At 52.1% G+C, this 103779-nt stretch carries 82 protein-coding genes and 1 pseudogene (1 of these 83 only partly in view); 3 read left to right on the top strand and 80 right to left on the bottom strand.

Annotated features, from left to right (window positions below; all coding sequences use genetic code 11):
* Nucleotides 1–106: 106 nt before the first annotated feature.
* A complete protein-coding gene (locus J2Z70_RS07330; RefSeq protein ID WP_209871022.1) occupies nt 107–967 on the bottom strand; it encodes a hypothetical protein in 861 nt (286 codons plus the stop codon).
* 229 nt (nt 968–1196) lie between these two features.
* Between J2Z70_RS07330 and J2Z70_RS07325 the strand changes: the two genes are divergently transcribed.
* Nucleotides 1197–2096: an AraC family transcriptional regulator gene (locus J2Z70_RS07325; protein ID WP_209871020.1), complete on the top strand. Its 900-nt coding sequence runs from the start codon at nt 1197–1199 to the stop codon at nt 2094–2096.
* Between the two features lie 267 nt (nt 2097–2363).
* On the opposite strand, the gene J2Z70_RS07320 is transcribed toward J2Z70_RS07325, so the two are convergent.
* The 30 genes from J2Z70_RS07320 to J2Z70_RS07175 form a co-directional block, all read right to left on the bottom strand.
* Entirely contained in the window at nt 2364–3827 is a 1464-nt protein-coding gene (locus J2Z70_RS07320) for an alpha/beta hydrolase family protein (RefSeq protein WP_209871017.1), read from the bottom strand.
* Between the two features lie 188 nt (nt 3828–4015).
* On the bottom strand, nt 4016–5224 hold the full coding sequence (locus J2Z70_RS07315) for an SGNH/GDSL hydrolase family protein (RefSeq protein ID WP_209871015.1): 1209 nt from the start codon (nt 5222–5224) through the stop codon (nt 4016–4018).
* Nucleotides 5225–5241: 17 nt separating this feature from the next.
* On the bottom strand, nt 5242–7458 hold the full coding sequence (locus J2Z70_RS07310) for an FAD-dependent oxidoreductase (protein WP_245368042.1): 2217 nt from the start codon (nt 7456–7458) through the stop codon (nt 5242–5244).
* Nucleotides 7459–7557: 99 nt separating this feature from the next.
* Entirely contained in the window at nt 7558–9180 is a 1623-nt protein-coding gene (locus J2Z70_RS07305) for a response regulator transcription factor (protein ID WP_209871009.1), read from the bottom strand.
* On the bottom strand, nt 9180–10919 hold the full coding sequence (locus J2Z70_RS07300; RefSeq protein ID WP_209871006.1) for a sensor histidine kinase: 1740 nt from the start codon (nt 10917–10919) through the stop codon (nt 9180–9182). Before J2Z70_RS07300 ends, J2Z70_RS07305 begins: the two co-directional genes overlap by 1 nt.
* 91 nt (nt 10920–11010) lie before the next feature.
* Complete coding sequence (locus J2Z70_RS07295) at nt 11011–12597, bottom strand: extracellular solute-binding protein (protein ID WP_209871004.1); 1587 nt, start codon at nt 12595–12597, stop codon at nt 11011–11013.
* 65 nt (nt 12598–12662) lie between these two features.
* Nucleotides 12663–13532 (bottom strand): carbohydrate ABC transporter permease, encoded by an 870-nt coding sequence (locus tag J2Z70_RS07290; RefSeq protein ID WP_209871001.1) that lies wholly within the window; start codon nt 13530–13532, stop codon nt 12663–12665.
* 13 nt (nt 13533–13545) lie between these two features.
* Nucleotides 13546–14493 (bottom strand): ABC transporter permease, encoded by a 948-nt coding sequence (locus tag J2Z70_RS07285; RefSeq protein WP_036726841.1) that lies wholly within the window; start codon nt 14491–14493, stop codon nt 13546–13548.
* 309 nt (nt 14494–14802) lie between these two features.
* The gene (locus J2Z70_RS07280) at nt 14803–16359 is read right to left on the bottom strand and encodes a glycine betaine uptake BCCT transporter (protein WP_209870998.1); all 1557 of its coding nucleotides are present in this window, start codon (nt 16357–16359) and stop codon (nt 14803–14805) included.
* Nucleotides 16360–16472: 113 nt separating this feature from the next.
* Complete coding sequence (locus J2Z70_RS07275) at nt 16473–16661, bottom strand: hypothetical protein (protein WP_036726849.1); 189 nt, start codon at nt 16659–16661, stop codon at nt 16473–16475.
* Between the two features lie 101 nt (nt 16662–16762).
* On the bottom strand, nt 16763–17065 hold the full coding sequence (locus tag J2Z70_RS07270) for a MazG-like family protein (RefSeq protein WP_209870995.1): 303 nt from the start codon (nt 17063–17065) through the stop codon (nt 16763–16765).
* Nucleotides 17066–17101: 36 nt separating this feature from the next.
* Nucleotides 17102–18082 (bottom strand): leucine-rich repeat domain-containing protein, encoded by a 981-nt coding sequence (locus tag J2Z70_RS07265; RefSeq protein WP_209870993.1) that lies wholly within the window; start codon nt 18080–18082, stop codon nt 17102–17104.
* A 143-nt stretch (nt 18083–18225) separates the two neighbouring features.
* Nucleotides 18226–19062, bottom strand: a complete 837-nt coding sequence (locus J2Z70_RS07260; RefSeq protein WP_209870990.1) for a class I SAM-dependent methyltransferase — start codon at nt 19060–19062, stop codon at nt 18226–18228.
* Between the two features lie 245 nt (nt 19063–19307).
* Complete coding sequence (locus J2Z70_RS07255) at nt 19308–20771, bottom strand: glycoside hydrolase family 1 protein (RefSeq protein WP_245368040.1); 1464 nt, start codon at nt 20769–20771, stop codon at nt 19308–19310.
* An 18-nt stretch (nt 20772–20789) separates the two neighbouring features.
* The gene (gene licT, locus J2Z70_RS07250; protein WP_209870987.1) at nt 20790–21629 is read right to left on the bottom strand and encodes a BglG family transcription antiterminator LicT; all 840 of its coding nucleotides are present in this window, start codon (nt 21627–21629) and stop codon (nt 20790–20792) included.
* Nucleotides 21630–21676: 47 nt separating this feature from the next.
* The gene (locus J2Z70_RS07245; RefSeq protein ID WP_209870984.1) at nt 21677–23569 is read right to left on the bottom strand and encodes a beta-glucoside-specific PTS transporter subunit IIABC; all 1893 of its coding nucleotides are present in this window, start codon (nt 23567–23569) and stop codon (nt 21677–21679) included.
* 213 nt (nt 23570–23782) lie between these two features.
* The gene (locus J2Z70_RS07240) at nt 23783–24130 is read right to left on the bottom strand and encodes a winged helix-turn-helix transcriptional regulator (protein WP_209870981.1); all 348 of its coding nucleotides are present in this window, start codon (nt 24128–24130) and stop codon (nt 23783–23785) included.
* Between the two features lie 45 nt (nt 24131–24175).
* The gene (locus tag J2Z70_RS07235) at nt 24176–24922 is read right to left on the bottom strand and encodes an SDR family NAD(P)-dependent oxidoreductase (RefSeq protein WP_209870978.1); all 747 of its coding nucleotides are present in this window, start codon (nt 24920–24922) and stop codon (nt 24176–24178) included.
* Between the two features lie 149 nt (nt 24923–25071).
* On the bottom strand, nt 25072–26661 hold the full coding sequence (locus J2Z70_RS07230) for an ABC transporter ATP-binding protein (protein ID WP_209870976.1): 1590 nt from the start codon (nt 26659–26661) through the stop codon (nt 25072–25074).
* A 179-nt stretch (nt 26662–26840) separates the two neighbouring features.
* Nucleotides 26841–27233 (bottom strand): GNAT family N-acetyltransferase, encoded by a 393-nt coding sequence (locus J2Z70_RS07225; RefSeq protein WP_245368039.1) that lies wholly within the window; start codon nt 27231–27233, stop codon nt 26841–26843.
* A complete protein-coding gene (locus J2Z70_RS07220) occupies nt 27220–28506 on the bottom strand; it encodes an ABC transporter ATP-binding protein (RefSeq protein WP_209870973.1) in 1287 nt (428 codons plus the stop codon). The genes J2Z70_RS07225 and J2Z70_RS07220 overlap by 14 nt, the downstream gene beginning before the upstream one ends.
* 11 nt (nt 28507–28517) lie before the next feature.
* A complete protein-coding gene (locus J2Z70_RS07215; protein WP_209870970.1) occupies nt 28518–30242 on the bottom strand; it encodes an ABC transporter permease in 1725 nt (574 codons plus the stop codon).
* A gap of 677 nt (nt 30243–30919) precedes the next feature.
* Nucleotides 30920–33166 carry a hypothetical protein gene (locus J2Z70_RS07210; protein ID WP_209870967.1) on the bottom strand — a complete coding sequence of 749 codons (2247 nt, stop codon included), beginning with the start codon at nt 33164–33166 and terminating at the stop codon, nt 30920–30922.
* A 188-nt stretch (nt 33167–33354) separates the two neighbouring features.
* Nucleotides 33355–34104 carry an ABC transporter permease gene (locus J2Z70_RS07205; protein WP_209870964.1) on the bottom strand — a complete coding sequence of 250 codons (750 nt, stop codon included), beginning with the start codon at nt 34102–34104 and terminating at the stop codon, nt 33355–33357.
* The gene (locus J2Z70_RS07200; RefSeq protein ID WP_209870962.1) at nt 34101–34886 is read right to left on the bottom strand and encodes an ABC transporter permease; all 786 of its coding nucleotides are present in this window, start codon (nt 34884–34886) and stop codon (nt 34101–34103) included. Before J2Z70_RS07200 ends, J2Z70_RS07205 begins: the two co-directional genes overlap by 4 nt.
* Nucleotides 34883–35596 (bottom strand): ABC transporter ATP-binding protein, encoded by a 714-nt coding sequence (locus J2Z70_RS07195; protein ID WP_209870959.1) that lies wholly within the window; start codon nt 35594–35596, stop codon nt 34883–34885. Before J2Z70_RS07195 ends, J2Z70_RS07200 begins: the two co-directional genes overlap by 4 nt.
* 90 nt (nt 35597–35686) lie before the next feature.
* Nucleotides 35687–36697, bottom strand: a complete 1011-nt coding sequence (locus J2Z70_RS07190; protein ID WP_209870955.1) for a sensor histidine kinase — start codon at nt 36695–36697, stop codon at nt 35687–35689.
* Nucleotides 36694–37371: a response regulator transcription factor gene (locus J2Z70_RS07185; RefSeq protein WP_209870952.1), complete on the bottom strand. Its 678-nt coding sequence runs from the start codon at nt 37369–37371 to the stop codon at nt 36694–36696. The genes J2Z70_RS07190 and J2Z70_RS07185 overlap by 4 nt, the downstream gene beginning before the upstream one ends.
* A complete protein-coding gene (locus J2Z70_RS07180) occupies nt 37346–37561 on the bottom strand; it encodes an aspartyl-phosphate phosphatase Spo0E family protein (protein WP_209870949.1) in 216 nt (71 codons plus the stop codon). Before J2Z70_RS07180 ends, J2Z70_RS07185 begins: the two co-directional genes overlap by 26 nt.
* Before the next feature lie 179 nt (nt 37562–37740).
* A complete protein-coding gene (locus J2Z70_RS07175) occupies nt 37741–39144 on the bottom strand; it encodes a helix-turn-helix domain-containing protein (RefSeq protein WP_245368036.1) in 1404 nt (467 codons plus the stop codon).
* A 236-nt stretch (nt 39145–39380) separates the two neighbouring features.
* On the opposite strand from J2Z70_RS07175, the gene J2Z70_RS07170 reads away from it, so the two are divergent.
* Nucleotides 39381–39617: a helix-turn-helix transcriptional regulator gene (locus tag J2Z70_RS07170; protein ID WP_036726873.1), complete on the top strand. Its 237-nt coding sequence runs from the start codon at nt 39381–39383 to the stop codon at nt 39615–39617.
* 114 nt (nt 39618–39731) lie between these two features.
* Here J2Z70_RS07170 and J2Z70_RS07165 read toward each other — a convergent pair whose 3' ends face one another.
* The 12 genes and pseudogenes from J2Z70_RS07165 to J2Z70_RS07115 form a co-directional block, all read right to left on the bottom strand.
* A complete protein-coding gene (locus tag J2Z70_RS07165) occupies nt 39732–40721 on the bottom strand; it encodes a hypothetical protein (protein WP_209870947.1) in 990 nt (329 codons plus the stop codon).
* A 16-nt stretch (nt 40722–40737) separates the two neighbouring features.
* Complete coding sequence (locus J2Z70_RS07160; RefSeq protein WP_209870944.1) at nt 40738–42600, bottom strand: beta-L-arabinofuranosidase domain-containing protein; 1863 nt, start codon at nt 42598–42600, stop codon at nt 40738–40740.
* A gap of 278 nt (nt 42601–42878) precedes the next feature.
* Entirely contained in the window at nt 42879–44438 is a 1560-nt protein-coding gene (locus tag J2Z70_RS07155) for a glycoside hydrolase family 3 protein (protein WP_209870941.1), read from the bottom strand.
* A 34-nt stretch (nt 44439–44472) separates the two neighbouring features.
* Nucleotides 44473–46395, bottom strand: a complete 1923-nt coding sequence (locus J2Z70_RS07150; RefSeq protein WP_245368035.1) for a family 20 glycosylhydrolase — start codon at nt 46393–46395, stop codon at nt 44473–44475.
* 546 nt (nt 46396–46941) lie between these two features.
* Nucleotides 46942–47301, bottom strand: a pseudogene (locus J2Z70_RS33160) (transposase); the annotation flags it as partial.
* 12 nt (nt 47302–47313) lie between these two features.
* Nucleotides 47314–48174, bottom strand: a complete 861-nt coding sequence (locus tag J2Z70_RS07145) for an IS110 family RNA-guided transposase (protein ID WP_245368034.1) — start codon at nt 48172–48174, stop codon at nt 47314–47316.
* A gap of 606 nt (nt 48175–48780) precedes the next feature.
* Nucleotides 48781–49947, bottom strand: coding sequence for an N-acetylglucosamine-6-phosphate deacetylase (locus J2Z70_RS07140; protein WP_209870938.1), 1167 nt, complete (start codon nt 49945–49947; stop codon nt 48781–48783).
* Nucleotides 49944–50720, bottom strand: a complete 777-nt coding sequence (locus J2Z70_RS07135; RefSeq protein ID WP_209870935.1) for a glucosamine-6-phosphate deaminase — start codon at nt 50718–50720, stop codon at nt 49944–49946. The genes J2Z70_RS07140 and J2Z70_RS07135 overlap by 4 nt, the downstream gene beginning before the upstream one ends.
* 49 nt (nt 50721–50769) lie before the next feature.
* On the bottom strand, nt 50770–53826 hold the full coding sequence (locus J2Z70_RS07130) for a CBM96 family carbohydrate-binding protein (protein WP_209870932.1): 3057 nt from the start codon (nt 53824–53826) through the stop codon (nt 50770–50772).
* Between the two features lie 85 nt (nt 53827–53911).
* Nucleotides 53912–55480: an extracellular solute-binding protein gene (locus tag J2Z70_RS07125; RefSeq protein ID WP_209870929.1), complete on the bottom strand. Its 1569-nt coding sequence runs from the start codon at nt 55478–55480 to the stop codon at nt 53912–53914.
* 42 nt (nt 55481–55522) lie between these two features.
* Nucleotides 55523–56392, bottom strand: coding sequence for a carbohydrate ABC transporter permease (locus J2Z70_RS07120; RefSeq protein WP_209870928.1), 870 nt, complete (start codon nt 56390–56392; stop codon nt 55523–55525).
* Between the two features lie 15 nt (nt 56393–56407).
* Nucleotides 56408–57376: an ABC transporter permease gene (locus J2Z70_RS07115; RefSeq protein ID WP_209870926.1), complete on the bottom strand. Its 969-nt coding sequence runs from the start codon at nt 57374–57376 to the stop codon at nt 56408–56410.
* Nucleotides 57377–57637: 261 nt separating this feature from the next.
* On the opposite strand from J2Z70_RS07115, the gene J2Z70_RS07110 reads away from it, so the two are divergent.
* A complete protein-coding gene (locus tag J2Z70_RS07110; RefSeq protein ID WP_209870925.1) occupies nt 57638–59929 on the top strand; it encodes a helix-turn-helix transcriptional regulator in 2292 nt (763 codons plus the stop codon).
* Nucleotides 59930–59970: 41 nt separating this feature from the next.
* Here J2Z70_RS07110 and J2Z70_RS07105 read toward each other — a convergent pair whose 3' ends face one another.
* The 37 genes from J2Z70_RS07105 to J2Z70_RS06925 all read right to left on the bottom strand — a co-directional run.
* A complete protein-coding gene (locus J2Z70_RS07105; RefSeq protein WP_209870923.1) occupies nt 59971–60726 on the bottom strand; it encodes a MerR family transcriptional regulator in 756 nt (251 codons plus the stop codon).
* Nucleotides 60727–61022: 296 nt separating this feature from the next.
* Complete coding sequence (locus J2Z70_RS07100) at nt 61023–61907, bottom strand: CPBP family glutamic-type intramembrane protease (RefSeq protein ID WP_209870921.1); 885 nt, start codon at nt 61905–61907, stop codon at nt 61023–61025.
* Between the two features lie 73 nt (nt 61908–61980).
* On the bottom strand, nt 61981–64644 hold the full coding sequence (locus tag J2Z70_RS07095) for an ABC transporter permease (protein ID WP_209870917.1): 2664 nt from the start codon (nt 64642–64644) through the stop codon (nt 61981–61983).
* Nucleotides 64641–65324, bottom strand: coding sequence for an ABC transporter ATP-binding protein (locus tag J2Z70_RS07090; protein WP_036726914.1), 684 nt, complete (start codon nt 65322–65324; stop codon nt 64641–64643). Before J2Z70_RS07090 ends, J2Z70_RS07095 begins: the two co-directional genes overlap by 4 nt.
* An 82-nt stretch (nt 65325–65406) precedes the next feature.
* Nucleotides 65407–66396, bottom strand: a complete 990-nt coding sequence (locus tag J2Z70_RS07085; RefSeq protein ID WP_209870914.1) for a sensor histidine kinase — start codon at nt 66394–66396, stop codon at nt 65407–65409.
* Nucleotides 66383–67069, bottom strand: a complete 687-nt coding sequence (locus J2Z70_RS07080; RefSeq protein ID WP_209870911.1) for a response regulator transcription factor — start codon at nt 67067–67069, stop codon at nt 66383–66385. Before J2Z70_RS07080 ends, J2Z70_RS07085 begins: the two co-directional genes overlap by 14 nt.
* An 83-nt stretch (nt 67070–67152) precedes the next feature.
* A complete protein-coding gene (locus J2Z70_RS07075) occupies nt 67153–68394 on the bottom strand; it encodes an MFS transporter (RefSeq protein WP_209870908.1) in 1242 nt (413 codons plus the stop codon).
* A gap of 125 nt (nt 68395–68519) precedes the next feature.
* Nucleotides 68520–69962, bottom strand: coding sequence for an N-acetylmuramoyl-L-alanine amidase (locus tag J2Z70_RS07070; RefSeq protein WP_209870905.1), 1443 nt, complete (start codon nt 69960–69962; stop codon nt 68520–68522).
* A 283-nt stretch (nt 69963–70245) separates the two neighbouring features.
* The gene (locus tag J2Z70_RS07065) at nt 70246–71235 is read right to left on the bottom strand and encodes an alpha/beta fold hydrolase (RefSeq protein ID WP_036726920.1); all 990 of its coding nucleotides are present in this window, start codon (nt 71233–71235) and stop codon (nt 70246–70248) included.
* Between the two features lie 136 nt (nt 71236–71371).
* A complete protein-coding gene (locus tag J2Z70_RS07060; RefSeq protein ID WP_209870903.1) occupies nt 71372–72979 on the bottom strand; it encodes a bifunctional metallophosphatase/5'-nucleotidase in 1608 nt (535 codons plus the stop codon).
* A 23-nt stretch (nt 72980–73002) separates the two neighbouring features.
* Nucleotides 73003–73830: a carbohydrate ABC transporter permease gene (locus J2Z70_RS07055; RefSeq protein ID WP_036726921.1), complete on the bottom strand. Its 828-nt coding sequence runs from the start codon at nt 73828–73830 to the stop codon at nt 73003–73005.
* Between the two features lie 12 nt (nt 73831–73842).
* Nucleotides 73843–74727 (bottom strand): carbohydrate ABC transporter permease, encoded by an 885-nt coding sequence (locus tag J2Z70_RS07050; protein WP_209870900.1) that lies wholly within the window; start codon nt 74725–74727, stop codon nt 73843–73845.
* A gap of 85 nt (nt 74728–74812) precedes the next feature.
* Complete coding sequence (locus J2Z70_RS07045) at nt 74813–76108, bottom strand: ABC transporter substrate-binding protein (RefSeq protein ID WP_209870897.1); 1296 nt, start codon at nt 76106–76108, stop codon at nt 74813–74815.
* 255 nt (nt 76109–76363) lie between these two features.
* Entirely contained in the window at nt 76364–77209 is an 846-nt protein-coding gene (locus J2Z70_RS07040) for a response regulator transcription factor (RefSeq protein ID WP_209870893.1), read from the bottom strand.
* Nucleotides 77206–79005 (bottom strand): cache domain-containing sensor histidine kinase, encoded by a 1800-nt coding sequence (locus J2Z70_RS07035; protein WP_209870890.1) that lies wholly within the window; start codon nt 79003–79005, stop codon nt 77206–77208. The genes J2Z70_RS07040 and J2Z70_RS07035 overlap by 4 nt, the downstream gene beginning before the upstream one ends.
* Before the next feature lie 165 nt (nt 79006–79170).
* Entirely contained in the window at nt 79171–80136 is a 966-nt protein-coding gene (locus J2Z70_RS07030) for an acyltransferase domain-containing protein (RefSeq protein ID WP_209870886.1), read from the bottom strand.
* A gap of 27 nt (nt 80137–80163) precedes the next feature.
* Nucleotides 80164–80841, bottom strand: a complete 678-nt coding sequence (locus J2Z70_RS07025; protein WP_036726939.1) for an MBL fold metallo-hydrolase — start codon at nt 80839–80841, stop codon at nt 80164–80166.
* 160 nt (nt 80842–81001) lie between these two features.
* Complete coding sequence (locus J2Z70_RS07020) at nt 81002–81499, bottom strand: DinB family protein (protein WP_209870883.1); 498 nt, start codon at nt 81497–81499, stop codon at nt 81002–81004.
* Between the two features lie 177 nt (nt 81500–81676).
* Nucleotides 81677–83209, bottom strand: a complete 1533-nt coding sequence (locus J2Z70_RS07015) for a methyl-accepting chemotaxis protein (RefSeq protein WP_209870880.1) — start codon at nt 83207–83209, stop codon at nt 81677–81679.
* 190 nt (nt 83210–83399) lie between these two features.
* Complete coding sequence (locus J2Z70_RS07010; protein ID WP_209870877.1) at nt 83400–84956, bottom strand: stalk domain-containing protein; 1557 nt, start codon at nt 84954–84956, stop codon at nt 83400–83402.
* Nucleotides 84957–85378: 422 nt separating this feature from the next.
* Nucleotides 85379–86965 carry an FAD-dependent oxidoreductase gene (locus J2Z70_RS07005; protein WP_209870874.1) on the bottom strand — a complete coding sequence of 529 codons (1587 nt, stop codon included), beginning with the start codon at nt 86963–86965 and terminating at the stop codon, nt 85379–85381.
* A gap of 27 nt (nt 86966–86992) precedes the next feature.
* Nucleotides 86993–87910, bottom strand: a complete 918-nt coding sequence (locus J2Z70_RS07000) for an ROK family protein (protein ID WP_209870871.1) — start codon at nt 87908–87910, stop codon at nt 86993–86995.
* Nucleotides 87911–88508: 598 nt separating this feature from the next.
* Complete coding sequence (locus J2Z70_RS06995; protein WP_209870869.1) at nt 88509–89342, bottom strand: MurR/RpiR family transcriptional regulator; 834 nt, start codon at nt 89340–89342, stop codon at nt 88509–88511.
* The gene (locus J2Z70_RS06990; protein ID WP_209871083.1) at nt 89329–90036 is read right to left on the bottom strand and encodes an N-acetylmannosamine-6-phosphate 2-epimerase; all 708 of its coding nucleotides are present in this window, start codon (nt 90034–90036) and stop codon (nt 89329–89331) included. Before J2Z70_RS06990 ends, J2Z70_RS06995 begins: the two co-directional genes overlap by 14 nt.
* A 131-nt stretch (nt 90037–90167) precedes the next feature.
* Nucleotides 90168–91697: a DUF4127 family protein gene (locus J2Z70_RS06985; RefSeq protein ID WP_209870866.1), complete on the bottom strand. Its 1530-nt coding sequence runs from the start codon at nt 91695–91697 to the stop codon at nt 90168–90170.
* Nucleotides 91690–93402, bottom strand: a complete 1713-nt coding sequence (locus tag J2Z70_RS06980; protein ID WP_209870863.1) for a glycoside hydrolase family 84 protein — start codon at nt 93400–93402, stop codon at nt 91690–91692. The genes J2Z70_RS06985 and J2Z70_RS06980 overlap by 8 nt, the downstream gene beginning before the upstream one ends.
* Before the next feature lie 18 nt (nt 93403–93420).
* Nucleotides 93421–94239 carry a carbohydrate ABC transporter permease gene (locus J2Z70_RS06975; RefSeq protein ID WP_081751222.1) on the bottom strand — a complete coding sequence of 273 codons (819 nt, stop codon included), beginning with the start codon at nt 94237–94239 and terminating at the stop codon, nt 93421–93423.
* A complete protein-coding gene (locus J2Z70_RS06970; protein WP_036727002.1) occupies nt 94239–95120 on the bottom strand; it encodes a carbohydrate ABC transporter permease in 882 nt (293 codons plus the stop codon). The genes J2Z70_RS06975 and J2Z70_RS06970 overlap by 1 nt, the downstream gene beginning before the upstream one ends.
* Before the next feature lie 85 nt (nt 95121–95205).
* Nucleotides 95206–96528: an ABC transporter substrate-binding protein gene (locus J2Z70_RS06965; RefSeq protein ID WP_342592995.1), complete on the bottom strand. Its 1323-nt coding sequence runs from the start codon at nt 96526–96528 to the stop codon at nt 95206–95208.
* Between the two features lie 239 nt (nt 96529–96767).
* Nucleotides 96768–97292, bottom strand: a complete 525-nt coding sequence (locus J2Z70_RS06960) for a TlpA family protein disulfide reductase (RefSeq protein WP_209870860.1) — start codon at nt 97290–97292, stop codon at nt 96768–96770.
* A complete protein-coding gene (locus tag J2Z70_RS06955) occupies nt 97289–98008 on the bottom strand; it encodes an ABC transporter ATP-binding protein (protein WP_209870858.1) in 720 nt (239 codons plus the stop codon). The genes J2Z70_RS06960 and J2Z70_RS06955 overlap by 4 nt, the downstream gene beginning before the upstream one ends.
* The gene (locus tag J2Z70_RS06950; RefSeq protein WP_209870856.1) at nt 98001–98822 is read right to left on the bottom strand and encodes an ABC transporter permease; all 822 of its coding nucleotides are present in this window, start codon (nt 98820–98822) and stop codon (nt 98001–98003) included. Before J2Z70_RS06950 ends, J2Z70_RS06955 begins: the two co-directional genes overlap by 8 nt.
* Before the next feature lie 2 nt (nt 98823–98824).
* Nucleotides 98825–99373, bottom strand: coding sequence for a nitrous oxide reductase accessory protein NosL (locus J2Z70_RS06945; RefSeq protein WP_209870853.1), 549 nt, complete (start codon nt 99371–99373; stop codon nt 98825–98827).
* Nucleotides 99370–100752, bottom strand: a complete 1383-nt coding sequence (locus J2Z70_RS06940; RefSeq protein ID WP_209870850.1) for a right-handed parallel beta-helix repeat-containing protein — start codon at nt 100750–100752, stop codon at nt 99370–99372. Before J2Z70_RS06940 ends, J2Z70_RS06945 begins: the two co-directional genes overlap by 4 nt.
* Nucleotides 100753–100911: 159 nt before the next feature.
* Nucleotides 100912–102330, bottom strand: coding sequence for a DKNYY domain-containing protein (locus J2Z70_RS06935; RefSeq protein ID WP_209870847.1), 1419 nt, complete (start codon nt 102328–102330; stop codon nt 100912–100914).
* Between the two features lie 396 nt (nt 102331–102726).
* Nucleotides 102727–103557: a phosphoenolpyruvate hydrolase family protein gene (locus J2Z70_RS06930; protein ID WP_209870844.1), complete on the bottom strand. Its 831-nt coding sequence runs from the start codon at nt 103555–103557 to the stop codon at nt 102727–102729.
* A gap of 25 nt (nt 103558–103582) precedes the next feature.
* Nucleotides 103583–103779: the 3' portion of a Tm-1-like ATP-binding domain-containing protein gene (locus J2Z70_RS06925; RefSeq protein ID WP_209870841.1), read on the bottom strand. 1021 nt of this gene lie beyond the right edge of the window; the window shows 197 of its 1218 coding nt (coding positions 1022–1218); the start codon falls outside the window, past its right edge — the gene reads right to left on this strand; it ends in the stop codon at nt 103583–103585.

Here is a 103779-nt window from a genome sequence, read left to right as displayed (position 1 = left end):
TTCGCGCAGCGTCCACCCAAGTGCTCACGTTGATCCTACTCCAAAATAAAAAGCTGTCCCAAGCAGCCATTTCATGGCTTTTGGGACAGCCCCTTCTTTTTATGATTTATTTGATGTATTTACTTCCGTAATTATCCATGAGAAGCTCCGCTTTATTCAATTGCTTGACTCCTTCTCCAACCTTATTGTAACCTGCTTCGAATTTGGAATAATTTATTTTGGTTGTCTTCAGGCTATCCCGCATTATAGTTAACCCCTCTAACTGGAGTTTTGCCCCTGCTAGATAATGATTATGCATTTCTTTTAACTCTGCATTATTCACTTTTAGGTACTTCAACCCGGATACAAACTTAGTATAGTTGGGCACTACAGTATTGCTTAGAGAAAGAAAAAATGTTTTTCTTGTTGAGTCTTTTATTCCTAAGTCAATTAGCTCATTATACAAAGTGATGGCTTTATTTTCATACTTTCCTATAATCTGCAATTGCTTGTTATACTCTTCAAAGTCCTTAACCATAACTTCTTCGTGGGTAGGTGATTTTTTGACTCCTGGACTTGTTGGTTCAGGAGTTGGTGTAGGAGTTGTTTCAGGCTTAACTGTATAATCATCGACCACTTGAACAGTGAACACATAAGGTTCAAACTTTTCTCCAATATTGACAGTTAAGGTGGCAGTCCCTTTATTTAAGGCATGAAGTTCAGAAACCCATTTCGTTTTCCGGACAACCTTTATAATATTCTCATCTGAAGAAATCGGAGTAAAATCATGGTCTGCAACGTCTCCATCTGTCCAGTCAGTGATGGCTATTTCGTATGACTTCCACTCTCCAATTTTAATCTCACTAGGTGTGGTTACTTTGACAATGTCGGTAATGTTCCGTGCAGCCGCACTTATATTTCCAGCCCCAGATACGACCGATAATATAAGTGCTAACATTAGCGAATAAATCAAACTCTTTTGTTTCATAGATGCTTTATCCCCGCTTTTTTACCCATAGTAAAGGTCTCTACCAATCTTGCTAGCATATTTCCATGAGTAGGTTACATGTAGCAAAAACAGAAAAGTTCTTTCCAAGCTTTATTATACAACTTTCCTCTGCTTTGGAAATCCCATCCTTATGACATTTTTTTGTTTTACCCTCCAGAATCAGTTATCATTATGTCAAAATCGTATAATCCACTAGTGAGGTGTAGCTATGGATAAATTCGCCCTTGAGGTATTCTCTGATTTATCCGAAAGACTGAATTATAATCTGCCGGGTTTCCCGCTGTATGCTAAAAAGGGAGCGCTGCATCAATTTGACCGCTTCGCGGCCGCGTATCATTGGCATCCGGACCTGGAGTTCATTGTAGTGCTGGACGGGGAAATGGATTATTATGTGAATGGACAAACGGTTCATCTCGATAAAGGGAATGGAATTTTCGTTAACAGTAAACGCCTCCACTATGGCTTCTCTGCTGCGAAGAGTGATTGTACTTTTCTGGTCATCGTCATTCATCCTGCCCTTCTGGGCGAAAACACGCTTGCGGGAAAAGCATATCTTGAAGAAAAATTCGCTTCCGACACCGACGATTATTTACTGTTATCTTCCCAAACGTCTTGGCAGCATGCGATTCTGCTCGCGCTAACTGAGTTGTATGATGAGGTGCACAGTAATGAAGGGAACCTGCTCCGCTTATTATCCCAGGCTGTGTCCATATGTGCGGGTATAGCCGATCATATACAGCAGGCACCGGGCAATCCGAATGATGAACAGGTATGGATGACAATCCGTAAAATGACCGGGTATATTCACCAGCATTATGACGCTAAACTAACCATTGATGAGATTGCAGCCGCCGGTTCAGTATGCAGAAGCAGATGTTGTGAGCTATTTAAAAAGCATGTTGGATGGACACCCAATAATTATTTGACCCGCTACCGTCTTCAAAAAAGCTGTGAGATGCTGAAAGAGACAAAGATGCCTGTTGGAGAGATCGCCATGGCCTGCGGGTTTCAAACGGCAAGTTATTTTTCGTATGTGTTCGGTAAACAATTAGGACAGATCCCGCAAGACTTTCGCAAGCAATCTGCTGCTGCCGGCAACGATTCTTAACGACGGCATTCCTTGCCGTCAACGTATTCTTGACTGATATAATAAGTGAACCGTTTATCCTGCTGTCTGGCTAGTTTGTCACACCATATAGAATGAACTATTGCCCGTATACCGAAAAACAGGAATGGAATCAACAGAATTCCTATCGCAGCCTGAACGATCATAAGCAGCACCCCCTTCTTATTTCTATTCTCAGAATAGTATAAAGAAGGGAGTGCTGCTCCCGAAATCGTCTGTATTTATATCAAAATCGTATATTGTTTCATATTAAAGCTCTTCCGGATTTATAAATTTCACCTCGGGATAACTGTCGTTTGGCCCCTCCAATAGTTGTCCCCCTTCTCCTTTCAATGCCTTATTAAAGAAATCGAGGACATAGTGATTTACGACGTCTGATCCTCTTTTACCATTAATATCTCCTGTGATTCCAGTCAGTTTGATCAGCTCAGAATAGAACTGAAGGTCCGTGAAATTGAAGTGCTGGGTACCCTCTATATAAATCGCAGGTCCTCCCTGATTGATCACATTTTTAATAATGTGCAGCTCTTCTTCAAGTTGTTTGGTGACTTCGTTATCCGGATTGGTATCCTTCTTGAAATCTGTCAACCAGTCTTTAAAAACTCCCGATCTTATGAACATAAACGGCTTGTTTAGATCATCTCTATTGTCCACTTCGATCAGTGACCCGTCCATATTGACCCCGGCCTTGATTCTAGGATCTACATAAGTAGTATTAAACGCTGTTGCCCCCCCGAAGGAATGCCCCATTACACCTAGATGATTTAGATCGATTTTTCCTTTAAATTGACTTTCGATTGCACCTGAATTCAGCTTTTCAATTTCGTCGATTACAAACTCCACATCTTTCGTCCATATCTTACCGATTCTTCTGCGATCTTCTACGGTAGTCGTCTTGGTGGTATAGTCCGTTACACGGCCATCCGGAAAAATGGTAGCAAAGGTGCTATACGTATGATCGATAGTGACCACGATATACCCGTGACTGGCGAGATTCTCGGCCTGTGATGCATGGAGAACCCGACTGGTTCCCATACCGTGAGATAGCAGTACCACAGGATAAGGACTTGTAGAAGGCAATATTTCTACATTTTCATAAGAGTTGGTTTTACTATACTTCCAGTAATCGAATACAAAGTCTGGTAGGTTTAATGAATTAGAATAGGTCTGGATATACTTTTTGAACATTTCTTTATCTTTGGGAAAAAGAGCTTCACTCTTCTTGTTACTGCTATTTGCAGTAGGGTACCACACTTGAACCATTAGTTCCCTCTTATCGCTAGGATCTTCAGTCAAGACTTCATCTCTGTTCTGATCCGTAAAATGAAAGGTTTGAGTACCCACCTTCTCCGGACCTTCAAGCTTCGGCAAATGAAAGACTGGCAAGTATACAGACAAGCCGGTAGATATAACAAGCAGAATGACGATGATGGAAGATGAACTATATTTCAACAGCTTCCCTGCTTTTATATTCCTTATATTCCCCATCTTGCCTAAATGCCTGAGTATAACGATGAGTATGAGTAACGCCGTCATCATATATACCAAAAGCAACTGCCATCTGTATCCCTCTACAAATAATTGAACTACTAATATAACGCTGCTTCCTATCCCCAAAACCAGTCCTGTTGTCTTTGCCCCTCTTCTGATAAACAATAGATCTGAGAGTAGCGCGAAACAGGATAGAACTAAAAGTATCTCAAATAATCTCATTTGACACCCTCTCTTTCTACTTCTTCTTTTGCTAAGATGTAAGCTTAACCAATGAAAGTGTATTCCCCGTGACGTCAATATGAACTGAATATGAACGGACAAAAGAAATGCATCAAAAGCTAAAAACCCTCAGGACGCTAGGATAGCGTTCCTGAGGGTTCAGCCATTGTACAATGTCTAATGAGCCATTATAAGGGAGGCTGCACCAGTAACAGCTTCCCAAGCCGGATCACCGTTTGATCATACCAATCCGGATGCTGCCGGAAATGCTCACTGCTCCGATCATTGCCGGATGCCTCGAACACGGCCGCTTTGTCTGTCTTGCCGGTATCGAGCTCGAAGCGAACCGTATGTTTCCCGTTCGGGAGCTCCGGCAGGAATACATACTGATTACGATTGTGATCGTTGTAATGGGTGAACCGATCGATAATAAAGGGTTCCCCTCCATCCACCGACACCTTCAATCTGCCAGAATCAGGCCCTCCGATATCGAATAATCCGATACGGGTACCCTCGAATTGCACCGTGACCGCCTCTCCAGGATCGGCTGCCCGCCACAGGCCGGGAAACAACCAGCTGTACTCGCGAGCTAGAGCAGAATCACCCGGTGTCAGATATGACCATCCTGCAGAAAAAGTAGTCAGACTATCCAGTGGCAGCATGGCCGCATACTCCCAAGGATTAGCGGGGACCAGCGGATTCTGAGGCAGGTGATGTACGAACCTTCCCGGCTGATCTTGAAGCTCTCTAATGAGCTCAAAGGACCGGGTGATCGTATCCGTGTAAATCTGGTGTCCTTCGGGAATGGTCGGATGGATCGAATCATGCGTAAAAATAACGGCGCCGGGAATGGATACGTCTTCTCTTGAGGTGAACACGAGTTGTCCCTCCGACACCAGGTGACTGACCGCTACCCCCAGATGAATAGAAGGAATCCCATAATAGTCGGCCACTTCCTCTTGCATTAGAGCGCCCTTCTGATATTCCCCGGACTGGAACAAGGCCACATCCCGCTCCTTCAGCGTATACACGAACAGGATATCGGTAAACCGGCTCCGCTTGCGGATCTGACGGACAATCCCTTCGATCCGCGCCTTGGATTCGGGATCTCCGCCATCGTTACCGACAAATTCAACAAATACCAGATCAGGCCGGTGACGCAGTACATCTGTCTCCACACGGGCACAGCCCAGATCCGATCCTGTCCCGTTAATACCTGCATTCACCGCGCGGATATCCGCCTTGGGATATTGCTCACGAAGCCAATCCGCCGTCATGACCCTGTATCCTTCAGAACGCGTATTGCTGCCACCGAAATAGACGATGGTGACCGTATCCCCATTTTCCAGCTTCTGAATGACATTAGGGAGCCCTCTTCGAGGGAATACATCCTTCATCTCGACTTCACCTGACCTCACTTATCGTTTTTAGGAGCAAAGCATTTTACAGCAAACACTTCAAAATAAGGCGAACCATACGTTGCATAGAAATCAAAACGAATTCGGGTGACCGCTTTCGCGTCCACCTTATGTTTGTTCAAGGTGAGATAATTGCCGCGGGTTATGATTGTCCGCTCGCTTCCGTCTTCTAAGGTTAAGGTCAACTCATAATCTTGGATCAGAGACTCAATCGGATCGTCGAAATGCTCCAAATTCAGCTGCGGGTTGAAAATAAGCTGGATTTCGTCCATATTTTTGGGGCTGGCCAAACCAAATTCCAGCCATTCCTGTCCTTCCGTACGCTCAGAAATCCAGCTGTTCGGCAGACCATAAGGTCTGGAGAAGCCGTTGACGACATTCCCCGGATTATACATATCCTGGGCCGGCAACAGCTCCTTGAAGCAAATGCTCTTATTGAATTTCTTCAGTCCGGACGGCTCTTCCGGTCTATAATAGAAGCTGACCGCTCCGGTCATTTTCTCTTCATTGCCGTATACGGCAAGGCCCGCCGTACCTTCCAGTACGATGTAGATTTTGTCGTCAGCCGGTTTCTGGCAGCCGAGGTCCAGCGTAATCCAGTCGTCATGACCGGGTGCAACAGCCAAGCTGTACTCTTTCAACCCGCTGACGGGAATATAATTTTCCTTCCGTTCCCCGCCGAACAGCTTCACCTGCAGGGTTTCCGGATGCCCGGACCTGTTTTTAATTTTGATCCGTACGCTTTCAGCTACGGATGTCTGAATCGGCAGGACCAGACATAACCCTGTCTCCAGGGAAAGCTCTTCGGTTGGATGAAGATTGTCGTAGCTGCGCTGAGATGAAGCACGAATCGTTAATCCGTCAGCGAAGTACGGGTCCAATTCCTCCTGAAGCCCTACAATCGTCTGTCCGTCCCGGAGCAGCAAAGCCTGCAGCTCACTCATATGATCCTCAGCTATAGCCGCAGGATCTGCCTCATATTTCAAGCATAACGAAGCAGCCGTTCCCACCGCCTGTCCCATACAACCGCAGGTTGCCATTACCCTGGTTGATCCGAAGGCCACATGGGTAGCACTTATATTGCGGCCGGCGAACATAAGATTAGGAATATTTCGTGAATATAAACTGCGGAAAGGGATATTGTACAATCCGGGCACGAAATTCCAGGCTGTAGCCGGCCCCTCATCGTAGATGCCCTTATTGGCATGTAAGTCCATATACCATCCGCCGACGGATACAGCATCCTCGAAATGCGGCTTTGTGGTAAGATCGTTCTGGGACAGCATGTGATCACCAATAAACCGCCTGGACTCCCGCTTTCCCGGAATCGGGCATACATAATCCAGGATGAGATTGGCTACATCATCAAATTCGCCGCTATTTTTGATATAATCCCAAATTCCGTATACCAGTTTCCGCAGCTCCAAGGCGATCTCTTCATTATTCTTGATAATATCCAGATGCCCGCCGTATTCCAGCCACCACAATCCGCCAAGCCCGTTGATTTTTCTTGGAAAAGACCGGTGGTTTAAGCCTTGTCTGATACTATCGAAAAAAGCCAGCTTCGTAATATCATACGCAAAGCCAGGTCTTTGGTAGGGAACGGAATACCCTACGTCACGGGCCTGAAACAGGATCGTATCGCCCATGGTGTAATGGTCCGCCACTTCAGGTGCCAATTCTTCCTTATATTCATGCTTCGCCTCTCTCCCCTGCCGGAAGAGAGCCCCTGCCTGATAGCCGACAATGCCATCGCCGGAACAATCGATATAGGTCCGGCTTTCGAAACGGAATTTTCTTTCGGAAGCTAATTGAAGACCCTCCACCCACTTAATTCTGCCGTTCTCCATCCCCGTTTCATGCACACATGTATTCAGGAATAGAGCAATGTTAGCCTCACCATAGACCATGTCGAGCAAGACCGTATCCGAAAGCGAAAGCATAAGCTTCTTGTTGTACAACGGATTATAGTGAAAAATCTTCAGCTTGAGCTCTTCCACCAATCCGCCCTCGCGCGCATAATAGGATGGACTGTTTCCGAGATATGCCGACCCGTTGATATGAACCCTGACCTCGCTGCTCGCATTTCCCCCAAGGACCGGCCGGTCATTAATAAGTGAGACCTGCAGCCCTTGGCGTGCGGCAGCAATGGCTGCGCAGATCCCGGCAATACCTCCGCCTACGACAGTTACATCTGCTTTAATTAGCTCCATTTTGATAACCTCCATGATTAGATCCTTCTCTCATGGTAAGCTTTTTGAGGAGCTTTTTTTTACATGATTTCACGAAAAAATTATACGATTGTTGCAAGGTTATCCGGATTCATACCGGGTCATTTTAATCCGGTATTGCTTGGGCGTATCCCCCGTATATTCTTTAAATAATTTGCAAAAATAACCTTCGTTCACAATCCCTACTTCCTCGCACAATTCCAATATTGAATAATCCCGAACATTTAACAGCTCGAGAGCTAATTGGATTTTTTTACGGTTGATGTAAGTGATCACGCCCTCGTTCATTGTTTTTTTGAATAAGCTGCTAAAATACGATGGAGCTAAATTCACTTCCTCGGCAATCGCCTCGAGCGTTAACCGCTGTTTCAGGTTACGCTCTATAAACTGTATAGCACTCATGATTTCAGCGCGGTGTAAAAGCTGGCCGGCGTGTACATAGTCGTAAGTGAAGTCGCCAATATAGGCCAGCTGCTCCCGGAAAGACATACACTCGATGGGAAACTCTGCTACCTCCGTGGTCAGCTTGTTTCCTGATTTAAACTTCACCGTAATGTCTCTGTACAAGTCCCGCAGCATAGGCACCATGATGGACTTATGGATTTTATGTTCCGTAACGAACTGGTTCAGATCAGCAAAGGCCTGCTCCAGCTCATCCTTGGAGACCTTTCTTTTCAGCCCGTCAAGAAATTCAGCCAGCCTCTGCTGAAATTCTTCTTTTCTGTCATTGTGGTATTGGAAGCGGTGCATAGGTGTTTTTACTGCTTTCTCCGTATGATAATAGAAATCATCACTCACCTTTTGTGCTTCCGTGTAAGCCTGTTTGATCGATTCCCAGCCCCGGTGCGGACCTCCAAAAGCGACAGATACCCTTACATTCAAGTATTGGTGCAAATGGGAGACGATCTGCCCCCCTAATGCCTGGCAATCATATTCCGTTTCCAGATCACTGCGGTTATTCTCCCAGGATAGGAAGCCAATAAAACGGTTAGCGGATAAATCCGCAGCTACACCACTGCCCCCATTCATCACTGTTTCCTCGATGATATTCGTAATCGCATACCTCAGGATGCTTTGATCAGACGCTGAATAAGCGTTCCGGAAACTTTCATACCTGTTCATTTCGACAATAAAACAGCAATAGCTGGCTTGGAAGAAATGAAACTGCATGCGGTTGGCAAAATCCGATGCCCGGTGAGAAGGAATTTCCCCTCTGATTAGCTCGTTAAAAAACTGCTTGCGGACTCTATATTTATTTTCAAGCACGGATACGTTTAACGATTGAAATTCCGCTTCTTTTTTCTTAAGCTCATTTAAATTCCCGGCTGCCTTATCTAAAGCCCGGTTCAAATCCGCTTCCCTGAGCGGAACCTTAACAATGTACTCCATTACGTTGGCTTGAATCGCTCTCTGGGCGTATTCAAAGGAGGAATAAGCGGTCAAAAGAATGAACTGGGTACGGGGGAGCGTTGACTTTAGCTGCTCTATCATGGAAATCCCATCCATTCGCGGCATCACGATATCAGATATCACGATATCCGGCTTAAGCTTTACGATCTCCTCTATCCCCTCCAGCCCATTATTCGCTTTGCCCACCAAATGAAATCGCTTATCCCTAAGGGAGAGCTCTTGAAAAAACAATTCCAGCCGCTGAAGGATCAGATCCTCATCATCAACAATGAAGCAGGTGTATTCTCTCACCATCATGCATCTCCTTTAAACAAGCCTGCCGGGAATACGGCCTGAACACGGGTTATTTCCTTAGGTATACTCGTGATTTGGAGTCCGAATTGTTCTCCGTAGTGAAGTCTGATCCGGTCATGAATATTGTTTAATCCGATTCTTTTCCTTTTCAATTCCACATCACTGGGTTCTGAAGTTAAAATATGCTGTATGGTATCAGCCGGAATACCCTCGCCTTGATCAACGACTTCTATGATGACCCTGCCGCCCTCTCTGTACGCATGAATAGTAATAGGGCCTTCGATCCCCCCTCCGTTATAACCATGGAAGATACTGTTCTCCACAAGCGGCTGCAGCAGCATTCTAAATACCGGAAAGTCTGTTAATCCTGCTTCGATATCTTCAATCAATTGAAAGCTCCGGTTATAACGGATGTTCTGGATCGCGATATAGTCCGATACATTTTGCAGCTCCTGGCGCAGTGAGACCTTCTCCGAAGCGTCGGCGATCCCGTATTCCAGGATTGAAATCAGAGACTCGATCACCACATCTACTTTCTCAATCTGTCCGAGCCGTATGACATTGCTGATAGAACCAAGCGTGTTATACAGGAAATGAGGGTTGATTTGCGACTGCAGCACTTGAATTTCCAGCTTGCGTTCAAGGTCATGATGAAGCTCTGCTCCCCGGATCAGTTCCACAATTTGCTGCAGCATACGATCGAATGCCCGGGAGAGATCGCCAAACTCATCGTTTCGGTTAATAGATATAGTAGTTGTCAGGAGACCCTGCTCCACCCGTTTCATTTTTGTTTTGAGTGCGTAGAGCGGAGTTCTTATATATTTGGCAATAAAAAAGGATACGAACAGGCTTAAGAGAAAGCCCGCAGCCAGAAGCTCGATATAATAGGTTTCCAATCTGGACAAAGCCGCTTTCAAGCGTGATTCATCGTTGATTGAGATAATGGTCCAGTTGAACTTTTCCGTCGGTTTTTTCAGAAGGGAGACCTGAGTTCCCTCCTTGGTGTGCAATTGAAGGCTTGTTTCTGCGGTATCCAGAATTTGTTCCGCTGATGTTTCACCGATTGAAAACGTATGGTCTTGAATATTCAGGGAGCCTTTATTTTCCGAAAATCCGGCAATGATTTTACCCGATGCGGTGATTAGAGCCAGATTCATTTGTTCTTGTCTGTTAATCTTGAACAAGGTTTCTTCAATGGCATTGAGATCCAAATCTACCGCAATAGCCATAGGAAACGGAGTGCCGTTCAGATACCGGACCATGGTAACGGTCCAGCCGGAATATTTAGATTTGTAAGGGTCGCTGACAAAGGTTGTCCTTCTGTTCTGGTCAGCGGCAGCAAACAAGGGTTCTCTTTCAGCTAAAGGTTCATCGAATATCCGGGTAGCCGTGCTTCCGCCTAGAATGGATAAATCGCTTTGGATCAGATAAATATTACTGACGTAACTGCTGTTGAGTTCATATAGCTCTCTTAATTGCTTTTTAATTACGTCCGTATTGTCAATATTGGCTTTCACCGATGATTCCACCGAGAACAGGATCGTCTGGAAGGAGGAGAAATTAACGGTGAAATACTGGTCTATCTTGTCAAGAATTTGGTTGGTGTAATACACATCCGTGGTTCTTATTTCCTTTTGGACATAGCGGTAAGATAATTGGCTGATCAAGATGATGCAGCTTAATACAAAGGCAAAGACGATCAAAAATAATTTTAAGGGCAGGCTGATTCTTCTTCGCATCGATCATCTTCCTTCTGCATCGGTATGGAACAAATCATAGCATATGACAATAAAGAGAGGGCTAAGGATAGCCGCTCTCTTCGTTTAATTTTTACTTGATTAAGCCTGCTTCCTTAAATTGTTTGATTACAGACTCCTTATATCTCTGCATGTCAAACTTGGTCTCCAATGTATCTAGGAAATTGTCCCAGTTCGAAAGTGGTTCCTTGCCAGTCATAAATTTGACCAGGCTCTCATTAATGTAACGCTGGCGGTCAGCTGCCAATGAATCGTTCGGGTCTTCAGTCAATAAGTTCCCGGGCAACGTGGGCGCCACGTATTTCTGATTGTTCTCAAACGCTTCTGCCGTCTTGGGATTCTGGAAGCTGAAGTACTCCGCATCATCCCCGCGGCGCGGCATTCTGTAATGATCGACCCAGAGGTACTTTTCTTTCATGTCCTTCGATAATTCGGAGGTTTTATTTTTGATCTTGCCGTCCACCACATCCCAGTGAATTCCTTTGATTCCGTAGGCAAAATTCGGATAGGCTTCTTGGTCCGTGAAGAAATAATTCAGCATGGACAAGATCCGGATGATTTTCTCCTTATCCGCTTTCTTGGATATGGCCCATGAATTGCCCTGGAACGATTTTCTCTCTACAATCTGATCACCATAAGGACCTGTCATTGGAGGAATAACGATCCATTCCGGCACCTCTCCGCTGATTTCTTTCATTTTCTGCTGATAATCCGGCTCCAGCCTGCGGGCGTCTCTGATCATGAAGCCCACTTTCCCCTTAAATAACTTTTGGTCGAGCAAATCGGGCGTATTCATCGTCACCCAGTCCGGATCTACAACTTTGGCTTCCATCATTTTATGGATATAAGCGAGCGCTTCTTTCATTTTGGGATCGGTATACAGGAATACCGGTTCATTGTCCTTCACATCAATGGCTGAGGGAGGATTGACACCGAACATCCACATCAGACTATCGAAGCCGTAGGTTTGCAGATTGCCTTCTTTATTCATACCGCCGATGAATCCGTACGTATCGTTCTTGCCGTTACCGTCCGGGTCCTTCTCTGTAAAGGCTTTCATAACTTCAAACAGCTCGTCAGGTGTTGTTGGCACCTCCATATTCAGCTTTGTCAGCCAATCCTGGCGGATGAAGTAGCTTCGGCTGATACCGTTGACATTATCATAACCCGGAACCCCAATGGTTTGTCCCTGATAGGTTACCGCCTCCCAGGAGTCGCTGCTGAAACGTTTCTGCAATTCAGGAAATTGATCAAGATACGGTGTCAGATCCGCAAGAACGCCTTGATCATAATATTGCGCAAGATCCGCCCGGCTTTTCAAGAAGATCAAATCCGGAATATCTCCGCCGGCTATGAGCGTATTTAATTTAGTCGTGGCTTGCCCGGATTGGGGAATCATCATTTCGAGGTCAATGTTTACGGCTTCCTCCAGCATTTGGCGCTGAATATCTTCTTCACGTGGAGGAATCGGAGCAGCCGCATTGAACGTACCCTGGTTAAACATCGTAATTTTCAATTTGGTTTCAAAGGGACTCTGCTGGCCCTCTGAATTCCCCGATGCTGCCGGCGGTTCCTCTTTGGGTCCCCCACATCCTGACAATACCGTTCCCATACCCACTATTGCTGTCAGCATAGCCAATGTAATTGCTTTACGTTGCATAATGACCTCTCCTTTGCTTCTATATTATCACGGTTTCCCCGTAACAACTCAGGTTGGAATGCCTTTTAACCTTTAACTGATCCCAAGAGCACACCTTTGGTAAAATGCTTTTGCATAAACGGGTAGACGATCAAAATCGGAACCGTAGTCACGACAACTGCAGCCATTTGCACAGCGAACGTACTAACCGTGCCGGAATTGGCAAGCGAATCCGCACTTTGTGTGGCGACGTTAAGCAGGATGTTGCGCAAGATCACTTGAAGCGGCATTAGGCCCGAATCATTGATATACACAATAGCATCGAAGTAACTGTTCCAGTGCCCGACTGCGTAAAACAAAGAAATTGTGGACAGGACGGGCAGTGACAGGGGTAAAATGATCCGCCATAACGACTGAAGCTCACTTGCACCGTCCACCCTCGCGGATTCCTCGATTTCTGCGGGCAATTGCTCGAAAAACCCTTTGATGATGACCAGATTAAAGGCACTAATGAGCTGTGGAATGATCAGTACCCATGGACTGTTCAGCAATCCCAGAGAGCGGACTAATAAATAAGTCGGAATTAATCCTCCCCCAAACATCATGGTGAAGACAATGAATAGCAGGAACGGGCTTCGTCCCGGCAAATATTTTTTGGATAAGGGATAAGCCGCGATTACCGTAAAGAACACATTCAGCAAAGTGCCTACAATCGTCCGAAACAAGGTGATTTTATACGCCTGCCCGATCCCGTGAGAAATGAATACTTCTTTGTAGGCTAGAAAGGTAAAGGTCTCTGGTATAATCACAATTCCTCTTCTTAACACTTCCGATTCCGGGGTCACTGAAACAGCAACCACATAGAGAAAGGGCAGTAAGCACATCAAGGACAGCAAAATCAGAATAAAATAAACGACGGCTTGCCAGACTTTTTCCCCGGTTGTCAAATTGATCATTTGGATCACCCCCTCACCAGATTTGCCCATCGAATTTTTTGGCCAGCTTATTCGCCGCGAGCACTAAACCAAATCCGATGACGGCTTTAAACAATCCCACAGCCGTAGCCAGGCCAATCTTCAGCCGCTCAAGCCCTTCACGGTAGACCCAGGTGTCAATAATGTCGATCTTCTCCTGATTGAAGCTGTTGGCAAACATGAATATCTGGTCAAAACCTGCATCCAGAATATGGCTTAATTTGAGGATCAGCATCAGAATCATAACTCCCCGGATGCCGGGAAGGGTTACATGCCAGAGCTGTCTCCATTTGGAGGCGCCATCCATTCTGGCCGCTTCATACAAGCTTGGATCGATTCCTGCTAATGCGGCAAGGTACAATATCGCGCCCCAGCCAATATCCTTCCATATTTCAGATAAGATAATCAGCAGCCGGCCCCAGGCAGGTTCTGTCAGGAATGAGATGGGTTCAACACCAGCCTCCTTCAAAATCATGTTGAACAGCCCATCCCCCGGGGCCAATAACGCCACCATCATTCCATACACAATGACCCATGACAGAAAATGGGGCAAATAAGTGATCGTTTGTACGATTTTCTTAAACCACTGGGTATACACTTCATTCAGCAGCAAAGCCAGAAGGACCGGAGCCGAGAAACCGAACAACAGCTTATACAGCGATATGATAATCGTGTTTCTCATGATGTCCCAGAAATAAACGCCATTCATAAAATCCGTGAAATTTCTAAATCCCACCCACGGGCTGTCCCATAGCCCCAAAGCCAGGTTATAGTTCTTAAAAGCAATAATGATTCCCGCCATAGGAATGTATTTGAATACGGCAAAATAAACTAACGCCGGGAACAGGAGCGCGTACATCACTTTATACTTTTTTATCGTTCTTATCCATGAGTTCCGCTTTTGGGGTAGGGGCATGGCGTCCGCTGCCAATTTCGCTTGCATGTCATCACCTCGTCTCTATTTATAGTTGTATAGTAGCACCCCCTGCCCGGATAAATTTCTGTGATTTCTAGAATTTCTTATAAGATATTAATCTGAATTGTGAATAGAGGCTTTACGAAAAAAACCTCAGGACGCTAGGATCGCGTTCCTGAGGGTTCAGCCATTGTATATTATTTCAGGCTAACCGCGCCGAAATCTTTTAATAAATTCTCTGCAACTAGCTCCATTCTGTTAGCTTCTATCCTTAGATTATCCGTTGTGATCTTTAACACACCTTTTTAAAATTTTAGTTATAAGGATAACATCGGGTCAAATGGAATCCGCATTAGCTTGGATAGCCTCATGCTCCTCCAGCAGCCGCTTCAGCTGTTGGCGTTGGCGTTTTTCCCGTTGACGGCGCTCTTTGTCCTCCTCCTTGAGCGCTTTAAGCAGGGAGAAGCACATGCCGATCAGAACAATGGCAAAAGGCAGCGCAGCTACAATGGAAGCGGTCTGAAGGCCGCCCAAGCCGCCGCTAATCAGCAGCACAACAGCGATGGAGGATTGCAGAATTCCCCAGGTTAGTTTGACTCTTGCGCTGGGATTCAGCTTGCCGTCTGACGTCAGCATGCCCAGTACAAAGGTAGCCGAATCGGCTGATGTAATGAAGAAGATCATAATCAGGATCGTAGCTATTAACGATACTATGGTGCCTAAAGGCAATTGCTCCAGCATGACGAAAAGGGCGGTGGTCGTGTCTCCTTTAACGGCTTCAGCCAGCTGGACACCATCGAAGAGCTCCATTTGCATGCCCGTTCCCCCGAATACCGAAAACCAGATAAAACCGAACAGACTCGGTATAATCAGCACACAAATGACAAATTCCTTGATAGTTCTTCCTTTGGATATCCTAGCAATGAATGTTCCGACAAAGGGTGCCCAGGCAATCCACCAGGCCCAATAGAATAAGGTCCACGCCCCTACCCAAGTTCCCTTGGAAAAAGGCGTTAACCTCAAGCTCATATTGACGATGTTTTGCAGGTAACTGCCTAATGTGGTGGTAAAGGTATCAAAGATAAACGAGGTCGGACCCGTGATCCATACGAACAGCATCAAAAGAACGGCGATCACTAAGTTGGTGTTGCTGAGGATTTTGATCCCCTTGTCCAGACCGCTGGTAGCTGAGATGAGGAACAGCACGGTCACTACAGCAATAATTGCAATCTGAGCGGCTACGGTGTTCGGAAGTCCGAATAAATAGTGCAACCCTCCGTTAATCTGCAGAGCCCCGAGACCAAGCGAAGTCGCTACTCCAAAAATTGTGGCAATTACCGCCAAAATATCGATGGCTTTACCCAGCCAGCCGGACACCAGCCTCTCACCGAGTAGAGGGATAAAAGCAGAGCTGATCAAGCCTTTGTACCCTTTGCGGAACTGGAAATAAGCAAGTGTCAATCCGATGACGGCATAGATGGCCCATGGGTGAAGTCCCCAATGGAAAAAAGAATAGCGCATGGAGATCCGTGCTGCTTCTGTCGTCCCTCCTGGTACGCCCTCCGGCGGAGATAAATAATGGGACAGCGGTTCAGCCACTCCCCAGTAGACCAGCCCGATCCCCATTCCTGCGCTGAATAACATCGACAGCCAGGAGACTGTGGAATATTCCGGTTCATCGTCATCGTCTCCCAGCCGGATACTGCCGAACCTGCTGAAGGCTAAATAGAAGGTGAAGATCAAGAAGAACAGAGTCGCCAGCAAATAGAACCAGCCGAAATTATGGATGGAGAAAGTGTAGGCGGCATTAGCGGTACTTGCCATCTGGTCAGGCGCCACTGCTCCCCATATGGCAAAAATCGCTACGATGGTAATTGAAATGATAAAAACCATATATGAACCTCCATGAGTAGTGTATGTATACAATAATAAACAAAAAAAACCTCAGGAACGCATGGAAGGCTTCCTGAGGGTCCATCCATTGTATTTTTCTGTCAGGGTCCTGCTCAGTTCTGTCTGTTCTCCACCGATTTCATACGGTTCTGGTCGTCAGGCACCCGGTCATGACTGAATTCCTGACCTGCTTCTACTTCCCCATCTTCGGATACAGCCCGGGCAAAGCTAGTGAACTGTCTCTTCTCCTCGTCTTGCTCATGCTTCAGCTTCAAAAGCTCCTTCGGGTCCTGAGTTGTCATCACGCTAACCTCCTGAGAAATCTATTCATGCTGTTTATCTGCACTATAGAAGTTTTTCCATACTATCGGGGTACTTATGCATGAAGATTGGAGAATGCGCTTTAGTCCTTAACTTTTATGAGCACTCCATCCCTATTCTCATAGACTCTGCTTTCATTTTTTTCGATCTTGTTCATGATCTCTTCTTCCAGGTTAATCCCCAGAATCTCCGCCAGTCCAATCAGGTAGATGGCAACATCCGCTAATTCTTCGCCGAGGTCATCTTTCTTCTTCCGGTAAGCATCGCAGGCTTCGGACAGCTCGCCGTGGGTCAGACAGAATTCCTGATAAATATCTGTGACATTGAACCCCTTTTCCAGCTTATTCTGATACACTCTCTTCTGGAGTTGTACTAAATCAATCACCGCAATCACTCCTATCTTCTGTCTTATTGAACTAACTTATTGATCTAATCCCATATGCATGCGTAAATGCACTAGTGACATGGGCTTAATCCGCTGGGCTTCAGCGATATTCTCATACAATAGGTGGCTCTTGCCTGCCTGGGCAAACGACTCACGTAAGGCTGCGATCCTTCCTTTTTTGAGATCAAGGAACTGGAAGTCGATCTGCTTCAGATGCTTCATTGCGGTCAAAGGCTCTAACTCCTTCGCGGTCACAGCTGCTGAAATCTCTCTTAGCTGTAACATTTCAAGCTGCGTTGCGGTCCATAAAGGGTCAATATCCTCCAGGGATTTCATCTGATCGAGTTCAAGCTGTATAAGCCCCGGCATATTCGAAAAGTCACACAAAGCCTCAAGCTTCGGCAAGGATAAGTTCAGGTATGTAAGATTGCTCATGGACTCCAGGGCATCCACCTCCGTTAAGTTGCGGATAGCCGCCAGACTCAGCATGGGGACGGTAGAATCGGCGAGAGCATCCATTGATCCTTTCAAGATGGAGTCATGAATGAAGAGGCACAGCAGCTTTGGCAACCGGCGCACAAATTCCAGCTCATGAATCGTAGTCCGCAAGATTAAGGTATCCAGGCTGGCGGCATCGCCTATCGGCGTTAAGTCCTGAAACTGCCCATGGACCGAGAGATATTGTAGCTGCTTGAAGCTTGCGAGGAAGCTTAGGTCTATCGGCTTTTTGGCCGAAATGGATAAAAACTGCAGTCGCTGCAACTTGCCAAGCACACTCAGATCCACACTATGAAACAGATTCAACTCTAAGGCTGTGATGTGCTGTAGTTCCGCTAAGGTCTGCAGCAATTCCTCGGAATAGCGCACTTTCCTGTCGGCTTGGCTAATTGACAAGACCAGATCCGGGCGTTCGGCAAATACATGCTGATCTAATTCCTGCAGATCCTGGAGCTTGTCCACATCGATGACATACGAAATAAGCTCCCGCTGTCTGAGCTCCTTCACCGCCTGATCCATTTTACCTTTTGTCCAAGGTGCTCCATTCATTGAGCTAGTCCATACTCCCATTTCCGTGATCCCCCGTTCCTTCGGATATAAAAAGTCCCGCCTGTTTGTGGCAGACGGGATTTTGATTATGTCATGCTTATTGAGCGGCAGTCTTATAGCTTGCGCACCACGTAGATGAGATTCATGCCGCAATCCAGCGTGCCCGGCAGTTTGGTGAACGCGATCTCCTGTTCGACAAGCAGCTTCCAGAATTCCTGGTCAGCCCGGGCGTTCTCCAAGGCAACATCTCCAGCTTGCGTATATAGTCCGGCAGAGCTTCTCTCCAGAATATTAACCGGAAACTGTGCAAATAAAGCATCCAGTTCAGAGCTCCTCATCATATGGACGTAATGCTTGCTGGGAACTGGATAATGATCTTCGTCCTGAACCCCTGTATTCATGAGCCATCTTGTAGCATCGATCCCGAACTGGTCCTTCTCATAGCGGATGCCTTCGAGATAATACATGGAAGCGCCGATGAAGCTCATCAACCCGACAATCAGGATGCCGCCCGGCTTAAGTACTCTTAGCAGCTCCCGGATACCATCCGCCTCTCTGTCCAAGAGATAGTTGATGACACCGCCAATACATACTACTGAGTCAAAAGAAGCATCTGCAAACACGCTCATATCCAGCACATCTAGCACATGGTATGCCTTGATTCTGTCCACCAGGGACAGCTCTTGCATTTTGGACTTGTTGAATTCAATCTGATGGCTGGACAGATCAGCGACGGTCAACTCAGAACACATGGTAGCCAGATCTTTGGTGTACCTGCCTGAACCTGCACCAATCTCCAACACTTGGTCCCCAGGCTTGATATAGCGCTGTAGGATGTCCAAATGGACCTGATACAAAAGCTCGCCTGGACCATCCTTCGTAAGCCGTGTCCATTCACGGTCACCATAGTTGTCATACCGGGTTCTCGGGATTTCGGGGTTGTAGCTCATGAAAGCCTCTCCTTTTCATATTCAATTGGAACATCGGAGTAATGCCACTAATGTCGCTAATGCCACTAATATCGCCTGCACTCATACAACCACCTCCTCCTTGGAATCCGTCTGCACTTATTATACTAAGCCTCGGTTCATTTGGCATCCTAAATATTCCAAACCCATCAGCCGGATGTCTCCAGACTCGTAATTGTGACAGGGTATATAAAGAAAACCCGCACGATGTGCGGGTTACGCTCAGCCTACAGGCCATTATTCCGGATTACGTCCTTATACCAATAAAAGCTGTCCTTCCGTCTGCGCTCCAGTGTGCCATTTCCGTCATTATCCTGGTCCACATGGATCAGACCATAGCGCTTCTCCATCTCGGAGGAGGAGTAGCTGATCAGGTCAATGATTCCCCAGGCGGTATAGCCGATAACCTCTACCCCGTCAAGGATCGCTTCATGTATTTGTTCAATATGGGAGCGGAGGTAGTCAATCCGGTAAGGATCATGAATGGCTCCATCTTCCTCCACTTTATCATAAGCGCCGAGTCCGTTCTCGACCACATACAGCGGGATCTGATACCGGTTATACAGATTACTCATCGTCAGCCGTAATCCGATTGGATCAATCTGCCAGCCCCATTCGCTGAGCGGGAGGTGCGGATTTTTGATACCGCCCATCGTATTTCCGCTGACCTTCTCCAGTCCCTCGCTCTCCGCACTGGCCACGAAGGAGTTGTAGTAGCTGAAGGAGATGAAATCTGCGGTATGCTTGCGTAGCGCCTGATCGTCGCCTTCGGCTTTAGCAATTTCAATTCCCTTATCCTTGAAGAAACGCTGAATATAGCCTGGATAAATTCCACGAACCTGAACATCGGTGAAGAACAGGTTGAATTCATTGTTCTTATGCGCGGCGAGCACATCCTGCGGATTGCAGGTATGCGGGTAATGCAGCAGGCTTGTAAGCATACAGCCGATCTGTGCACCAGGAATGATCTCGTGACATAGCTTCACCGCCAGCGCACTGGCCACAAACTGATGATGCAGCGCCTGATAGACTGCCTGCTCCACTTGCTCTGCCTCTCCGAACCGGTCTGGTACAATGCCGCCGTTGGTGAACGGGTGGCGGACAATCCCGTCAATCTCGTTGAAGGTGATCCAATACTTCACCTTGTTTTTATAACGGTTAAAGACGGTTGTGCAGTAACGCACAAAGAAATCAACCACCTCACGGGAGGTCCAGCCCCCGTACTGGTTCACCAGATGCATAGGCATCTCATAATGTGACAGAGTCACCAGCGGCTCAATACCGCGCCCCAGCATTTCATCGAACAGCCGGTCATAGAACGCCAGGCCCGCCTCATTAGGCACTGCTTCATCACCATTTGGATAGATACGTGTCCAGGCGATGGAGAGCCGCAAGGTTCGCAGGCCCATTTCCTGCATGTAGGCCAAATCCTCAGGGTACCGGTGATAGAAGTCAATGCCTCTTCTTTTGGGATAATCCTGGTCAGACTTGTCTTCCATGGCTTTCTTCAACTGCTCATCGCTTACCGCATTATGCTTTTTATAATCACCTTTGCCCAGGTTTCTCTTGTAAGTAGCCATGTCAGCCGTGGACAGCCCTTTACCGTCTACGTTCCAGGCACCCTCTGCCTGATTGGCAGCGATGGCACCGCCCCATAAGAATCCGTCTGGAAAAATCCGCTGTGTACTCAATATGACCCCTCCACTACTCTATTCTTTTCTGTTCATCACCCGGCTGATATGGATAATGAGATAGAGCATCTCCTCATTAGACATGTGCCGGTGGAATTTGGCTCCAATGTAGGTATTAATGGATGCTACACACTTTCCTTCTTCCGGGTATTTATTAGATATCTGGTCAAGCAGCTCGCTGTCCTGCGATTCAAGCATCTTGTTCTCCATCAGGCGCTGGACAAAGAACTGGAGATGAGTCAAGAAACGTGAATAGTTAATGCTCATCGTGTCAAAATCAACACCGTAATGGATTTTGATAATATTCAAAATATCGTTGACCGTCTTGGTCATCATCAGCACCTGGCTCATGTTGTCCTCGGTCTGCTGCGCATTCACCAGATGAAAGGCGATGTTCGCGGCTTCCTCTTCCGGCAGAGAGATTCCGAGCTTCTCCCTGATCATTCCCAGCGCCTGCAGCCCGATCTGATATTCACGCGGGTAGAACTTCTGTACCTCCCACCGCATCCGGTTCTGGATCGTTATATTGGACTTGAAGCGTTTGGCGGCCATATATAAGTGATCGGTCAGAGATACATAGAGGTTCTCGCTAAGATGCCTGGATAGAACGTCTTTTGCATACGATATGATTTCATCGGCCAGAATCAGGTATTCCTTAGGGGTCTCTCTCATTAAGGCTGTCATATCGGAAGCCATGTCCTTGTTCTCGACGATGTAGACCTTCTCGATCTCGTGCTCATTAACGGTATCCCCCGGCTTGCTTTTGAAGCCGATTCCCTTCCCCATCACGATGACTTCCTTGCCATCCTCGCGGTCGGCCAGAACTATGTTTACATTGAGAATTTTCACTACTCTCATCGGCGTATACCTCACGTTCTCCAGGGCATCTTAGACCCAATAATGTCTTATAAAACAGTAATTAACGGCATCTCCGGCCCGATCTTCCCGCTGTATTCATGTCCGAGAATCTCCAGATAATCCGGAGTGTTGGTGACGATCACTGGCGTAGTCGTATCGTATCCGGCTTCCTCGATTGCCTTCATGTCGAATTCAATCAGCAGTTGTCCGTGCCGGATGGTGTCGCCTTCATTCACTACTACATTGAAGTGCTGCCCCTTAAGCTTGACGGTATCCAGCCCGACATGAATGAGGATCTCGACGCCCTCCACCGATTTCAGGCCAATGGAGTGTTTGGTGCGGAATACCGTCTCCACCGCTCCGTCAAAAGGTGCGACGACCTCGCCCTTGCTCGGCTTAATGGCCATTCCTTGGCCCATTGCCTCTTGCGCGAAGGCTTCATCCTTCACCTCTCTCAAAGGAATCACTTCTCCCTCAATCGGTGCGAAGATGACGGTACGGGACTGGAGTTTTCCAGTTTCCTGCGGAGCTGCCGGTACATCGGCGGATTTCGCTGTGTCAGCTTCTGGCTGCAGTCCGCCAGTGTCCTCTTTGAATCCTATGAAGTACACCGCGATTGGCGTAACGACCAGGGAGATCCCCAGCGTAATCAGGGCGTACATGAAATTGTTCTTTTCCCCGATAAACATCGGCAGTGAAGCGATACCCGGACCCACTGCGGCGTAAGCCTTCAGATTGACGATCCCGGCGAACAGTCCGGCAGAACCGGCCCCGATCATGCAGGCGACCATGGTTCTTTTCAGCTTCAGGTGTATTCCGTATAATGCCGGTTCTGAGATTCCGAACAATCCCGAAATCCCTGCCGGTAAGGCGATTTGCTTCAGCTTCTTATCTTTGGCCAGGAACCATACCGCGAGCGCGCCTGCGCCTTGGGCAATATTGGAGGACAGCATGGCACTGTGAATCAGCGTTTCATACCCCGGCGACACCATTGCGGCAAAAATAACCGGGTAGAACACTTTGTGCATCCCGAACATGACGATGAACGGGAGAATGACAGATAATATCACTACGGTCAACCAGCCGAACTTCCCTTGAATCCAGAAGATTCCGTCGGACAAGCCTTGACCCAGATAGTTTCCGAGCGGTCCCAGTGCGACTAAAGCCAGCGGAGCCATTACCAGAATAACAATCATCGGCTTGAGGAAAATCTTGACGGGTCCCGGCGAGACCTTCTCGGCAAATCGTTCCACGTATGACATCAGCCAGACGGTAAGGATAATCGGGATAACGCTTGATGCATACGAGACATTGGGTACCGGTAGTCCGGCGAACTGGACAGGCACTTCACCCGCCAACAGGGCGATCAATTTGGGATGTAAAAGCACTCCGGCCAGAGTAACCGAGATGTACGGATTGGTTTTGAACTTCTGGGAGCTGGAGAAGGCCAGCAGTACGGGCAAGAAGTAGAATGCGGCGTCTGCAATGAAGCTCAGCAGCAGGTAGAGCTGACTCTCTTTGGTCAGCAGGTTCAGCGAGGTGCTGAGCAGCAGCAAGGCCTTCAGCATCCCAGAGGCGGCAATCGCCGGAATGATCGGTTGGAAGATCCCGGTGATGATTCCCGCGAAGCTGTCAAAGAGTCCCTTGAAGCTCAGATCTCTTTTCTTCGGTTCCTGCGGGGCTGGCTTCTTCTGTGTATCCATGAGTTTGATAAACTCATTGTACACATAACCTACGTCGTTACCAACAATCACCTGGTATTGGCCGCCGCTGTATACGGCTCCCATGATCCCATCTATAGCTTTGATTTCATCGGTTTTGGCTTCTTGCGGATTCTTCAGATTCATACGCAGACGGGTAGAGCAATGAATGACTTCATTGATATTATCATTCCCGCCTACTTTGTCAAAAATAGTCTTCGCGGTTTGTTTGTAGTCCATGCTGAGCACCTCACATTAGGAAATAGGAGCATAAAAAAAGGCCCAAATCGGGTAGGAATATCAAGCATTCCCACCCAATTCAAGCCTTGCCTGCCGAACAGTAACACGCTGTAATTGGATGATATGAAATTAATTTTTTATTTTTCCGGAAAGAAAAAATCAATTAACCGTTTACACAGCCACTTTAACATGTCCGGATGAAAAAAACAACACCTAATCCATATTCAAAATCTTAAACTCGCCCGGAGTGTAGGATTGTTCTGCGTAATTCCCTCCCCAATTACAAAGCAGTCTCAAAACGGGTTCGAGGGATTGCCCCAGCTCTGTCGTTGAGTATTCCACCTTAGGCGGTACTTGATTGTACATGGTTCTGCGGATTAATCCGTCTGTCTCCAGTTCCCGGAGCGTTTGGATCAGCATCTTTTGCGAGATATTATGAACAAGCCGTTTAAGCTCCCCTGTCCGCTTGGGTCCTTTGATTAAATAGTACAGAACAAGCCCCTTCCACTTCCCTCCGATCACCTCTAGTGTAACTTCCAGTTCACAGTGAAAGATTTTCATAACAATCCATCATCTCCTGAGTTGATACACAAACGTTAAGCTGATTTAGATTTGAGCCACTCCACCGTCTGCGAATAATTCAATGCCGTTCAAATAACTGCTCTCCTCAGAGGCCAGGAACATGACTGCATTTGCGATCTCTTCTACCTGCCCTACTCTGCCGAGCGGGACATCTGTTTTGGCCTGTTCCAGGTAATTGTCAAGCTCAGAGCCGAACAATTCATCGTACGCCGGTGTGACGACTGAACCCGGACTAAGGACGTTCATCCGAATTCCAGTTCCTTTGATATCCAGAATCCAGTTGCGGACGAGCTGTCTGATCGCTGCCTTGGAGGCGCCATAGATACTGAACGCGGGTACCCCCATTGAGCCGGCCGTAGAGCCTGTCAGGATAATGGAACCTTTTTGGTTAGGGAACAAGGGTAATGCCTTTTGAACGGTGAAAATAGTTCCCTTCACGTTGACATCAAAAGTCTTGTAGTAGTGGGCTTCCGTAATTTCGCCTAACGGCAGGAATGATCCTAGTCCGGCATTGGCAAACAGAATGTCCAAATGTCCCTTTTCCCGCTTGACGGTATCGAATAAGGTGTCCAGATCTTCCAGCTTGGAGATGTCACCTTGAATGCCTGTAACATTCTGACCAATTTGCTGTACCGCTTCATCCAATTCACGTTGTCTGCGTCCTGTGATAAACACGTAAGCCCCTTCTCGTACGAACTGCTCTGCCGCCGCAAGCCCGATGCCGCTTGTTCCTCCGGTTACAACTGCTACTTTCCCATCAAATCTACCCATACTATTATACACTCCTCTTATGGTTTGTAGTTCCTATGAACGCTAGTATGGAGGAAAAGTTACAAGAAAAACAGTACCCACTTTTTTGTGATATAGTCACCAAAAGGTGATAATTGAGGCGGTGCAAGCTGTGTTATTCTGCTGAAGCGCTAAATTTTCTGCTTCTCCACCATCTTGTAATACATTCCCTGTTGGACCAGTAATTCGGCTGGGCTGCCCTGCTCAACAATTCTTCCCTTATCCACGACCAGGATGACATCTGCATTCTTCACGGTGGACAGCCGGTGTGCAATCACCAGGATCGTCTGCTTCCCTTTCAGGCTCAACAAGGTATCGTTCAAGTCACTCTCTGTCAAGGCATCGAGAGCTGAGGTGTATTCATCCAGCATCAGAATCCGGGGGTCACTCATGAATGCCCGTGCTAATAGAATCCGCTGGATCTCGCCGCCGGAGAGATTGTCTCCATGGTTCTCCACCTGCTTATCATACGCTTCAGGCATGGCTTCTACGAATGAATTCACATGGGCAAGCTCAACAGCAGTGCTGAATTTGCGCCATGTCTCTTCAGTCATGTCTTCCTTTTGCAGAGGATAAATGATGTTGTCCAGAATAGACTTGTTCCATAGCACTCCCTTTTGCGGAGAATAGCCGACATATCGTCTTAATTCATGAATGTCCAGTTCTTGGATCGAGACACCGTCCAGGCAGATCTCCCCTTCATCCGGCTCTATGAACCTGTGGATCAGCTCGAATATCGTAGATTTCCCTGAGCCGCTTAATCCAACAATCCCCACGAAGGCTCCGGGCTGAATGTCCAGAGTAAAGTCCGTGATCCCAAAAGAATCTGCTGGAGCGTAACGGTACGAGACATTCCTCATCTGCAGGAGGGGGACACGGTGATAGTCGGGAGCTGTATCACCCGATGAAATTTTCTCCAGTTCAAGGATGTCATTCAGGTTATTAATAATGACCGTCATGCGGCTCCTATCGATGTTCAGCGTAAACAGCGACTTGAAAATCTGATACAGTCTTGGAAGAATCACAATAAAGGCCAGCAATGTGCCTGGTGAGATGCGACCTTTTAGAATCAAGAACAGACTATAGCCGTAAATGATGCCCGTAATGATGGAAATGATATTCAAATAGTTGATGCCTTTATCCAAAATGCCATGATACTGCTTATCCAGGCGCTCCGTCCTGCTCCTGAAGCGCTTGAAGCCATACATACATAGAGGGAATGAGAGGATGGCTGCGAGTGTAAGCTCGGTACTCATGGAGAACATGATCCACAGGGTAGCGATCAGCAGAATAGCATTCGAGACCATGGCCATCAGGGTGTCAATCACGAAAATTTCACATAGCATCCCCACCTGCAAGGTGATCCGGTTAATGATTTTCCCCTTGCCGATGCTGTCCACGTTTCTTGGCCGGGTCTGGAGTACGTCAGAGAACAGCCGCAGGCGCAGATTCTTGGATAAATGGTTGCCCAGCTCATTATTGTAATAAGAGGTGACGCTGTTCAAGGCGGCGTAAATTACGGGAATTAGAATTAGCAGGAGCATATAGAATGCAGCCGTACCGATCTGCTTGTCAGGCAGGATGTCATCGAATAGGTCTTTGAACAGGAGGGGCTGAACAGTCGAGACGAATGCGGCTAAAATATTGAAGATTAGGATCATAACAAGGATTCTCTTGCTATTAGACAATATCTCCTTGATCAACGTTCGGGTAGGATTCATAAGCCCGCAGAACCTCCTTCAAAGAGCGCAGCTTATGTAATCATAACGGATCGGGATGATGGAATTAACCTGCCTAATAATAGTAAATTACCTTACATATCATAGAATTACTGTCGGTTTAAGGTCTCCAAAAAACCAGCGTCCATAAGGGTTCGCTGGCTTCTCAGTTCTTGTATGAATTACTTTCCTTCCTCCGCTTTCCAAATCCCGGCCGCTGTAGGCGAGAAGCCGCACTTTTCATAGAATTCCTTATGCTCACGGCTATAAGTGAGGGTTACTATGGTCAATCCGCGTCGAATAGACTCGTTCAAAAGCTCCTTAACAAGCTGCTGCCCCACTCCACGCCTCTGATAATCTGGATGGATGATAATGTCCTCCATATACCCGTGCTCCAGGCCGATTCCGGCAACGTAGCCAAAGGCAATGAGTCTGCCTGCGGGATCTCTGGCTCCCGCCCAGAAATTGCACCGCTGAAACAGGGCGGGATAGTCAGAGTCTCTTCTTGCCCAGCCCACGGCTTCTCTTAAACCGGGAACCTCCTCCGCGCGAATGTCCAAGTTAATCTGAATCATTTTCCAGATACAACACCTTTGCTTTTTTGTCGTAGGCAATTAGTTCCGCGTACCGGCCCCAGTCGATCAGGATATCCAGTTGAAGTGCGGCTTCCTCTGCCTCAAAATGCTTTTCGAAAATCTCCACGAAAAAGGCTCCTTCCATTTTATTATTTGATTTCGATTGCAGAATCCAGATGATTTTCTCCATGATGGGAACATGCTCCAGCACCTGGTCTTTAAAAATTTCCTTCCGGAAGAGAACACTTGCATTGGCAAACTGGCGTCCTGGCTCTGTCAACTCGATATCTCCATGCAGAACCGTAGCAAATTGCAGCATTTCCACCGCCTCGACGATCGGCAGGAAATCTTCCAGTTTCAGACTTAATTGATCGGCCAACTTGTACAAGTCCACTTGTTGACCCAGATCGTCAATCAGTTCAATGAAGCCTGTGAGGGCGCCTGCCGGAACCGGTGGTATTTTCTCGATGGTATTTTGCTTTTCTTCGGCCGGACCGGCAGGCTTCACTTCCCTTTGGGTCAGTATGGAATAGATTTGGTCCACAAGCGATGTGAACTGCGGATCTTGTTTATCCCTCCAGTGCGCCATGGGAATGGGAATATCGGAGATTACACGGGCAGGGTCCCTGGAGAGGACGATGGCCCGGTCCGACATATAGACGGCTTCCTCAATACTGTGGGTGACCATAATGATGCATTTGGTAGGGATTTGCTTCTCCGTCCATAATTCCAGCAGGTCCCGCTTCAAGTTCTCTGCGGTCAATACGTCAAGGGCGGAGAACGGCTCATCCATCAGGAGAATATCCGGCTCCATGACGAGCGCCCGGCCGATACCGACACGCTGGCGCATCCCTCCGGACAATTCTTTGGGGTACGCTCCTTCAAATCCGTCAAGCCCAATCATATCGATTACCGAGAGGGCTTTACGCATTTTGTCGGCTTCGCGTAGAGGTTTGTTCTCCAGCCCCAGCTTCACATTCTCCAGGACTGTAAGCCAAGGAAACAATGCAAATGATTGGAATACCATCCCCACACCCGGATTGGTACCGGCAATCTCCCGTCCATTATAGAGCACCGTGCCCTGTGAAGGAGGGACAAGTCCCGCAATGATTCGCAAAAGAGTCGACTTCCCTGACCCTGAAGGTCCCAGGATGGATACCAGCTCGCCCTCCTTAATATTGATATTAATATCCTCCATAATACTCACATTTGCCTGCTTCGGCTGATCATAACGTTTGCTGATTTGCTTTAATTCAATCAATACTTTGGTCATGTTCTACACCTCTAATCCAAATGATATTTGCTTTCAGCTAAGGCATACAGCCTGCGCCACACCAGACGGTTCACAATTACAACGAGCAGGCACATGACGAATATTCCCCAGATAATCTCCGGCCAATTGCCGTTCGTAGTGGCCTCAGCGATGTACGTACCTAACCCGGCTGCTTGAAGATCCTGATCCTTCCACGATACAATTTCGGATACAATACTGGCATTCCAGGCGCCTCCGCTTGCCGTAATACAGCCGGTTACAAGAAATGGAAAGACGGCGGGGAGAATTAGTTTTTTCCAGGTCTGCCAGCGTGTCAATTTCAAAGTCACCGCAGCTTCCTTAAGATCGGAAGGAATGGCCATTGCCCCGGCAATCACATTAAATAATACATACCATTGTGTCCCCAGCATCATCAGCGGAATGGCCCCAATCTCCATCGATATTCCAAACTTCAAGTACAGAATCGTGAATATTGGAAACGCCATGTTGGCCGGAAAAGAAGACAGAACCTGCACAACAGGCTGAACAATTCTTGACAGCCGCGGATTCGTTCCGATGAACACGCCTACAGGCAGCGTCCAGATTACAGCCAGCAGTGTTGAGACGACTACCCTCAGTGCGGTCAGCAGGCCGAGGTACACCACATGAATCAGCTCGCCCCAGCTTAATTGGGCAATCTCGAGAATGCCTGAATACAAATACTTGAGCATCAGCACAGCGGCCGCAGACAGGAATAGCCATTGAAGAGCCTTTTTGACCCTTGACGGGACATGAGGCAGCTTCAACTGTGCGCTTCGGGTGGCAAGCCGCAGGAATCCGTCATGAACGCCGCCGTGCAGCTTACGGTTAAGATAATGAACAAAGCTGGCCCGCTTCAGAAGCTCTAACACCCAGGAGGTTGGCGCTTCGCCTGCTTCCGTCTGTTCATTCTTGAATTTCTGACTCCAGGCAATCACCGGACGCCAGAATAATTGGTCTACCATCACAATCAGTACAACCATCGTCAGGATCGCATAGATAAGTGCCCTAATATTGCCGTCATCTGCGGCCAAGGCCATGTACGTCCCGATTCCCGGCAGATGCAGATCCTGATTCAGCACGCTGATCGATTCACTGGCCGCCAGAAAGAACCAGCCTCCGCCAAACGACATCATGCTGTTCCATACCAGACCGATCATCGAAAAGGGGGCTTCCAGCTTCGTGAACCGATGCCATCTGCCCAATTGGTTCATCGCGGCAGCCTCATTCAGCTCGCGCGGAATCGTCTTAAGGGAATGATAATAGCTAAGGGTCATATTCCAGACCTGGCTGGTGAAAATAGCAAAGATTGAAGCCATTTCCACTCCCAGCAGGCTCCCCGGAAACAATGCCATGAAGGCCAGGACTGTGGCCGAAAGAAATCCAAGCACCGGAACGGATTGCAGGATATCAATGGCGGGAATCATGAATTTCTCAGCAGTCCGGTTATACGCCGCGATGCGGCCGTACACGAAGGTGAAGATCAAGGATGCTGCAAAAGCGATAAACATGCGTAAAAGGGAACGCCCTGCATAATAAGGCAGCCATTTGGGGTCCAGGCTTAAGGAGGACAGTTCATCCGGATCTAAAGGCACCTGCATACCCGAGCCTAACTTTGCTGCGGCATAGAGGATGGATAACAACAAGGAAATGACGAGAATATCCGCCCAGCCGAATGATCTTCGCTGGTTCCCTTGCTGGAAAAAGTTCATTTGCATAATGTACAACTCCAATCTGCTCCAAAGAACAATATCATCCTAACGGATGAATAAGATTACTTTAGCGCAAGCACAATGTATGCTGTTTTTCACATACATTTGGTCCATATGCCTGCTTGCGAACACAATGTATACTGTTTTTCACATACATTTTGACCATATGTCTGCTTGCGAGCACAATGTATGCTGTTTTTCACATACATTTTGACCATATGTCTGCTTGCGAACACAATGTATACTGTTTTTCACATACATTTTGACCATATGTCTGCTGCGAGTACAATGTATGCTGTTTTTCACATACATACAGCCTTCAGTCACATTCAGCATTAAAGTCACTCTACGATTCTTTCCAAGAACTCTTATTCACAAATGTACGCACACCTTTTCCACAGCAGGAGGAAACTATAGTTTCCTATAAAATAAAAAACTCTCCTCTGCATCAGCAGGGAGAGCTACACATTCCTTCATTCACGAGAGCTGCAAGGCTATTCCGATTCAGTCATCCAGGGGGGCCTGAAGACAGACTGAATACAATAGACCTATACCGCAATGGGGGAATGGGATGCTTCCTGCTTAACCACAACCATAGGTTCGTAAGATTGTATATTCGACTACTGCTGTCCATCTCCAGTTCCCTCCCTTCATTAAAAGAATTTACCAATCCTTGACTGTGCTTACGTGGCGTAGTTAACAATAGTGGCTTCCCCGGTGCGCTCATCGTAAGCAATCCATAATTCATCCCCGGCTTCTACGCCATACACCGGTTCTATAGATTGCCTGATCCGGTAGCTCTGTCCACTGCGTTCGACGGTGATCGTGGCAAGCGGCCGGTCGCCGGTCGTTCCCCGGTAGTCGACCGATCGAACGCTGGCACTGCCTTGCTTGCCTTGCAGAAGCCGCGATTGAAGCGCAACCTCCTCCGGCTTCGCAGTTACGGGAACTACTGCTCCTACAGTGACTTCCAGATTCTCCGGGACGAACTGGCTGTTCACCTTGCGCAGACGTTCCTTTCCGTTCACCATCACTATCTCAAGCAGCAGCAGATTCTGGCCGGCAATCTTTACCGGCAACCGCTGAACTCTTGTAATTTCAGCCTCTAAGGTGAGCTGGTTTGCCTGATCACTCCGCTCCGCAGGACCGTATCTCAACAAACGGGCGTTGCCGCTTGTGATTATCAGATCTGCCCGTTCTCCGGTACGGTAGACGAAGCCGGAGGGCTGCACCACAGGCACACTGTAGCTTTGGCCTGCTGCCTCAAGGTGCAGCAGCAGTGCTTGCCCGCGGTTTACAGGTCCGCAGGCTTCTATCTGTCTTAAGACCGCATCATGAATGATCCGGGGCGGCGCCTGGTTCTTAAGCTCGCTCTCCCGTACCAGGGTCGCCGTATGCTTGCTCCGGTTATAGCTAATCATCACCTGATCGCCTGGACGGATCGGGTTCAGATAAGAAATGACCTGCTTGATCTGGACTTCCTTACTCTGGCCCTGGTCCGTGAAACGGACGATGAGCCGGACCTGTGGTTGTTCGTTGACCAGCATCCCCGTCTCGGCCAGATTAATAACCGTGCCTTGAATCAGAACCCCCTCGGCCAGCTTCTGCCACCGCTTGCGGATGAGAAGCTGTGGCAGCCAGAGTAGTCCCACCACCATTAGTAAAGGAATTGCGAGCCAGATCACCCAGTTCACAACCAGGGCATTCCATGTCAGCACATAGTTCTTGAAGGTCGCTGCAGATAATTGATCCTCCCCGGCAGCCATCTGCCATTGCTGCAGCTCCCCGTTGCTGATCTGTCCGCTAAGCCCCTCCTTGACAAGCAGCCAGCCTCCCAATGAATCCGGACTTGAATAGTACAGTGTATCATTATTCGCTTCTTTATAGAAGCTCAGCTTCGGATCTTGCAGCTGATCGTAGGATAATGTCTTAAGCGCGGCATTGACATTCGTAAATTCCCCGGTCTGCTCATGATACAAATAACCGCGTAAGGTACCCTTGATCTCGTCTTCCGTGGTGGACCCGGCAATAAGCGTCTCCTGGTCGTTCAGCGGGAAGAGCCTGGCCTGATAGACCGGCTCCGGCGTCTTGACGGCTTCGCCCCATTTACCCGCAGCCTCATTGTAATAGTGAACCTGTTTTGGATATTCGCTGCTTACCCGCAGTAGCCGGGTATTGTCCAGTCCGAGCTGCGCGGCAAACTCCTGTCCTACCCTCTTCTGCGCTTCGGGAGCACTCTCTTGCGCGCCCCTCAGCCCAAGTAGAGGTATGCCGTCCTTGCCGAAGAGGGCAGAAGCATAAGCGGTACGCCCGTCCTTGAGTCCCACCTCATAGACGGGCAGAGAATGCGCCTCCTGGAAGCTGAAGAAGGCTTCACGAATGGAGACCGGCCGTGCCGGAAGAGCGGCTGAGCCGTTCAGATTCACGTAATGGAGCTGAGCCTGGCTGACTTCTGCCACATGGACCGCTGAGCTTTTATCCGCCCCGGCGAACAGTAATCTGCCCCGCCACTCATGCCCGTCGGAGCTCAGAAAGGTCGGGATATTAAAGCTTCCCTGCACCAGCTCTTTTGCGCCATCCGCCGGATCAATAACATTCACCTGCAGGCTCATATTGTCCTTGGTTGCGACCACCAGCTTACCGGCCTGATAAGAGACCAGCCGCTGCCGGTGGATGTCTGAGCGCAGCTCCACCTCCTGCTCAGCCTTATGGGTGCCTGCGTCATACAACGTTGCCATTAGCCCGTTGCTGCTGTCCGTGACCGCAAGCACCTTCTTGCCCTGGTCCAGATAGTACAGCGCTTTGACCGGGAGCAGGCGGTCCGCTGCACTGCGCACATAACCGGAATAATCGTTCCAGACCAGGATGCTAAGGATCACTGCAGGAATCCAAAATACCAGAGTAAATAAGGACAAATATGATTTTCTCATCGCCTGCTCCCCCCTCTGGATGTTTCGGCTTCTAATATAGCCTTCACCGTAAGGAACGAGAATGAAACGGCCAGAAGCTTTCATGTTGTATAGGATTGCAAACCCAAAAAAGCAGAGCAGCGATTCTCCCGTCACCGGAGTTTCACTGTTCTGCTTGCTTTAAGCATTGTCTATTATCAGCGGTGGCTTCAAGCATCCCGGATACGGTAGACAACAATCGCTACTGCCACAAGGGATACTGACCAGATCATTAAAATACCGGCCCCCTGCACAGGCGTAAGGACATTCAGTTCGCCAGAGGAAGGCAGCAGGTACATGTAACGTCCAGCCGTATCCGGGAAATAGGCCGGCAGAAGCCCCCGCGACCATGGACTGATAATGAAATAATAGCCGAGCAGGATCACCAGGGCCGGAAGCGTTCTTCTCAATAAAGCCCCTATCGCCGCGCTAAGCAGTGTGGTCAAGGTCAGATAGCCCGTTGCCCCCAGCAATGCTTGTATGACTTCATGAGGTTCAACCCCTGCTGCATGACCGTCCAGCCTCCAGCCCGCATATAGGACACCTGAGGCCGTAAGGATAAATGCGGCGGGAATCGTAATCAGGGTGAGTGCCAGATGCTTCATGAATAATTGGCGCCCGCGCCAGGGGATTACCGTTAACGTTGTGCGGATCTGTCCGCCCGTATACTCGGAGCAAGCCGCCAAGATCCCCAGAATAATGAACCCTGCCTGAAGATAGCTCATCGAGGCAAGTCCTGTATTCAGGATTCCGGGTGCTGCGGCTCCTTCCTGCAGAGAGGCGGAAGTGAAGGCCGCGGTCAAAAGAAGATGAACAAGAAATGTAACCGTAACTGCGGTCCATATCCATGGCAATGTCATCAGCTTGTCCAGTTCAGCCCTAAGGATTCGTATAGTCTTCCTGCCGGATGAGACACTCATGCCGCCACATCCCTCCTATGAAATACAATAGCTGCAATCCCAAGCAGCACGGCTACCCAGGCAAACATGATCAAGCCGCCGGTGAACGGGGTGTGATAGCTGTCGAACAGACTGCCTGTAACCTCGGTCGAGGCACTGTTCTTAGTGAACATAAACATCTCCATGCCGGCCCGGTCCGGCAAATAGAATGCCAGCTTCGTCACCTTGGCAAGCAGGACACTGAAGGATACCAGCGATGAATTAATCATGAGCATGGTAAGCGGGATCATGCCCTGCTTCGTCAGCAGCGTCAGCCCGAAGGCCAACAGTGCAGTGAAGGTCCAGTAGCAGACGGCACCGGCAAGCCGGGTCCATTCAAGTAGCGGGGCATAGTCACCTAATATATAGCGTGTGGTTGGCACAATCAGAATCACAGCAAGGATACACAGGAGGATGCTGATGACAGATACAGCGCCTGCTTTGGCCAGAAACAACTGAAGCCGCGATGACACAACCATCAGACTTGTGGAAATCTGCTGCCCTCCGGCCCCTTCACTGCTCTCTGTCCGGTACTCGCTGCTGACTGCAAGCACGCCAAGGATAATAACGCCCTGCACACCAAGACCTAATCCGCTGTAGCCCATTTCGGGCAGCCGTGTGCTGACTCCAGCTATAATCGCCTCTTTTTCTGCTATAGCGTCCAAGGCAGCAATGACCGCAGGAGCCAATGCTCCAATAAGCAGGGCGAGCCAGATCCCCGGCAGCGAGAGCAATTTCGAGATTTCTGCATGGAATGCCTTCACCAAGCATCACCTGCCTGTTCAGAGGTCAGGGCGAAGAAGGCATCCTCCAGCGTGGAATGACTGCCGGTTACCTCCTGCAAGGTGCCGTCTGCGACAATTCTCCCCTGCTTAATGATCACCACATCATCCACCGTTTCGGCCAGCTCGCCCATAAGATGACTGGAGAGCAGCACCGTATTCCCGGCTTCTGCCCGCTTACGCAGAAATGTCCGAATCCAGCGGATGCCTTCCGGGTCGAGCCCGTTCACAGGTTCATCCAGAATCAGAATCTCCGGGTCTGCAAGCAGCGCTGCGGCAATCCCCAGTCTTCTCCCCATGCCCAGAGAATACCGCTTGACTCTAGTGCCTGCTGCCTTGGTAAGACCGACAATATCCAGCACCTCTTCGACCCGTGAGCGGGGCAGACCGGCGGCGCAAGCGATCCAGCGCAGGTGTGCCTGTCCTGTCCGCATCGGATGGGCTCCAGATCCGTCCAGTGCAGCACCTACGGTTCGCAGTGGATGCTGTAATTCTGCGAAGGGCTTGCCATGAATCAAGGCGCTGCCGGCGGTGGCATGATCCAGTCCGAGCAGAATGCGGAGTGTAGAGCTTTTGCCGGCCCCGTTTGGCCCGAGGAATCCCGTGACTCTTCCGGGTCTCGCTTCGAAGGTGATCCCGGATAGAATCTCCTGCGTACCGCGGCGTTTGACTAAGTTATTGATGGTAAGCACCATAACACATCCTTTCGTTATGGTGTTAAGTATACAGATGCAAGGTTACATCCCGGTGGGCAGGCCGTTTACTTCCGGGTTAATTTCAGGTTACATTCTGCCAATGACTACATTTGTCCCCTGCCCGCTTGAGCTGAATTCAGCCTTCAGGGTCATTGTATTCAACATGTATTGTATGGTAGACAGCCCTATTCCCGCCCCGCCACCGTATGCAGAATGATCCATGCCAGGGCCTTTGTCAGCCACAAGAATCCGTTCCTGCTGCACGTCTACAGCAATATAAACATATTTCCCGTCCGCTGCATGGCGGATGATATTCTGAAACAGATTATCCAGCACCCGGGTCATCCACCCAGGATCTGCTGTCCAGTGGAAGGTTTCTTCTGCGGGCAAATCAACATCGACTTGAATGCCATGTTCTTCAAAAACCGGATACCACGCAGCAACCGAGGCTCTTACCAGGCGCCCCATGTCTGTGGGTGCAGGCTCGAAGGGATATTTTCCCGAGGTAAGCAAGGTGTACGAGAGCAAATCATCCATCAGCTCTCCGGTCCGGGTAATGGTCTGGTTGATCTCTGCTAAGGAGCTCTGTCCTTCTGGACTCATAGGTTCTTTGTTCAGCCGGGTGACATGTCCCCGCATGATGGTCAGTGGTGTCCGAAGGTCGTGGGACATGTTGGCAATGAGCCGTTGCCGCAGCCCTGCCTCTTCCTGCTCCCGCCTGCGGCTGTCCTCCAGCTGCCGGATCATCCGGTTGAAGGAACCGCCTAACTGGTCTATTTCATCCATGCGGTCCTTTTGAATCAGGACAGGCTCAGGCGACGAATCCGCAGCAGCGGGAGTAGCGGACATAGCTTCTTGTAAGCGGGTCAGACGTTTGCGGAGTCTCCAGAAGAACAGCCAGGATAGAACAACGAACGCCACAATAATACCAGTGAACATAAGCACTGTAATGTAAAACAGGTTCAACGTATTGAATCTTGGCTCTGTCCCGGAAGTGCCAAAGAAGGATGAGAATACCATCAGCACAAGGGGCGGCAGCAAGATGAACAGAAAGTGCAGCTTAAGAAAATGCCGGAACAAGGAACGGGGCTGCTTCATAGCTTCACCCGGTAGCCGATTCCCTTCAGCGTCTCAATAATCTCCGGGGTCTCCGGGTCGCGCTCCAGCTTGTGCCGCAGCCGGTGGAGATGTACCAGTAACGTCTTGTCTCCAGGGATATAAGCTTCTTCCCAGACGGCTTCATAGAGCTGTTCCTTCGGCAGAACCTGATTCGGATGGCGCAGGAAATACATCAGAATCTGATGCTGCTTCCCTGTCAAAATAATCTCTTCTCCTGTACGCTTGTCATAGATGGTCTGAAGCTTCGTGTCCACTTCAATGTGAGTGCCCAGTGTAATGCGGTCCGAAGAGACTCCGCCACTCCGGCGGATTAATACCTCCAGCCTGGCCACCAATTCATCGGTATGGAAGGGCTTCGTCACATAGTCATCCGCGAATTGTAAGCCCTCCACCTTATCGTCGACGGAGGTCCGGGCGGTCAACAGCAGCACTGGAACGGCGGGGGCCGCTTTTTTTAACCGTTTGCCTATAGTGAATCCATCTAAGCCCGGTAACATGATATCCAGAATAACGACATCATACTGCGTAACCTCAGCCTCGGCTCCCTCACCGGATTGCAGCCATTGTACCGAATATCCCCGCTGCTCCAGCTCCTCTTTGACCCAAGTGCCGATTTTCTCATTATCTTCAATATAAAGTATGCTTGTTCTCAAGTGTTTTCCTGCTCTCTATTAATCTCTGCTGCTCTCCCTCCATATTATACTGGTTAATCAATTCATCCAATACCATGGATTGCTTAAGGACCGCAGGGTGCTGAAGATCATGATGTTTCTCCGCCAGAATGTGAAGCCGCTTCCGGGCACGTTCAATCCGGACCTGCACGAGCATATTTCTGTTCACCATAGAATCCTCCCTTTATGCTATCTTAGGGTTTTATGACAGATAATAGGATGTCTTTTGCATTGCACAAAATAACTTCAGAACATAACAAAAGAGGCGCCCCCGAAATGTCAGGAGCACCCCTGTATATTTTCGCGAAAATGATTAAGTTCCCCAACCATGTCCCAGTGTAGTCACCAAGGTTATCGTCGTTGAAATAACAATTGAAACACTACAGGCTGATACACCTCACTTGATAGATTTTTGAATCTTTCCTCCAGTTCCTGATCTGTAAATTCCCTATATTGCTCATAAAGACTCATAAAAACAATGATATTTTTGCTGCTATTGATCGTAATTGATATTTCCAAGCCTTTCAGTACCGTGTTCAATGCCTGTTCCTTACTCTTGCTGTGATTGAAAAAATAGACTGCAAGGTCGATGAGGAATTGCGCGTAGCTCTCTTGCAGGATGGCCTGATTGTATTCACCGAACTCTGTCTTGCTGGATTCATAAGGTATGTATGCCGCGAACCGCTCTAAGATACTGTCGATATTAAGCTTAAATACATTCGCCGCTTGAACCATATAACGCACTGCCACAAATATTTCATCCTCTTGATTAGCTATATAGTCTGCGTACTCATGTATTACATCCAAATCTCCGGACATTAACCGGTACAGATAAGTGTTAGCAACGGCCCATTCCGTAAATTGTGCAATGACCTGCCGGGATTCTTCATCATTCTCCTGAACCCAGTGTTCACCATTTGCATACAATTTCACAAAGGATAATGCCCTCTTGTAGTCGCCGCACTCTTCGCTGGCAGTAGATCTGGCTAAGTATGCGTACAGGATATAATAGTAAAAAGGACGATCAGGACGCTTCACCCTTTCTTCTATTGTGTTAGATCGGCGGCCTTCCAGCTCATATTGAACGGATGCAATCCGGTGCATTTCCTTAGCGAGTTCGTCTACTCTCTTCCACTTGTGTACCAGACCATAAATATGCATTAGCTGTTTCATTGCATCGAGCTGATCGGCTGCGTCTAAGCGGTTGACATACAACTCAAATTGAGCGGCTGCACGTAACTTCTCCTCCAGATCCTGTTGTTCTTCTAATTCAATCTGAAATATACGGTACTGGCATAATGCTAACCGTTCGGAATGCTGATACTTTTCGGCTTCGCTCACACCCTGATACAGTATCCTTGCAGCTTGGCTTTTATTGTCCTCATAGAAAAGTTCAGCGAATTCAAACAGTAAAGATGCATAAGACAAATCCTCCAGCAGACGATTCACAATCTGTTCAAGACAGTCCAGACGTTCTAACTCAGCTGAGCGGAAAATAAAGGGTCGTATCCGCCGCATGGAGACTACAAAAGAAAAGCATTCCTCTATGTAGTCTTCAAAAAAATAGTCCTCCGGCAGCTTCATTCCAGCAGTAATCGCAGCAAGCTGTGCCATAGAGATTGGATGTTTACCTTTTAAGATCCGGCTGAGCGTACCTGAATTGAGACCCGCTAACTCTGCAAAATGGGAATGTATCAATTGATTTCTGTTCATATACGCGAGCAGTTCTTCCCGGATAGAATGTACCGATCCCAAACTAACACATCTCCTCCCATAAAATAGGATTAAAAGCATACGTATAGTTGATACTAAGGCTGAATCAAACGGCGGTCAATTTAAAGGGATATTTTACTAATTATCCCGTTTACATCTATTATTATATACCTAAAAACAATTTACGCAATATATTTCGTGTATTATAAAGCGTTAAATAAACGGGTCTCCTCCCCTATCATAAAAACATACCGAAAAGTTGAGGGAGATATTGCATTTTGAGGATAAAGGATGCACGGAAAGCCGCAGGGTATACCCAAGAATCCATCGTACATCAGATTAACGACACCATGAAATGCACCTTGCGCAACTACCAGAATATTGAGTACGGTGTGGTACTCCCGAACGTTACATTGGCGCTTCTAATCAGTCACTTGTGTGGTGTTGATCCCCGTGAAGTTGATGAATGGAAATACTCTAATCAACGTGCAGATGCGCAAAAAAATGGCAATTGAATTTCCATAGTCAAATTTTTCACGGCAAAAGGTTCATTCTATACGCAAAAAAACCACCGATGAAGGTTCTAAATCTTCACTGTTGGTTTTTTTATTTTCATATGAATACACGCATTAATCCTTATAAATTCTCCTGTAGTTGTCGCGCAAGCGCATTCCGTCGCCCTCTAACACAGTGACAACATAATCCTTCAGGTCTTCGGAATAATTAAAATGCACATTGGCCCCTGTATCCAGGAAGACAATCATGACATCCAGGCTGCGGCATTGCTCTAAGATCTGAATGCCGTGATACCGGGCAAACGCCTGGAAATCTCCCCATGTGAGGAATTCGTTATGCTGCTGCCCCTCCTCTTTCCTATCCTCTCCGTGTTCCCCGATGAATTTCATATTCTCGCCTGTGAACTGCAGCTTCTCATCATAAAAGATCTCCAGCAGCCAACGCTTGAACTGAAATCCTAATATTGTGCCTGTGATACTGCTGTGGCTTTCTTTGGCGGTGCAAAGTGTGAGCAGCTCCGGGAACTGGAGGTTCCGCTGCCCCGGCAGCTTGAAGAAACCGCCGTGCTTCAGGTATTCGCTGACCGTACAACCCATGCTCTGCATATCCAGGATCATTGGTTCAGCGATAATGCGGTTCAATTTTCTCTGGTTGCCGTAACGGCTGGTGATCTGATCCAGCAGATAATCGCCATGGTCCGCCGAGTATTGGAAAATAACCCGCAGTCCGTTGCTTAGCTGCGCTCTAATCCTCTTGCTGTTCTGAGTGAAGTTGACGGTGGTCAACCCAAGCTCTGCCAGGTAATTGGCAAAATCCTGCCATTGGAGCATGTCACTCCCCGTAACTCTTCGTCCTCTGCGGCTGAAGTCAAGCTGCGATCCGAAATAGCCTTTTTGTGTGTAAACCACCGTTAACCTGCATTGCCGGAACTCAAATTCCAGGCTGAGCCCGTGCTCACTTCTGTAGCTGACTTGACAGTCAAGCATAAGCTCCTGTAGCGTCCGTCCGTGATTCTCCGGTATTTCCATATAACCGCCGTATGTTATGAAGTCATCAAGCTGGCTGAAGCTGCTTAATTTTCTGGAGGGACTGATGTTAATCACCTCATAGCTAAAATATTTATTCGTTTCTCACCGGGAAATACACCTGATAAGGCTCATACCCGATATCGCGGATTCTTCTGAGCTGGATGCCGGGGTCCTGACGGGTGGTCTTGAAGAAGTAACGCCAGCTCCCCCATTCCCGTTCGTTCTCCATGATGATCTCACCGGCTGCATCCGCTAACGGGGTGTAGAGGGTCCGTTCATTCTCGGTGATGCCAGCCAGTACTTCAGGGCCATAGCGGAACGCGCCGGTCTGCTCGTCGTCCGGCAGAGGAATGAAGCGGATGCCTACCGGCAGAATAATGCTGATCCGGTCGCCGTCCTGCCACTCTCGCAGTATCGTATAGAAGGCGGAGTGATCCGCAGACTTCCCGTGCAGCTCCCCGTTCACATAGATCACAGCTTCTGACATGATCCAGTCTGGAATCCGCAGATGGACGGCGAACTCGCTGGCAGAGCGGGTATGGACGGTGAAGTCATATTTTCTGTAATCCGGCATGTTCTCATGAAGTGCAGTAATCTCATTCAGCTCCTGCTGCCCGGCTGTGTTCGAGGAGTTCAGCATGCTTCCGCTCATATGATCCTGGGATTGCTGAATCCGCACGCTCTCTCCATGGATCTCGGTGGTCAGCTCCGAACGGAAATATTGGCAGACATAGATATCGTTCTGCTCCTGATAATAGATGCCTCTGTTGAGCGCCGCATTAGCCTGGACCATCGTTCCGTGGCAGCAGAAGAAGCTGTCTGTCTCCGTGCTCCAGTCCTTCCGCAGCCCGGCTTTCATCGGCAGGAAGTACGTGAGCAGCCCGGTGGCGGGGTCGCTGTGCTTATTGCCGGTCAGATGATATTCCTGGTAATAGGCCTGCGCCATAATCCCGTTGTACATATTGTATTCGATATATTGCGCATAGGCCGGATCTGAGGTATGCCGGAACAGGAATTCTGCCAGGCGGATCATATTATATACCGTACAGTGCTCCTGATTCTTGTCTCCGAGGCGGGCCTTGATCTTCATCTTCGGCATCCACACCTCACCGGCCGTATTACCGCCTGTGGCCAGCATTCCCCGTTCAGTTACAGCACATTTCCAGTAAGCCGTGACAATATCCATCCAGCGCTGCTCTCCGGTGACCTCGTAAGCTCTGGCGCAGCCGAGTACCTCAGGAATGGTCGTGTTGGCGTGCATGTTGGTCAGCGGGTCTTTATTTTCGAGTATCGGGCGGAACAGTCTGCTGCGGTAATAGCGCTCCAGCAAAACAGTGTATTTATCGTTCCCGGTAAGCTCCAGCAGATCGGCCCAAGCCTCCAGCATACCGCCTGTCTCCATATCCAGTATGTCATCGAACTTCTCTCTGGTGAAGGTACTGCTCCAATCGACGAACCAGTCGGCGAATCGGTCCGCGATGTCAAGCGCCTTACGGCTCCCGGTGAAATGATGCATATCGACAAGACCCATAAATAGCTTATGAATGTTATATTGCGGCGCCCAGATCGCCTTGCCTTGGGCCACCCAGTGCAGATATTTCTCGGGAATCGGCGCAGCCCATTGCCCGCCGTTGTCCTTCTGGCATTCAGCCAGCTCGTCCAAAATAAGATCGGCTTTTACCTTGATTTCGATATCCCCGGTCTCATGATACCGGATCGCTGCCGCAGACAGCCAGTGTCCCAGAAAATGTCCGCGGATCTGGCAGACCGGCGTCTCCCAGCCCCCGTGTGCATCCGCTGGAATATCTCTGCCGTCATATCTTCCTGCCTCCACCTTATAGTTAAAGAGGAGATTGTCATTTGTCAGTTTCATCAGATACCGGCGGTTGGCCTCTTCTCTGCGTATCAAATCATTATCTTGAAGAATGACCTGTTTGCCTTTCAGTTCTCTCATTGCTGCAGCCCCTTAATAGAATGACATTGCTTACATTGCTTGCACAATGAAATTATAAAGCAGCCCATCCCGCAAACCAATGATGGATACAACGATAAAATTGATCCATACCGATCAATTCTGGCCGATTGTGCGCTGGATCAGAGATGCTGTAGATCCTCCTCTGTGACGAACACCGTCTTATTTCCCATATATCAATAATAATACTATGTTATTCTATCAACACAAATGAGAGCAGACCTCATGTATGGTATGAGAGTCTGCTCTTGAGTGAGTTATTAAGCCTGTCTAACCAACACTTCCGCTAGAGCCTGAAGCGAATAATCGGAGGTGGAGCATAGCAGAATGCTGCCGGCACTCTGCGGCAGGTAAGCATCGTCATACGGGTTGCGTAACCCCAGGGTCAGCAGCGGTCCGGCATCAGCAAGCTGTGCGGCAAGTTCGAGCTGTCCCCGGAACAGATGGGCGTTCAGTGTTCCCTGAATGACGGTGCGGCCGGCGGCCTTGGCGCACAGGTTCGCAATTTCGGCGGCGTCCGGCTTCATACTGCAATACTCTGTCTGCACGGACAAGCCCCGGGCTTCCAGCAGCGCGGCAAGGCCTATGGTCTGACCGCCGGAGTTGTCGGCGATGGTGAGCTGCTCCTGGCGCGGCAAGATCAGCAGATATGAGCGTTCAGCAGACAACGGCAGCAATTGCTGCGGGTCGCGGCTGATCTTGACCGTTCGACGTGCATATTGCAGAGCCGCCTCATTCCAGCTCCCACGCGGAATGGGCTGTGCTGCCGCCTGGTATTGCCTGAATTTCGCATAGAGGTGGTGGATGCGGCTGACTGATTCGTCAATTCTGGATTCGGCGATGACGCCGTCCAGAACAGCTTTTCGGATACCCGCGATGACCCGCTCCTGGAATTCCGGCGTATGACACATCAGAATCATGTCATTACCGGCCAGCACAGCCAGTACGCCCACCTCATCCGGGTTGAAATTCTTCTTGATCGCTCCCATCTCAATATCATCCGTGCAGACGATACCCTGGAAGCCCAGCCTGCTGCGCAGTAAGTCTCCGGCAAAGAAGGGACTCAGTGAAGCAGGCAGTCCTGCCGACTCGGGAATGTTAGGAAAGACGAGATGGCCCATCATGATTGAATCGGCCCCGGCTTCGATGGCAGCGATAAATGGCAACAGCGGCCCGTTCATTAATTCCTCTATTGTGAGTTCGCACTCTGGCAGGACAACGTGGGAATCCCCGCTGACTTGTCCATGGCCGGGGAAATGTTTGGCCGTTACCGCCACGCCTGCCTCATGCATTCCGCGGATATATGCCTTGCCGAAAGCGGCTACGACTTCAGGGTCTTCGCCGAAGGAGCGCACTCCTACAACCGGATTGTCTATATTCGTATTCACATCCAGCACCGGTGCCCAGTTCATTGGGATGCCCAGCGCGTGGAGCTGGCTGCCGATAATTTTACCCTGGAGATAGGCGGTCTCAGCATCCAGGCTTAATCCGGCAGCACGGTTGCCGGGAATGTAAGGATAGAAGGTCTTGAACTTGGAGAGCGTGCCTCCCTCCTCATCGATAGACACATAGTAAGGCTGCGGAATGCCGGAGTCTCCGGCAATGGCCTGAACCTCCGCCATCAGCTTCAGCGTCTGCTGCTCATCCTTCACATTATGAGGGAACAGGCCAATCCCGCCGAACCGGTTTCCGGACATCCGTTCACGGAACTCCGGCTCTGCCGCTATAGAAGGGGTGCCGACTACGCACATAAGCGCGATTTTGTCCTCCAGGCTCATTGCGGCCTGATCATGCGTTAGATTTGCTTCGTTCAGCTGCATAATTGCTCCATCCTCCTCTCGGTATATTGAGTGCTCATTCTCCCTGGGCCAGCCCGATCTCCCGGTAGAGCGTCCGCTCCAGGTAATCATGCAGATAGAAGCGCGATTTCACGAAATGCTCAGCCATATCCCGGGGCTGGTATTGCCGAAGCGCCTCCAGCATCCGGGGCCGGACTGCTTCGCGTCCGTTATGGTTACGGGTGTAATTGTTCAGCAGCGAGCGCCATTCCGCGCTGTCGCCCGGGTACAGCTCCCAGCGGTAGGCATACTTATGGATCGCCCTGGAGCGGTCGGTGGCCACCTCGAAATCATGCATGATCGCGATCAGCTCAGCGTAGCCGTGATTCCGCTGCACCTCCTCCCGCAGCTTCCAGATGATATCGTAGTAATCCTCTAGTTTGTAATTGCCAAGCTTAGAATGGCCGGTCTCGGGTGATACACCATGGAATAGCTCCAGGAAGCGGTCGATGAACGTACCAGCATCTGCCCGCCGGTTCCAGGCTAGATCGGCATGAAGCAGCATCGGATACCAGGTGGTCTCGAATACGCCATAAGGAACGCCAAGGCTGAACGGCCCGGTCCAGTTCGTAGCGACCATACAGCGGATATCCAGCTTTTCAGCGGTCTCTGCCCACTGCAGCAGATTGTCGGTCCGGTTATCAATGACCGGGTAGTTCTGATGCTCCGCCCAGTCGAAGCTGCGGACAGCAGGAGCACCCATCACCTCAATGCCCAGCGCTCTGAACTTATGGGTCAGGGAAGTAACTTCCGCTTGTATATTGCGGCCGTTATAGATCCAGATCATAGCTGCGCTTCGCGGATCAAGCTTCGCCAGCTCCTCGGGCGGGCATTTGTCCAGCATGTCATGCCAGAAGATCGGCTGGCGTCCCCGGCTGGCTGTGAATTCGATCAGGCGGTTCAGGAAGGAGATGAAGGCCCGTTCCCTCACGCCGCCGAATTCCTTCCGGCACGCTTCACATTCGCACAGGCTGTACACCTCGTCACAACCCAGATGGATGTAACGAGATTCGGGATGAGCCTCCATCATCTCCGCAAGCAGGCCTGTGATTAGTTCATACGTCTGCGGATGGGACGGACAGATCTCCCCGGTAGATTCCTCGGTCTCCCGCAGATGCTTCCAGGCGTCATGGCGCAGCACATACTCCAGGTGGCCGAAGCTCTGCTGCAGCGGAATAATCTCGATATAATGCTCCTGGGCCGCAGCCTGGAGCGTCTCCAGCTCTTCCCGGCTAAGCGCGTGCTGCGGATGGGCGAATTCCCCGTGCGTCTGGAATGGGAACTTGTCCTCGTATTCAATGAGCACCGCGTTCGTCTTGTAGCGGGAGAATTCAGCCAGATATTCGATCAGCCGCTCCGGCTTCGAGAAGGTCTGGCGCAGATCGAAGTTCATCACCCGAAGCCCCGTATCGGGCCAGTCCGTAATGGACATCGCCGGAATACTGCCGTCGCCGTGCAGGCTCTGCAATTGCAGCAGCGTCTGCAAGCCGTAATAGAGTCCGGAGGCGTCGAGTGCGCGGATTACAGCTCCGTTTGCGCTAACGTCCAGAAGGTAGCCTTCCGCCCGGCCCTTCAGTGGGGACAGGTCTGTCTCATCAGGATCAGCAGCCGAAGCCCGGCCGTTAGTCGGTCCCGCTTCTCCAGGCACTGCCCAGGCTGCATCCTGCCCGGAAGCTCCGGGTTCAGCCTGCGCTGAAGTGTCCTCAGTTCCCGCAGCTCCCTCGATTCTCACAATCTCCTCAATCAGCAGTGAGTATCCCTCGCCTGCTCCCGAGACGGCGGCGGTGACTTCCCTGCCGGGAAAAGCCCGCCGGCAATGAAGCACCAGCCGGGGGTCTTCCACTTCCATAGCCAGTTGCAGACGGAATTCCCCGCCGGCCCGCCATGGCTCCTTCTCTGTCAACCTTACCTGCTTCGGATCGGGTATTAAGCTAAGCATCGCTTTCTCCTCCTAGTACATCGTCAGGTTTAAATTTATGGATTGGATCAGTAAGGACGAAACCACCTATTATTGTGATCGGTTTTTCGATTACATTGGGCCTACGCGCTGCCCCCAGTCGCATTGTGTTCGGTTTTTCGACTACATTGCGCCCACGCACCGTCCCCGGTCGCAATGTGATCGGTTTTTCGATTACATTTGGCTTACGTGGCGCACCCAGTCCAATTGTGGTCGGTTTTTCGACTACATTTGCTCCACGCGCTGCTCCCAGTCGCAATGTAATCGGTTTTTCGTCTACATTGGGCCTACGGGCCATCCCCGGTCCGAATGTAATCGGTTTTTCGATTACATTGGGCTCACGCGCCGCCCCCAGTCGCAATGTAATCGGTTTTTCGATTACATTGGGCCTACGGGCCATCCCCGGTCTGAATGTAATCGGTTTAATACGAAAATAAAAGTACCGGAAAACGCGCCGCAGACTGGGTTTTGACAAAAAAAGACCCACCACCCCCAAAAAACGTTTCGTTTTTTTTGAAAAAGGGAAGACTATGGGGTAGGATTTAGTTGCACGCTATATCCTAACTGCTGGATATATTGCACGTACCGATCCAACCGGTTTTTCTTGGACGTCTCATCGCCTAGTGAGACGTCTATTTCTTGGTATGACCTTTTCTCCCGCATCAGGGCATGGAGGATTCGAATCAGCAAATGCGCGGTGGCGACGTTTGCTTTTTTATCTCCTCGTCTCTTACGAATTCGTCGAAAAAATTGGCCGATCCGGTTCGAGGAGCGAGCGTTCGCCCAAGCCGCCTGACACAACGCCCCTTTCAGGTGCTTGTTCCCTTGCATCGTTTTTGACTTTCTTCGCTTTCCCGCGCTTTCGTTGTTCCCTGGACACACCCCCGCCCATGAAGCAAACTACGCATCACTCGGGAACATTTCCGCGACATGCGGCCCCACTTCGGCAAAGATGGTCACGGCAGACGTCCGCTCAATTCCTGGAATGGAGTCAATTTGTTCAATTACCTCCAGGTACGGTTCTGCCTTCGCCTCGATTCGAGCTTCCAGTTCCGTGATCCTTTTCTCCAAATAGACTAAGTGGTCCCAATGGTCTCGAATCATCTCCCGATGATGACGACGCAACTTGCCATTGAGCGCGTCTAGCAACTGCGGCACTTTCTTTTTTAAACGGGTTTTGACCAGGTTTTTAACGGTCACTTCGTCGATGACCTCGCCGTCCATGATCTTCTGGAGCAGGCCCCTTCCTGAAACCCCATATAGATCGGACATAAAGGTGGTTAGCTTGATGTTGGCATCCTGCAGGATTTTGTGGATGCGGTTTTTCTCCGCCGTCACCGCCTGCACCATCTTACTCCGGTAACGGGTCAAGTCTCGCAAATCCCGGATCTCCTGTTCGGGCACCATACTGCCTTCAATGAGCCCGCAACGGTGCAATTGCGCTAACCAGCGCGCGTCTTGAATGTCACTTTTTCGACCTGGCGTATTCTTGACCCGCCTAGCGTTGGCCAGGACGAGGTCACAACTGCCCTCTAAGATGTTCCATACCGGTTTCCATAACACGCCGGTGCTCTCCATCACCACCTCCCGGCACCCGTGTTCACTCAGCCAATCTTGCAGGCCTAGCAATTCTCGGGTTGTCGTCCCAAAGGTTTTCAGGTGACATTGTGGTTTCTGTTCGATCGGTCCTTTTAACACGCAGGCCACAACGGTTTCCTGGTGCACGTCCAGACCGGCGCAACACATACGTACAGCATCCATTCCAACCATCCTCCATCGTCAGTTTACAAATCATGCGCTCGAGTGAGTGTAATTTAATACACGTACTTTTGGGGGCTACAATAGGCGATGCTCGAAAAGCGCAATAGAACGGTTTTTCGCACGGGGTGTGTCCCAGTAACCGTTTCCGCCCTTTGATTTGTATATGTAGTGTTGACGACTCCAGCCTCATTTAGAATGGATGCGACGGATGCCACCCACTTATTTTCATTCCTGGGGGTGACAAGGCCTCTGTCTTGTCATGCCTGTTTTTCGATTACATTTGCTCTACGCACCGTCCCTGGTCGCAATGTGATCGGTTTTTCGATTACATTTAGCCTACGCACCGTCCCTGGTCGCAATGTAATCGGTTTTTCGATTACATTTGGCTTACGCACCGTCCCTGGTCGCAATGTAATCGGTTTTTCGATTACATTTGGCTCGCGCGCCGTCCCCTGTTACAATGTGATCGGTTTTTCGACTACATTGGGCCGGATGGCCTCATTATGACCACTCCATTACATTTATCTCTGATTGTTCGGCACGAACGCAACGTCCTGCCCTATCGCGTTAATGAAATGGGATCAGTTCTTTTATTCTGTTACTCTCCTAGTCCTTCTTGGCCGCTGTAATCCGGCCGTTCTTCCATACCGCCTGGATCTCCAGGCCCCCACCGCTGCCCTTGCGGAAGCCGATCAGATCTGCTGGGGCACCGGCGGTAAGTCCGGCAGCCTGCGGGAGCCCCAGCAGCCGGGCCGGGTGAAGTGAGGCGCAGTCGAGCGCCTCCTCCAGCGGTGCCAACCCGGCCCGGGCCAGGTAGGCCACCTGGTCCGCCAGCATCATGGCCGATCCGGCCAGCAGCCGCGGATGGCCAGCCAGATGCAGCCTTCCTTCCGGCGTCAGCACCACGTCGCCGCCGATATGCAGCCGGTAGGCACCCGGCGCCATGCCGCTCAGCGAGACGGCATCGCTGACCAGAATCGCCCTCTGCCGCTTCACCCGCAGGATCACCTTCAGCAGCGCATCCGGCAGATGGCAGCCGTCGGCAATCATGCAGCCATACAGCTCATCGGCAGCCAGTTGCTCCCACAGATAGTGAGGATGGCGCGGCAGAGTAAGATGCGTACCGTTGCCCAGATGAGTAGACATCACCGCGCCTGCAGCTACCGCTTCCCGGATCTGCTCGGGGGAGGCTGCCGTATGTCCGATGGAGACCCTCACGCCGGAAGCGGTGCATCTGGAGATGAAGGCTGCGGCTCCCGGCCATTCGGGCGACACGGTAATGATCCGGATCAGCCCCTCCGCCGCCTCCTGCCAGCGGCAGAAGGCCTCCCAGTCAGGCGGGCAGATATGCTCTAAGGGATGCGCACCGCGCGGACCGTCCTCCGGCGACAGGAATGGTCCCTCCAGATGGATGCCTGCAATCAGCCCGGCTATACCCGGCAGCGTCCGCACGGCTTCGGCAATTGCGGACGCCGCCTGTGCGAGCTGGTCCGGCCCGTTGGTTATCAGGGTCGGACAATAAGAGGTTACTCCCCGGGCCAGCAAACGGCGAGAGAGTCCGGCTACGGTCTCCGGTGCAAGCGGCAGTGTATTGAAGTCAAGCCCCCAGCCGCCGTTCACCTGCAAATCAACCAGACCCGGCGCAAGCCAGGGCCAATCGGCCATATGCGGACTCTCGGCTAGCGTATGAACCGATTCAATGACGCCACCGTTAACGTGGACCTCCAGCGGCAGTCCGGTTCTGTAATGTCTTCCCGAGATCACACCGTTCATGAGCCGAAGGCATCCCGGTCCGTGAACAGCGTAATGGCGGGATGAGTCCGTAGGATGCTCGCCGGGCACACGGTACTGAGCGGGCCATGAAGCGCCGCTTGCAATGCGGCCTGCTTGGCCTTCCCGGGAACAATCCCGAACAGATGGCGGCCTGCCATCAAGGCGGGCACGGTCAGCGTCAGCGCATGAGTAGGGACATCGTCCAGCGTGGCGAAGCAGCCGTCATTCACCTGCTGCGTCCGGCAGGCTTCATCCAATTCGACCGCTTTCACAAGCAGCGGATCGGCGAAATCGGCTACAGGCGGATCATTGAACGCAATATGCCCGTTCTCACCGATGCCAAGGCAGACGATATCAATAGGCGCTTCATTCAGCAGCTCCGCGTATCTCCGGCACTCCCCTTCAATATTGCCCGTCCGGCCCAGCAGCTCGATCCGGCCGGGATTGACTCTGCTGAACAACCGTTCCTGCAAATAGTTCCCGAAGCGCTGAGGGGCCTTCTCCGGCAGGCCGATATATTCATCCATATGAAAAGCGTGCACCCGGGACCAGTCAATCCCCTGCTCCCGCACCAGCCCCTCATACAGCTCATTCTGTGACGGAGCTGCGGCAAATACAATGCGGACCGGAGCCTGGGACTTCCCCTGCAAGTCTCTGATTCGCTGCCCAACTGCTCCTGCCGCTGCAGCACCCATCTCGCTGCGCTGGTTATAGACCAGAACGCGCATACGCTCCACTAGATGCTCCGCCGCCGGAGTCAACGTCTCTTCCATGATGAACCCTCTCCTCCTTATTGGGGCGGAAGTGACCGCCCCTTCTCTTTTACAACCCGTCATTAACTAACAGATATGGCTTGTTATCCGAATTCTCTGAACTGGCCAGCGTTACAACGATTCCCGTAGTATTAGGGTCGCTCCACTGAAAGGTCGGCGTAAGTCCAGCCGCTGCTGCCGCGACAACATAAGCGGTCACATCCGCGCTGTACCACCCGGACCCGGTGACCCGGACTGTTCCGAGATTCGTTCCGCCGCTGACAGGGCGGTTATTCCAGGTGATGCCACTCTCGGTCCACTGCGCTCCGGTGTAGCCCTTCAGAGCAAGCGTAACCGGAGAAGCTGGAGCAGCGGTAACATAGACGTTCAGCGTTACGGACTGCACCGCCGTCCCGGAGAGATTCAACTCGGCCTTCATGAAGGCGATGCGGTCCCCTCCGCCCTGTGCATTCGGCAGATCGGCCACCTCCAGCACAGGCTCCTGCCCGAAATTGGCCGAAGGCTGATGCTCATGGACATAGGCATCCATGGTCACCGGGATTACCGGATCTGCCGGGGCACTTCGCTCGATATGCAGCAGATAGAGATCTGCGGTTCCATCCTCGTGATACACCAGGACCGATACATCGGCAGGCTCTGACCCGATCGTAACGGACGCGGCCGTTCCCGATGCCACGGGCAGTCCGTTAATCCTTACCGCATCTGATGCCTTGGCAGTAACATGGGTGACCTGCAGCGAAGTCACATTGCTATTGACAGTTACGGTATAGACCTTGTCACTTGCAGCAAAAGGCTTATCCCACACTCCTGCCGATAACGTTAATCCACTAAGCCCGCCATGCGACAGTAATGCGGTAGTATGCGGCAGGTCATGGGCGCTGGCATAGTAATAACCGGCTGCCTGAACTCTTCTCGGCTCGAATCCGGCTTGACGCCCCGACAGAATAGCCTCTGAAGTGAAGGCTGCCCGCCCGTCCGCTCCTGTTACTGCCGCCGCGTAACGGCCCGCCGAATACGTGAAACGGCCTTCTATAGCAGCCCCTGCGAGTACCTCCCCTGTGGTATAGTCGCGCACTTTCATAGTAGCGGAAGCCGCAGTCCCGTTATACGACAGTTGCATGTCGGTCACAATCATCGGCCTAAGCGCTGTGCTTCCAGTAACAGCTGACACTTCGCTGGAGACCGGCCCGATATTGCCCGCCAGATCACGGGCGGCGATGCGGTAATAATAAGTGGTATCCAGGAGCAGTCCCTTGTCCTGATAATTCAGGCCCCGGGCGAGTCCGGCAATATCCGCAGAGGTTGGCGTAAAGCCGGGTACTGTGCTGCGGTAGATAATGTAGCGGTCTACCTCCAAGTTGTCAGTAGCCATTCCGTAATTCAGCCTTATACTCTGATAGTCACTGGCAACAGCGGTTGGCGTACCCGCAGGTGCAGATGGTGCTTCATGGTCTTCCGGCGCTGTCCAGAAGACGCCGCCCGGTCCCCAATATGAAGGTAATGCCCGGTAGGAATCATAATGATGGACAGCAATTCCGCCGAAGGCGCTGCTCTGCCCGGAAGCGGCATAGACCTTGTCCAGCTCAGCTTCCATGTGAGAGCGGCCTTCCTCCTGGAAGGTGATGGTCTCCGGGTCACCGCTGTTCGCAATATCCAGCGTCTCTACCCCGATGACTACGGAATTCGGCTTGCCGATCGCCTCGGCATAAGCCAGCTCTCCAGCTGCGCCGGCAATGATGCCCGCTGTGCCGTCTGCGGAATCCCGGTAATCCATGATCGAGATATAATCGGAGATATCCTGGATATGCTCGGACAGCCATTTCGTCGTGCCGTTCCACTGGATATTCGCCCCCTGCTCGGAGGAATCATACCATTTAGGGACAGCAGGGCCGAAGGGCAGCTGGATACCGGCTGTATCCCGGCGGTCAATCATTTTTTGCAGACCATCCAGGTACTCCTTTTGCAGGAACTTGCTTGGGTCTTTGAAGTCCGGGGAGATATACGGCTCGATGTCCACATTGATTCCATCAAACTTCTCATCCGCATCCACCGCAAGATTGTAGTTGATAATCTGCTCGATCTCCCGTACGGCATGACTATGGTAGCGCTCATAAGCACCCATATAAGCCGGGGAGGTTCCGCCTGCGACAAGGGCATGGACGCTTAAGTTCCGCTCATGCGCCCAGCGCATGAAAGAGCGCAGCTCATCCTCCTGCTCCTCCAGCGCCCGGTAGCCTGCGTAGTTGCCCACAGCCAGATACAGCGTCGTCACCGGCTCTGATCCGAAGGTTGCGGTGTCCGTAACGAAGGACTCCAGCACCTCCCGCGAGCCCGGATTCAGCAGCAGCTTATAGCTCTCCGGCTCCCAGATCCACATGGCCCGGTCCTGGTCGGGCAGAGGCACCGCCGTTTCATGTGTGCCCGCACCGACCTGCGCATAGACGGTCGGGCTGTAGCCGTAGCGTCCGGGCGCATTCGTGGCCCGGGCCTCCAGGCTGATCGTGCGGTCACCGATGCCCGCCGTATTCCAGGCATATACATATTGCGTGCCGTTATAAGCGGCCTGCTGCCACGGTCCCCGGTTCACCCGGACTTGCACGCCCGAGACCGGCGTAGCCGATTCTGCCTGAACGGTGACCGCCACCTGTCCAGTCACGGCAATGCCTTCGTCCGGTCCGGTAATCGTCACCACTGGCGCAACGCCTGCCGGGTTGTTCACCTCAAGGGTGACGGACGGACTCCACACCCCATAGCGGGTGGTGGTATCCAGCCCGCGGGCCACCAGCTCCACCGAACCGTTGTAACGTGAGGTGTCGAGCGTATAAGACCAGGTGCCGCTGTCATCCCCGTCCGTGTCATCCAGCAGCGCCTCGAACTGGGCCGTCCCGTTCACGTACAACCGGACATCGTACAGTCCGGTATACGTTCCGCTGACCTCCACCGGCCCGCCGGAGGAGACATATCCCCCGGGCGGTTCATCCAGTGTAATGGTGCCTGCGGCCCGGGCTGTGCCCGGAACCGCCACTGCTGAGAGTACAACAATCAGACCTACCATGGGTAGAATCCATCCAAGCCGTTTGCCAGAGCCTTGCAGCCATTGCTTCATAAGCGGCGCCTCCTTTAATGGTCAAGCGAATACCCTGATTGCCTTGCCTGTGCTTCAGTGGTTCTTCCCTGCGGTCAGTACCCGGTTAGTTGCTGCTCAATTGAATATTCTGAACACGGTCATACGCTTCCTTGTACGTTGCCAGCAGCTTGTCCACGCCCAGATTGTTGATCTCCTCAACATATTTATCCCAGTCTGCCAGCTTGCGGGAGCCAGTCACGAACTTGGCGAAGCTCTCATCGCGGTGCTTCTTGATCGCCTGTCCGGTGATCGAGATGACTTCATTCTCCTTCTCGGTGAAGGCCGGACGCGGCTGCATGTTGGCCGGATCGTATTTGACGGCTTCTTCATAGGCGTGCTTCAGGTCATCCGAGAACAGGGACAGATGGGCATTGAAGTCAATCCACGTATAGGTTCCACTGGTCTGAAGTCCCGTTGCTTTCCGCATTTCAATCACATCGGTGAATTCCGGCTTGAACTTGATCGTATCGCCTTCCTTCACATACGTCTCGCCTTCCACACCCCAGCTGCTGAGCGTGCGGCCGTCTTCCGAATAGAAAAAGTCCATATAATTCATGATATCTTCGATATTCTTCGAGGTCGAAGCAACCGTCAGACCGCCCTCCATGTAATGGAAGTAAGGATTCAGCTGCTTGCCGCCTTCAAGCCCTGCGGGAGGAGCCAAGAACTGCATATTGAACTCAGGATTCTCCTTGCGCATTGCATTATTGAAGAAGTCCACCCGGCTGATATAATCCACGGTTACAAAAGACTTGCCGGTAGACACCATGTCCTGCCACTGCTTGGTCTGCAGCGAGAGGAAGTCCGGCGGAATCAGCCCTTCATCATAGAATTGCTTCCACATGCCGACCATTTCCTTGTAGCTGTCCTCTGTCGGCCCATAGCGCCATTCTTTTGCATCGAAATCGTAGTAAGCCCCTTCGCCCGTTCCATAGTTGACTGTCATATTCGTGTTCATCTCATCGGGGATCTGTCCGTAACGGAGCGACAGCGGGTAGCTGTCCGGGTATTTCGCCTTCAGCGTCTTCAGAGCCGTGTGCAGCTCATCATAAGTCTTGGGAGCCTGAATGCCTTCCTTCTCAAAAACATCCTGGCGGTACATCCAGATCATCCGGTTCGTCTCCCCGAAGCCCTGGTTCGGGAACATATACATCTTGCCGTCAGCGGAGAGCGCCGCCTTCGCCTCATCCGGGTATTGCTTCATCCAGGCGGTCAGATTCGGCAGCTTGTCCATGTATTCCATCAGGTCCACGAGTGCTCCCTGCTGACCGAATTTGTTCGATTCCTTGCGGTTGGGCATATACATCAGATCCGGCAGCGCATTGGAGGCCACCGCGAGATTTAACGCTTCAGCCAGCTTCCCGGATGGTGTCTGCACCTCCAGCGTGACGCCGGTCTGATCCTTGATCCAACCCCAGACCGGCCAGTCCTTGGAATATGGGAAGGTGGCATTGTTGTCCAGCAGTGCGGTGAAGGTGTGAGCCTGCTTCGCTTCCGAAGTGGCCGGAGAAGCTTCTCCTCCAGGTGCAGCCGTAGCCGCAGGCGAAGCGGGATTGTTATTGCCCCCGCTGCAGCCGCTCACCAGTATTGCCGCTGCCGCGAGGGGCAGCATTACAGACTTCCATTTGTTCATTCTTCATCTCTCCCTTAAGTAGTAGTTATGGTTCAGACCGGTTCAGCCCTTCACTGCACCGATCATGGCGCCTTTGACAAAATACTTCTGAACAAACGGATATACCGTGAGTATCGGCAGCGTAGAGACCATAATCGTTGCATATTTGAGCGACTCTTCAACGACCTGGTTGTCTCCCCCGATCCCGGTCACATCCCCCGAGCTTGCGCTTCCCGCCAGCACCAGATTGCGGAGCAGCACCTGTAGCGGGAACAAATCCGGGGTGCGCAGATACAGGAGCGGATAGATGAAGTTATTCCACATGCCCACTGCGTAAAATAAAGCAATAGTGGCGAAGGAAGCCTTCGACAGCGGAATGATGATGCGCATGAATATCCCGATATCATTCAACCCGTCGATGCGCCCGGATTCCTCCAGCTCCTTGGGAATGCCCGAGAAGAAAGTACGCATCAGAATCAGATTCCAGGTGCTGACCGCGCCCGGCAGGACCATGCCCCAAACGGTATCGACCATATTCAGGGAGCGGACCACGAGGAAGGTCGGGATCATCCCGCCGCTGAAGAACATCGTCACGACGATCAGCATCGTAAAGGTCTTGCGCAGCGCCATATCCCGGCGGGAGAGCGCATAGGCCCCGGTAGACGTAACCACCAGCGAGATCAGCGTGCCGAGCACGGTGTAGATCAGCGTGTTTTTATAGGCCGTCCAGATCTTCGGGTCTCCAAGCACCAGCTCGTACATCTTCACATTGAAGCCCTTGGGCCAGAACGAGACCGTGTTCTTGATCACATTGATATCGCTGCTCAGAGACACCGCCAGCATGTGCAGGAACGGATAGAGCGTAATCACCACAACGATCAGCAGAAAGAACGTGCTGACAATATTAAACAAGGATATTCTCGGTGATCTCATCACCACACCTCTTCTCTACCATAGACTTGTCTCACTGACGCGGCGGCTGATGTAATTGGCGCTATAGATGAAGATCAGGCTGATAATCCCCATGAACAGGTCAATGGACGCACCATAGCTGAAGTTCCCCTGTTCCATCCCGACCCGGTACACATACGTGCTGATGATGTCAGCTGTATCATAGATCGCCGGGTTCTGCATGAGGAATACCTTCTCGAAGCCAATCTCCAGCACCTTGCCGATATTCAGAATCAGCGTGATGACAATCGCGGGTGAGATGCCGGGCAGCGTGACATGCCATATTTTGCGCATCCGGCTGGCCCCGTCCATGTCGGCTGCTTCATAGAGCTGGGGATCAATCGCCGTTAATGCCGCCAGATAGATGATGGTCTCCCAGCCGATATGCTGCCAGATTTCCGAGAGAACATAGATCCCCCGGAACATCCCCGGCTCATTCATGAAGTTAACCGGTCCGATCCCGAACGTGCCCAGCAGATTGTTAATCAGGCCGCCTGTCGGCGACAGGAACATAATCACCATGCTCGCCACAATGACATTCGAGATGAAATGCGGAAGATAGCTGACGGTCTGCACGAATTTTTTGAACGCAGCCTTACGGACTTCATTCAGCAGAATCGCCAGGATCACCGGAGCAGGGAAACCGAACACCAGCTTGTACAGACCCAGGAGCAGGGTGTTCTTCATCAGCGGCCAAAAGTCAGGATTCTCAAAAAACATCCGGTAATACTTCAGCCCCACCCAGTCGCTGGCCCAGATTCCTTTAAACAGATTATAATCCTTAAACGTAATGACGAGGCCGAACATCGGCGCATACCGGAAAATCAGATAGTACAGCAGGCACGGCAGGAACAGCAGCCATAGCGTTTTGTTATGGTTCCAGGTCCGCAGCAGACGCCCTTGACGCCGGTAAGGATCTTTCATTTCCTTTCGCAAGTTGTCTTGTACTACACTCGTTTGAGCCATAGGCATTCCCCTCTTGTTCTTAATGATGCAGCTCGCTGAATGTCAGCTAACTTCCCCTCTGCTTCCGGGGTTTGTCTCCGAATTATAGCGGCAAGTCTTTGGGAAGCGCTATCAGCATGTTATATATCTTTTCGCCCTATTTGCGTATTTCCCTAGAATAGCGTATAAATCAGCAAAAGTGCATATTGTGCGTGTCAGCTTTGTGCCGCTATGATAGGATAAAACGATAACCAAGCGGCTGCACCTGAAGGGGGAATACATATGAAGAGACCGCTTACCAGCCAATTTGCCCTTAGCGGCCTGTTCGTCAAGCTCATGCTCAGCTTCCTGAGCGTCATCCTGCTGCTGGCTTCATTCAATCTGTTCTCTCATCTATATCTTAGCGGGAAGGTCTATCAGGAGGTGGTCCGGCAGAACGAGCAGAGTCTGAAGCAGACGGTGGAAGGGTACGAGAATCACTTCCGGCTGACGCAGAATATGATTCTGGCGCTGACCCAGTCGGATACGTGGACAGCCAACCTGGGCATTCTCAGCCATCTGAAGGAGAACCGGCGGTATGATATTCTCAGCGAGGTCAAGTCGGATCTGATGACGCTGTACGGGAATCCTTTTATGCACATTGAGAATTTCATTCTGTACTTCAAGGCGGAGGACTATGTTCTTGAGAAAGAGGGACTGAGTACCGCGGCCGACATGTTCGGCAAATATTATTACAGCGGGGAGTATCCGGCGGACTTCTGGAGCGGCCAGACCATGGACAACCAGTATCTGAAGGTCCTCCCTGCCGCCTCTTTTACGGAAACAACAATGAGCTCCACGCGTGCGCTCGGGCGGCTGATGCCGGTTATGATCAAGGCTATTCCTTATGAAGAGGTCTACGGCATTGTGATGCTGAATCCACAGCGGCTGGAGCAGGCGTACGGGGATGCCGGGAAGAATCCCTTCTATATAATGGATGCGCAGGACCGGCTGCTCTTCTCCACCGCAGAGACGGGGCTGCCAGCTCTGGAGTATGCAGTGAATACAAGCGCTCATGAGCGGATCGGGGACAAGTATTATTTCTATCAAAAAGGGGCGCAGACCGGCTTCACCTACGTCCGGGTCACCGAGGTTGCCGCCATCGCGAGCGGGCTGCGCGGCATGCGGCTGCTGCTCGCGGTTCTGCTCGCTGCTGCGGTGCTGGTCAGCCTTCTGTTCTCGCTCCTGTTCAGCTACCGGCTGAACCAGCCGCTCCAGCGCCTGATCGCCGCGTTCGACCGCAAATCCGGCAGCGTCCCCGGCAAGGTGAGCAGCGTCAAGGAGTTCGCCATTATCGGCGACCGCCTAAGCTCCATCCTGGAGAACAACCGGTTCATCCAGAACGATCTGGCGCACAAGAATTCGCTGGTCCGCCAGTATGCTTATACCCATAAGGTAAAAAATATTCCGCTGAACGCAAGTCTGAATGAGCTGGAGGATGCCCTGCATTCCGAACGGCCGTATGCCTCCATCCTGTTCAAGCTCAGCTTCACCCGCCTGCCGGAGGAGCCGGAGAAGCATACGCTGGCGTTATGGCAGCTGATTCAGCGCCTCTTCACCGGGGAGGAATCCGAGAATGTCGCCTTGCAGCCAGAGCAGGATCTGCTCTTGCTGCTGCTCTTCGATCCCGGTCCGCAGAGCGCCATTCTTCAGGTGCTGAGCACTTTGCAGGAGCTGCTGGCAGAGGAGCATTCCCTCTACCTCACGATAGCGGTCAGCCCGGTGTATTCGGGGGAAACCCCGTTTACCGATGCTTACCACAACCTGTCCGAGCTGCTGAAGGAACGCAGACTGAACGGGGAGACACAGATCATCGTGGAGCCGCGGGCCTCGTCAGCTAAGGCGTTTCATCTGAAGGTCACCCATGGAGAAGAGCTGCATAACCTGCTGCAGTCCGGCAGCGAGGAGGCGGTGTTCGGGTGGCTGGACCGCCAGCTGGAGCAGCTGCAGAATAAGGATGCCGCTGCGGAGGATTTCCGGGCTTTTGCTGCGGGAGTGGCAGAACAGACAAGCAAGACCGTCATGAAGCTGAATCTGCCGGAGCTTGAAATGGGGCTGGTCGCGGCCCTGTCCGGCGAGCCATTCGCCGCCTTCTATTCCACGCAGCAGTATAGTGAATGGCTCCAGGAGCTGGTGACTCCTGTGCTTGCGGCGGTCCGCAGCGGCTCGGAGACCCGGGACCCGGTCATCAGCTTCGTGCTGGAGTATCTGGACAAGCATTACGGTGAGGATATCAATCTGAACATTGTAGCCGACAAGCTGAATCTGACCTCCGGCTATCTGTCGAGCATCTTCAAGGAGAAGACCGGTATCAACTTCAGTGAATACCTCAACACACTGCGGATCGAGCGGGCCAAGGAGCTGCTGGTGAATATCGACCTGCGCATCCAGGATATCGCGCTTCAGGTCGGCTACCAGAATGTGAACTCGTTCATCCGCATGTTCAAGCGTGCCTCTGGCCTGACTCCGGGCGAGTACCGGAAGCGGGTTGGCGGGGATAATCAGGGGCTGGGTTCGGCGTCTGGGGAGGAATAAACAAGCGTGCCCCATTACAGGCACGCTTCATGGAAAAACGATTAAGGGCGGGGATCTTCCCCGCCCATATAAATGCGGATGATCGCATCCATATACTGCATGACATCGGTTGTCATTCCGTACACCCGTGCAGACTGGTCCTCCTGCGGAGTAATGTAGTCCCAATATTTTTGGATCAGCTGCTCGTCTCCGCCAAACATTTTATCGGCGTATTCAATAATTGAGGATGCAAGCTGCTGCGCTGCTGGCGAATCGGGCGGCTCTGCCAGCAGTCCCTTAACCCGCCTGAGAATATCGGCCCACTCCATAGCCAGCGGATTGCTTACATCGTTGATCGGCAGCAGCTCGAGTTCCTCCGGTGAGAAATACTGCTGTCTCAGCTCTTTGCCCTGCGGAGGCTGTTCAAGCTCACGGATAAATCCAAGCATCTCGTCTATATTCACCTGCTCGCTTGCCCTCATGGCGTACAGAGTGGAATACAGCAAATGCTCTACCGCTTGCAATTTCTCCTGCTGCTGCTTCACGAAGGCCATCTGCTGCGTAAGTGCCCGGCTCCAGACGGCAACATTGTTGTGAGCCACTTCACCTTTGTCGAGGACAATCTTGATCTCACTCAGTTTAAAATGCATATGTTTCAGCACAGCAATCTTCTGCAGCCTTAAAATATCATTCTCACTATAAGAGCGGTACTGGTTGCCGGTATTCCTGTCCGGCTGGAGCAGTCCCATCTTTTCATAATAATGCAAGGTGCGGACAGACACGCCGGTTAGCTTGGACAGCTGCCCTACGGTATACATCGGCTTCCCTCCAAATAGGAATATTATTGGCTATAAGAAGCACTTAAGAGTTGAACTTGAAGCTTCATCGTCACTGCGGTGAACATTTGGACTTCCGGCCGCTGTTAGGTTTGGATTTCCTAATTTATACCGCTGAATGCGGTAGAAATCCAAACCTAAAGGCGGTCGCTGACGCTCCTACAGTTCCAAATTTCCCCTCCGCTTCTTTTTCTTTTAGTTTATTACTTTAGTGCTTCTTATATAGAAGGTTTGGCACAGTAAATCATCCGGCATTGGCATGCCCGGATGATGGTTTATTACTGCGAGGCTGTCCGCAGACGCCGCCGGCGCCACAGATTGAGCAGTACCAGCAGCACAGCGCTGCCGACAATGATTATACCAAACTGGATCACAACGGGACCGGTCCCTGTCTCCAGCTCAGTGTATGTCAGCAAGCGCCGATCCTGCTGCAGGATAACGAACCGCGCAATTTCCAGATAGGCCACATGAAAGCCGATGGAAGCCCACAGTGATCCGGTCAAGCTGCGCCATAGCTGAAGCATCGTGCCATAACATAACAGCATAATCACATATTCTGCGTTAATGCTGCTTCCGCGGCCTATTCCGCTCCAGGCTTGCAGCTGGTTCACCGTAACCGGCACCAGCACAAACAGCAGCACCTGAGCGCCGTAAGCTGCGAAGGCAGGCAGGCGCAGCCGTAAGCCGCTGTATACAATCCCTCTCATTGACAATTCCTCCGGCAGCGCCTCGTACAGGAAGGCAATACATGTATTGAAGGCTACAGCCAGCAGCAGGTCCATAGAGAAATGCCAGGCTGTAATGGTGGTCCAGCCCAGCGCACCCGTAATTATGAAGCCCAGTCCACCCATCAGCAAGGCTGACGCTGCACCGCCCAGCATATGCAGGAACGCAGCCGGTGTCAAGGGCAGCAGTCTGGCGGTCAGGCGGAACCGGCGCTGAATCAGATAGACCGCGGGCACAATAAGCAGCGCTGCGGTCATAGCCTGGACGACAGCAATGGTGTTGTCCGCCCCGCCAGAAGCACGAACGGCGTTCCCGGCAACCGTAGCCGTGAACAGACCCAGCGTCATGGCCAGCCACCCAAGCACTGTAATCGCCAGCCAGCTGCGGGCTGATCCCCGGCCATCGTTGTGTCTTGCAGGTAGTGTTATTCTATCCATTGTGCATCCCTCCTGCCCCCATTGTAAACCCTCCAGTATACGTCAGGGTCAAGCTTGGGATCGATGGGATCGCCTAAGTCATATCATCCCGCAGCGCATCAATGATATTCTCCCGCTTGATTGTGCTGACCGAATACAGCATGGTGACGAATACGATCAGGAGCACGCTGAACACGCTGATTTCGATGCTGATCCAAGGGAAGACATAGTCAATCTGGTCCGCCCCGCCGATGAGCATGCCCCGGTAGATCAGCCAGGAGGAGGCCAACCCAATGGGAAGCCCGAACAAGAGCGCCCTCATGCCATAGAAGGCACACTCGAAATTCATCATCCGCTGGAAATTGCGGTCGGACATCCCTATAGAGCGGAGCATCGCAAGCTCCCGGCGGCGCAGCTTGATGTTCGTCGAGATCGTGTTGAACACATTGGCAATCGCGATCAGCGAGATCATGATAATGAAGGTATAGGCGAACACGTTGATGATGAATATCGTATTGCGGCTCTCATCCATCATCGCATACACATTATACAGCTTATATTCATCCGTAATTTGCGCACCCTGGATCGTCTTCTCCATCTCCGCGACCGACTGTGCCGGATGCTTGGAACGAAAGGTCAGGCCCTTCACTGCCGGCGGACTGTCCGCCGTCTCAAACTTGCCGATGAGTGAATAAGGAGCGATTATCCGGAAGAAGAACGGTTGACTAGAGGCGGGGCTTCCTGTAACTGGCAGGGTATCCGGCGGTACAGTCTCTACGAACGTAACCGTTACGTCATGCCCCTGCCCAATCTTCGACCCTCCCTCTGATTCGGGGGCAATGGTCAGGGTAGAGGATGAACGCTTGAACAAATTACGGAACTCGTCAGCCTCCTTCAGCCGCTTATCGTCGGCAGGACTCATCGATTTGGCAACGGCGAGGAACTTGGCGTCCGGACCTGTATATTCCGCTGCGGACAAGCCCAGCCCTTCGAGAATCTTCAGATAAGCGCTGTCATCCAGAAATTGCAGATCTACGGGCAGCGTTGCCTGCTCATCCGACCGGCCCGGCGAAGGAGCACCTGTTTTTCCTGCATTTCCTGCTTTTCCATCATTGACTGCTTTCCCCGAGTCCCCCTCTGTGCCCCAATAGGCATCCGAGAGCTCGCTTGCCTGGGCTGTCCCCGTCACTTTCAGCAGCGTCTGGTAAGAGCTCTCATAGATGCCGCCTGCGGTTCTGAGCTTGTCGTAGAGCGCCAGCATTTCACTGTCTTTCATAGTTGGTGTGGCGAAGCCGATATCATAGGTGGTGAACGCTACTGCCTGTTCCGACATCTGCTTCAAATCAGTGACAAAAGCGCTGGCCGATATAAACAGCACGACGCTTAACATGAGCGACAGCACAATGCTGCGGTAGCGTTTCTTGTTTCTTTTGAAATTCTTAAGTGCAAGGGTGCCTTCGAGACCGTAGATACGCTGCGCCCGGCTGGACGTCTTCACGGCCTTGGCTTCAACCTTGACCTCGTTCGTCTGGCGGATACTCTCCATCACGGGAGTGCCTGCCGCCTTCCTGGCCGGAATGTAGGCCGAGATCAGAATCGTAACCATACTTAGCGCTGCCGCACACACAATGGCCGGAACAGACACTTTCAAGCTCAGCGGTACACCGGAATAGAGAATATTCCCGAAGTTCCTGGATACGGCCATTAGCACAAGTCCCATGCTGCCTATTCCCAAGAGAATGCCAGCCGGTATTCCGGCCGCACCAATACACAGACCTTCGAACAGCACAGAGTTACGCAGCTGCTTCGCTGTGGCTCCCACCGATGAGAGAATGCCAAACTGGCGTGTGCGCTCATTCAGGGAGATGGTGAAGGCGTTGTAGATCATGAAGATCGAACCGGCCACAATAATAAAAGCGACGATCCCACCAACCGTGTACAGTAGAGCAGTTAGCAACCCGCTGCTTGAGACGCCCATGAAGCGCAGCACATTATCGTTGTAGATGTAAGCATGGCCTGAAGCGGTGCTGCTTGCGTAAGCCTTCACTTCACGCGGATGCTTCAGGGTAACATATAAGCTGAAGCTGTCCGCCCGCTCTGACGGATCGGCTCTGGTAATCAGGGTATAGCCTGGTGCAGTGGATTCCTCAAAAGCAGGCCTTGCGCAGATTCCGACGACCTTATAGGTTCGCTCTGCACGGGGCACCAAAACTTCAGCGGCCTTATCCGCCTGATAGGCATCATGCTGGTTCAGCCGCTGGTTGCCGTTCATCCGGTCTCCCACAGCCAGTGTGAGCATGTCGCCTTCCGCGAACTTGATCCCGCCGTTCGCCGCCAGATGTGACGGGACTAGAATCTCACTGCTGTTATCCGGCATTCGGCCGGAGACCAGAGTGACGGGCAGGGTACCGGGGGAAGCTTCGTCTTCACTTACGCCAGCAATGAACAGATAAGGCTTATCCGGGTTCTTGCCGCCGCTAAGTGCCGCATAGCCAATATTTTCGAAGGATGCTGTACGGGCTACGGCCTGATCGTGTGTCCGTTCCTGCAGGAAGGAGGAATCCACCGCCGGGAACCCGATGTGCCAGCCGCCGTATTTGGCAATGGAGCCCTTGATCATATAGCTCTGCAAGGATACGGCGAAGGTGGAGACAGCAGTGATCATAGCAGTGGATAGGATTACTCCGATAATCGTTACAATGGTCCGCGTGCGGCTTTTTTTGAGGCTCTGGAGGGTAACCTTATTGAAAATATTCATGGCCGTACCCGTTCGTCCCGCACAACCCGGCCGTCTGAGATGCCGATAATCCGGTCTGCCTGGAGGGCAATATTCTCGTCATGCGTAACGATGAGTAGGGTCTGCCTATACTTCTGATTACTTAATTTCAGCAGATTAATAATCTCATGTCCATTCCGGCTGTCCAGACTGCCTGTGGGTTCATCCGCCAGCATGACCGCCGGGGCATTCATCAGTGCGCGTCCGATGGATACCCGCTGCTGCTGTCCGCCCGAGAGCTGATTTGGCAGATGCGTTCTCCGGTCCGTCAGCCCCAGCAGCTCAAGCAAATCGTTCAGCCGCTCCTCGTTGACCTTGCGTTTGTCCATCAGAATCGGCAAGGTGATATTCTCCACCACATCCAGCGTGGGAATCAGATTGTGGAACTGGTAGATCAGCCCGACCTGCCGCCTGCGGAAGATCGCCAGTTTGTCATTGCTCTGCGCATATACATCCTGTCCGTCCAGATAAACGTTGCCGCTTGTCGGCACATCGACTCCGCCGATGATGTGAAGCAAGGTAGACTTCCCGGAGCCGGAGGAGCCGATGATCGCCGTGAACTCCCCCTTCTCAATCGTCAGAGACACTTCGTCCAGCGCTGTAACCCGGTTATCTCCCTTCCCGTAGACCTTGCTCAGCTTGTCAATTCTCAAAAACTCCATGCTGCAATTCTCCCTTCACCTGATCTATCCCTATCATAGAGCCGTAAGCTTACATCTCTGTGACTTTCAGGTGAGAGATCCGTCACTTAGGGAAACGAAGCCTGAAGAGCGCACCGCCTTGCGGGTGATTATGTGCGGTAACGGTACCTCCCTGCCGGGTGATAATCATTTTGCAGAGGGCAAGTCCGATTCCGTACCCTGCATGATTAGGGTTACTGCCGCGATAGTAGCGGTCGAACAGCCGGGGGATTTCTTCCTTGCTGAAGCCCGGGCCGTTGTCATGTACTATCAGCTCGGTATACAGCGGATTGTCTGTGCAGACCAGCTCAATCATCCCGTTCTCCCCTGCGCTTTCCAGGCAATTCTTCAGGATATTCTGGATCGCTTCCGGAAGCCAGGCCGGATCGCCTTGGATCACTACTCCTGAAGGGCAATCGATCCTTAAGTCTACATTGCGCAGCTCCATCTGGATCAGGAACGGACGAACAGCGGTGCGGAGCAGGTCGTTAACGGCGATAGGCCCGCTTTGAAATACAACAATACCCGCATCCAGGCGGGATAGCCTGAGCAGAGAGGTAATCAGCCAATCCATCTGCATCAGCAGTTCCTCGGTCTCCCGTATAAAAGCTTTCCGCTCGTCTTCCGCAGGACTATTCGCAAGCAGCGTCATAATCAGGTTCACCGAGGTGAGCGGGGTACGGAGCTGGTGGGCGATGTCAGCCAGGGAATCGGCAAGATGGCCCTTTTCCTTAATCAGCTCGCGGTTCTGATCGCGGATGCGCTGCGTCATTTTGGTAATCTCGCTATGTAAGATGGATAACTCGCCCTCTTCCGAATCAGCGATGAACAGATGGTCCGCATTATGCAGCACCCGGTCAATTTCATCGGACAATCTCGCCAGGCTCCTGTATCTGGCACGGGTAAATCCAACGAACGCTGTGCCAAAAGTAGCAGTGCAGCCTATGGCCAGGACGCCCGCTGCCGTGTTCATGACGAATCCAGCCGTTACAGCGGCGGCGGCGAGGAGGACGAACACCACGGCAAACTGCCGGACCTCTCTATTGCGCAGCATCGCTGCCCCCCAGCCGGTATCCCGTCCCCCGCACCGTCAGGATGATCTTCGGGCTTGCCGGATCGCACTCGATCTTCTCCCGCAAGCGCTTGATATATACAGTCAGCGTATTGTCATTAACAAATTCGCCCGCTGCGTCCCACAATTCATCCAGCAGTCTGCCCCGTGTAATAATGGTTCTGGGATTGTTCACAAATACGAGCAGCAGCCGGTATTCCAGCGCGGAGAGGAATACCTCCCGGCCGTTTTTTTTCACAACTCCGCTGGCCGGATCAACATGCAGCCCGCCGAGATCAAAAGTAGACCCGGAGCGCCCGCTTTTTCGCAGAGCCGTGCCCATCCGCGCGATCAGCTCCCGTGGCCGGAACGGCTTGGTGATGTAGTCGTCCGCCCCCATATTCAGCCCCGTCACCACACTCGCCTCGTCGCCCGAAGCCGTCAGGAAGATGACGGGAATGTCCTGCTCCTCCTTGATCTCCGTGCATACCGTAAAGCCATTGCCGTCCGGCAATGAGATATCAATCAGCGCCAGGTCAAACATATATCCGTCAAGCGCAGCCGTTGCTTCCTTGCGCGTAGGCGCGTGCGTGACAGTGAACCCCTCCGAGTGAAGCAGCAGCACCAGGTTTCGCGCAATGGCCGGATCGTCTTCAACCAGCAATATTTGTGTCATATTTAAGGGCCTCCGTTGTAGCCTGTTATGTATAAAAAGGTACTCTTATTAAGAGTACCTATAAAGAAATCATTAAATTAATACTAGGCAGCCTGCGCCTGATCCGGCGCCTTATGCTTCATGATCGGTAACATCATAAGTGCACCCAGGAGGAACAGGAGTCCGGCTCCGCTGTAAATGGTACTAAGCGGCAAAGCGCTCTTCAGCGCACCCGAGAAAGACATAGACACCACCATCATCCCGACGAACATCGGATTCAGCACCCCGTTGACCCGGCCGACAATGGAGCTATTAGACCATCTCAGAATCATCGTACTGATCCCGATATGAATACAAGGGAACATCAGCCCGTTCAGGAACTGGATGGTCAGCGTGAGCGGAATGCTTGTCGAGAACCCGACAATGGTCGTACATACGGCACCTGCCAGCATCCCCATGGCGAGCAGCAGCTGGGGCGGAACTTTTTTGGCGAAGGCGGCTACGAGCCCTCCCCCGATCAGCATGGCTGCACCGTTGACCATAAGCATGTATTGCAGGAACTCCTTGCTTCGGCCAAGCCGCTCTGTAACGATGAACAGATTCAGTGCCTGGGCTGCGCCCACGGCAAGTCCCGCCAGTACAAACGCAAGTCCGAGCATCCGCAGCACCTGGCTCTGCCAGACATACCGGAAGCCTTCGGTGAAGTCCTTACGGAATTGCCCTTTCGCCGCAACTGTCCCGGCTTCCATATGATCCTCCGGCAGACGAATAAGCACGAGCGCCGACAGCAGAAAAGCAACGCCCATTACGGCAATGGAGATCTCAAGGCCGAAGGTGCTGTATACGAAAGTGCCTAACATCGGTCCGAGAACCATAAAGATGGCCATCAGCGATTGGAAGAGCGCCATCCCCTGCTGCAGCTGTTCCTCCGGTACATGGAACTTAAATAACCGCATACTGGAAGGCTGGGAGAACTGCGACAGAATGGCCGAGATGAAGGCGACCAGATACACGGATTCCCACGAGCCGAAGTGAATGCTGAGCAGAACGGCGAACACCGATACCGCAGACAGGGAATCGCACCAGATCATCGTCCGCTTCGGGCGCCACCGGTCCGCAAAGGTTCCTCCAATGAAGGAAAAAACAAAGATAGGTGCAAATTCAGCTACGCTGATCAGCGAAATGGCGTAGGGATCATTATTGGTCCGCTCCGCAACATAGAGCAGAATCGCGAAATTACGCACCCAGATCCCGATCTGCAGCAGCACGCTGGATAATAAAATCGTCTGCAGAAAGCGATTACGGAACAGGCTTGCTGAATTTGCGCTTTGGTCATGCTGATTCAATCGTTTAACCCCCTATTTATCGATAAAATACGCTCAGCTTCTTAAGGCGGGGTTCTCCTTTCACTCTCTATATTATAAGGAGCGGACCGCGATCTTGAAAGCTATAAATGCAGGAACAGACGGGGTCAAGCGATCCCAAAATATTCCTTCAGCCCCGCTACGATAGCAGCCGCTACCCGGTTCTGGAAATCGTCGGAGAACAGGATGGCTTCCTCGGCGGCATTGGACAAGAAACCAACCTCCAGCAGCGTAGCGGGCATGTTGGAATATTTCAATACGATATATTTGTTGTATTTAACCTTGCGGTCCGGAAAGCCGGTGGTCCCTTGCAGATGCCGATGCATGATATCGGCGAAGGCTTTACTCTCCTGGCTGTAATAATAGGTTTCGGTTCCCCGCACCTTGGGCGACCCTGTGACAGAATTGCCATGGATGGAGACGAAGGCATCGGCCTGCAGCTCATTGGCCATCTCTGCCCGCTGCTTGTTGGGCGGATAGGTATCCTCACGGCGTGTCATCACAACATTGAATGCCGGCTCCTGCAGCAGCAGGCGCTCCACCTTCAAGGCGACGCTAAGGTTGAAATCTTTCTCCAGCTTCTTCGAAATGCCGATCGTTCCCGGGTCCGCACCCCCATGGCCGGCATCAATAACAACGGTCTTCTTCCCGTTGCCCGGCTGGACCGGCTCTGCCGGAGGCAATCCGGCTGTGGCAGAGCTCAGATCGACGACCAGGAGCCGGGAGGCGGCATCCTCCTCGATGTAACTGGTATAATTCGTATCTGCAGAGAGCGCAATCACAACCCGCAAGGTGGCGGCTTCCGGTTCGAATAGCCCGTAATACAGCTTGTTGACATTGGGAACGCCGGTAACGGTCTGCTCGCCGGATTGGGTGCGGCTATCCCACGATACTGTCTGTAAGAAATCTGCGGAAAAGTTCGTTCGGGGCAGCTCCACTACAATCTGCAGCGGTTCGTTTCCGGTATGTACAGACGGCTGGACATCGCCGGTAAAAGCAAGCATCAGGCGGTCATCGCTGAAGCTGAGACTATGGACGGTGGAAGTCGCCGCGGCTGCGGCGGGCAGGGGCACCGGCTGGTCCGGGACTTCAGGGCTTGCCGGAGCAGGAGTGATGGCCGGCTGCTCCAGCGGAAGCGGGGCTGAAGTCAAGCCCACCACCTTGAGACTGTTGTCCCAGCTCACCTGGACACCCATGGCTTCGCTGATGAACCTTAGCGGAACCAGCGTGGTTCCGTTACGGTTCCGGGGAGCGGTGGCCAGCGAATGGGAGGCCCCATCGATCAGGGCTTTCTTTTGGCCGATCGTCAGCACTATACTGCCGGATTCCTTCGGGATGGTTACGGTTCCAACCTGTTGATTCCAGAGAACCCCCATTCCCATATTCTCCGCAATGATCCGCAAGGGAACCATCACACTGCCGTTGATCAATTCGACTTTGTCTTTCTTTTGCATAGGGATTGCTTGCCCGTCCAGTATTATGGTCGGACTTGTCTTCACAGCGGCACTGGCCCGCCCGTTGAGCGGGAAGCATAAGAATAGGACAGCCAACAGGAGGAACCAACTACATTTTTTCATACGTGCATCTCATCCATTTCATCTAATTTGTAGAATTGCTGATTCTTAAATTAGACTCCAATAATTGGAATAGGTTGCGAAATTGAGCATTTATAATTAGTTATATCAAGTGGAAACGGGTTTGCCATCCTTTTAAAGGACGGTACCGTTTCAGCGAGAAATAGAAGGATAATTATAGCGCGAAGCATATAAATTCTTATCTTTCTACGAAAAAACGGCACCCCGAGGGGCGCCGCACTATAGTATTCCATTCTCCCTACTGGGCTTGCTTCAATTGAACGGTCTTCATGTATTCCTTGAATTCCTCGACGATTTCTTTGTACTTCGTATGGTGCAGGTAATGGGAGCCTACCATTGGGATCAATTTACCCTGTGAAGACTGCTTCGCCTGCTCCTCATGCAGCGGAATCCACTGCTTGTTGTTCTCGTTATTGGATTGTGCGAACAGCAAGACCGGCAAATCCTGCGGGTATTTCAGCTTTGAGCCGTTTTTGAAATTGGAACCAAGGTGGCTAAGCTCATTCATCAGTGTGGAGTTATTGCCGTGTACATTGGTGATCAGTTTCATCTGCTCTTTGGTATGCTCATCATAGTCAAGCGATTTAAACGAATCTCCGCTGAGCTTCGTTAGCAGCCGCATCACACCTGAATCCTTGGCAAACTTCATGGCCTTCAGCGGCAATTTCACATCCATGCCTGGCTGATTGGGCACACTACTGTCAATTCCTACGAAGGCTTGAACTTCATCCGGATAAGCATTTACATATGATACAGCATAGAGTCCTGTAATGGAATGTCCCATCAGAATATAACGCTTCAGACCGAGCTGCTCCACAGCCTCATGAATTTCACTGATGATATTCTCCGTCGTTCTTTCTTTATCTGTCCCATCGCTCAGGCCATAGCCGAGAGGCTCGATGGCTACGACTTTGTACGAAGGCGTCAATTGATCTATCAGCGGCTTGAAATCAAGCACAGGCGAAGCGGTTCCTTGCCCCGGCAAGAGAACTATGGTCTGTTCACCGCTGCCTTGAATCAGCACATTCATCTTTTTCCCGTCTACATTGACGTATTGCCCGTACGATTCGATCTTCTTCTTCTCTATCCCGTTACTGATGACATTAACGATAAAGGTGATGCCTATGAACAGCACGAGCACTCCGATAATGCCACCTAATATTTTCAACCATAATCTCCGTTTCTTGCGTCCCTTTTCAGGTTTATTTATTTCAGCGGTTCCTGCCATGTCCATCTTCTCCTGTCCTTCTATCTGTAGATTCGCCTTAGCGGTATAGATAGAGTCTACTTGATTAAGATGTCCTCAACATGACGGCATTATGAACGGAGTATGAACTCGGCTATTTTAATTCAATCATTCGGGATCAATCCATCCCCACAATAGACCAGTTATGATCGACCTCCGGTATGATCGTCTGGCGCTCCCGGATGTAACGGACCAGCAGCTCGCGGACGCTGCAATCCGACTCCCAGTGCTTGACGGCGCTGACCAGTCCAGAGGCTTTCAACAGGCTGCTGTAGCGGTAATTGTTAACGGCAAGCTGTAGCTCGTCCGTATCGGCAAGCGGTCTGCCCCGGTAGGCCAGATGGATGATCCGCCGGCCCACCGGCTGGGAGATATCAATCTGATAATTAATCCCGGCGAACATATCGTAGAGGTAGCTCGGCACCTCGGGATCAGCGGCAATCTCCGTGTCCCCCTGCTGCCACTGCCGGAAATGGGCAGCCGAAGCTTCCATATAAGCCTTCAGCTCCTTGCCGGTGACGGTTACGACATACAGCACATTGTCAAAAGGATAAATGCGGTAGACGTCTGCATACGTCAGCGGTCCCTGCTTCAGATCCGCCTTGTCGTTGAACAGACTTGTAGCGGCAACATCTGCTCCGCTGGCCTCCAGCATGGCACGCTGGATCAAGGTAATGACCGCCGTATCCTGTACTCGTCCCGCCGGCAGGCCGGCAGTCTCTTCAGGCTGGAAATCAGCGGCCGCATAGCCCAAGATGCCGCCCTCCCCCTCTATCGAAGAGCCTCCGCCGCCTCCGGCGATGAACCGGAGGGTCTCTTCATGCGCCTCGGCAACCAGAGTGTGCAATTCCGGGTCCGGCTCCCAGCCGCTCATATCTACCACCGTGACCTCCCGGCTCACAACCTTGGGCTGGCCACTGTCCAGCTCCAGTGTCAGGTCGAAGCGTACAACTTCCCGCCCCCGGTCCCGCGGTCCGCCAATAACGGTATTCCCGATACGCTGGTTCACGGTAATATGCATATGGCCGACCAGCAGCACATCTGCTTCAGGAACTAGCTCCGCAATCCGTCCGGCGGCATCCGAGCCGCTCTCTTCATCGAACTCTGCGACCATGCCCGCATGGGCACTGATCACAATCAGGTCCGCCTTCCCTTCCGCGCGGAGGGAGGCGGCAATTGCCTGCGCGGTCTCGGCCATATGTCCGAACCTTAGGCCCTCCACCTTGCTTCCATCCCAGCGCGGAACGTTGGGGTTCGTCAGTCCAATGACCGCAATCCGGATGCCTTGCTGCTCAAGGATCACATACGGCTCTGCAAACGGTCTGCCTTCTGAATCCCAGACATTCGCCGCGAGCACCGGGAAGCTCAGCTCCTGCTTGATTCGCTCGATCAGGCTAAGGCCGAAGTTAAACTCATGATTGCCCAGGGTCAGCGCGGCATAGCCCATGGCATTAAGTGCCGCCGCAACCGGATGCCTCTCATCCGGCCGCTTATTGTAGACATCGTCAGTCAGCATATTCCCCTGAAAGATGTCACCGTTATCGATCAGCAGAATCTCCGTCCCGCTCTCTCTAAGTTCGCGGACGTAAGCGGCTACTCTGGCGAGCCCGTCATTTACGGTATCGAGTCCGTCTTCATAACGGTAGCCCCACAGATTGCCATGAACATCCGAGGTAGCGATAATCACGATCTTGCGCAGGTTACGGCTTGCTGCCGGTACCATCATCTCTTTTCACCCTTCTCTTTTCTCTATTTCAGAATTGCACCTGCGGTGAAGCTCTTCTCCATCTGATCGCTGAACAGCACATAGGCGAGCAGAATCGGCAGCGTAGAGATCACCATCGCTGCGGCCAGCGGTCCCCAGCTAATACTATACTGGCCGCTGAAGTTCATCAAGCCGAGTGGCAGCGTCCGCAGCGATTCCTTTTGGATGAAGGTTGCCGCCATCAACAGCTCATTCCACACAGCGAGGAACACGAAGATCGCAACCGAGGCCAGCGGCGGCTTCAGCAGCGGCAGCACGACCTTGAAGAAGGACTTCACCACCCCGCAGCCGTCGATGAACGCAGCCTCCTCCAGCTCCTTCGGCATGCTCCGCAGGAACGCCGACAGCATATAGACGCCAATCGGCAGATTCACAGCGATGTACGGCAGGATAATCGACAGCCGTGAGCTGAGAAGGCCGAGATTCTTCAGGATCATGAACAGCGGGATCAGCGTAGCATGAATCGGCACCATGACCCCCATGAGCAGAATGAACAGAATCAATCCGTTATATTTGAATCTCATCCGTGTCAGCGCGTAGGCCATCATCGAAGCGAACAGCAGCACGCACAAGAGGGTAATCAGCGTAACTGACACACTATTGAAAAAGTATTGATTCACCTTGGCGCTTACCCAGGCTTCTGAGAAATTGCTGAACCGCCATTCTGTAGGGAGCGCCCAGACTACTCCACCGATAATCTCCGAATTATCCTTAAATGCACTGACCACAAGCCAGTAGAGCGGGAACAACTGGAGGACGGCAATGAGGCCCATCAGTAGATAGAGGCCTGTGTTTTTAGTACTCTTTAGCATGTCCGGTCCTCCTTAATATTCAATTTTTTCACGGGTAAGCACTTTATTGAGCACCCAGGCGATGATCAGACACTCCAGCACCATGAACACAGCAAGTGCGCTGCCGTAACCGAAGTTCTGCTTCAGGAACGCTTCCTGGAACATTTTCAGGGCAATCATGGTCGTAGAATGCAGCGGTCCGCCGTTGGTCATAACATACACACTTTCAAAAGTCTTGAGCGCATAAATCACGTTCAGCACGACACAGATCCGCAGCACATCAGACAATAACGGAAGCGTGATATAACGGACGGCCTTCCAGCCGACGGCTCCGTCCAGCTTCGCAGCCTCATAGTACTGCTCCGAGATGCCCTGGATACCGGCGAACAGGATCAGCATGTTATAGCCTACATAATGCCAGGTCGTTACGATCAGGACAGACAAGAGTGCCGTCTTGGTATCTCCAAGCCAGGCCTGGGCCCAGCTGCCCAGGTGAGCAGCCTCCAGCAGCGTGTTGAGCATCCCGATGTTCGGATCGTAGATTTTGACCCACAGCAGACTGACCATCGTCGTTGACATGACCACCGGGAAAAAGTAAATATTGCGGAACCATTTGCGTCCCTTCATCTTTCGGGAGACCAGCAGCGCCAGGCCGAACGAGAGCGGAAGCTGAACGAACACGCCTGTCAGCAGGAAGGCCACACTGTTCCATACCGCCTTCCAGAAGCTTTTATCTGCGGTGAACATCTTGGTGTAATTGTCCAGGCCCACGAAGGCCATAGGGTTAATCCCGTCCCACTCCTGGAAGCTGTAGTACGCCGTCATGAGGATCGGCACGAAATAGAAGATCAGAAATATAGTTAAGCCGGGCACTAGAAACAAAGCGATTAATTTCTTATCCGAGAGCGCTCTTTCCATCACTATCCACCTATCAGAGTGCAGAAAAGCGATGCGGTCCAAGAGACTGCATCGCCTTTCCCCTATTATATTTGTAAAACCTGTCTTACTCTGCCGAACGGAGCAAGGTTTCCAGCTGTGCTGTGTATTCCTCAGGCGTCAGATTGCCGCCATAGAGCTGCTGCGTCATATCGCGGTATTCCTGACCAGTATCTGCCGACAGCAGGCCGAACCACATCGCCTGGGTTTTGGCTGTTTTGCTGATATCCGTAGCATAAGCGGAGAGCTGCTCATTCTGCGACTCCGACTTCACTTCGCTGGCGGCATAGCCCGGCAGGCCTTTGCGTACGAACTCATCATTGAGCTTGAGGGACAGCTTAATAGCGAATTCCTTGGCTTTGCCCACGTGCTTAGAGCTGTTGTTCACGAACAAGGAGTAAGGTGCCGCCGAGTTCTGGAAGCCGATCGTCGCACTGTAGACATCCTCTACACCAGTCTTAGGGAATGCGATATATCCGAGATTATCGCCCATGGCCTTCGACAGCGCGCCGAAGTTGAAGCTGCCGTCAATCCAGATCAGCGCCTTATCGTTCTTGAACAGCTCCTGGGCATCCAGGTAAGCCGAGCCGAGGAAGCCCTTCTGGAAGGCATTGCTGCTTACCAGGGTGGCTACCTGCTTCGCTGCATCTACAAATGGAGCATCTGTAAACTTCGCATCGCCCTTAATCGCATTGTCGAAGGCGTTAACGTCCTGACGCGCTACGAGCATGTTGTACAGCAGATCGCCCTGCCATCTTTCCTTGCCGCCGAGGGCGATAGGGATGATCCCTTTAGCTTCGGCCTTGGTTACAAGTGCCTGAAGATCGTCCCAGGTTGCCGGAGGCGTAGCGCCCAGATCGCTCATCAGCTTTTTGTTATAGTAGAAGACCAGGGTTGTACTGATGTTGGAAGGAACGGAATAGATATTGCCGTCTTCCTCCTTCACCAGCTGGTTGTCCAGAAATTTCGCCCCAAGTCCCGTGGAATCCAGGGTATCGTTCAGCGGGGCTACCGTTTTTGATTGCAGTACAGGGGTCCGGTAGGACTTCCCGGCATGCTGCTGGAAGACATCCGGCAGCTCATTGGCAGCCAGTGCAACACTGATTTTGGTCTTGTAGGTCTCGTCTTGTATGTACTCATAGTTCAAATCCACGCCGACTTCCGCTGCGGTAGCCTCGGCAGCAGCCTGATACATCGGATCTGCATCGAACATCCATAAGGAGACAGATTCCTTGCCTTCCGCCGGTTTCGCATCCTGATTCTGAGTTGCCCCTTCGTTACCATTGGCTCCTCCGCAAGCACTAAGCACTACACTGCTGAGCGCGATGGATGCTGCAACTACCCCAAGCTTTTTTCCGAACATTTGTGTTGGACCACCTTTCAATATTTCGGGATTTGACTTACAGGTATCATCTTAACAAGTGAACCGCCGTGCACGAATGGAGATATATTGGTTCTAACAGTAAAATTTTTAGGTATGTCAGCTTACTTTACACTTAATTTACGGGGCGTTCCCATCTTAACGGCAGCTTTACACAGGGTTAACTTTAATCAGCGAAAATGTAATCAAATGAAAAAGCCCGGCTGCAAAACACCGGACTCTGAGTATAGCTGCTCTTTATGTATCCGAATAGGAACCGCTGTATACGGTATTCGGGGTCATTCCGTAACGTTTCTTGAAGCATTTGCTGAAATAGAACGGGTCTTTATAGCCCACCTGCCGGGCAATCGTCGCAATCTTGGGTGCCGGGGCTTCCTCCCCGGTGGCCCCCTGGCTGAGCAGTTTCATAGCCTCCCCAAGACGGACGTTCGTTACATATTCCACAAAAGACTCGCCGGTCTCCTTCTTGAACGCATGGCTTAAATAGCTCGGGTTCACAAACAGGGCGCTGGCCGTACTCTGGAGTGACAATGTATCCTCAGCGTAATGTGCCGTCACATAGGCGATGGTCTTGCTGATTAAGGCCGTGCCGCTGCTCTGACGCTTCTGCGCACGGGCATCGCCTGCCTGCGGCTCCTGCACATCCCCGGCTTTGATTCTGAGCCGGTTGATGTAGCGCTCTGCCTCCCACTTCTCCGTCAGCTGCGTCCGGATCGTGCGGAGGGCCTGTTCGACAGCATCCTCATCGACGGGCTTCAGCAGATAATGGTCCGCTCCAAGCGAAATGGCCTGCTGGGCATAAGAGAAATTATCGTAGCTGGTGATAAAAATCAGTTTGGCCGCCGAATTCAGCTTACGGACTTCTCCAATGAATTCAAGCCCGTTCATATTCGGCATCTCAATATCCGTAATGATGAGATCGATTGGCTGCTCCCCGATGATCTGCAATGCGGTCGTGCCGTCATCCGCTTCTGCGGCGACCTCGAACCCGGCGGCCTCCCAGTCCACCAGACGGATCAGGAGTTGCCTGAAATAATATTCGTCATCCACAATCAGGACGCGGGCTACCGGTGCTGTACTCATAGTCTGACTGTCCCCTCTTCCTGTTCGTTCGTCTGCAGAAGCAGCGGCAAGCGCAGCTTCACTTCTACGCCTTGGCCTGGCTCAGAGGTCAGAGAGATTCCATAGGCCCCGCCGAACCGCAGGCGGATGCGGTCCTGAATGTTTCGGAGTCCGAAGCTGTACCTCTCCGCACTGTCATGCCCCGACCAGATCATCTGCTGCTGCTCTTCGCTCATGCCTTTGCCGTTGTCGCAGACAGTGAAGCAGAGCCGCCTCTGTCCATTCGTGGTCTCCGCTTCGCAGGTAATTTCACACCAGCCTCCGTCCGCCATCCCTCTAATGCCATGGTGGATCGCATTCTCGACCAGCGGCTGAAGCAGCATGGTCGGCACCAGGCAGGACTCCAGCCCCGGCTCGATCCATATCCGGTAGTTCAGCTTAGGGAAACGGATCTGCTGAATATACAGGTAGCTCTCCAGATGCTTCTGCTCCTGGGCCACCGTAATCAGCTCCTGTCCGTTGCTAAGCGAGATCCGGTAGAACTCACCCAGTGCCTTCAGCATCTTGCTAATGTCCTTCGCCCCGGACATCACAGCCATCGCACGAATGGTATCCAGTGTATTGTACAGGAAATGCGGCTTGATCTGCGAATAGAGCAACCGCAGCTCCAGCATCCGTTTGGTCCTCTCTTCCGTCTCCACCTGGACCATCAAGCCCTGGATGCGCTCCACCATTTCATTGAAGGTAGCTCCGAGCCGCCCGACCTCGTCCTCAGAATCGGCGGCGGCGCGCCGTTCCAGATTCCCGCTGCCCACTTCGACAATCACCTCACTAAGCTGGCTGAGCGGCCGGGTCAGCCGGCGGGCGAACAGAATAGACAGAAGCACGGCCGACAGGATGCTGATCAGGCCAAACCCGGCCAGCAGCAGAGCGATTTTCCAGTACCCGTAGGTTAGCTCTGATATCGTCACCAGCTGGACTACCTTCCAGTCATAGGGAGCAAGACTCTGCATGGATACTAAATAACGGTCTCCGTCGACCTCCTGGGTCCGGGTCCCTTGAGAGACTGACTTGACCCAATTCGTGAGGGATTCCTCCGGAACCGGCTGGTTCACCCTTGTGGCTTCATTCGCAGAGACGATTCTTCCATACCGGTTAATGACCAGCGTAGCGCTCTCCGGGTTCTGTTCATTATGATAGAGGCGGGCAAGCGTCCGCTCGTCAATGTTGACATAGATATAGCCAAGCGGGGTCCCCTTCTCCATGCTCTTAATGACCCTGCCCACACTGATCATATTCTTATGCTTCATCCCGGACAGAAAAGCAGGCGTAAGCGAATCCGCCCAGACCGCCCCGCCTCTGGCTGCATCAATCTCCGCTTTGGGATAGATTCCCAGACTCTCCCGGGTCACGCCGGTCAGATTGGAGGTGTAATAGAGATTGCCGCTCAAGGATTCTATAATTACGGAATCGATATTCGGCTCGGTTACTAGCATCGCTGCAAGTGTATTGTAGATCGACTTCAGTGCAGCAACATCATTGCCGGTACCGGTATCGCTGCTGAGCAGCTTCTGGGTGTCCTGATTGATCAGCACGAACTTGGTGAAATTCTGGACCGACTGGAACACCGTCTCCATCGACTGCTTGACCAGCTTCACTTCCTGCTGTGAGCTTGCCGTGGTTCTCTCCAGGGTCTGATTGAAGACAATCCGCTGAATGCTGACCATGAAAATCACCAGTGCCAGCAGGACAATCAGGAGGTTGCTTAGCAGAATCTTCCGCCGCAGCGGCATACTTCCGCTGAATAGAAAGGGCATATACGCCCTTAACCTCTTCGAGAGGGATGGATATGGCATGAACCGCTTCATCGTTCCCTCCGTTACATGTATGGTTGTACATGTATTATACACAAATTACAACAACAGAAAAGCAGCGGCTCTCCATAACTTAGAGAAAACGCTGCTTGTAGGGATTGGGCTTAATCAGACTTCTAAGGTATCATTCACAATCTCATTCAGCTTCTTCAGCTCGCTGGCCATCGGTGTAATCACTGACCGGACCTTATGGGCCAGCGGCTTGCCGAGAATATACTTGCTGAAGTTCTCCAGTGTACCCGACGGGCTCAGATCGAGCAGCAGCCGCGGCCCGCCGGCAGTCAGACCCTCCAGGGCTGTGCGGAAATTCATCGGCTTCCTCACCACATCCCACAGGAAGGATTCATCCACCGTCTGCACCTTCCCCCCGGTCATGGCCGATACCAGTGTCACTCCCGGAGCAGGCGTCTTGTAATCGATCTTTTGCATATATGTACGATAAGGCTTCTCCAGTTCATCGATGCACGAGGAATGGAAGGCGTAGTTCACAGGCAGCCTCAGACTGGCCACACCCTGTGCTCTGAGGAACTGCTGGATTTCGCCGGTATGCCCGCTTCTGCAAGCGATGGTGAAGTGCTTGTCGAAATTCACAGCGATCAGCTCGGAGCGGGTGTTCAGCTCGGCGTTCCGGTGATAGAGCTGCACATGATCCAGAACAGCAATCATCGCGCCGTTGTCGCAGGTATACTCTAGCAGCCGTACTTGCGTCACAATCAGCTCCAGCACCTGTTCAGGCGTCAGTACTTTAGCCACCGCCAGCGCCACATACTCCCCGAGACTGACTCCCAGCGTGTAGCGTGGGGTGATTCCCTCAGCTTCCAGAGTCTCCGCCAGCGCGTATTGCACCATGAAGATTGCAGGATGGGAAAAGATAATATTTTCGAAGCTGGCACCCTTACCTCGTGAGTTCTGATACAGCTCTTCAATCACGCTCTTGCCGGTCAGCTGATGAACAATCCGGTCCAGGCGTTCCATCGATTGCCGGAATACCGGCTGCTTCCCGAACAATTCAAGCCCCATTTTATTATATTGCGAGCCTTGCCCGGAGAACATAAATACGATTTCGCTGTGCATTTCCGTCCCCCCTGATTGTAGAGCGGCTTATTTGAAATCAAGCAGTCTGGCATTATTCTTACGGTTCCTGAATTTCACAAAATGATTGATATCATCAATCTGGAAATACAGATTATTTTTGTAGAGATAGCTCATCTCTTTGCCTGGCGGATCGCCGAAGGAATGTCCCGGGTATACCCGGGTGCTGGGAGGAATCAGCCGGATGAGCCGGTGGATGCTGTTGAACATATCCTCAGCCGAGCCTCCGCTACTGTCGCATAAGCCGCAGCCTTCAATAAATACCGTATCCCCGGAGAACAGATGGTCCTGCCCCCAATAACAGACACTTCCCTGCGTATGGCCGGGCGTCACAAGACAGGTAATCCGTGAATCACCGATACGAATGAGGTCCATGTCCTCGACGGTTCGGAGCCGGTTGCAGCGGTATTTATAGTAATCTGCCTCGGTTTTGGAGATGTAGACAGTAGGACGGTAGAGCAGCTCAAGCTTCTTCACCATATTGGTATGATCAAAATGAGAGTGGGTCAGCAGAACAGCCGTGACTGTGGCCTCATGCGAATCCAGAATACGGATCATCTGCGATACATCCCAGGATGGATCAACTACAAAAGCTTTGCGGGAAGTCTTGTCAATACCGAGATAAGCGTAGTTCAGGAAATTCATGCAATGCGTTTTAATCGTAAACAGATCATAGGTTGCTTCCATGCCCGCCTCCTTGAAGATTTGATAGATCTAATTTCCATTATTTATAGGATGAATCTACTAAATTATCATCTACTTTTTCACGAACTGTCAATGAATGTTATTGCTTCCATAGCAAAAAGCCTGCAACCTAGCATTGCAGACTTTTCCAGGATTATTCTCTTTAAGCAGGATACCCGCCCCCTGGCGGTGGCCACGCACCCTGCAGACGGCGGAGCAGAACAATCTCTCCCAGATGGTAGGAGTTATGGGAGGCGATATTGCGCAGCAGCCCGCCCTTGGCCTCCCCGGGAAAATGGGCTAATGGCTCGTCAAGCTTGGCGCTCTGAGCGATAGCAACCGCCTTATCGACACCTTGCAGCAGATGCGCGATGGCCTCTTGAAGCTGGGACTCCTCTGCCGGGGCCTTCTCCGCAGGCCAGCTCTCCTGTACGCTTGTAGGCCGCTGAGGCTGGCCGCCCTCCAGGTGGGTCAGCATGAAATCCTGCCAGAAGCCCATATGCTTCACCAGCTGATAGATGGAGTAAGGAATTCCTTCTATTGTATAACCTGCAAGCTCCAGTGTCAGATCCGGCAAGGCCCGGGCGATCGCAATATGTCCGCGCTCCCCTACCAAAGATTTCACCAGCGCTTGACCAAAAGCATGATTGGATTCGGACATCAGTATGCTCCTCCTATTAATTGCGCGAAATATAATTTACCGAAATTCAATATAGCTGGATTCTGATGATTTGTCAATTCTGATATCGAATCTAATTTGCAACATCAAAAAGCGAAACGCTTGAAGCTCCGTTCCGCTTTTTGATCTCAGGCTATGGTGTTCCATTCCAGTTAACGCTTATAAAGTACGCAGAATACCTAAAAGCTCCTCCGACATCCTGCTTACTTCCTCGACAGAAGCATTAACCTCTTGCGTCAGTGCAGCCTGGGCCTCGGTCAAGCTGGACATGCCGTTAATGGTGCTGATAATATGATCGATCCGGTCATTCATCTCCTGCGTAGTTTTCTCAATATTGTTCGAAGCCATCTTGCTGTGGTCTGCGAGCTTGCGCACCTCACTTGCCACAATAGAGAAGCCCCGGCCATACTCCCCCGCATGAGCAGCTTCAATGGAAGCATTCAGCCCGAGCAGACTGGTCTGATTCGAGACCTCACTGATGAATTTGGTGATTTCTTTGGTTTCATTCGTTTTTTCTTTCACATCAACTGCAGCCTTGTAGGATTGCTCCTGGACTTCGGCGATATCCTGAGCTTGCTCTGTTACCGATACAATCCCGTGAACAATCTCGTTAATCGCAGTCAGCAAGCCTTCCATCTGCAGGTTTACCCGTCTGATTGTATCCTCTTTATTGATTTCCTGCGTAATATCACGAATCGTTCCTGCTACCCGCAGAGGGATACCCTGCTCGTCCCGGATCGTTTCACCGCCTGCGTGATACCAGCGATACTCGCCATTTTTGGAGCGCAATCTGTAGTTCACTGTATAGTCCGTCTGCCCGGTGTAGTCATTAAGATGATTGGCGAAGGCATCCAGCGTGGGCTGAAGATCCTCGGGGTGTAGCTGGTTGCTCCAGCTGCTTAACAGGTTCGGAAAATCATGCTCGCCTTCAAAACCAATCGTTCGGCGGAATTGCTCCGACCACCAGAACTCATTATCCGGGTTGACCGGATCGCCTGCGATAACCACCATATCCCAAGGTGCTTCCACCAGGGCGCGGTTCACCAGATCATAGCGGACCACCAGTGCGCCCAGCTCGTCCTGCTTGATTTTTTTATCATGAATATCCAGCAAAGCTCCGGCTACCATAATAGGTGATCCGTCAGCGGAACGTACGGTTGTGCCCGTCGCCTGGAACCATTTGTACTCGCCTGCTTTCGTCTTGAGCCGGTATTCAATGTCGTATTTGATCGTGCCCGTCCGGTCCAGCATATGATCTGCGAACAGCTGCAGTACCCCCTCTTTATCCTCGGGATGAAGGCAATTGGACCAGCTCTCCAGCACATTGGGAAAATCATGCTCATCCGTATAGCCGATCATCCGGCGCAGCTCATCCGTCCACCTGAACTCATTATTCGGATTCACCGGATCACCCTCATATACATCCATCTCCCACAGGGAGATCTCAATCGCTTCAGTGATCATCTCCAACCGAACCTTGTAATAGTCCTCACGCTTATGTATCACGGACGTTAGTCGCGTTAACAATGCTTGCAGTTCATCAGGAACTGCGGCAGAATATGTATCGGCTTGCTCTTCTTCCTTGCGCTCAGCCCGCTCCACATAGTTTCGTAATAGGTCGATCAGCTGACGGTCTGTTTGGGGCGGCGCATCTGCCTGTGTGTTTCCTTTGAATCTGTTCAGAATTGGCATGTTCTCTCAGTTCTCCTCATCTCATGGTGTACGCTGCTTGGGAAAGCTAGATTGAGTATATAACAGGCCTGAACTTTTATATATAAATTTATATTTAAAATTTAATATAAAACAACGGCAGAATAAGACTTGACAAAAGTCTCAGACTGCCGCTGTTATTTGACTACCGTTTAGTGGTTTACCCGTTAAGTTAGTTCACTTGTATGCTTTTCAATATTTCATTGAATTCCGACTTGGCTTGTCTGCTGATTTTCGCTGGGAAAGTTGACAACAAGGTGTAGATTTCATTATTCTGCTCAAACAGAATCATTTGAAAATCGAGCTTTCCATCTGCATCTCCCACACTATAGATCAACTGCTTTGCAGCGATTTTACCTATCTTTACAGATTGCTGAGTGATTTTCGACGCACCCTTCTTCGCTATATCTTTTTTGAGATAGCTGACAAATTGTTCGAAATTCATATCCAGATAATCCTTATTATAATGACGAATGGTAAGCGTGTTATTCTCGGGCGAGACCATAATAAGCTGGAGATCTTCAGCAATCTCCATAGAAATCGGTAATTCTTGCCAATCCCCGTAGGCGGTAATTTGGATTTTTTTATCTTTGGTTGCAAATGGCTGCTTAGTATAAATGAAGGCGGTTTGAAGCTCAGCGAGCCAACTCACCTTCGCATCCACAGCTTCGCCGATGAAACGCAATGGAGCGTAGGTGGTGCCCTTAATGTTAGCAGGAGCGACGGTCAGTTTTTTCTGATTGCCATTAATCTCAGCAGTAGTTGAACCCAGCTTAAGCTTGATCAGCGTACCCGGTTTGCTTCCTTTAATCGTTTGGGTTTTGGGGTCCCATTCCACCTTTAATCCCAATGCTTCAAAAATAGTGCGGAACGGAACCATGACCGATCCATTTTGCCGGATGGGTGGAGCTTGGAATGTAATACGCTCGCCATTCAAATGCACCATGATTTCGTCAGGATTTGAAGGTGTGGCCGCTTCTTTGGTCTCTTCATCAAGCACTTCGACGCCTTTGGCAGCGAGCTCGGTTAGAATTTTCTGTGCACCTGCATTCAGAGGATTATTGCCGATGGAAACCTCCTTAAGCTTCGGAAGAGTGGTTAAGACACTAATATCCTCGACCAGATTATTCTCAAAGTAGACATGCTCCAGCTCCGGGTGATTTCTTAGCGGTTCAAGAGACTGGATTTGGTTATCGTTTATGATTAACCAGTTCAGCTTAACCAATGATTGGATGGGAGTTAGATCCTTAACCTGATTATTGCCGATTAACAGATCGGTTAGATGGATTAATCCTGCCAGTGCATCAAGCTTCTCTATGTTGTTTCCATCGAGATTAAGCTGCTTCAGTTGGGATAGTGCTTGCAGCGGTTCAAGCCCAGTGATCTGATTGTCGTTCAGAGCCAAGAAGGTGACTTTATGTAGATTTTGAAGGGGCTCAATATTGGTAATGCCCAGCCCTGGGAGCATTAAGCTTTTCATATTAACAGCGTGCTCTAGTCCGCTTAGACTGTTAATTTTCTGCTCAGGATCATTAGGATAGAGGGATGTTAGGGTCAGCAGATCTTCCTTGGTAAGGGGACCGCCCGGCTTCTTCAGCTCGGCACGAATCGCCTGTTCCAGATTCTTGTCTGTGATGAGAGCGGCTTCTGCAAAAACGGATGAAATAGATACGAAGCATAGCAGGAAAGCAAGTACAGTGGTGGATACAAGTTTGATCGTCTTACACAAAATAAATTCACTCCTTGAAATGTCATAATGACTAGATTCGACATTTCTCTACTATTACCTTTAAAGAAGCTTACGGGTTTACTCTACAAAGTATTCTTTGCAAGAGGAAACAGTTGGATTTTCTACACTTGCTGATGGACGATTAGGCCCTAGTACGATAGGAGTTGGAGAAAGGGCACTTAATTTTTCATGTTTTCTACTGAGGAGCGAGACTGAAGCAATTTAGTTGTACAATTTCCACTTGCTTCCTCCGTTTCTGCTAAAACCAATAAAACAAGATACGTTTATCCACCTACTTGATTCCAGGTAACATCGACAACTAGGTAGCCCATACCAAAAAGGCACCCCGCTGACGAGGCACCTTACCTTGGATATATAATTATAGACGTTTGAGCTATACTGGATGGCCGGAGAAGGTGTGCTTAAGCCTCCAGCTCCTCCGGGGTCCAGTGCAGCTGAACACCGAGCGCAATCAATTGCTGCTGATAGGCCCTTAGATGTTCCGCTGATTCCCTGACTGCCGATGGTTCGACCTGTTGCCTGATGGCATAGGCCGCGAGGGTGCCCGCCGCTTCGCCGATATTCCATTCTGTGGGATGCAGGCGGTAGCAGCCGTTCGCAATCTGGGTCATGGATATGTTCTTGCAAGCTGGGAGCAGGTTCTTGACCCGCACCGGGATCAATGATCCGAGAGGAATCTCATAAGGATGATTCGGGATATAAAAGGTACGCTGGCTCACCGTCGTGGGATGAAGATCCAGATGATAGCTGCCTACCCCTACGCTGTCCTCATAGCGCTTAGGCCCGGCCGGCCCGCGCAGCTCCTTGCTCACATCCTGCTCTGCTACCGTGTACAATCCGCGGATGCGCCGGGATTCCCGGATATAAGGGGCCTTGGCCAGCCCGTCTTCTGTGCCGAGCACATCTCCGCGCAGGCGCACGCCCGGGTAGCCCTGCCCGCCGTCCAGGCGGGGCGCTTCGGTCTGGAGCCAATACACGAGTGAGAGGGTAAGCTGTCTCGCCCCCTCCAGGTGCCGCTCCCGTTCCTCCGGCGATACGCCGATAATTGACCCCGCATAGTAATCGTTCAGTGCCCAGTTCAGCAGAGTGACTTCGCCGTCATTCAGCGGCTCCGTCCAGATGGCCGGGTCTACGATCCGCCGGTAATCCCACAGGGAGACAATCCCTTGCTCATTCGGGAACATCGTGAACTGCTTCAGCTTGCTAGTATCGTCAGCATCTGAAGCGAACCAGCTTAAGATCGGATACTGCGAGAACGATGGGACATATTCGCGCCAGTAATCATAATCTCTTGGACGCGGAATCGTATAGTCTCCACCCGGCACATAGTCCACCGCCGCCACGTGGGTAATCGACTGCATGTCGAGCGGGTCCTGTGCCTCCAGAGCGTGCGGCTCCCCTGTCTCGCTGCGGGCTTCAGCGCCGCTGACATGCTCCACTCCGGCCAGCGGAAGCAGATCGCCGCACTCTGTGGCATCCAGATAGTAGGCTCCCCGCAGCCTGATCAGGTCACCACCCGTTCCCTGCCGGACAGTTACTCCAGTAACGTAATCCCCTTCTGTATCAGCAGCGACCGGCACCGTATGATAGAGCACTTCGATTCGCCCGGTGTTCACATACGGGGCCAGCATCTCCTGCAGAACAGCCAGTGCCACCTTCGGCTCATGTGCCAGCCGGCTGACCCAACCGTTACCGGGATTCAGTATAGGGTTACTCCTGGCAGCTTCCGTAAGCGGATAATTCCGCCTGTAATACTCCCTGACTCTGCTGCGGAACTCCCGGTAAGATGCGGTACTGCCCGATTCCTCAATCCAGCGGTGCTCATCCGGCGGCACGGCCTGGGAGGTCAATTGCCCGCCCAGCCAGTCCGTCTCCTCTGTCACAAGCACACGCAGTCCTGCCTTGGCTGCGGCCAGCGCCGCCGCCGTTCCTCCAAGTCCGCCGCCGATAATTACTACATCCGAACGCTTCTCCTGTTCGCCAGCCATCTCTCTGTCTCCTCCCTGCCGCAGCAATTAGATCTGTCTTTCGCCTTCGTCCCGGCGCAGCCGTTCCAGAGCCAGCCGGGCTGCGCCGAAGCAGCCTGCCCTGTTGCCCAGCTCCGCCGGCATGATTCGGGCGGCCAAACTACCGCCCGCTTGCCCGGCCAGCAGCGGCCACCAGACCGCGCGGCTCTGAATGACCCCGCCGCCGATAATAATCAGCTCGGGGTCTACCGCCGCCCCGATGTTAGCTGTCACCAGCGCAAGATCCGCTGTGAAGCGCTCCAGCACCGCCAGTGCTGACGCGTCGCCCCGCTCCGCCGCCGCCATAATCTCCCGCCCGTGCGCATACGCCCGGCCGGTCTCCTCCAGTGCCAGCCGCAGCAGCGCCTGGCCGGACACATATTGCTCCGCGCAGCCGCGCTTGCCGCAATTACAGGGGCGACCTCCCGGCACCAGCACGCTGTGCCCCCAGTCGCCACCGCTCCAGGCGGCTCCGCGCAGCAGCCGGTCTTCCGCCAGATTAGCCCCGCCGACCCCGGTGCCTAGGGTCAGCATGACCAGGCTCGCCCTGCCGCGTCCCGCGCCTAGCCAGGCCTCGCCCAGCAGCGCCGCGTTGGCATCATTATCGGCCGCCGCAGGCCGCCCGAACGCAGCCGTTGCCCACTGCGTAAGCTGCATCCCCTGCCAGCCGGGCAGATTATCGGTGGCGTAGACCACCTCGCCTGAATCCGCATTTACCTTGCCCGCCGAGCCGATCCCCAGCGCTTCCACCGCGGGATGGCCAGCCAGCAGTTCCTCCACCAGGCTGTGGAGCTGGCCGAGAATAACCTCCCGGCCCAGCCGGGCCTCCGTGTCGCGTCCGGCTTCCGCGAGAATCGTCCCCGCTTCATCGGTTACAAGCCCTTTGATGCCTGTCCCTCCGATATCCACACCTATGACTTGCCGCATTCGCATCACCTCCACTACTTCGTCTGTACCACACGGAAACGGCGCTGCCATCCTTGTAGGATAGGTACCGTTTTAGGGCTTAAGTTTCAGCTCATAAGTGACACCTCATATATCTCCATTCGCCTGCTATCTGACGGCATAGAGCATAATCCCTGAGTAACAATACACTTATAATCGGTTTTCAGATTACATCTGACCGTCCGCCCTCTCACGAGTGCATTGTAATCGGTTTTCCGATTACATCTGGCCGTCCGCCCTCTCGCGAGCGCATTGTAATCGGTTTTTCGATTACATTCCGCCGTCTGCCCTCTCGCGAGCGCATTGTAATCGGTTTTTCGATTACATTCCGCCGTCTGCCCTCTCACGAGTGCATTGTAATCGGTTTTTCGATTACATTCGACCAACACGCCGCCCCAGGCTCCAATGTGTTCGGTTTTCCGCCTGCACGCCTCTTTCTCATACCCCTACCTCGACAGACGAACTCAACGCCTCCTATATCACCCACGCTGTTCCCTTAACCGGAATGTAATGCATAATTCACTATCCCTTCATTTCTCCCAGTCGTTTCATTTCTCCCTACCGCTTCATTCCCCGAATCCTAATAAATCCGGTCAATGACCGCCCGGGCGGTGAGCTCCTTCATCCGCTTGGTCTCTTCGGCATGGAGCTGCTCCAGCCCCTGGCAGAGCAGGTCGATAATGAACAGCTGGGAGACCTTAGCCCCTACAGAGCCGCCTTCCAGCGGGGATTCCTTCCCGGCTGTCAGCAGCACAATGTCGGCAATGGAAGCAATCGGGGACTTGGCATAGTTAGTCATGGCAATGACTTTGGCCCCGTTCTGCTTGGCCTTCATCAGCATGTCATTCGTATCCAGTGTGCTGCCTGATACACTGATGCCAAATGCCACATCGCCCGCCCCCATCGTCACTGCCATCATCGACTGAATATGGCTGTCGGAATTGGCTTCGACACGCCGCCCGATCCGCAGGAAGCGGTTCTTGGCGTCCAGTGCTGTGATGCCGGATGAGCCTACGCCGAAGAACTGGACATACCGGGCCTGATCCAGAGCGTCTACCGCCTGCTGCAGCTGCTCCCGGTCCAGCATGCCCAGGCTGGATTGCAATACACCAACCATTAAGGCATACAGGTGGTCGGCGTAATCCCCTCCGCCTGCCCCCTGCTCGCCGTCCGCCAGAGTCTGCCGCTTCGGCAGGCCCTGGGCCAGCATCAGCTTGAAATCCTGATAGCCCTTGAAGCCGATTTTGCGGCAGAAGCGCATCACCGTGGTCTCGCCCGTTCCGGCGAAATCCGCCAGCTCAGTCACAGACAGATAGATCAGATTATCCGGATGCTCAAGCACACACCGGGCTACCTTTTGCTCCGACTTAGTCATGGACGGGTAATACGTGTTGATCCGGTCATTCATTTCCATTACGGTTCATCCTCACTTTTCTCGCCGCTGCTGCGAACGGCCGGGTGATCAGCTGCGGCCGGGTAATTGCGGAGCCTACCACCACCGCATAGGCCCCCAGGTCCAGCGCTGCCTCTACTTCGGCGGGCTGGCTGATCCGGCCTTCGGCAATGACCGGAATCTTCAGCCGCTGTGCAGCCTGCTCCAGCAACTCCAGATTCGGCCCTTCCTGCTGGCGGGAATACGGTGTATATCCCGACAAGGTGGTCGAGACGCAGCTGACTCCCAGCGACTCAGCGTATAGCGCTTCCTCCAGAGTGGAGATATCGGCCATGGAAGCCGCCGGGCTTGCCGTGAGCAGGTCTATGATCTGCTCCAGCGTACAATTCCCCGGCCGGGTCTGCCGGGTCCCGTCAAAAGCTATAATATCCGCCCCCGCTTCCAGCAGCTCCTCAGTCTCTCTAAGCGTAGGGGTAATATAGACGTCCGAATCCGGGTAATTGCGCTTCACGATACCGATCACCGGCAGCGCAACTGCCTGCTTGATCGCCCGCACATCTGCCGCCCCGTTCGCCCGGATGGCGATGGCCCCGCCTTCCGCTGCCGCCACCGCCATCCGGGCCATAATCTCCGGCCCGTGCAGCGGCTCGTCAGGCAGCGCCTGGCAGGATACAATCAGCCCCAGATGCAGGCTTTCCAGTATATTTTTGCTCAGGGTCCCCACCCTCTCTCCTTATATTATATATAAATTGAACTTGCTACCGCTCCTACAGCTCCCAAATTCCCCTCCGTCACTCTTCCCTGTCTGTATTGTTTCAAATCAAATTTATATTATCAGCCCTGCCCTCACGATGGCTCATATTGCACAGTTAAGCCCACCTCGAACATCCGGTTCCATGGCATATAACAATCGGTAATCTTAACCCTTCCCGCTGGACTGTCGATCCGTACAGCCAGCTCCTCACTCAGCCGTTCCTGTACACGGGCAGCTACGCGGCCGCGCGGTCCGTCCAGTTCGTATTTGCCATAGCCCATCTCCTGCACCGGGCCCTCACTAAGCTCTCCGCGCACTACTGAACAATAGCATACATCCTCGGCATAGCGGAGCGCCAGGAAATCCAGATGCCCTTGTGTACGTCCGTAGATCAGATAGATCATCGCCTGCGAGATTACCGTTCCAAGCGAATTGGAGCTGGTATTCCAGGCGGCATATCCGGCCACATCGAAAAGGAGGTTATTCTGCCGCAGCATCTTAACCAGCTTCTGGTCTCCACCATTGGCATAGCCTACGTCCGCAACAGCCACCGGCATCTCCTTGCTCTGCAGAAGGTAGTCCCCGTACTCTACAAGTTCCATCAGGTTCCGGTATACGTCATAGCTGTGAAAAGCATGCTTCTGCGACACCGCCTCCTCCATCGTCTCACCCGGCGTGCTGACCAGCAGAACCAGGTCTGCCTCGGCAGCACTGGATGCGATCAGCCCCCCGGCGGCCAGGATCTGATACTTCAGCGTCTCATAGAAAAAGCGGTCCTCGAACAGCGGCGTCACGAATGCCCCCTGCACAGCGGACAAACGCGGGTAGATCATCGGCCTCCGTCCTTCGGCCTTGTTCAGCATCCGGGCGAGCAGCGTGCAGCCTACCTCATCTGCTCCCGGATACATATAGACCTTAAGCTCCAGATCAAGCGCCGTGATCCGTGCCCGCACCTTCTCCTGGTCCTTGGCGGTATGCCCATATGGCGCCGAATCATCCTGCGGAACAATCATGAAGTCGATCACCCCCTCCCGGACCAGCTCCAGCGCCTGCTTGTTCGCTTCAATATTAATCGCCCGGCGGCCGAGATAATCCTGCAGCACCTCGGCTGGAAGCCGGTGATCAATATCCGCCAGCTCACGAATCTCCTCATCGGTGGCGATTCCCAGCTCCAGCCGGTGGCCTATGAAGCCCTTGCGGAAAATCTCCCGGCCCCAGTCGGCATAATAATCCGGTTCCTCGTCTGATAGAGAATACTGCGGACAGCGCATAATCAGCTGGAACGCATACAGCTTAAGCTGCGGATAACGCCGCCGGATCTCCCGCAGCCGCTCCAGGCGCGCAGCCAGCACTTCAAGCTCCAGCTGGTGCAGCCGCGAGGGAATAATGCCGCCGTAGAGCAGCGTATCCAGCGCGACCACCGCCCCATCTGCCCCTTCGCAGGCAGCCTCGAACCAGGACCATAGCTGTTCAACATCTCCAGGGCGTTTCTTCAGCCCCATAATCCCGGCGGGCGGACGCTCTACCCTATAATCTGTTCCATGTGCCAGCAGATAAGGGAATTCATAATTGCAGGGCCGCTCATCGAGCGGAACCAGAATCAGCTTATGGTGCTTAGACATGCTGGTCCTCCTCCTTTGTCGCCTTCTCCATCACCGGCAGCTCGATCCCCAGCGCCTCAGCCGCACGCACCGCCGGATCACTGCCGAGCCGCACCCCGTAGCTGCGGCAGGTCTCGAGCCGCTGGAGCACCTCCGCCTGTGCCTGCGGATTCAGCGGGTCCTCCAGTTGTCTGCGCACAGCCCGCCACAGTACAGCATCCCCGATGGCCCGGCGCAGCCATGGCCCAGCCTCTTCGATGAATTTAGCATTCTCTAAGCCGCCAAGCCGCACGGCCGTCTGCTCCAGCCGGCTGAAATAAGCGTCCAGCCGCTCCAGATCGCGCTCTGCCAGCGCATCGTCCAGCTCCGGGTAGCCGCCGGAATACAGGCGGCTGTTCAGATTCTGGCGGCAGAAGAACATCATGTCCTCCGCCAGCTCCCCGGCGAATTCACGCACAGACAGCTCCCAGGACAGCTCCGGCATGTAGCGCTCGCTGTTCCACATATAATGGGCCATCGTGTTAAGCGTGATCTTGGAGCATTCCCACTGATTCATCGGATTGGCAACGACCGCTGTATGCCCGTAATTGCCGAGCCGCGAGCTGCGCCCGCGCACCGGATCGAGGAACAGCCGGTCCTTATCGCAGTCATTCACCGGAATATTGTCCCACAGCCACAGTTCATGCCCGTAAAAACTGTAATTATCTTCCGCATGCCCCCGGCCAATCTCCGGAGCGAAGACGAAATAGCCGGTCCAGAACACTTTGACAGCGGGATGAAGCTGCTCCCGGATATCCTTTTTGTACTCCGTATTCCAATACGACCAGTATTCTGAAGGACACATAGCCAGGGTGAAGTGCGGCAGACATCCGGCTAAGTAATCATAGACCCGGTTTGTCACATAGGCATGGGCGGTCCCGGAGCGCTCCAGGAACTGCTTGTTGTCGCCTTGGAGCACATAATCGATGTCATCCATCAGCAGTGCGAAATGCCGCACTCCAATCGCGATCATGGCCGCAAGCTTCTCCTCCAGCTTCGCGAAGTCGCCTTGGCTGCGGAATTCCAGATCATTGCCCGGGCTAATACAATAGTAGAAATCCACCAGATGCTTGTCGCATTCCTGCTTAAGGTCATGAATTCTGGTGAACACATCGTCCGGGTACGGCTCACGCCATAGCTTCCGGTGATAGAGATCATCCTTCGGCGCGTACATGAAGGCGTTCATCCGGTGCCCGCTCATATAACTGACCGAATCCATCCGGTCCGCGAAGCTCCATGGCACGCCATAGAAGCCTTCAATAATGCCCCGCACCGGAAAAGAAGGCTCATCCTCCACCGTAACCACCGGCAGGCGGCAGCAATCCTCCTCCACGGTCAGGAGCATTTTCAGCGCATCCAGCCCGTACTTCAGCCCCCGACGGTTAGACGCAGCGACAACAAGCTTCGCATCCTCTCCAATCACCAGCCGGTATCCATCCGCAGCAAGCCCGCCGTCATACTCCAGCATCAGCTGCGCATTGCCTTTATCAGCGGTGGCTACGCCCGGTCCGGCCGGTTCCAGAATTACGATGTCTCCGCCTTCAGCAAGTAGCCCGTTTACATCCTGATTCATCGCATACCGCGAGGCCAGCTCACAGCGCAGCTGCGGGCCCTCTACCACCAGCTCTTTCCCTTGCGTATAATAGTCGCGGAACAGATATTGGCAGTCCCGTAACGAAATTCCCATTGAGTTATGCCTCCTTAGTTAGCCTTTTATCGCGCCGGCAATCCCTTCCATATAATACTTCTGCGTGAACAGGAACACGAGGATGATCGGCAGCACCGAGATCATGGTTCCGGCGGCAATCCAGCCGAAGTTATAGGAGAATTGCCCGTTCAGATACGTAAGCGCCGCAGCGAGCGGATACTTCTCCGGGTCCTCCAGGACGACAATCGGCCACAGGAAGTTGTTCCAGAACGCCATGACCTCCAGTAATCCAATCACCGCAATCCCCGGCTTGACGAGCGGCATGACCAGTTGAATGAAGATGCGCAGCTCTGAGGCTCCGTCCATTTTACCCGAATCCCGGATATCTGCCGGAATACCCAGGAACGTCTGCCGCATCAGGAAGATATTGAACACGGACACCGCTGCCGGAAGAACAACGCCGAAGAACGTATTGCCCAGCTGAAAAGCCTGAATCGTCAGATAATGCACAATCATAGCGGTGGCCGACGGAATAATCATGGTCGAGATCAGCAGCGTGAAGACCAGGTTCCGGCCCTTGAACCGGAAGGCCGCCAGCGGATAAGCCGTCAGACAGGATAGAATAATGTTGAACACGACTCCCAGCAGTGTGATGATGACCGTATTCAGAATGTATCGCGGAAAATTCATGAAGTTCCACACCTGCACATAGTTATCGAACGCAATGAAGGTGGGCAGAATGGCCGGCGGGTTCGCAAACACGTTGCGCCCCGGCATCAGCGAGACACTGAGCAGCCACAGGAACGGCCCCATCATGAACAGGGCAAGCAGGATCAGCAGCAGATAAGTGATTAGAACACGCAAGCTACGCGGCATCAATAGGAATTCACCCCGCCTTTCCGGTTCAGTCTGAATACGAGTACACTAAGCGCTCCCACCATCACACTGACGATCAGCCCGAGCGCCGAGGCATAGCCGAAGTTGAACTGCTCCAGCCCTTTTTGAAAAATATAGACGCTTGAGGTCAGTGTGGACGTCCCCGGTCCGCCCTTAGTCAGAATGTAGACCTCATCGAACACCCGGATCGCGCCCATCACCGAGATCAGCGTGCAGAACAGAATATGCGGGCGCAACAGCGGCAGCGTCACATGTACAATCAGCCGCAACGGCCCTGCACCATCCACTCTTGCGGCCTCATACAGATCTGCAGGAATGCCTTGAAGCCCAGCCAGATAGAGCATCATGTAATAGCCGAGGCCCTTCCACATCGTAATGAACATTAGAACATACAGCGCCGTGCTGCTCGTCGATAGCCAGGAGACCTGCTCACTGATAATCCCTGCCTTCAGCAGCAGGTAATTGACAACTCCGTTATTGCCGAGCAGCCAGCTCCAGATCAGCGCCACCGCAACCATCGAAGTGACGACCGGTATATAGTAGGCGGCCCGGAACATTTTGACTCCAGGAATCCGGCTGTTGACCAGAATTGCCATTAAGATCGAAATGATCTGGATCACCGGCACAATCAGCACATATACCAGTGAATTCCACAGTGAAATCAGGAAATTATGATCTTGGAAGGCCCGTGTGAAGTTCTCCAGACCTACATAATTCGTCTCTGTAATGACAGAATAATCTGTCAACGAGAGCGGTATACCGTAAATAATCGGCCAAAAGGTAAACACCGCCAGAAACAGCAGCCCCGGCGCCATAAACGCCCATGCGGTAAAAGATTCAGACCGAAACCCCTTGTACACCCTCTACACCTCCCACTCCTTCAAATACCCTCAAAATATATCCATTGGGGGAGAAACTCCCCCTTATCGGCTATGCTTCAGCAGCTTAGGAACCCTGACTGATAATAGTATTGACTTCCTTCTCCACCTTGTTCAGCGTCTCTTTGATATCCGCGCCGTTCATCAGAATCTCCTGCAATCCGCGCGCCAGCGCAGAGTTGATATCTGCGGCGCTTGGAACGCCGACCATGTAATCGGTAGCCTTATCCAGACTCTGCGAGGAAGCCACCTTCGCTTCAGCTTCCAGAGAGCCGTCAGACTCGGTGAAGAACGGATCCTGAATGGACGCCTTGCTCGATGGCAGCGTGTTGGCGGCCTTGGAGAAGGCTGTCTGATTCTCGGCATTCGTAAGGAAGGCAGCGAATTCCACCGCCTGCTGCGGGTTCTTCGACTTCTGCGGCACGACCAGATTCATCGAATTGGAGAGACGCAGGTTCGCCTTGCCTGTCGGCAGCGGGACAGCAATGGTATTCTTGTAGACATCCGGCGCAGAGGTCTTGATGAAGTTAATGAATGTTGGGCCGGACAACTGGAAGGCTACCTGTTCACCGGAGAAATACTGAATCTGCTTACTGAAATCAGCGTCCTCCTTCAACACTACCCCTTCCTTCATCAGATCGCGCATCTGGGAGATCATTGCTTCGGCTTCCGGCGTATTGAAGGCGGCGGCTGTCTTGTCCTCATTCAGGATTGAGATGCCGTCGATGGGGAACAGCTTGGAGACCAGCTGCTGGGCATACCCGGCTGCTCCGGTCTTCTCATGAACCTGACGCGCCCACTCCACCAGCTCCTCGCGGGTCTGCGGCGGGTTCGCAGGGTCGAGGCCCGCCTTCTCCACCAGCTTCTTGTTCATGAACAGCACTTCTGTGCCAGTGTACCAGGGAAGTGCATACGCCTTGCCGTCGAATACTGTAGAATTATAAATCCCCTCGAAATAACTCTTCGCCTGCTCATCCGTCAGATACTCGCTCAGATTCAGCAGCGCTCCCTTGCTGCCTAGCTGGCTGGCGAACTCGGTGTTCAGATTCACGACATCCGGGCTCTTGCCGCTGGCCGTGCTGGTCAACAGCCGCTGCGAGATGGCATCATAGGGATAGTCCTTCCACTCCACCGTTACTCCGGGGTGGCTGTCCTCATACTGGGTAATCAGATTATTGAAGTAATCATTGAACGTTGGCTGAAGTGCAATCGTCCAGAATTCAAGCTTCACCGGCTCCGCCGCAGCCGTAGCTTCAGCGCCCGTGCCGGGTTCTCCGGTGCTTCCGGCAGCCGGTGTCCCCTTCGTATTGCCATTTCCTCCGCAAGCCGCAAGCAGCATAGACATGGTCAGCAGCAGCGATACTGTGAAGCCCTTTCTGTTAGTTCCCACACCATATTCCCCCTCAGATTAAGTGTAAGGCGAGCGCCCTTCCCGCGTCAGGTTCCTGACTTTTTGCTCCCTCTTTGCAATGAGTATATCAGAAATTTTAATTAAATGAAGTATTTTTCCTAAAATAAATTAAAAAAAGAAATAATTTTTCTTTTTATGCCCGCAAAACAGCCTCCGCCTGCACCGGAAGCATTTTCCCGGCAGGCGGAGGCTGTAGTTAGAATAGAATATCCCCTTCATTATTCAGCTCCGGCCTCAGCCAGCCATTGCTTGAGCGTATCGAGATCCCCGATCTCTCCGACTACGATTTTGCTTATCTCGCCCGCCTTATTGATGATATAAGTTGACGGCAGTGCATTGACGCTATACGAGGCAGATATCCTTCCGGTAACATCGATAATGACGGGAAAAGAGAATTGTTGCTCCGCCATATACTCCGATACCGTCCCCTTGGATTCTCCTGCGTTCACGAACAAGGTCTCGACTGGAAGCTCAGCGGATTGGCTTAGTTCATTTAACAGCGGCATTTCCCGCATACAAGGCTTGCACCAGGTCGCCCAGAAGTTAAGCAGCACGACCCGGCCCTTATATTCGCTGAGGCGCACCTTCTCCCCCTGCAAGGTTACCGCTTCGAACGCCGGAGCCAAAGCACCTGCGGTCATTCTCCCGGCCGGAGGTTGGCTGGACTGCTGAAGATAAACCCCGATTCCGGCAGCACAGGCAGCGGCAATAATCAGCAGAGTAACGATCCGGCGCAGCTTCATCCCAGCCCCAGACTATGGTGAAAGGCGGCGTACAGCGAACCGAACTCTGTACGGATCTCTGCCGTAGTGCCTGACCCCACATGCTTGCCCTGATTCAGGAAGACAATCTGATCGGACACCCGATCCGCAATCTCCAGCTGGTGGGTGGAAAAGAGGACCGTATGCCCCTCTTCCCGGATACCCTGCAGCAGCTTCGCGAATTCGTTCATCCAGAACGGGTCCAGCCCGTTAGTCGGCTCATCCATAATCAGGAGCGGCGGCTTCGCCAGCAGCGCTTGCGCGAACAGGACGCGCTGGCGCATCCCCTTGGAGAAGGTGGTTACCAGGCTGTTGCGCTTATCCGCAAGTCCGACTAGAGCCAGCACCTCCTCTACCCGCTGTTTGCGTCTGGGAATCCGGCGCAGTGCCGCCCAGAAATTCAGCAGCTCTTCCGCAGACAGCCCGTGGCTGAACTGATAATCATCCGGCATATAGCCGATCTGCATGGAAAAGCGCTTGCGGGATTGCTTCCACTTCAGCCCGTTTACCGTAATTTCGCCTGAAGTCGGCTGTAGAATGCCAGCTACCATCCGCAGCACCGTGCTTTTGCCGGCCCCATTCCCGCCGCACAGGGCAAGTATGCTGCCGCCTGGAACCTGGAAGCTGATCTCTTCGACCAGTGTTTGCCGCCCGATGACCTTGGTAATCTCTTTCACCTGAATTAGCGGATTATCCACGGGAACGCCCCCTCTCCCAGATCCAATATACTGCTAAGATGGACAGCAGCACCCAGGCAGCGCAGACCCCGAGGAACAGCAGGCTGCCGCCCGGACGGCTAATCCATTCCACCCACTGATAATATTCCGGTCCCAGAACCGACCCTCCGCCCAGCTTCACCACCACGAACAGGCGCACCAGCTCAGCCGGATTAAGCATCGTCAGCACAATCAGCGCTGGCTTGATCCAGAGATACGGGAGCAGCCCTAGGCCTGCGATCAGGAATGTCGGCCAGCCGATCACCGCGAAGAACCAGACCGCTACAGAGATCGTCAAGGCCTGCCAGCGGTTGCGGGATAACGAGCCGATGATGAGGGCAAGGGTCAGGAACAACAGGACCAGACCTGCCGAGAAGGCCAGGAACAGGAAGTAAGTATCCGCCGCAAAAGCCATTCCGAGCAGGCCGCTGAGCAGCCCCATCAGCCCGTAACCAAACGCTACAATCGTCAGCAGGACAGCGGCTAGCCCGGTATATTTTCCCAGGACAAATGATAAGGTTCCAATGGGATAGGTGGATAACAGCTGCCAGCTTCCGTCTTCCCGTTCCGAGGTCAGTGAGAAGGAGCCCAGAAATAACGTCATCAGCGGCAAAAGATACAGAATCAGGCTCAGCATGGAGCCCGTAACCGCAGTATAGCCTTCGACCGCGTTATTCACATGGATCAGCAGCAGCCCGAGACTGAAGGTACAGAACAAGGCCAGGAAGGAATAGGCCCACGGGTTGCGGAAGCCGATCTTAAGCTCTCTGCGGGCAATATGCAGGATGTCAGCCATACTCACATATCCTTCTCTTCGGAATGCGTACCTTCCTCTGAGCTATGCTCCTCCATATGACCTTCTCCGCTCTGCATGTCCATGTTCATCATATCCTTGTTCTGCTTCCATTCATGGGAGGCCAGCTCTCCGGCGGTCAGCACAGTGCCTAGCGCCTGCTCCTTCACGAATGCTTCTGCTGCCGCCTTATCCTTGAAGCTGATCACTCCATAAGCCATCGGCGTACGCAGAGAAGCGTCATACACATAGCTCGCCTTGCTGAATTCAACCCAGCTCTTGTCGTTATAGTCGCGGACATAATCCATGCCGATCTGCTCCGTGCCGTTGCTCTTCTTCCACTCATTCATACAGCCGATATCGTCGAACTTGTAATTCTTGCCGTCCTTGGTCGTTAGCTGAGTGGCGAAAGCATCATCCTTGACCTGCATATTGCAGACCACACAGATATCGACGTCTTCATTAATCGCTACCGGCTCGTATTTCTTCTGTCCGCAGGCCGCGAGGATCACCAGACTCATTGCTACCATCAAGACCAGACTCCATCGTTTCATAATCGCAGTACCCCCAAGTATATGATTGTAATTACGGATAGGAACAGCAGCAGCCAGCCCGCTACCATGACCGTGCCCTGTCCCCCTGCCGCCTGATCCGGGCTAACCGTACCTGCCTCAAGCTGCATGAGCGGCGCTGAATCGGTGGACCACCCTGCCGAACCGCCGGTGTACATATCGCTCAGGAAGGTCATCCCCGGTGACTGGAAAAACAGCTGATACGCTGCATTCCCCGCCACCAATTGCTGATAGAAGGGGTTGATCGCATACTTCAGGTCGCTGACCCCATCCCCCGTGAGATCCAGTCCGCCAAAGGCGTCCCAGTAATTCCCGTTCATCTCATTGTCCCTGCTGCCTGTGGCCTGGGCCTCAATGACGTTCGCAACAAACCCGTTACGCTCAAAGCGGTTGCCCTCTGCATTCTCGAACTGCACGCCGATATAGTTGCGGAGCACCAGATTCTGCTGCAGCTTGTTATCCGAGGACTGCTGCATGTAAATCCCCACCCGGTTGCCTTCCACCCGGTTGTTTATAATCGCGGAATTCCGCACATCGTAGAGCAGAATTCCCTGTGAATGCACATTCCGGCTCTGCTTGCGGAAGGAGTTCCCGGACACCACCACACCCGTAACACCCATCACCATCGCGCCGGTAATGTTGTATTCACCGGTGTTGTTAGTGACCTTCGAGCCATTGATATACATGCAGTGGACCCCGTACCGCAGATAAGTAAGCTTGTTCTGGTCCACCACCGTATTGCGGCTGTTCTCCAGATAGATGCCATCCCGCAGATAAGCGATGTCGTTGCCCCGGATCACAGCGCCGTGAGAGTTATAGAGATCGATCCCGGTGCCTCTCGTTCCCGGTGCTTCTCCTGTGGGGATGAACCAGCTTATTGTATTGTCCGAGATCACCCCGCTATCGGCTTCACGGAGGAGTATGCCGTACCCTGCCGAATGAATGACCAACCCCTTCAGGGTGACCCTGTCCGCTTCAACGCGTACAGCCGCCGCTTCCCCGTCGTTATTCTGCTGAATCTTCAGGTTCTCAAGCCTTACACTGTCTGCCGTGATCAGCACCGCCGCCTGCTCGTCCTTTGCCGTATGCAGCAGAATCGCCTCGCCGTTACCGTTAATCGTCACTCGCTTATCCAGCCGGACCGGACCGGAATAGGCTCCCGGAGCCAGGGTGATAAGATCTCCCTCACGGGCTGAGTCGATGATGGGCTGCAGCGGAAGGACTCCGGTGCTGGTGTCTGCGCTTACAATGGTGCCATGATTGAAGGAGCAGAAGAACAGGCATATAATGAACAAGCCTGCCAGCAGTACAGCTCTTACTTTGGTGCTACGGGATGGACGAAAGCCTTGTGCGATTAGCATTGTTCACTCCCTCGACGTAGTAATGTTCCCGATTCCAGCCTTATAGCCGTGTAATGATAACGCTCCCATTGTAGGTAAATGGAGATCCGCTGACCATAGCCCATTTTAGCTATCCCGGACAAAAAATGTGTCTAAAATGTGATTAAGTGTCTTGGCCGATCATTTCTTCTTCGTCTTCTTAATCGTATTGTTATCCGTAACGGTATAGATGAATCGGGCGTCTTCTGCACCACCGTCATTGTCTGTCACCCGGAAGGTAACCGCGTCCGCAGCGCGCTGCACGCCTCCTGTCCTGAAGCAGAACACCTCATAATCATCCTTGCCCCAGAATGAATTCAGCATACGGAAGCTTTCCCCGTCTATCCCCTTTACCGTGCGGCGGCCGTTGGCATTGTACAGTCCGTACTTGTCTGCCGCCCAGCTCTCCGGGCCGTGGTCGAACAGATAGACGAAGCTGTCGCGGTCCAGCTTCCTGGCCGGATCTCCCCACTGGTACACCCTCTCCCGGTCAACCGCCCAGCTTCCATTCTCCGATAAGACTGTGAAGCTCTCCGGATCGGCTCCGGGTAGCGGCTCCAGAATATAATCCGGGTGACCGAACGGCTGGAAGGTCCGTCGGAACGCGGCGTGATAGACCTGGCGCTTGTCTTTGGACAGCCCCTGGCTGCCTGCTCCCGCCAATACAGTGAAGCTGGCCGGGTCTGCTCCAGCAACCCGGTATCCGTTATAAAAGACGTTCTGCGCATCCCTTCCGAACAGGCCCCCGAGGGCCTCGAAGGTCAGTACATCCGCTGTCCGGGCCCGCCTCCAGGTACAGTAGACTCCTTGCGCATCTTGTCCATACTCGTCATCCAGCACCTTAAACGTTACCGGATCTGCCCCTCTCACCAGATTGAAGACCTGGCGCGTCCCTGTCCTTCCTGCAGCACCGTTCTCGGAAGCGTAGAAGACGGCCCGGTCTGTCTTGAACCAATTTCCCTGAATCCGATTGGCTCCGGCCTCTGGCTTGTCATAGCTGGCATGCCACCAGCCGTACACATCTGGATAAGCATCCCGCAGCTGGTGGGCCAGCCCGGACTTGCTGCCGTTGTCATAAGATAAGGAATGATACAGATGCAGTACATGGTCCTTGTCCATGCAATAGTCCATATAGGCCGCAGCAGTCTCCACATCGATATCCTCCCAGGTATGAAACCGGTCAACGTTCTTCACATACAGACGGTGCTTGTCTTTAGCGAAATACGGTGAGCCCTCCAGAAGCTTAAAGGTCTCAGGGTCTGCTCCCGGGATCTGCTTGTCCTCCAAATAGACATGCAGCGTATCCAGTCCATAGTCATTATCCAGCACACGGAAGGCACCGGCGTCCCCGCTGACTAAGGTGACTTTATTCTTACGTCCGTCAAACCACCATACCCCCCGGACATCCTGCAGATACCCGAACGGCAGCCAGCCGCGATGAAAGGCATGAATGACCGCGAAGCCCTCACTGGTAATGGCGCCCTTAAGCAGCAGAGCGTCTCCTGCTTCCTGCTTCAGCAGAACATGTGCATCTTCGGTTATGAACAAACTATTGGTCATATATCATCCACTCCTTATCCTTTCGTTTTGACTATCATACAACAGTAGTCCCTTCTATAATTAACCACATCCATTCTACATATGGTGTGGATCGCATTGTTGCACATTTTGCAGGATTTCTCTAAAAATGTTATGGGTTACGCTATATTGTTGCATCATTTGCAGGAATTCCGGTGTTTATTGCAACTTAACGCTGACTTTGTTGCATTTCATGCAGGATTTCAGCGTAAGGGGCTTCTATTGGCCAGCATTGTTGTATATTTTGCAGGATTTCTCTAAAATGTTACGGACTACTGAGCATGGAGATGGCTCCCTCACACACACCTTCTCCGCAGAAAATAAAAAAGACCACAACCGGCGGAAGCCGGGCTGTGGTCACTGATTCTGTCTTCTTGCTTATTGCTGAATTGCTTTGAACGACTCGGTCTGGCGGGTAATTCCCTGCTCCGCCGCGAAGCGCTCTATGCTCGATGCGCCGAAGAATCCATGGATGCCCTTCGTCCGCTGAATGACATAAGCCGCATCCTCCGGCTCGGCAATCGGGCCGCCGTGGCAGATAATCATAATCTCCGGGTTGACCGCCCGTCCGGCTTCGATAATCGCCTCGATACGCTCCACACAATCGTCCAGGGTCAGCGCGGTAACTGCGCCGATGGTGCCCTTGGTGGTGAGGCCCATGTGGGCGACCAGAATATCTGCACCCGCCTCTGCCATGGCCCGTGCCTGTTCCGGGTCGAACACATACGGGGTCGTCAGCATATCCAGCTCATGGGCGATGCGGATCATTTCAACCTCCAGGCCGTAGCCCATCCCGGTCTCCTCCAAATTCTGGCGGAAGACGCCATCGATCAGACCCACTGTTGGGAAATTCTGCACACCGCTGAAGCCCTGCTCCTTCAGCTGCTTCAGGAATACCTCCATCACCCGGAACGGGTCGGTGCCGCATACCCCTGCCAGAACGGGCGTATCCTTGACGACAGGCAGCACCTCCGAGCCCATCTCCACTACAATCTGATTGGCGTCGCCATACGACAGCAAGCCTGCCAGTGAACCGCGTCCTGCCATTCTGTAACGCCCGGAATTGTACACAATCAGCATATCCGCTCCGCCTGCCTCACTACTCTTGGCGGTAATCCCCGTGCCTGCCCCGACACCAAGAAGAATCTTACCCGCCTTCACCTCTTGCTTGAATCTGTCCAAAATCTCAGCTCTGGTCTGCTTATTCATTAGTAGCTCCTCCTTATTGTGGGGTTCAGGCCTTCGCGGCCTGCATGAGATCAATCAGCTTCTGGGCTGCCGCCCCGGCAAAGGCCGGATCGTTGATCGCCTCGTCCATTTCGATCAGTTCAACCCTTGAGCGGTCCACCTGCCGGCGCAGGGTATCGAACAGCATCCGGTCCTCTTCAGGGCCGTAGAAGGGCTGACCCTCCACATCAATCGCCGAAATAC

The organism is Paenibacillus silagei (assembly GCF_017874735.1).
Lineage (GTDB): Bacteria > Bacillota > Bacilli > Paenibacillales > Paenibacillaceae > Paenibacillus_AQ > Paenibacillus_AQ silagei.
The sequence above is the reverse complement of the archived record's forward strand: the minus strand, read 5'-3'. Positions and strand labels throughout refer to the sequence as shown.

Excerpts from the sequence above, each read along its gene's own strand:
- J2Z70_RS07330 (WP_209871022.1), bottom strand. The coding sequence starts at position 967 with ATGAAACAAAAGAGTTTGATTTATTCGCTAATGTTAGCACTTATATTA.
- J2Z70_RS07325 (WP_209871020.1), top strand. The coding sequence starts at position 1,197 with ATGGATAAATTCGCCCTTGAGGTATTCTCTGATTTATCCGAAAGACTG.
- J2Z70_RS07320 (WP_209871017.1), bottom strand. The coding sequence starts at position 3,827 with ATGAGATTATTTGAGATACTTTTAGTTCTATCCTGTTTCGCGCTACTC.
- J2Z70_RS07315 (WP_209871015.1), bottom strand. The coding sequence starts at position 5,224 with ATGAAGGATGTATTCCCTCGAAGAGGGCTCCCTAATGTCATTCAGAAG.
- J2Z70_RS07310 (WP_245368042.1), bottom strand. The coding sequence starts at position 7,458 with ATGGAGCTAATTAAAGCAGATGTAACTGTCGTAGGCGGAGGTATTGCC.
- J2Z70_RS07305 (WP_209871009.1), bottom strand. The coding sequence starts at position 9,180 with ATGGTGAGAGAATACACCTGCTTCATTGTTGATGATGAGGATCTGATC.
- J2Z70_RS07300 (WP_209871006.1), bottom strand. The coding sequence starts at position 10,919 with ATGCGAAGAAGAATCAGCCTGCCCTTAAAATTATTTTTGATCGTCTTT.
- J2Z70_RS07295 (WP_209871004.1), bottom strand. The coding sequence starts at position 12,597 with ATGCAACGTAAAGCAATTACATTGGCTATGCTGACAGCAATAGTGGGT.
- J2Z70_RS07290 (WP_209871001.1), bottom strand. The coding sequence starts at position 13,532 with ATGATCAATTTGACAACCGGGGAAAAAGTCTGGCAAGCCGTCGTTTAT.
- J2Z70_RS07285 (WP_036726841.1), bottom strand. The coding sequence starts at position 14,493 with ATGCAAGCGAAATTGGCAGCGGACGCCATGCCCCTACCCCAAAAGCGG.
- J2Z70_RS07280 (WP_209870998.1), bottom strand. The coding sequence starts at position 16,359 with ATGGTTTTTATCATTTCAATTACCATCGTAGCGATTTTTGCCATATGG.
- J2Z70_RS07275 (WP_036726849.1), bottom strand. The coding sequence starts at position 16,661 with ATGACAACTCAGGACCCGAAGGAGCTTTTGAAGCTGAAGCATGAGCAA.
- J2Z70_RS07265 (WP_209870993.1), bottom strand. The coding sequence starts at position 18,082 with ATGGATCAGGCGGTGAAGGAGCTCAGACAGCGGGAGCTTATTTCGTAT.
- J2Z70_RS07260 (WP_209870990.1), bottom strand. The coding sequence starts at position 19,062 with ATGAGCTACAACCCCGAAATCCCGAGAACCCGGTATGACAACTATGGT.
- licT (WP_209870987.1), bottom strand. The coding sequence starts at position 21,629 with ATGAGAGTAGTGAAAATTCTCAATGTAAACATAGTTCTGGCCGACCGC.
- J2Z70_RS07245 (WP_209870984.1), bottom strand. The coding sequence starts at position 23,569 with ATGGACTACAAACAAACCGCGAAGACTATTTTTGACAAAGTAGGCGGG.
- J2Z70_RS07240 (WP_209870981.1), bottom strand. The coding sequence starts at position 24,130 with ATGAAAATCTTTCACTGTGAACTGGAAGTTACACTAGAGGTGATCGGA.
- J2Z70_RS07235 (WP_209870978.1), bottom strand. The coding sequence starts at position 24,922 with ATGGGTAGATTTGATGGGAAAGTAGCAGTTGTAACCGGAGGAACAAGC.
- J2Z70_RS07230 (WP_209870976.1), bottom strand. The coding sequence starts at position 26,661 with ATGAATCCTACCCGAACGTTGATCAAGGAGATATTGTCTAATAGCAAG.
- J2Z70_RS07225 (WP_245368039.1), bottom strand. The coding sequence starts at position 27,233 with ATGATTCAGATTAACTTGGACATTCGCGCGGAGGAGGTTCCCGGTTTA.
- J2Z70_RS07220 (WP_209870973.1), bottom strand. The coding sequence starts at position 28,506 with ATGACCAAAGTATTGATTGAATTAAAGCAAATCAGCAAACGTTATGAT.
- J2Z70_RS07215 (WP_209870970.1), bottom strand. The coding sequence starts at position 30,242 with ATGCAAATGAACTTTTTCCAGCAAGGGAACCAGCGAAGATCATTCGGC.
- J2Z70_RS07210 (WP_209870967.1), bottom strand. The coding sequence starts at position 33,166 with ATGAGAAAATCATATTTGTCCTTATTTACTCTGGTATTTTGGATTCCT.
- J2Z70_RS07205 (WP_209870964.1), bottom strand. The coding sequence starts at position 34,104 with ATGAGTGTCTCATCCGGCAGGAAGACTATACGAATCCTTAGGGCTGAA.
- J2Z70_RS07190 (WP_209870955.1), bottom strand. The coding sequence starts at position 36,697 with ATGAAGCAGCCCCGTTCCTTGTTCCGGCATTTTCTTAAGCTGCACTTT.
- J2Z70_RS07180 (WP_209870949.1), bottom strand. The coding sequence starts at position 37,561 with ATGGTGAACAGAAATATGCTCGTGCAGGTCCGGATTGAACGTGCCCGG.
- J2Z70_RS07160 (WP_209870944.1), bottom strand. The coding sequence starts at position 42,600 with ATGAGAGAACTGAAAGGCAAACAGGTCATTCTTCAAGATAATGATTTG.
- J2Z70_RS07155 (WP_209870941.1), bottom strand. The coding sequence starts at position 44,438 with ATGCAGCTGAACGAAGCAAATCTAACGCATGATCAGGCCGCAATGAGC.
- J2Z70_RS07150 (WP_245368035.1), bottom strand. The coding sequence starts at position 46,395 with ATGCTTAGCTTAATACCCGATCCGAAGCAGGTAAGGTTGACAGAGAAG.
- J2Z70_RS07145 (WP_245368034.1), bottom strand. The coding sequence starts at position 48,174 with ATGGATGCTGTACGTATGTGTTGCGCCGGTCTGGACGTGCACCAGGAA.
- J2Z70_RS07140 (WP_209870938.1), bottom strand. The coding sequence starts at position 49,947 with ATGAACGGTGTGATCTCGGGAAGACATTACAGAACCGGACTGCCGCTG.
- J2Z70_RS07135 (WP_209870935.1), bottom strand. The coding sequence starts at position 50,720 with ATGGAAGAGACGTTGACTCCGGCGGCGGAGCATCTAGTGGAGCGTATG.
- J2Z70_RS07130 (WP_209870932.1), bottom strand. The coding sequence starts at position 53,826 with ATGAAGCAATGGCTGCAAGGCTCTGGCAAACGGCTTGGATGGATTCTA.
- J2Z70_RS07125 (WP_209870929.1), bottom strand. The coding sequence starts at position 55,480 with ATGAACAAATGGAAGTCTGTAATGCTGCCCCTCGCGGCAGCGGCAATA.
- J2Z70_RS07120 (WP_209870928.1), bottom strand. The coding sequence starts at position 56,392 with ATGAGATCACCGAGAATATCCTTGTTTAATATTGTCAGCACGTTCTTT.
- J2Z70_RS07115 (WP_209870926.1), bottom strand. The coding sequence starts at position 57,376 with ATGGCTCAAACGAGTGTAGTACAAGACAACTTGCGAAAGGAAATGAAA.
- J2Z70_RS07110 (WP_209870925.1), top strand. The coding sequence starts at position 57,638 with ATGAAGAGACCGCTTACCAGCCAATTTGCCCTTAGCGGCCTGTTCGTC.
- J2Z70_RS07105 (WP_209870923.1), bottom strand. The coding sequence starts at position 60,726 with ATGTATACCGTAGGGCAGCTGTCCAAGCTAACCGGCGTGTCTGTCCGC.
- J2Z70_RS07100 (WP_209870921.1), bottom strand. The coding sequence starts at position 61,907 with ATGGATAGAATAACACTACCTGCAAGACACAACGATGGCCGGGGATCA.
- J2Z70_RS07095 (WP_209870917.1), bottom strand. The coding sequence starts at position 64,644 with ATGAATATTTTCAATAAGGTTACCCTCCAGAGCCTCAAAAAAAGCCGC.
- J2Z70_RS07090 (WP_036726914.1), bottom strand. The coding sequence starts at position 65,324 with ATGGAGTTTTTGAGAATTGACAAGCTGAGCAAGGTCTACGGGAAGGGA.
- J2Z70_RS07085 (WP_209870914.1), bottom strand. The coding sequence starts at position 66,396 with ATGCTGCGCAATAGAGAGGTCCGGCAGTTTGCCGTGGTGTTCGTCCTC.
- J2Z70_RS07080 (WP_209870911.1), bottom strand. The coding sequence starts at position 67,069 with ATGACACAAATATTGCTGGTTGAAGACGATCCGGCCATTGCGCGAAAC.
- J2Z70_RS07065 (WP_036726920.1), bottom strand. The coding sequence starts at position 71,235 with ATGGCAGGAACCGCTGAAATAAATAAACCTGAAAAGGGACGCAAGAAA.
- J2Z70_RS07060 (WP_209870903.1), bottom strand. The coding sequence starts at position 72,979 with ATGATGGTACCGGCAGCAAGCCGTAACCTGCGCAAGATCGTGATTATC.
- J2Z70_RS07055 (WP_036726921.1), bottom strand. The coding sequence starts at position 73,830 with ATGCTAAAGAGTACTAAAAACACAGGCCTCTATCTACTGATGGGCCTC.
- J2Z70_RS07050 (WP_209870900.1), bottom strand. The coding sequence starts at position 74,727 with ATGGAAAGAGCGCTCTCGGATAAGAAATTAATCGCTTTGTTTCTAGTG.
- J2Z70_RS07045 (WP_209870897.1), bottom strand. The coding sequence starts at position 76,108 with ATGTTCGGAAAAAAGCTTGGGGTAGTTGCAGCATCCATCGCGCTCAGC.
- J2Z70_RS07040 (WP_209870893.1), bottom strand. The coding sequence starts at position 77,209 with ATGAGTACAGCACCGGTAGCCCGCGTCCTGATTGTGGATGACGAATAT.
- J2Z70_RS07035 (WP_209870890.1), bottom strand. The coding sequence starts at position 79,005 with ATGCCCTTTCTATTCAGCGGAAGTATGCCGCTGCGGCGGAAGATTCTG.
- J2Z70_RS07030 (WP_209870886.1), bottom strand. The coding sequence starts at position 80,136 with ATGCACAGCGAAATCGTATTTATGTTCTCCGGGCAAGGCTCGCAATAT.
- J2Z70_RS07025 (WP_036726939.1), bottom strand. The coding sequence starts at position 80,841 with ATGGAAGCAACCTATGATCTGTTTACGATTAAAACGCATTGCATGAAT.
- J2Z70_RS07020 (WP_209870883.1), bottom strand. The coding sequence starts at position 81,499 with ATGTCCGAATCCAATCATGCTTTTGGTCAAGCGCTGGTGAAATCTTTG.
- J2Z70_RS07015 (WP_209870880.1), bottom strand. The coding sequence starts at position 83,209 with ATGCCAATTCTGAACAGATTCAAAGGAAACACACAGGCAGATGCGCCG.
- J2Z70_RS07005 (WP_209870874.1), bottom strand. The coding sequence starts at position 86,965 with ATGGCTGGCGAACAGGAGAAGCGTTCGGATGTAGTAATTATCGGCGGC.
- J2Z70_RS07000 (WP_209870871.1), bottom strand. The coding sequence starts at position 87,910 with ATGCGGCAAGTCATAGGTGTGGATATCGGAGGGACAGGCATCAAAGGG.
- J2Z70_RS06995 (WP_209870869.1), bottom strand. The coding sequence starts at position 89,342 with ATGGAAATGAATGACCGGATCAACACGTATTACCCGTCCATGACTAAG.
- J2Z70_RS06985 (WP_209870866.1), bottom strand. The coding sequence starts at position 91,697 with ATGTCTAAGCACCATAAGCTGATTCTGGTTCCGCTCGATGAGCGGCCC.
- J2Z70_RS06980 (WP_209870863.1), bottom strand. The coding sequence starts at position 93,402 with ATGGGAATTTCGTTACGGGACTGCCAATATCTGTTCCGCGACTATTAT.
- J2Z70_RS06975 (WP_081751222.1), bottom strand. The coding sequence starts at position 94,239 with ATGCCGCGTAGCTTGCGTGTTCTAATCACTTATCTGCTGCTGATCCTG.
- J2Z70_RS06960 (WP_209870860.1), bottom strand. The coding sequence starts at position 97,292 with ATGAAGCTGCGCCGGATCGTTACTCTGCTGATTATTGCCGCTGCCTGT.
- J2Z70_RS06950 (WP_209870856.1), bottom strand. The coding sequence starts at position 98,822 with ATGGCTGACATCCTGCATATTGCCCGCAGAGAGCTTAAGATCGGCTTC.
- J2Z70_RS06945 (WP_209870853.1), bottom strand. The coding sequence starts at position 99,373 with ATGAAACGATGGAGTCTGGTCTTGATGGTAGCAATGAGTCTGGTGATC.
- J2Z70_RS06940 (WP_209870850.1), bottom strand. The coding sequence starts at position 100,752 with ATGCTAATCGCACAAGGCTTTCGTCCATCCCGTAGCACCAAAGTAAGA.
- J2Z70_RS06935 (WP_209870847.1), bottom strand. The coding sequence starts at position 102,330 with ATGACCAATAGTTTGTTCATAACCGAAGATGCACATGTTCTGCTGAAG.
- J2Z70_RS06930 (WP_209870844.1), bottom strand. The coding sequence starts at position 103,557 with ATGAATAAGCAGACCAGAGCTGAGATTTTGGACAGATTCAAGCAAGAG.